Here is a 112130-nt window from a genome sequence, read left to right on the forward strand (position 1 = left end):
GCTGGGTCGCCGGCGGAGGCGAGGTCCCAGTCGATGACCGCGCTGACGTGAGGCCCGTTCCAGAGAACGTTCGCGCCGGCGAGGTCACCGTGGGTCAGCGCTGGCGACACGGTGTCCAGTTCGGCGAGCGCATCGGCGGCGTTCCGGGCAGTCGACCGAGCGGGGGTTGCGAGCAGCGGGATGGCGTGGGCGACCATGACGGTGTACCAGTCCGCTCCGCCCATGTAGGCGTGGGGTTCCGCGAGATGTTGTTCGATGTCTGGGAGGGCGACACTCGTGAGCGCGTCGAGCAGTTCGACAAGCCTCGCGGGTTCTCCGCTGCCGGGGGCGTGGGGCGCGCCGGGAGCTCGCCGCTGCGGAATAGCGACGAGGTGCCCGTTCCTGCTCGGTGATGCGAGGGAGCGTGGGACCGCGAATGGTAGGTCCGGCAATGCGTCGACCAGCTGTTGCGCACGTACCGATTGCGCTGCGGCTGCGGAGGTTCGACTCACCCGAACCGCGACGTCGTCCGCGAGGATCACCAGGTTCGCGGACCCGTGCGCGACGCGTTCCCACCGCTCCGAGGGCACCGTTGACCCGACCGAGCGAAGGGCCGCGTTGACAAGTTCGTTCACGGCGTCGGCGTCCGGTGCCGCGTACCGGGTTTCCGTCACGGCTTCACGTTACCCAGGCTTCCCACACCGGTCGGAGCCGCCGAGAGGATCGGGACCAGTTCGGAGGTAGTCGACTCGTACTCGAGCCACCCCGTGGGTGTCGGGTTCGACCAGGGTGTCTAGCGCGGATGGGTTCGCTCCCGGGTGCGGACGGGCTTGAGGCCGTGAATACTGTGGCCGTGCGCAACGAGGCCGAGGCAACCCCTGATCTGCGGGGAGGCGCGCCCAGCGATGTCGACGCGTGCGTGGCGATCTGGGTTGCCGCGTGCGCGGACCGCGACGGGCAGGCATTCGATGGAGTCGCGGACCGAGCTCGGCCCAAGTTCGACCGCAGCATCGGCTGGCTGCTCGCGGTGCGCGCCGCTCGGATTGACGGGTTCGTGCTTGCGACGCGACCCGGCAGCGGCATGCCCACCGACCCACCGGACGCGGCCGTCGTGAGCCTGCTTGCTGTCGCTCCGGGCAGGCAGACCCGCGGGCTCGGTCGAACGCTGCTCCGCGCGGTGACCCAGCATCTCAGTGCCTCCGGGTACGCGCGCGCCGTGCTCCATGCGCTTGTCGATAATCGACCCGCCGTGAGCCTGTACGAGAGCGAGGGCTGGCGGCCCGTGGGGGATGAGTACGAACACGCACTGCTCAAGCGGCCGCTTCGCACGTACGAGCGGCTGCTCTAGGCACGACGGAAGAGCCGCCTGTCCGGTGACCGATTGACAATTCCGGGGTATCGGTTCCACCGGGAGCGGATGGGCGCATGGAGGGGCGATCGCGGGCGAGCGCAGCAGGTGAACCCCATCCCAGTGGCATCGCACGTGACCTTCTCGGGCGCGTAGGAGATGGCTGGCGGTGGTGAGGGAGCCGTGTAGCGTTTGGCGTCCCTCCACAGGGCATTTTCTGGCGCTCTGGTGGGCTGTATCGCGGGTACATTTGATGCCCGCCCGATGTATCGTTGGTACATGATCTCTGGACGGACCAGGCTCCTCGACGCTGCACGCGAACTGCTGACGGCGCATCCGGAACTCGAACCGACCACGCGTGACCTCTATGAGACGGCCGGTGTCGCGGCTCCAACGCTGTACCACCACTTCGGGACGAAGGAGGGCCTGCTCGACGTTGTGGTCGAGCAGGCGTTCACGGAGTACCTCGAACGGAAAAAGGGGATTATGCGCTCTGGTGACCTCGTCGTCGATTTCGCTGCGGGGTGGGACCTTCACGTCGCGTTCGGTGTGGACAACCCGGTTCTCTACGCACTGATGTATGCCCCGGGGCGGACGAGCGATGCGGCTGCAACTGCGGACGAACTGCTGCGCGCAGGTCTCCAGCGCATGAACGACGCGGGGCTGCTGCGCATCGACGTCGACACGGCCGTCGTGATGACGACAGGAATGGCCGTTGGGTGCGTCTCGCAACTCAACCGCCTCCGCCGCCCGGCCACCGATCCTACGGCCGACGCGATGCGATCCGCACTCCTGGCCGCACTCACCACCGTGCCGTCGCGCCAGCGCGGAACCGAGACCGCGGCGACACCGCCTCGCGCAGCGCGGTTGCTGATCGACGAGGTCGCCGCGCAGGACGCGCAGTTCACCGCGGCCGAATCAGCGCTCTTCATTCAGTGGCTGCACCGCATCGCGGACACCACGCCGACAGCACAGGAAGCGCAATCAGAATGACCACGAGAACTCCCGGGACCAGCACGACGTTCAACCTCGGCGGTGTGAGCGTGCCGAGGATCGGTTACGGAGCCATGCAGCTCGCCGGTGTAGGGGTGATCGGGCTGCCGCGTGACCCGAACGCCGCCATTGCGCTCCTGCAGCACGCCGTCGAGGCGGGCGTGCGGTTCTTCGACACCGCCAACGCCTACGGTCCCCGCACCGTCAACCAACTCATCGGCCGCGCGCTCGCCCCGTTCGCCGACGACGTGGTCATCGGCAACAAGGTCGGCGCGACCCGTGGTGCGCACGGCGAATGGCTGACCGACAGTCGACCGGAGTCGATTCGCTCCCAGGTCGAAGATGCCCTGCTCGACCTCCGCACCGAGCGGAGCCCCCTGACCTACCTCCGGCTCTGGGGCGACAGCGCGGACCGCGCCGACTCCATCGGCTCGGAAGTCCCACTATCAGAGAGCCTCGGCGTCCTCACCGACCTTCGCGACGAAGGCAAGATCGACCGCATCGGCATATCCGGAGCGACGAACGACTTGCTTGCCCAAGCAATGCAGTGGACACCGATCGCTGCCGTGCAGAACCGCTACAACCTCATCGACCGCTCCGGCGTGGAAGTCCTCGATGCCTGCGAACAGCACGGCATCGCGTTCGTGCCGTACTTCCCGCTCGCCACAGGTGGGCTGGCAGGGCTTCCCGCCCTCACCAAACCAGCGCATCGCCTCGGGGTGTCCGAAGCGACGATCGCACTCGCTTGGATGCTCCGACGCTCGCCGGTGGTCGTACCGATCCCTGGCACGCGTTCCGTCGATCACCTCAACGACAACCTCCGCGCCGCGGCCATCGCCCCGGAACTGACGGAAGGTGAAGTTGCCGGACTCACCGCCCTCGAAGACGAATCCGCCGCCGAACTGCAACAGATGCCAGCGCGGATGGTCGACGCGCTCCGCCGACCGCGATCCTGAGGTATCGCGCTACTAGCCCTGCCCGTGTCCGATAGGGCCGTTCGCACCTGACTCAGCAGGCCCGTGCCCAGGCTCCGCCGAGGGTTCGTGCTAATCTCTTTGCACCGCATCCCCCACGCCTCTCAACGATGCGCACTTGGGGGATCTTCTTTGTCCAGCGGGTCTGCCCGCGCCGTCCTGTCGGTATATCCCGATTTTCTTCCGCGCCGATCAATCATCAATGACGGATCGCAGCCGTCCGTAGAGGATTGCGAGGTCCTCGACGCGATGCGTGCGCTGCGGAGGCCGCTCATCGGCCACCACGACGGAGAGCATCCGGTCTGCCCGGAACGCTCGCACCGCGTTGCGCAGTCGGCACCACCGCGTGCGGTGTTGTCGCGAACCGCGCGTCGCTGGTGAGGCTCAGCGCCGCTGGCCGACTGCGAATCACCAGCGGGTAGCGCACGATTTGCTGCCGAAGGGCCTGCGGCCGCGGCACCTCTATGAAAGTCTCAGCTTCACCAACCGCGTCGGCGGCACCGCGGGCTCGGTTATGTACGTCTTCGAACGCGATCTCTGAAGCTGACAGCGCGTGTTCCGATACCATCCCCGCCGTGATCGACTTTCCGATCGTGACGGATCGCTTCGTCCTCATCCCGCTGAGCGCAACTGACCGCGTGACCTTTACCGCGTACCGGCGCGATCCTGCCGTTGCCCGATTCCAGTCGTGGACTATGGATTGGTCGGACGCTGACACCGACGCGCTCATCGCGGCCCAGCCGAGACAACTCCTCCCGCAGTCCGGGGACTGGCTTCAGATCGCGCTCCACGAGCGGGACAGAACGGCGCTCGTCGGCGACGTTGCCCTCCATGTCATCGCAGACCAGCCCGACTCATACGAGCTCGGCGTGACGCTTGCCGCGGCGTGGCAAGGTGTGGGTGCCGGCCGGGAGGCTCTGGCGCGCCTTACCGACATCCTCTTTCGCGATCACGGAGCGCATCGCGTCATCGCGCGCACCGACGCTCGGAACAGCCCCGCGGCGCACCTGTTCACGCGGCTCGGTTTTCGGCATGAGGGCCGTGCCGTTGACGCCGAATGGTGCAAAGGTGAGTGGACGAGCGTCGATTCCTGGGCGATGCTCCGTGACGAGCATGACGAGCAGACGTCGCCATCGATGGAGCCCTTATCGACTCGGTCTACCTAGTCTCGGCCTTGCGAGACCGATTTGCCCGTGCTGCACGTCCGCAGGCCGATGAAATCGTTGGCTATCACTGAGGAGGCTCCCGCCGTGCCCGAACTCGATCAGGATTCTGTTCCGCTGGTACGCGCGGCTTGGGCCGAGCGGCTGGGGTCTGTCGCGACGGAGAGCCTGAGTCGCGAATACCCGTACGCTGCGCATCACACCACGGTCGGCCCGGAGGATCGGCCGCTTCCGGTGCAGATCCATCCCGCTTTCGGAACCTCGTACGACTGGCATTCTTCGGTCCACATGCATTGGCTCGCGGCGCGGACAATAGAATTCGGAGTGTCGCCGCAACTGCACGCCCGGTTGACTGGCTTGCTGGAGGCGCATCTCACCCCAGTCAACGTTGCTGCCGAGGTCGGCTACCTTGCGGCCAATCCGTACTACGAGCGACCCTATGGTTGGGCCTGGGCGATGCGGCTCGCGGCTGCGCTCGCCACATCGGACGCTCTTCCGGTGTCGCGCCTGGCGGCTTCGCTCGCGCCGCTCGTTGACACGGTTGAGGCGAATACGCTCAGCTGGTTGGCGCGGGCGGCCCATCCGGTGCGCCACGGCGTTCATTCCAACACCGCGTTCGGTCTGATGCTGATCCTGCAGGCCGCGCGAATTCTCCAGCGGGCCGAACTCGTTGACGCGTGCGAGCAGATGGCGTGGCAGTGGTTCGGCGCGGATCGTGGGTGGCCGTTCGAGTGGGAGCGCAGTGGTCAGGACTTCCTCTCGCCCGGGCTCGCAGAAGCCGACCTCATGCGGGAGGTTGCCCGGCCGGACGAATTCCCGCTCTGGGCGGAGCAGTTTTTCTCACAACTCACCGCGGGCAGTGAGCTTCTCGACCCCGTGCTCGTCCGAGACCAGCAGGATGGACATCAGGCGCACCTTTTTGGCCTCGACCTCTCACGAGCAGGAGCGGCTCGGCGCGTCGGGGCGGTGCTCTCGGATACGTCTGCCGACAGGGTGAGTCGGCTTCTCATTGGGGCCGCCGACCAGCTCCTCCCGGCCGCGCTACAGGCAAGCGTTGGCTCCGAATACGTGTCGACCCACTGGTTGGCCAGTTTCGCGTGGGATGCCCTGGAGGCGCGGGAGGCCCGATAGAGGAGTTCGCTCCGCGATGCGGGTGATGAGGCAGAGCAATGCTCCGACCATCTCAAGCCCGGCCGTTGAGTGCACCGCGCGACCTGGGTCGTGCTCGCGGTGCACTCAGCGGCCCTACTTTGCGGAAGGACGCTAGCGCTGGATATGCCGCCCGATAAGGCTGAGATCGGCCGCGCTCGACCGACCGTCGGCCGTGTTCGCCTGGTGCCAGTACGGGTATTGGAGCGGGGTGGCACTGACGGCATCGAGGCGAGCGATGTCCGCCTCCGTCAGGGTTACGTCGGCCGATCCGAGGCTGTCGCGCAGCTGGTCCTCGGTGCGAGCGCCGACGATGGCGCTCGTGACGCCAGGCTTCGCGAGCGTCCATGCGAGTCCCGCTTGTGTCGGCGTGATGCCGTGTTGTTCGGCGATCTCGACGAGCACCTCGATCGTGTCGTAGAGCCGATCTTCGTCATAAATGGGAGGCTCGGTCCAGCCTTCGAAACGACGCGACCCCTCCGGGGCGTCCTGCCCTTTGCGGTACTTGCCGGTGAGGAGGCCGCCCGCAAGAGGACTCCACACGAGGATCCCGAGACCCTGGTCAAGGGTGATCGGGACGAGCTCGTTCTCGGCGTCGCGGTTCTGCAGCGAGTAGTAGATCTGCTGGCTCGCGAAGTGCTCCAGGCCCTTGACGTCCGACGCCCACAGCGCCTTCATCAGGTGCCAGCCTGAGAAGTTTGAGGCACCGATGTACCGCACCTTCCCTGAGCGGACGAGGTCGTCGAGGGCGCCCAGCGTTTCCTCCAGCGGGGTCGACCCGTCCCAGCCGTGGAGCTGATAAAGATCGATGTAATCGGTGCCCAATCGGCGCAGGCTGTCTTCTGCCGCCTTCACGATGTGGTGTCGCGAAAGGCCGCCATCGTTCGGGCCGTCGCCCATTCCGCCGCGCACCTTCGTGGCGATGAGTACCTGGTCGCGGTCCGCGCCGAGGGCTTTGCCCAGGATCTCTTCGGATGCACCGCTCGAATACACGTCTGCGGTGTCGATCAGGTTCACGCCGGCTTCTCGGGCGATGTCAATCTGGCGTCGCGCTCCATCGACGTCGATGTGGCCGATGGGGCTCGCCCACCCAGTACCGGCGAAGCCCATGGTGCCGAGGCTGATCGTGGAGACCTGCAGGCCGGTGCGGCCGAGATGACGACATTCCATGCGGCAACGCTACCGAGTTGACCCCGCGGGCAGACACAAGCATGAGCGGGACGGCGTCCCGGGGACACATCGTCGTTCTGGGCGTTGCCGATCCTGAATAGGATCGGCGCCTGCGGGAAAAGAGCAACGATGCCCGTTCTGGACAGATTCAGCATGCGCGGTCGAACCAGCGTTATCACTGGCTCGACTCGGGGGTTGGGGCGCGCGTTCGCTCGTGCTCTCGCCGAAGCGGGCTCCAACGTCGTGATCGTCGGCCGAGACCCGCTAGCCGCCCGTTCGGTCGAGGAGCAACTGGCTGGACTCGACGTCGGCGTGCTGACGGTCCTGGCCGACGTCACCCGCCGCCAGGACATCGAACGGCTCTTGGCTGCGTCGGTCGAGCGCTTTGACCGCGTGGACGTTCTGGTGAACAACGCTGGTGCATGTATCCACGAGCCCGCGCTGGACGTGACCGACGAAGCGTGGCGCGACGTGATGAGCGTGAATCTCGATGGTGTATGGATTGCCAGCCAAGTATTCGGACGGCACATGATCGACCAGGGCGGAGGTTCAATCGTCAACGTCGGGTCGATGTCGGGGTCGATTGTGAATCGACCGCAGTGGCAGCCTGCGTACAACGCATCCAAGGCCGCCGTGCATCACCTCACCAGAAGCCTCGCGGCAGAGTGGGCGCCTCATCACGTCCGCGTCAACGCCATCGCTCCCGGCTATATGCACACGGACATGGCGCCGGTGAACGATCCAGCATTCCATCGTCACTGGATCGAGGACACTCCGCAGCAGCGTGCCGGCGAGCCGGACGAGCTCGGCCCTGCGATGGTGTTTCTCGCCAGCGAAGCGTCCAGCTTCATGACCGGTTCTGTGCTCACCATCGACGGCGGATACACCGTCTTCTGATCCCGGCGCCGCAGCACGGCGCGGTTACGCTCACGCGCTCTTGTCCAACGAGTCGGCAAGTTGCCCGCTTGCGTTCCAGACGCGGGCGGCGTTGTCCGGCATGACGAACTCGGGTTCGCGCACCGGTCGTCCTCGGTTGTCGATGATGACCGTTCCCGGAATGTGCACTCGGGGAGCTGACGCGAGTGTGTCGATAACGGGACAAAGGCTGCTCGCGAACAGGTTCGCGAAGGTGCCGCCGAGCCGGAGCGCAGTTCCGCGCCCGGCGAGCAGGTTCGATCGCACGAGGCCCGGATGGAACACCCGGGCGAGAATATGAGCTCCCGAATTCTCGTTGAGACCCATCGACATGAGCATCTTCCAGGCGAGCGCCTGAGTAATGACGCCGAAGGCGTTGGCGTCCGGGGTAACGCGGTCGAGTTCGACTGGGCCGATTCGGCGCATCAGGGCGGGAGCCGCACCAACCGTGAGGACACGTGGGTCGGTCGATCGATTGAGCAGCGGAAGCAACTCTCTGGTCAAGAGATAGTGCGAGAGGTAGTTCGTTGCGAAACTCCGCGGAATGTCCGCGGCGATGCATCCGGGCTCGCCAACCGAGCCGGCCCCGTTGACGAGGACGTCGATCGCATCGAGGTCGCTGAGGTCGCTCGCGAGCCGGCGGACATCCGCAGGAGCGGTCAGGTCCACCACCATCGAACTCACGTCCGCACCGGGGGTGGCTGCGCGCACCGCTGCCGCCGCGCTGCGACCCCGACTGTCGCTCCTGGAAAGCAGGATCGTCCGGGCTCCAAGTCTCGAGAGTCCTTTCGCTGCCGCGAGTCCGACTCCGGAGGATCCCCCCGATATCACTGCAACGTACCCGTCGAGACGTCTCGTCTCCATGGCCACACCCACCCATCGTGATGACACTTCGTGCCATGATCCTTCGCACGACCATATCCGAATATGAGCGATCGCGGGCGAGCGCCTCCGAAACCGACGAGTTCGTCGGCTTCGAAGTGGCCAGCGCATGACGGTCGAAAGGTCGATCAACGCTGTGCGGGTGCCCTAGGCTGCGCCCATACGAAGAGTTGAGTCGGAGGCTCGAGCGAATGACGGATGACAGCATCATCGATGCGGCCGTCGCCGCATTACGTGAAGGCGGGGTTGCTCTTGAGCCAGGCCTCGATCAGATGGAATTTCGCGCTATCGAGGAACGTCTGTCAATCCAGTTCAGCCCCGATCACCGCGCCCTGTTGAGTCGAGTCCTGCCGATCGGAGACGGATTTCCTAACTGGAGGAACGGCACGTACGCGGATTTGCGACGTCGCTTGGATTGGCCGTTCGACGGAGTTCGCTGGGACGTCGAGTACAACGGGTTCTGGCCACGATCATGGGGCCGATACCCGTTGATGAAGACGTCGCGATCCCGCGCGGTGGACCGCAACCTTGCGGCCGTGCCCCAGCTCATCCCTGTATTCGGCCACCGATTCTTGCCCGCTGGAAACGCGCCAAGCGGAGTTCCGGTCCTCTCGGTGATGCAGACCGATGTCGTCGTGTATGGATGGAATCTTCTGGATTACCTGCGTCGTGAACTCGGTCTGTCTCGTCCGGCGCCACCGCAGCGCTTGGTCGTCATTCCTTTCTGGGGGGAACTCGCGCTGGGAGAACCGTTCTTCACCCGCAAAGGCACGCGGTTTCGGAACCTCAGCATCGAAGGAACGACGCTGCTCCCGCCGGGAGTCGAGTACCGAACAGAACGCCGCTAAGGGCGCACGCGAGACGATCAGTCGTTCTGCTGAGCAGAAGCAGCGGTTGGAGAGTGCCGGAAACTCGGGCGGTCGGGTTCGATCTTGACGGGACGCTGTTCGATCATCATGGATCGGCAGTCGACGGTCTCGACGACTTTCTTCGTGGCCTCGGTGTCCAGCCGTCGGGGCGGATCCGGTCTGCTTGGTTTGCCGCCGAGGAGGCCGGATTCCAGCAGTGGTGCGCGGGCGAGTTGAGCTTCCAGGAGCAGCGCCGCTATCGGCTTCGGGCGATGCTTCCGGCCCTTGCTCTTGAGATCCCGCACGATGACGGCGCGCTCGATGACTTGTTCGATCGCTACCTCACCGCCTATCGCGGTGCGTGGAGGCTGTTCCCAGGTGCCGTTGGCCTGTTGCGCGCGCTCCCAGCGGACGGTCTTCGTATAGGTGTCCTCACGAACGGAAGTGAGGCACAGCAGCTCGACAAGCTGCGGCGGACCGGGCTGCAGCGCTTGGTCGATGTCGTGTGCACGGCCGAATCGATTGGAGCCTGGAAGCCCGATGAGCGGGCCTTCCGAGAACTGGCACGGCGTCTCGGCGTTGAGCCGGGGGAGTGCCTCTTCGTCGGGGATGACCCCGAACAAGACATCGCTGGTGCTGAAGCCGCCGGGATGCAGGCGGTGACGGTAAACCACTATGCCGAGGAGTCGACGGGGTTCGACGACGTGTTCAGACGGCTCGGGCTCTCTCTGCGCCGCTCATCGGCTCTGGTTTCAGAGCGTCCGCTTCACTCGTCGGGGTGCAGGCTCGTGTCCGCCCGACCGATCCGCCAGCCCACGAACTGGACGCGGAGGCCCGCCCGGGTCGGCGCGCAGCACATGGGTCCGGCTGTCACCAGCTTGTCGGGGTCAAGCGGGGCGACGCGTACCAAACGCCACGGTTCGTCATCGACTCGTGCTCGAACGGTCAGTGCGTTCCCGGAGCGGCTCGCTCGAACGGTGACTACTCGCCCGTGCCATTCCGGAACCGGTGAAAGGGACCAATCCGAGGAGCCCCTGGTCACGACAGCGCCGATGCAATCCACTCCGTCGCTGCGCTCCACTCCTGCTTTGATCCACGTCTCCTCGTCGATCGCGACAAAGATGCCCGCCTGATCGAACTGGTGCGAGAAGTCCAAACGGAACGCGACTTCCATCGCAGTGTCTTGCGCGAGCGGCGCAAGGAGCGCGTGTTCGCTGTCGTGAATAAAGCCATACGACGTCAGCCGCCAGGCGTCGCTGCCTTCCACTGCCGTGACGAGCATCTCGTCGTCGGCGATCTCGATCCGCTCGGGCGGATTCGTCCACGAGCCGGAATTCCAGGCGAGAGCGTCCATGGATTGACCGTATCGGCGCAGCTCATCCAACGCCGCGAGCGCGCGCTGGTCGAGTGAAGTGTGCTCAGTGTCGTTCGCAGCTCCTGGGCCTGGTCGCTTCGGGAACCGATGTCAACGTCGCTTGACACCCGTCGGCACCTGGCGTACTTTCCAGTCATGACAAGGAACCTTGACTCAGAGCAGGAAACCCCGCTGGAGCGCCGACGTCAGCGTGTCTTCCGAGTGTGGATGTGGAGCGCGACGGCTTCGTACCTCGTCGCGGTGCTCGCCGCGCAGCAGTGGGCCCGAGGGGCCGGCGCCTGGCGCGTCGCCTTGCTTCTCCTCCCTGTCGTCTGTGTGGCGTGGCTGATCGGCCTCATCGTGCTCCGCGCGCGTCAGCTTGATGAGTATCAACGGCAGCTCCTGCTGCCCGGCTTGGTGACAGGATTCGCCCTATCGATGCTCACTGCGCTCACGCTTGGCGCATTGCATGAGGCCGGGCTCACCGTGCCGTCGTCCGGATGGCCGGTCGCGCTCGTCGGGATATTCGGGTGGGAGTTCACGAACGTCCTGGTGAAGGCGCCGATCTCCTGATGGAGAACCGGATTCGCGCAGAGCGAGAGGCTCGGGGTTGGACACAGGCCGCTCTCGCTGAACGACTTTCGGTGTCCCGACAGACGGTTGTTGCGATCGAAACCGGCAAATACGATCCGTCGCTGCCGCTTGCATTTCGGCTCGCGGGACTTCTTGAGAGCCCGATCGAAAGCCTGTTCTTTCCTGCACGGACCGACAACAGCAGAATGCCGAAGTGAGTTGTCGACCGAATGACGCGTTCGCAACAGGACGACAAGCGCTCACGACGAGCGCTCCCAGACATGGCGCTACAGACGGATCTGGTACTGCACGAAGCCGGTCCGCGCCGCGACTCGTTCATAGAGTGAGCGTGCCGTCGAGTTCGAATCGGCGGTGAGCCAATACACCTTTGCGCAGCCGTGATCGACAGCCCATCGCCGGACGTGGTCGATCAGGGCTTCGCCCACTCCGGAACGACGCGCACTCGGCAGAACGAAAAGGTCCTCGAGGTAGCAATAGTCGCCGTCAGTCCGCGTCGCTGGATGAGTCAGCCAATGGACCAGTCCCACTGCGCCGCCCTCACTGTCGCGAGCGATGGCCCCGTGCAGATCCACATCCGCAGGCTATCGAGCGGCTGCCGCCACCGTCCCGATCACCACCCGCATCCCCAACCCGGGGTGGTGGTCCATGAGCCGAAGGCCGGAAACGCTGGAATGCACGCGCAGTTCGCACCGGGCTGCTGCGAATTCGATTCCCTGTTGCGAGCCTCCCCGGAGTGTCAATGCTTGTTGTCCTGATTTTGTCTGCCGAGTTCGCGATCATCGCGGCGCTGCTCGTCCTGCTCATCGTCCGTGAGGTCCGCGGGCAGTACATGGACCGGCGGCGACTCTGGGGAGTGCCGTTGATCCTCGCGATCGTTGGTGTGATCTATCTGCCGCTGACGGTGCAGCGGGTGGTTCCGGCGGACCTCGCCCTCACCGCGGTCGCAGTGCTGATCGCGATCGTCGTCGGTCTCGGGCTCGGCGCACTGACGACGGTGTCTCGGGCTACGCAGCCCGACCGGCGCGGCCGAGTGATTCGGACACGATCGGGGTGGCGGGGCGGAGCATTGTGGCTTGCATTCATCGCGGCACGCCTTGCGCTGCAGCCCGCAGCTGCTTCCTGGAATGCGTCGCTCGTGACGTCACCGGGCGTGGTGCTGCTGCTCGTCGCGATCGCACGCGCTACAGCGGCGGTGCTGGTCGCGCCGAAGCTCGCCGCCGCCACGCACTCCGACATTCGCAGTGCGGACTGAGGGCACGTCACTTCGCGACGGCGTCCGCGGTCGGCGGTCGGAGCGTCAGCGCACGGCCAAGGTCGACGGCTCTCCGAGCGGCGACCGCGTGCAGTGCGACGACGAGGTCAACCGCGCGCGCGAGTCGTCCGACAAGTCGGAGACCGAGTCGGAGTTCGCTCCGCCGCAGGCGACGCGCGGCGACCAGGGTTCGCACTTCTTGGCGGAACGCAGGCAGCGAACGCACAGCGAGTGCAAGCGTTAGGGACCACTCGTCCACGGGGAAGCCCACGAGCCGGAGCGGTGCGCAGAGCTGCCTGAACGCTCGTGGAAGTCGCTCCGCCGGTGTCGTCCACACGACGAGCAGCGTGAGGGCGAGAAAGAGCCCGGCCAGCACGACGGACAGCGAGAACTGTGCGAATCCGCCGCCGATGACCGCGAATCCGCCGGTGACTCCGATGACTGAGATCACCGACCACGACGGAGTAGGAATTGCGCCGGCTGGGATCCGAGCCGCGACTGCGGCGGCGGCGACGATCGTGCCAACGACAATGGCGGTCGTCCAATTTGCGAGGAGGAGCGATAGGACCGTCAAGAGCACGAGCGCTGTGAGCTTGAGCGCCGCGGGCACCCGCTGCAGCGGCGATGCTCCGGGAAGCGGTTGGAACACGAGTGGCCGACGAGCTCGGGGCGTGATCCGATCCGGGCGGACGGGAGACTCCGGCCTTTCGAGATCAATCCGTCGTGGGCAGGCGTCCACCAAACCCTCGAGATCGTGGGTGATCACGACCAGCGTCAGACCATCGCGTTTCCGGAGGGTCGTCAGCACTTCGGCCAGCGTCACACGCGCCTCCGTGTCAAGGCCGGCGAACGGCTCATCCAGGACGAGCACCCGAGGTGTCGAGGCGAGGAGCCCAGCGATGACGACGCGGCGAGCCTGGCCTCCGCTGAGCGCCTCGACGCTGCTCGGGGCGAGCGTTTCCGGCAGTCCGACTCTGCGAAGCGCGGCGGCGACGAAGGCATCGACGCAATCCTCCCGGGGAGCGGACGCCCCTGCCGCAGCGATGATGTCCTCCTGCACAGTGGGGCGTTGCAACTGGAGGCGCGCGTGCTGGAACGAGACGACGACGGGAGCGACCGCGTCGACGTTGCCCGATGTTGGCTTGGTGAGACCGGCGAGCACCCAGGCGAGTGTCGATTTACCGCTCCCGTTGGGCCCGGTGATCGCGACGCCCTCGCCTTGGTTCACGTCGAATGTCACCGGCGCCAGAGCCGGCGTTTCCCACGGAGTATGCCGCGCGTAGGACACCGCGACGTCCTGCACGCGAAGAACCGGCTGGCCGCCGGGCGCCTGGTTGCGCGACGCCGCACTCGGGATGGCCCCGATCGCCTCCCGTGGGGCTCGGGCGGGGACTGCATGCGCATGACGCTTCGGTCCGACGACGTCGTGCGCCCGCTCGGCGTGGAGGCGCACGACCCGGTGCGCGAACACGGTCTCGTCGAGATCGTGGGTGATGTGCACGACAGTTGTGCCGAAGGCGCTGGTCAGACTGTGCAGAACGGCGAGCATCTCCTGCCGGCCATCTCGGTCGAGCATTGCGGTGGACTCATCGGAGATCAAGAGCGCGGGCCGACGGGCGATCGCTGTGGCGAGGGCAAGCCGTTGCAGCTGGCCGCCCGAGAGCGTGTCGGTCGGTGCGTCTGCGAGGCCTGTGAGGCCGACCTGCGAAAGCAGGCCGGGAACGTCAACATCGGCTGGGTCGAGCCCCCACACCACGTCCTCGCGAACCGAGCTCCCGAGCACCGTTGTCTCGGCGCGCTGCGGCAGGAGGACTGTGCCGCCGGTCCGTCCGAGACCAACCCTGCCCGCTCGGCGGACCGTCCCCGTGGACGGCTGCGAACCCGCGAGTATCGCGGCGAGTGTCGACTTTCCGGTGCCGTTCTTCCCGACGATCATCAACAACTCGCCGGGTTCCACCCGAAGGTGCAGCCCGTTGAGCACGGCGCGCGAAGAGCCGCTGTGCCGGAACCGCACATCGCACAGCTCAACCGGAACCGGTGCGAAGGGGGTTGCGAGGTCGCTCTCGCTCTGGACGCCCCGGTCGAGTGCGTCGTCGGTGGACATCCATCTGAGCCGATTGGTAACTGCGGCAACCACTGACCCCGTCGCGAGCATCCCGAGCGGTACTCCCACAAGCACCACGATCACCACGACCTGGGGCCAGGCGCGCAGCGCCGTTGCGACTTGCGTGTCAATCCAGCGAACGTCGCTCGCCGGGAAGCCAATTGCTTCGGCCGCGCGCACCAACCCTCGCACCGTCGTCAGCACCGAGGTGAAGAAGAGCGTACGCGCAGCGGAGAAGAACGACAGCACGCCGATTGCCAGACCCGCAACGGCGGGAGCCAAGGCGATCGAGATGGCCGCCATCGTGGGAAGCCCGCGACCACGGCGCCGAACCGCCCCGCATGTTCCGCCAAGCACCGCGCAGCCGACGATGACCAACGTGGCCGTCCCGCCCGCAACGACAAACGCGAGAAAAGCGCCGACCACCGCCGCGGCGACCACCGCGCGGAACCGGTGTTGCGCGCCGACCACACCGAACGGCACGACCGCGACCAGCTCCAACAATCCGAGATGCGGGAGCAGTGCACCGATACTGACGACAACCACAGCGAGCGCGGTGAAGATGGCCGCTGTCGCCGTCTCCACCGGGCGGAGCGATCGACTCATGGGCGCGTGAGAAGAAGGACGCATTGGCGCTACTTGACCAAAGCCTCCCCAAGATCTCGGCAAGGCGACCTGAGCGCGCTGGCAAGTCGGCCTCCCAGGAGCGACGCACACCGAGAACGATGAGCATCGCGGGATCACGAGCGTGGAAACCGAAGGGGTTGGATGGACTGTGTGGCGTATCCAGCGCAGCCCGTGATCCTCCGCCCGTACGCAAGCACGGATGCGGAGGCGACACTCGCGGTGTTCACGGAGGCGATCCTCCAGACCGCCGCCGCCGACTACTCCCGCGAGCAGCTCGCCGTTTGGGCGCGGCCCGGACAGCGCGACCTCCGCGAGTGGGACGCGTCCATGCAGGCACGGGGCAGCGTCGTTGCGGAGGTGGACGGTCGCGTCGTCGGGTTCTCCGACGTGAGCGCTGACGGCTACATCGACATGCTGTTCGTCGCGCCCGGGTTCACGCGACGCGGGATCGCATCGACATTGCTTGCATTCCTCGAGCGCAGGGCATGCGCAGGGGAAGCGACGTCGCTCTCCGCCGACGTGAGCATCACGGCACGGCCGTTCTTCGAGCACGTCGGTTTCGGTGTTGTTCGCGAGCAGCATCCTGTGCGCGGGGGCGTCGAACTCACGAACTATCGGATGTGCAAGGCGATCGCACCTCGTTGACCGCGGCATCCGGGCAGCCCAGGCAACTCATTGACCGCGGCATCCGGCCAGCCCGGTCGACGGTGCCACCCCGCGCGGCAGCGGCACGCCGATCGACGGCGCTCCCGCTCTACCCCGCCCGGGAGGCGCGGGGCACGTACCGAGCGCGCGTCCCGATCACCACCACCTAGACTCGCGCAATGCGGGAACGGCGGCGGGGGCGGCGCGCTATGGCCGTGGTGGCGCGCCAACCTCCGCGGCGGCGAGGCCGGCGCGCCTTGACGCCCGTTGCCGTGGCACTCGCTGGCGTGGTCGCCGGGGTCCTCGTGCTCGCGCTCGTCGCGCTCGCCATCACGCCCGCTGTGACGAACGCCCCGTCACTGGTCGCGGGCGACGCGCGAGCGCACGGCGCGCCGCCGTGCGACACGGTGCCGTTGAAGTTCCAGGATGCCCTCGTGGCGACAGAAGACTCCCGCTATTTCTGGACGCCCGGCATCGACCCGATCAGCGTCGTGCGCGCTGCCGCCAACGCGGTCCTGCATGGGGGCGACGGCGGCGCGGCAACCCTCGAACAGCAGCTGGTGAAGCAGCTCTATTTCGGCGGCCGCTCGGACACGGTCGCGTTGAAAGCGCAGGAGGCTGTGCTCGCCGTCAAACTGGACCTGCATTTCAGCAAGCAGCAGATCCTCTCGATGTACGCGTCCACCGTGTACTTCGGGCACGGGTACTGGGGGCTCTGCGCCGCCAGCCGAGGCTATTTCGGCCGAACGCCTGACTTGCTCAGTTGGCCGCAGGCAGCCATGCTGGCCGGTCTCGTGCAGGCCCCGTCTGCCTACGATCCGCTCGTGCATCCGAATGCGGCGCGTGCTCGGCAGGAGCACGTCATCGACCGGTTGGAACGGACGGGGAGGGTGTCCGCAACACAAGGGGCAGCCATCCTTCGTGCCCCGCTCGATCTCGTGACCTCCGGAACAACGCAGTCATCCTGAAAGCGCACCGATGGCCCGGACTCGCCAACCGTGAGTGGCCCCGTTCACACGCGGCGCGCAGTCTCCGCGCTTAAACTCCTCGGGACCGCACTCGCGGGCACTCCTCGTTCGGCCGAAGGGCTGTTCCCAGACGGAAGCAGCCGAATGGCCATCTCGTCGACCATGTACCGGCGTACCGAGCCCCGATCCGCCGAAGCGCGATCTGGGGTCTCCACCTATAAGGACCTGCTCGCGCAGGTGAAGGCCGCGGGCCTCCTGGAGCGGCGGGTCGGTTTCTACTGGACGGTGTTCGGCGTTCTGGTCGGCGTCGCCGTGCTCGCCTGGGCGACCGTGGTCATCTTCGGCCACTCATGGTTCGCGCTCATCCCGGCCGGCGTGCTCGGCATCGTGTTCACCCAGTTCGCGTTCCTGTCGCACGAGGCTGCGCATCGCCAGATTTTTGCATCCCGCCGCTGGAACGATGAGGCCGGACGCATCGTCGGTGTGTTCTTCGTCGGCCTGTCCTATTCCTGGTGGATGAACAAGCACAATCGCCACCACGGCAACCCGAACACGATCGGCAAAGACCCCGACATCGAGCAGGACACCGTGTCGTTCATCGAAGAGGACGCGGTCAAGCGCCGCGGCTTCCTGCGGCTGCTCACCCGGGTCCAGGGGTGGGCGTTCTTCCCCCTCCTGACGCTCGAGGGCGCGAACCTGCACTGGCTCTCGGTTCGCGCCGTCGTCACCGGCGAGCATGTCAAGGGAACCGCCCGCGGGCGGGCGTTTGAAGGCGTGCTGCTCCTTGCGCGGTTCGGCCTGTACTTCTGGGCGGTGTTCGCGTTCATGCCGTTCGGCATCGCCGTCGCATTCGTCGGTGTGCAGCTCGCCGTGTTCGGCATCATGATGGGCGGCGCGTTCGCACCGAACCACAAGGGCATGCCCGTCATCGCCGAGGGTGCGCGGATCGACTTCTTCTCGCGCCAGGTCCGCACATCACGCGGGATCACCGGTGGGTTCTGGGCAGACCACCTGCTCGGCGGCCTCAACCATCAGGCCGAACACCACCTGTTCCCGTCCATGGCACGCCCGAACCTGCGACACGCGAAAGCGCTCGTGAAGGCGCACTGCGAACAGCACGGTGTCCCGTACACGGAGACATCATTGCTGCGCTCCTACGGCATCGTGGTGCAGTACCTCAACCGTGTCGGGCTCGCCGCCCGCGACCCGTTCGTCTGCCCCATGGTCGCGTCGCTCCGACTGCACTGACCGCTCGCGCAGGAGCCATGCCACCCTCGGTTGACTCCGGCGCAAGCAACGACGCCGTCCCGTGCGACAGCCACAGGCACCGACCGGCACCACCGACCACCAGGCGATCAGCGCATCGAACCGTCAGCGTTCCCTGAGGAAGGCACGCGGAAAGTTCGTTCGCGTAGCGGAGGATCATCCGATCCGTTCCTTGCGGCAGGCCGAGATCCACGGCAGCGCCAGCAATCAGCGCTGCCGCGACGAATGTGATCGCCGCGGCGAGCGGGTAGTCCTCGTCGAGATCGATCTCGACCGTTGCCCGCTCATCGGCGTCGTTTCGACGAGGACCGCCGCTGCCCATCGCGACGGACCGCTGCAGCGCAAGCTGTGCGTCGCACCCGATCACCTCCGTCCGCCACTCCGGGTGCCACGCGGCCCACTCGACGACCGGTGCGGTCAGTACGGCGCTCATCGTGCCTCCGTTTCGTCGGAGCCACTCTGCGCTCGGGGCGGCTGCGGCATGAAGGACCTTCTGCCCTCGCCCTCCGAGCGCTCGCGTCCGTACGGTCGCTGCACGAAAAGGGAAGGAGCCAGCCATGGCACGTGCACTCAGCATCTTCGATCCGTTTGCCTCACTCGACGCAATACGGAACGAGTTCCTCGAGGGGTCGCCGCTGCTCTCGAGCATCGGGATCGCGACCCCCACCACCGACATCTACACCACCGATGACGGCACGATGGTCGTCGAGGCGCATCTGCCGAACTTCAACGAGGAGGACGTATCGGTCAGCGTCGATGACGGCACCCTCACCATCCGGGCCTCCCGCCACGAACAGGCCGAGGACGCCAAGCGGAAGTACATCGTGCGCGAGTCGAGCACGACGTTCACGCGCTCGGTCATGCTGCCCCAGGGAGCCGACCCCGACGCGATCAGCGCCTCATTCGACGCGGGCATGTTGACGGTGACGGTACCGATGCCGAAGCGGACCACGCCGAAGCAGATCACGATCAGCCCGGTGAAAGGCGTTGCGGGCTCGGAGACCTAGGAGTTCGTCTCCGGCTCGCGGCCTCCGCGCCCCGGAGACAGCCCGGCGACGAAGAACGGGACCCCGCCTACACGGCGAGGTCCCGTTCTCCACGTCCGAGGCGCGTACTCGACGAGGTGCTTACTCGATCACGTCGGGGGCATCGCGTCCCGGTTCCGGTCGCGCGGCAGCGGATGCCCGCGCGTCGAGGAATGCCTGCACGTCGAGTGGCACGGTCGGGCACGGATCTGTCGGTGCCGTCACGTTCCGCTCAGCGCGTGTTCCTGGCGACTCGCGTTCCATGGCCGAATCTCCTTTCCACGTGAGTCCACGGTGCGTTGTGCGATGGGCGGGGCAATCGGCCCCAACGGAATGAGCAGAACCGGACAGGCTGCCTCCGCGATGCAGCGGAGCGCGCGGGGGCCGGCACGGAACCATTCGTCGGTGTCCTCGCGATCGCGCCCCATCACGATCGCGCGAGCCTCGACGCTCGACGCGACGAGCGCAGCCGCGGGATCGACCACTCCGGACTCGACCTCGACCCAATCCGGGACGTGGCCGGAGAACTCCGCTCGCACATCCCGTCCGAGTCGATCCGCATCGCTTCCCATGTCCACGATCCGGAGGCGCGTATCCAGCTGTCGAGACAGCTGTGCGGCTCTCCGCAGTGCCGCCCGTCCAACCGCGCTCGGCTCGTATCCGACTGTGATCAGCCCGCCGTGGCGACGACGAGCTGTCACGGTTCGACCAGGATCTCGTTGCGGATGTCGGTGACGTGTGGCGAACGCCAGGCGGCGTTCTCAGCCTCGCGCCGCTCGGCCCAGGTCCGCACGCGTCCCTGCAGCGTGACGACGGTTCCTTCGACCTTCACGTCGATCCGGTCAGCGTCGAGTGCGGCGCTCCGCACGAACGCTTCACGAATGCGCCGTTCGGTGTCCGGTGCGCTCGGCCGGGGCGTCAGATCGATCCGGCTCAGCACGTAGCTCACGCCGGCGACGCGTTCGGCATCCCGGATGGCCGCCAGCCGCTGGAAGTACCAGCGAACGGTTCCCTCAAGGATGACCACCCGATTGCTCACTTCAACCCGGATGTCGGCCGTGGGCACCGCACCATCGGCATCGAGTGCAGCGCGCACGGCGCTGGCGATTTCTCCGTCGGTGCGCGGGGCGGTCCCAGTGTGGATGGTGAGTTCGTCCGCGATCGCCCGCACGCCTGCGACGCGGAGCGCCGCTCGGCCGACCTGAACTCGCTCGGTGTGATCGGCGACACGGCCTGTCAGAGTGACGACGCCGTCGCTCACGGCGACGCCGATCGTGGTCGCCACGATGCCGGGCGTCCACTCGAGTTCGTGTTCGACGTCGTCTTTGATCGCGGCGTCGGTCCTGTGCTGCATGTGCGTTGTGGATGACATGCAACCAACCGTCCGCTGCTCGTGGCACCGGCGGCAGGGACCAACGTCCTCGGCCGTGCTCACGCTGGTACGACGCACACCGGCGTGCTGGTGGAGGTGATGAGTGTGTGCGCGGTTGAGCCGAAGAAGACGCCGCCGAGCGTTGTTCGGTGCCGCCGGCCGATGACGACGAGCGTTGCGTATCCGGCATGGGCGAGGATGCGCTCGCCGGGATCGCCCTCCTCGAGCAACGTCCGGTGTGGGAGATCGGGGAACCGAAGGTGCACGAGCTCCTCGGTGTCCGTCAGAAGCCTGCGGTTTCGCTTCGCGTGCATCATCGGGTCTTCCACGGGATTCAGCGCTCCGCTCGCCGCGCTCACGGGCATGCGCCAGGCGCGGAGGAGGCAGAGTCGTCGGTGCTGGCGTCGGGCCTCCTCAGCGGCGAATCGGAACGCGCCGTCGCCGGTCTCGGGATCGACACCGACGATGATGTCGCCGTCGGCGGGCTGCCAATCCTCTGGCACGACCACAACGGGGATCGTGCTGACCGTCGGAATGCGCTCGGGCATCCACCCCTCCAGCGCAGACCGCACCCGGTGCAGGCGACGTGAGCCGATGACGAGCAGGTCGGCGCCCTCAGCGGCGGCGAGAAGTTCCTGATCCGCCGCACCGTACCGGGTGGTGAAGCGCACCGGTATCTCCTCGTGCGCCGATCGAAGACGAGACGCCGCCGCCCCGAGGCGATCGCGTTCGACGACGGGATCCGTTCCCAGCGTGTCGCTCACGGTGACGAGGAGCACGGAACTGCCCGCTGCGAGCCGTCTCGCTTCCACCCAGTCGACAGCGCGGAGGCTCGCGTCGTGCTCGTCGATACCGACCACGATCCGCTCGGGTTCCAACCCGCCGGGGCCCCTGGAGTGCGTCATCGGCTACTCCGTACGGGAGACACGTGCGGCGGTTGCCGCGTTCTCGATGACCCGCGTCGCAGCATCCGGGACCGCGGTCGGCGGGACGACGCACAGGGGAGTGTGCCCTCGATGCATGATCTCCTCGCTGACCGAACCGCCGAGGAAGGCGCTGAGTGCGCTGTGATGACGACGACCGACGACGATCAACGCGGCGTGCTCGGCCGCGGCCTCATGGAGGAGGCTGTCCGCGATGCTTCCCTCGCGTCGCGCTCCCCGCACATGCAGATCCGGATGGGCTTTGCCGATCGCCCGAATCGCCGCATCGAGCTCGAGCCGACCCTCGTGCTCCCACAGGTCGCGGTCTTCGTCCAGGTAGACGCCGGAATAGGGGAGTGAGTCGTAGATCGGTCGCCACGCCCGGACGAGGACGAGGTCCCGTCCCGACCGGCCGGCGAGGTCCGCCGCGAAGCCGAGCGCCGCCGCAGCGGTCACACTGTCTACCCCGACGAGCACCGGTCCCTCGGTCCGCTCCCAGTTCTCCGGCACGACGAGCACCGGACGCGTCGAGTGCGCGACGACCCGCTCGGCCACACGCCCGGCGAGGGTTGCGGTGAATCGATGGACCTGTTGGCTGCCGATCACCAGGACATCATCGCGGCTGCCGTCGAGGACGAGGCGGTCGGCTGTCGGGCCACCGACGATGTCGTGGGCGATGACAACGTCCGGGTGGCTCTCGGCGAGCCGGCGCTCTGCGGCGTCCAGTCGACCTTCGGAGCGGGTGTATGTCTCGCCGTAGAACTCGCTGACCGTCAGCAGGCGGACGCGATCGCCGGGCCGCAGCGCACCGTCGACCCATTCGACCGTTTTCCACGCCGCCGGTGTGTCGTCGATCGCCACGGTATATCCGGTCATCAGAGCCTCCTTGTTCGGGCGGCGATGATCCCGCCGCAATCGTCGCTGCGACGCTAGGTCGGCCCGACGCTCGCGAGGAGGGCCCTTGGTCCCGGTTGGCGGCACCGCCGCCGGGACCAAGGGCCCTGGAGCACGGGAGACGAGCACGCGAGCGTCTGCAACGACGACCAGGAGGCTCGTATGACTGCATATATCGAAGGCCGATTCGCCGGGAAGACCGCGATCGTCACCGGCGCTGGCTCCGGTATCGGGCGCGCGACGGTGCTCCGTCTGCTCGCCGAGGGGGCGACCGTGATCGGGAACGACGTCGACCAGCACCGGCTCGACGCGCTGTCGGCCGAGGTTGAGAGCGGGAGACTGTCGACCATCGCGGGCGACGTGAGCGAGACCAAGACGGTTGAGGAGCTCTTGCTGCACGCCACCGGGTCGATCGACCTCCTGGCGAATGTTGCCGGGATCATGGACGCGTTCATGCCTCCCGCGGAGGTCGATGACGCCCTCTGGGATCGCGTGCTGTCCGTCAATCTCACCGGTCCGATGCGGCTGACCCGCGCGGTCCTCCCGCGCATGATCGAGCAAGGCGCGGGCAGCATCGTGAACGTCGCTTCAGAAGCGTCATTCCGCGCGTCCGCTTCAGGCGCTGCGTACACCACGTCGAAGCATGCGCTGGTCGGGTACACCCGAAGCGTCGCGTTCTTCTACGGCCCCGCGGGAATCAGGGCGAACGCGGTGGCTCCCGGACCGGTGGCAACGAACATCGAGGCGCCCATGCGCAGTACGTTCGCCGCTGCACGAATCGGTCCGATCCTCCAACAGGTGATTCCGCCTGTCGCCTCTGCCGAACAGCTCGCCGCGGCGATCACCTGGCTCCTCAGCGACGATGCCGCGAACGTGAACGGTGCCGTGCTTCCGAGCGACGGCGGCTGGTCCACTGTGTAGCGCTTCGCATTTCGGCCACGCAACTGTTCGCGAATTGGCCGATGTACCCCGGAATTGCCCTCTGATCGTCCATTGCCTGGGAACGAAAGTTGCTGTGGTGCAATCGTCGTCTGCGCGGCGAATGCGCCGTCTCTCTCGTTCGAAAGGTATCGCAAACAATGACAGGAACGGTTGCGCCCTGGCTGGCGACGCTCACGCCGGCAGAGCATTCGATAATCGTCTATTCCCTCTCGGTCGCGGGGCTCGCGCTCTTCGCATTCTTTGCGAAGTCCTGGGTCTCGCGGAATGAGGTGACCACCCGCTACCGGGGATCCGTGTATGCGGGAATGACGATCACCGGGATCGCCTTTCTCTCGTACCTCCTGCTCGTCGTCGAATTCGCGATCGGCTATCACCAGCGCGGCGGCATGTGGGTACCCGATGCGAACGCGGAGCTCTCGTGGGCGCCGCGCTACTTCGACTGGACGGTGACAGTCCCGCTGCTCATCGTCGAGTTCCTCGCGGTGGCGACGATCGTCGGGGGTGCCGCCCGTCGGCTCCGTGCGGTCGGAATCGCCGCGGCCTTCCTGATGATCTCGACCGGGTTCATTGGAGGCGTCGTCGTCGACTCCGGACAGAGCCTTGTTGCGCTGGGCGTCTGGGGTGGGATCTCGGGCATCTTCATGGTGCTGCTCTACGTGCTCATCATCTACGTGATGGTCAAGGTTGGCCGTGACCTCGCAGGCACCGCTGCGGCCGCGAGCCTCCGGAATGCCGGCATCCTGTTGCTCGTGACCTGGTTCGCCTACCCGATCATCTTCGGTCTGCAGGGATGGGGCCACGGCGGTGCGGTGACGACCTGGATGCAGGTCATCCTGTCCGTCGCCGACATCGTCGCGAAGGTCGGTTTCGGTGTGCTGATCCACAAGGTCGCCACCGTGCGATCCGCGCTGGACGTGACCGCGGGCGAGGACACGCACCCCGAATCCATCTGGATCTCCTCGGAGAAGCTGTCTGGCGCGATCGTGCCGACGACCGCCACGGACGCGCACTTCCTGACTCGTGCACGTTCCACCGCCGACGCGCATGTCGACGGTCGCTGACGGTCTCACTCGGCGCATTCGCCCCACGTCCCGACCGGTGCCGCCGGTGTTCGGAGTCGATCCGGACGCCGGCCGGCGCGGGATGCGACCAGTCGCCGACGTGGTCATCATCGGGGGCGGGTGCGCCGGTCTCGCCTGCGCTGTGGCAATCGCGGAGCAGGCACCCGACCGCTCTACCGTTGTCATCGATGCCCTTCGCGCTGACCGCGACGAGCGCACCTGGTGCTTCTGGGACGACGGCTCGAATCCTGCGCCAGAGGCGGTGCGCACCTCGTGGACCCGGTGGGAGATCCGCACGGCGGATCGCGCGGTCAGCGCGCAGGATGCCGCCCATCCGTACCGGATGGTTTCGGCGTCGGCATATCGACAGGCCATGCGACGGCGCGCTGAGGGCACCGGAGCGGTCCGGGTGCTCTCAGACACTTCCGTGCGATCCGTGTGGGACGCCGGTGCGCGCACGGCGGTCGAAGCGGGCGGAGCGGTCATCGAGGCTCCCTGTGTGCTTGACGCACGGGGAGCGGATTTCCGACAGCCTCCGGAAAACGGTCGCGTCGTGCTCTATCAGCGTTTTGTTGGACAATGGATATCGACGACGAGACCCGTCTTCGATCCGTCGACCGTGACCCTCATGGATTTCCGCGAATCATCGTCCGAAGATCAGGTCGAATTCATGTACGTCCTCCCGATATCGGCAACGCACGCGCTGGTCGAGAGCACGATATTCGCACTCGAACGCCGTCGCCCGCACGCATTCCGCGAAGACATTGCGCATTATCTTCAGAAGCGCTGGGCGCTCGGTCCGGATGAGTGGGAAGTGACCGGAGAAGAAGCCGGCTGCATTCCAATGACCGACGCTCCTGCAATGCATGAAGCGCTTGCCTTCTCGATCGGCGTGCGCGGCGGTTCCACGCGTCCGAGCACCGGCTATGCCGTTGCCCGGATCTGGCGAAATGCCCACAGCGTCGCCACCGCGGTCCGTCGGGGTCGGACCGTTCCGCTCATGCGGGACAGCGCTCGTACGCGCACGCTTGACGCGGTCTTCCTCCGCTTTCTTCGGGACGAACCGGCAGCAGCCCCGGATGCCTTCGCGCGCATGTTCGGCGGGGTCCCTGGTCCGGCCGTGGTCCGGTTCCTCTCAGAGCGCTCCTCAGTCATCGACGAGCTGCGCATCATCTTCGCCCTCCCGAAGCGGCCATTCCTGCGGGCGGCCGCTCGTCTGCTCGGGGAGCGGGCACGGGCCATGGTGCGACCGCTCGGGCCGCGTCGCCGGATCCATCGGGCGGGACCGACCAGGGAGGCATCGTGACGTCCGTGCCGGACGTGCTGCGCGCCTCCAGAACGGGTGGAGGCGACGCGACCGCCGGGATCATCGCCAACCGGATCCTGAGCCCGGTCACCGTGACGTTTGCGATCTTGACCGTGATTGTCGGTGGGCTGGAGCTCGCCGGATGGCGGGTGCCGGCCGCCCTGCAGGTCGTTCCGTTCGCCGTGAGCATTCTCGTCTTCGGTCTGCCGCACGGTGCGCTCGACCACCTCGTGCCCGCTCGCGTTGCGGGTGTGGATCGAGTTCGCGGTATCGCTGCGGTTTGCGGCCTCTATCTCGTCCTCGGCGCGGTGACCGCCGGGCTTTGGGCCACGGCGCCGATCGTGGCATTCGCGACGTTCATCGCGCTGACGTGGTTCCACTGGGGACAGGGAGACCTGTGGATCGATCGGATGCTCGGCGACGGGCGGGGCGGTCGCGCCGCAGCGATCCTGACGGTCGCAGCGCGTGGCTCGATCCCCATGCTCATCCCGCTCGCGGCGCGACCCGCAGACTATCGCGCCGTGCTCGATCAGACCGTGCGGGCGGTCGCACCGGGCGTGACTCCCCATGCGTCGCTGCTGTCAGACGTGCTTGTCCGGGCGCTCGCGGTTGCGCTCGTCGTGGTGCTCATCGCCATCGATGCGGTCATCAATGCACGTGCGGGGCTGCCGCTCTGGCGGCGACTGACCGAGACCGCTGTCCTCGTCGCCTTCTTCGCCGCGGTTCCGCCTGTGCTCGCGGTCGGGCTCTACTTCACGCTCTGGCATTCGGTGCGCCACATCCTGCGCCTCGAGCTGCTCACCGTGCGGGGACGTGCCGACATCGCCGCCGGTCGTCTCGGTCGTCCCCTGCTCCGGTTCTTCCGCGACGCCTGGCCAGTCACCGCAATCGCCGTCGCGATGCTCATCGCGCTCGGGACATTGCTCCGCCGTGCAGACCTTGGCGTGTATCTGGTACTTATCGCGGCGCTCACGACGCCCCACGCGGTCGTCGTCTCGTGGATGGACCGCCGCCAGCGCGTCTGGAGGCGCGTCTCCTCCCCGGCAGGAGCGGTCGGTCATCCCCTGACCGCGGCCGGGAGCCGATGTGTACGGTCGGATCGGTGAGCAACCAAGAACGTCATGAGCCGGACATCGAACAGGACGCCGTCGACCTGGGGCTCGCACTCGTCGGCGAGGCATCCGCGCTCCACTCCGGAGACATGGAGGCCGTGGTCGCCAGCGAGGACAACCTGCGTGAGGTCGTCGATGAACTCGTCGACGAGCCGCTGACCGAACGGCAGGAAGAGGTCGTCGAGACGCTGGCCGCCTCCGGTGCGTCGCTCACGGCCGGGCTCGCCGGGGCCGTGTCCATCGAGCAGCAGCGACCGGTGGGCGACGTGCTCCGTGGCGCGTCCCGAAGCATCGTGATGCAGCACCGGAAGGATGGCGAGCCGGCGGCAGGGGAGCGCGATCGGGACGCCGACCAACGGCGGGGCGACGCGACCGAGTAGCGCCATTCGCCCGAAGCGCGGGATGGTGGCAGGATGCCGACCATGCAGCCGCTCGTGCTCCGAACGAAGAGCAGTCTTGGACTGTGCGTGGCGATCTGGATCATGGTCGCGATCGGTCTCGTCTCCATGGCGGTGCAGGGCTACTGGACGGCGATGCTCCACTACGGGCCGCTGTTCCTCGTCGCGGCGTGGGGCGTGTGGATGCTCTTCGGCGCGCCAGCCGTGCGCATCGACGACGATGCGGTGACGCTCGATAACGTCGGACGGTCGGTCCGCATCCCGTGGAACGCCGTCGTCGACGTCGAAGCGGGCATCTCGCTGAGCGTCGTCACTGCCGCTGGGCGCTTCTCCGCGTGGGCCGCGCCGGGTGGCAACGGCGCTCCGCCGACGGCCGTGCTCGGGGCAGAGCAGCAGCTGAGCATGGGAAACATCGCTGCCTGGCAGATCGCCGGCGCCGACAACCGCCAGCAGATGGACGCGATCCTGGGCATCGATCCGAGCGGACGATCGACCGCAAGCACCATTCGGACGGCGATCCAGCAGGCCTGGCGCGCATATGGCGCGGTGAACGCGCTCATCGCGGAACCGAGCGGAATCAGCATCACCTGGCACCGCAAGCGGTTGGCGGTGCTCGGACTGCTCGTCGTCCTTGCCGTGGTCTGCATCGCGGTCTGAGGCAGGCGCGCTCCGCCGGGGGAGCGCCGCTTCGGTCGACCTGGACTCGAGCTGCGCGGCCGCTCCGCGATGCCGGGACTTTTGGCCCTCCGGAGCCCGAGTGCCGCCGCTCTAGCGTTCGGTGCCAGGAGGTCCCCATGCTCGCATCGGCCCTGGTCGCCCACACCATGACGCCCGGCGTCTTCGTCGGCAGTGCACCGTTCACCATCCAGCTCGGCAACCTGATCGTCATCATCGCGATGCTCATCGCGTTCGCGCTGGCGATCGTGCTTCCCTTCCCTGGTGATCACCGTCGGAGCCGACGATGAGCACCGATATCGACGACCGGTCCTGGTCGGGCCGCGCTCGGCAGTGGGTCCTGCGCAAGCTGCCACCCGAGAAGCTCCTGCCATCGACGCAACCGGCCTATGTCCGATCCTGGGTGTACGTCTTCGGCATGGGGGCGATCGCCTCGCTTGTGTTCGTGATCCTGTCCGGGATCGTCCTGAGCCTTGCCGGACCCGCCTGGTATCACGTCAGCGCGGTCGGCCATTTCGTGAACAGCGTCCACCTCTGGAGCGTCGAGCTGTTCTTCTTCACCATGGTCGTGCACCTTTGGGCGAAGTTCTGGATGGCGGCATGGCGCGGTCCCCGGGCTCTGACCTGGGTCACCGGCGCGATCGCCTTCTTCGTCTCGATCGCAGCCGCATTCACGGGCTACCTCCTCCAGACCAACTTCGACTCGCAGTGGATCGCCTTCGAAGCGAAAGACGCGTTGAACGCCGTCGGGATCGGAGCGTGGTTCAACGTGGCGAACCTCGGGCAGATGCTCATGTGGCATATCGTGCTGCTTCCGCTCGGTGTCGGCGCGATCGTCGCGCTCCACGTCCTCCTCGTCCGCGCGCACGGCGTGGTCCCGCCGATCGACACTCCGGATGCGCCGATCCAAGTGACGGAGGAGGCACGATGAGCGCCGAGCGACGCCCCCGGATGCGCCGAGGTCGCGCGATTGACCGCGAACCGTGGCACGGTCCGGTGCGTGAATACGACCTCCTCAAGGAACTCGTGATCGGGGTGAGCGTGGTCGGTGTCCTCGTGCTCGGACTCGCCGCGCTGCTCGGCTCGCCCGACGACCGTGCCGTCACGCTCCGCGACTGGGCCACCGCCGCTCCGGCCGACTTCGTCGCAACCGCGACCGCCGAGCTCGGCGGAACCTCGGACACCGCCCAGTATGGGCCGCCCTACACAACCGGCAGCGGATCGGTACAGACGATCGCCGGACTGAGCCCGCAACAGGCCTCCGGCGTTCGGATCCCGATCGACACCGCGCGCGATTTCGTCATCCTCCCGCTGCAGACGGCGGGAGGCGTAGGAGCCGCCGTGCGCACCTGGAACGTAGCCACAGCCTCCCAACAGAGCGCCTGGACGCGCACCTATGCGGCAGCGCTTGCAAAGGCGCCGGGAGGCAACCCGCTCAGGGCTCGGACGGCTGGGGCAGGTCCGGTCCCGGCGCTCACGTCGTCGCTCGAGGCAATGGCGAAGACCGGAGCGCTCGACGCCGTCATCCGCGCCGAGCAGGGGCCGACCTCACTCGACGCGACACGCACCGTGCTGTTCCTCGGTGACGGGACTTGGTTCCCGGATCTCGCGCAGCGCCTCCACCTCACCGGAGACCAGTGGGGTGTGATGAACGAGACCGGGAACTACCCGGGCCAAGCCTGGCTGTGGCTGTTCTCCCTCTGGTACCAGATCCCCGCGATCGCAGCGCTGTCGAACGCGGACATCGTCGCGGTCGGGCTCATCGGCCTCTGCAGCATTCTCCTGCTCCTGGTGCCGTTCATCCCGGGGCTTCGCGACATTCCCCGCCTCGTGCCGCTCCACCGCGTCATCTGGCGCACCCAGGCCCGACCGGACAGGCCGGTCACGACTATCCGGGAGGCATCCCATGTATGAACCAGAACGCATCACCGTCGGACTCGACGACTCGGAGGCCGGCATCGTCGCCGTCCGGTGGGCGGCGGGACGAGCACTCGAGCATCCCTGCCGAATCCGGATCGTGCACGTCATCGACCAGACCGACCCCGACGAGGCATGGAGTCGGCACCGCCTCGGCGCTGGGAAATGGCTCGTCGAGCGCACCGCTCCGGGAACCGAGATCGAGCTCGAGAGCCACTACGGCGACGTCACGGACCGACTCACCCAGATCGCAGCCGACGATGACCTGCTCGTCATCGGAAGCCACCGGCGGCGGCGACTCCAGTCGACGCTCACCGGGCTGCTTCCGGACCGCATCGCGGGACGAGCGACCGTTCCCATCGTGATCGTGCCGGACGACTGGTCTGGACAGCGCAACGGAGCCGTGGTGCTCGCGGTCGACGCGGACACCGCGCAGAACGTCGTGGACTTCGCCGTGCACGAGGCGCTGCGTCGCGAATCCGTGCTGCACATCGTGCACTCCTGGCGCGAGCCGGCACCCGTCGGGCCAGCGACGACCGCGCTGATGCAGGAGGATCCCACCGTGTACGGGCAGTCCGGGAGCGCGACGCTCGACCGAGTCGTCGAACGCGTCTCTCGCGTCGACGGGCATCCGGCGGTCACACCCCACCTCGTGCACAGCACGCCGGCGGAAGGCGTGCTGAGCGTCCCCGGCGATGGCGCGCTCGTCGTCATCGGGCGGCGGCACCGGACGACGCTGGTCGGCGCCGCCCGGGGGTCGGTCGGTCAAGACCTGCTTCGCACGTCGAAGAACCCGCTCTGCGTGGTACCGGATCGGCAGCACGATGGGATCCCGGATGGGGCGACCGACCGCGATCGCTGAGAAGCCGAGCTTACGGGGCGACCTGGTCGAACAGGCGCCCCGTAACCGTCTTCGGCTCGATGACGATGTGCGCCGTCTTGTGCGTGGGCAGCATCGAACGCAACCGCTGCGCCGCGCTCTCGCGAACATCAGCAGAGACCATTGCGCCACGGAGCACGACGCTCCACGCCGTCCAGCCGTCGTGCTCATCCACCTCGAAGACAACGGGCAGGCGGCGCTCGAGCGCGTCGGTGATCTTGCGGCTCGACGTCGCGAAAACGATGCGTCGACCGTCGACGATGTAGTTGACGGGGAACATCTCGATGGCGTCGTCATCGAGGAACGCGATGCGTCCCGTTCGTGAGCGGTGGAGGCGCTCCCAGCACTGATCGGCGGTGAGGGTCACCACCACTTCGTCCCCCGCCAGCGCATCGCCGGGGGCAACACCGGGTTTCGGAGGCGGCCCCGGTGTGCGGACCGGCACCGGCGCGGGCGCCTCTGATCCGGGCGAAGATGCTGCGCTGCTCTGTCGATGTGGCCGAGATGTCGCTGCCACTGATCCTCCTCAGGTTTCGTCCACGACTGCGGAATGGATCTCGAGCGTGAACGGCCGCACGCAGAACGCCATCCCGTCGACGGACGCGACACGCAGCTCCACGGCACCCCCAGCGGCCTGCGCTCGGACGATCGCCACGAGGATCACGCTCCAGCCCGACTGCATGTCTTGCGCGCCCAACTCGATGAGCACCGAGCGACCGGCGGGGAGTGAGCGGCCGACGCGCTCCGAGTCGAACCGCACGACGAGAAGCCGCTGAGCCGGTTCGGCAACGAGCACTGACGCATTTGCGGCCCCCTCGTCAAGGATGACCCGTGCGGCGGAACCGCCGGCGATCGCGGCCCAGCACTCGGAGGAACTCAGCCGTCGGTTCGGCTCGCTGACCCCGTGTGTTGTCATCGGTGTAGTCCTCCGGCCGCGGCTCGATCACACGCACGATGCCAACTCCGGGACTGGGCTGCATCGGACCCGTCGAGCATCGCTCCGCGCTCCTCATCGAGACAGGGGCGAACGTCCCGCCGGATGCGCTCACGCTTTCGAATTCGTGGCGGGTCCGTGTCGGAGTCCGTGGTCGGCCCCGTACACGGCAGCCTGCGTCCGTCGCTCCAGGCCCAGCTTCGCGAGGAGGCCGGACACGTAGTTCTTCACGGTCTTCTCGGCAAGCCCCAGCTGGTCCCCGATCTGGCGATTCGTCATGCCGTCCGCGATGAGTTGGAGGACCTGGCGCTCCCGGAGTGTCAGCGCTGCGAGATCGTGGTCGTATTCCCGCTGCGTGATTCGCTCGATCACGGTCGCCCCTGCATGGGGGTGCAGGAGCCGTTTGCCTCCGGCGATGCTCCGAACGGTGTCGATGAGCCGCTGCGCCCGGACATCCTTCACCACGTAGGCCGATGCGCCGGCGAGCACCGCGGCCTCCATGGCAGACGCGTCGTCGAACGCCGTCAGCATGAGGCATGCGACGTCTGGAAAGGAGGCTCGGATGTCTCGGCAGACGTCGATGCCGCTGCCGTCGGGTAGGCGTATGTCGAGGACCGCGACGTCGGGTCGGGTCGCCCCGACGCGGCCGAGCGTGTCGCGCGCCGAGCCCGCCTCGCCGACGACCGTCATGTCGTTCTGCATCTCGATGAGCTCAGCGACCCCGCGGCGGACCACCTCGTGATCATCGACCAGGAACACTCGAATCATCGGTCCTCCATCGCCGGGACGGGTCTGGGGACATCCCAGACCACGCGCGTGCCTCCGTCAGGGGCGTCCGCGAGCTCATATCGGCCGTCGCGCGCCGCCGCACGTGATGCGAGATTTGCCGTTCCGCCGTGGCGCGCCGATTGGCCGACGCCGGGGCCGCCGTCGAGGACCGTCACGACGACCCGAGCGTCGTGCACTGCCACCTCAACGGAACACGACGCGCCCGATGCGTGCCTGGCAACGTTCGCGACGGACTCCCGCACCACAGCGACGACATCGCGTGCGAGCTCACCGGTGACCACGAGGTCGACCGGCCCGACGAACGTGATGCGCGGGCGGTGGCCGAGCGCTGGGCTGAGCTCCGCAACGGCGTCCAGGATCCGGTCCCGCGTGGTCGGGCGCGCAGGGTGTTCGGCCGTGCGGAGCGCGAACACCGCCGTCCGGATTTCGACGATGGCACCGTCGATCGCTTCGACCTGACTCTCGATGCGCGGGCGAAGGTTCTCGGGTGCTTGCTCGGCTGCGATCTGCAGCGAGAGTCCGGCAGCGAACAGCCGCTGGATCACATGGTCGTGGAGGTCGCGAGCAATCCGCCGCCGATCGTCGATCCGTTCGAGCCGCCGTCGGTCTTGGCGTCCCTGTGACACGGCGAGCGCAACGCTCGTCTGGCGACCGAACTCGTCAGCCATCTCGACTTCGGCCCGGCTGAACGCCGAGCCGCCGACGGATCGCGAGATCGTCAGCGCGCCCAGCGCGATGCCCCGTGCCCGGAGCGGGATCGCGACGCTCGGGCCGATCGGCGGAACTCCGGCAAGTGCGCGGAATTCGGGGTGCTGTTGATCGGTCACGACCGTGGCGGCACGCATGGCGTTGCCCGCCAACGTGGCCGCGATCGGAAACGTGTCATTCGTGAGACCATTCCGGAGCGGTCCCACGGCGACGAGGACGCGAACACGCTCGGATTCCGACGTCGGTGCGACGTCGGGCAGGGGCACGACCACGCTGACCAGGTCTGCGTCGATGAATGCGAGGACGCGATCCGCGATGACCGTGAGAACGTCTTCGAGGGGTTCATCGCTGAGCAGGGCGGTGGTGACGTCCGCGGTCGCAGCGGCCCATCGCTCGCGGAGGCGGCTTTCTTCGAAGAGCCGCGCATTGGCGATCGCGACTCCGGCCGTCGCGGCGAGCGACTCGACGAGTTCCTGATCCTCGAGCGTGAACTCGCCGTGCTGCGGATTCGTGAGGTAGAGGTTGCCGAACACGACGTCGCGAACATGGATCGGGACGCCGAGGAATCCTTCCATCGGCGGATGGCCGGCCGGAAGGCCGACGGAACGGCTGTCATCCGCAATTCGACGGAGGCGTATCGGACGGTCCTCGCGGGTGACGGCGCCGAGGAGACCTGCTCCGCGTGGGGGATGGCCGAGTCGGGCGACCTCGTCGTCGTCCATGCCCACCTGCAGGAACCGCTCCAGACCCTCCCCGCCCGGATCGATCACGCCGATCGCCCCGTAGCGCGCGCCCACGAGATCAACGGCGGCCCGCACGGTAGCGACGAGTGTGTCGTCCAGGCCGAGATGCTCGACGATCCGTCGGTATGCGGCCAGAAGGTGACGGAGTCGCTCCTGCATGCGCAGAACGTCTTGCGCGCGCGAGACGAGCTCGGCGACCCGATCTTCGAGCTCGGATCGGGGGCCGTCCGGAAACGAGATCGAGTCCATGATCGGCACCGTTCCATGTCGGTGTGATTGGCCCGAATATAGCCGTCCCGGTGCCGCACCAGCGCAGTCCCGGGCCGATTCGGGTCCGGTCCGGGAACGGGTGCTGCTGGAGCGGATTTGACCGTATCGCCCCCGTTCGAGGGGAGCAAAGGGACTTTGGTCCCGCGCGACGCTCAGGCGTGTGTGGAACGGGCCGCAGGTGGCGATGTATCGATCCGCCGGTCGCGCAAGACGACCGGGCGCCGAGTGCCCCTCATGAGAGACAGTACTCGACGCCCGATCCGGCGTGAGGGAGCGATGCGCTCAGACGGTCTGCGCCCGTGCGGCCGGTGCGCTGTCGACATCGGCGAACCGCCGGCCGCGTGTCTCGCGGCTGAATGCCATGAGCACGACGATGACGATCGCGACGGCTCCGGCCACAATCGCCAGGGCGACGCCGTAGTTGCCGCCGTTCGACTGTGCGATGGCGGCCTGAATCGTCGCGTTCGGTGAGGCGATCACGTTGCCGAGCTGGTAGACGAACCCGGGCAGGACGGCGCGGGTTCCCTCCGGCACGAGCTCATTCAGGTAGGCGGGGATGATGCCCCACGCACCCTGCACCATGAACTGCATGAGGAACGCGCCGATCCCGAGCGCGATGGAACCGGAGGCGAACGCCCACAGCGGGATCACCGGCAGTGACAGCGCCGCGAAGATGATGATGACCCGTTTGCGCCCGAATCGCTCGGAGAGCGTCCCGGCGACGAGTGCGCCGATGATCGCGGCGATGTTGTAGCTGATCGCGATGATGCTCACCGTGCCCGGCGTGAATCCGTGCTGCAGCTTCAGGAACGTCGGGTAGATGTCCTGCGTGCCGTGGCTGAAGTAGTTGAACGCCGCCATCAGCACGACGGCGAAGATCAGGATCGGCCAGTTCGACGCCAAGGCAGGCCAGAACCGCGCCCGCGGCGCACCGGTTCCGGCACCGGCACCGCGGTTCGCCAGCCACACCGGCGACTCGTCGACACGGAAGAAGATGTAGACGGCCAGCAGGATCGGGACGACTCCGATCGCGAACATGCCGCGCCAGCCGAGCGTGGTGCCGATGAAGCCGTAGACGATCGATGCGATCAGGTACCCGATGGGGTAGCCCGCCTGGAACAGACCAGAGACCACACCCCGGGAGGCTCGTGGCACCGTCTCCAGCGTCAGTGCGGACGCGACGCCCCAGATTCCGCCCATCGCGATTCCATACACGATCCGGAGCACGAAGAACGTCGCGAAGTTCGGTGAGGCCGCGGTTGCGAGTTCGATGAGCGCGAAGATCGCGATGTTCGCGACAAGGATCGGCTTGCGACCGAATCGTTCGGCGAGCGGCCCGAAGATGATCGCGCCGACGGGGCGCATCAGCAGCGTGAACGTGATCGCCAACGTCGCCGTCACCACCGTAATGTGGAACGCCGTCGCCATGGTGGACAGCACGAACACGAGCACGAAATAGTCGAACGCGTCGAGCGCCCAGGCGCCGACACCTGCGAACAGGGTTCGTCGTTGCGCACCCGTCCAGGTTGCGGATTGGGCCGAATCTGCCATCACTCATCACCTTTGATTGAGGTTGTGCCGCGGCACCGATGCCGCGTCGGTTGACTCCTCCTACCATTCCGACGATTCCGGTCTTCCCGGGCTTGTGCTCATACTGTCTGCGGCAGGTCTCGTCGGTGCGCCGCCCGGTTGCGCGATGCTGCCGGGATGGAGCATCGGTGCAGGCAGAGCGGCGGACGCGCGTGCGTGACCTGGTGACGCCGCACGGTCGATCGACGTGGAGCATCGCGGCGCGCCTGTTCGTCTTCCAGGTCGTGATCGTGACCGTGCTGACGGTTGCGGCCGTGGCGTGGCTGTGGAGTGACACGAAGAACGCGCTGTACGCAGAGGCGGCGCGGACGAGCATGACGGTGGCGTCCTCGATCGCCGTCGACCCGTTCGTGCACGACGCGCTCGCGACACCGGAGCCGTCGGTCGAGCTCGAGCCGTATGCGCTGACCACGATGCGGGCGACCTCGACGGACTTCATCACGATCATGCGGCCGGACCGGACCCGGTACACGCATCCGAACCCGAGCGAGATCGGCAAGCCGTTCGTCGGGACCATCGCACCCGCCCTGCAGGGGCACGCGTTCACGGAGACGTACACCGGCACACTCGGCCGGTCGGTGCGCGCCGTCGTCCCGATCCGAGACGCCCGCGGACGAATCATCGCGCTCGTCGCGGCCGGCGTCGAGGTGCGGAGCATCAGCGCCGAGCTGTGGCCGCGGGTGCTGACCGTGCTGCTCGCCGGGCTCGGGGCGATCGCGGTCGGAGCCTGCGCGGCCGGGCTGCTCAGCCGGTACTTTCGCCGGGTCACGTGGGGCCGCGGTCCCGACGAGATGAGCCGCATGTTCGTGTCGTACGAGTCGGTGCTGCACTCGATTCGCGAAGGTCTCGTGCTCGTCGACCGCGACCGGCGCGTCGTGCTGTACAACGATCACGCCGCCGCCTTGCTCGGTCTTCCCGCTCGGACCGGGGCGGACGAACCGCGACCGTTGTCAGAGCTCGGTCTGCCGCACGACCTGGAGCAAGCGTTCGCCGACGGCGGCGAACGATCCGACGCCGTCTACGTCGCCGGTGACCGGGTGCTCGTCGTCAACGCGCAGGAGGCGCGGAGCGTGCCGGGACGTCGGCTCGGCTCGGTCGGCACGGTGATCACGCTCCGCGACCACACGGAGCTGCGCCGCCTCACCGGGGAGCTGCAGACGATGCGAACGCTCTCCACCGCGCTTCGCGCGCAGTCGCACGAGTTCGCGAATCGGCTGCACACGATCATCGCGCTCATCGAACTCGACCACCCCCGACGGGCGCTCGCGTTCGCCGCGGATCAACTCGAGGTGGGGCAGCGGCTCAGCGATGAGATCGTCGGATCGATCGATGAACCGGTGCTCGCCGCTCTGCTCCTCGGGAAGTCGGCGGAGGCGCGGGAGCGCGGCGTCGAGCTCGTCCTGGACATCGACCCGGATCTCGGACGGCTCGACGTCGATGCGACCGAGCTCGTCACCATCGTCGGGAACCTCGTCGACAACGGGATCGACGCAGCGGCGACGGGAGGCGCGCCCCAGCGGCGCGTATCGGTGACCGTCCGTCGAGAGGCCGGGTCGCGCCTCCGGATCCGAGTGGCGGACACCGGGAACGGCGTGCCCGACGTCGGAGCGGTGTTCGAATACGGGTTCACGACGAAAGACGGCGACGAGGTCGGCCGCGGTGTCGGCCTGGCACTCGTCCGGCAGGCCGTGCAGCGGATGGGTGGAACGATCGACGTCGTGAACGATCCCGGTGCCGTGTTCACCCTGATCCTCCCGGTCGGCGAGCCCGCGATGGCGGGGGAGCGATGACGGGGCAGCCGTCGATTCGCACGGTGGTCGTCGACGACGATCCGATGAACGCGGACGCGCACGCCGCGTACGTGAACCGTGTGGACGGGTTCGTCACCGCTGGAATCGCACGAAGCGGCGGCGCGGCGCTCGAGCTGCTCCGGCGCACCGCGGCGAGCGGTGACGGCGGTGTGGACCTGGTGCTGCTCGACATGAACCTCCCGGACCTGCCCGGCATGGAGGTCTGTCGACGCATCCGCGCGTTGCGAATCCCCGTCGACATCATCGCCGTGACGGCGGTCCGCGACGTTGCGCTCGTCCGCGATGCGGTCTCCTACGGCGTGCTCGTCTACCTCATGAAGCCGTTCACGTTCGCGATGTTCTCCGAGAAGCTCGGCAGCTACCGCGCCTTTCGTGACGGACTGGAGGGGACCGCCGTGCCGACGCAGCGGAGCGTCGACCAGGCGATCTCGAGCCTCCGTCGCGCCAGCGCTGACGTGCTCGACAAGGGCTTGACACCCGAGACACTCGACCTCGTCGCTCGGGCGTTCGACGGCGACAGGACCGTCGTGTCTGCCCGCGAGCTCGGCGCGGAGCTCGGGATCGCTCGGGGCACCGCACGCCGCTACCTCGAGCACCTCGTCGACGTCGGCGTGGCTGAGCGCACTGCACGATACGGCACACCGGGTCGACCCGAGATCGAGTACCGCCGGAGGTTCGGGTCGGCCCCGGCGACACCGCAGTAAGACTGCGCTCTGCTCCCGACCGGACGCCCCGATCAGGCGAGGTGCGCGCGGTAGGCGGCCAGCACCTCCGGATGCGGATCCGCGGGAACGACCGATGTCTGCAGCGGCCAGTCGGGAAGGGCGCCCTCGACGACCCATGCCGCCTGCCGGGCAGCACCCATGGCGACGTACTCGCCGGGCTCCGGCAGCACGATGTCGCGCCCGAAGACCTGCGCGGCGACCTGCTGCACAGCGGGATTCCGCGCCGCGCCGCCGATGAGGAGCAGTCGGTCGACGCGCACGCCGTTCGACTCGACCGCAGCGAGGCCGTCGGCGAGCGCGCAGAGCATGCCCTCGACCGCTGCGCGTGCCACGTACGAGCGGGTCGTCGTCGTCGGCGTCATCCCGAAGAGCGATGCGGTCGCATCCGGACGGTTCGGGGTGCGCTCGCCGACGAAGTACGGCACGAGGACGAGTCCGCCGGCGCCGATCGGCGCGTCGAGGGCGAGCCGGCCGAGCTCGTCGTAGTCGGCGCCGAGGAGGCCGCCGATCACTTCGAGCACGCGGGCGGCGTTCAGCGTTGTGATGATCGGGAGGCGCGCCCCCGTCGCGTCTGCGAAGCCGGTGACGACGCCGGTCGGGTCGGCGAGCGGTTCCTCGGACACGCCGAAGACGGTGCCGGAGGTGCCCAGCGAGACCGCGACGTCGCCGTCGCGGAGCGCGAGCCCGAGGGCGGCGCCGGCGTTGTCCCCGGCGCCGGGCCCGACCACGATGCCAGCGGGAATGACTGCCCCGCCGGGCAGCTGCACCTCGCTTTCGACGGTGCCGATCGCTGCGGCCGGCTCGACGACCCGCGGGACGACGACACTGCCGTCGGCAGCGTCGCCGGCGATGCGCATGGAGCGGCCGAGTGCCAGTTCGAAGAGCTCGGCGTCGTAGCTTCGCGTTGCCGGGTCCCAGTAGGCGGTGCCGGATGCGTCGGAGCCGTCGGTGGCGAGCGCATCGAGGTCGGCGCCCCGTTGACTGATTCCCACGGGGCCGAAGCCGAGCATGCGCCACGACAGCCAGTCGTGCGGCAACGCCACCGCCGCGACCCGCGCGGCGTTCTCCGGTTCCGCATCGCGCATCCACCGCAGCTTCGTCCCGGTGAACGAGGCGACGGGGACGAGCCCTGTGCGGCGCGCCCAGGCCTCGCCACCGAGCTCAGCGACGAGGTCGGCAGCGGCCGCCGCGCTGCGTGTGTCATTCCAGAGCAGTGCAGGGCGGACGACCGCGCCATCCGCGTCGAGTGCGACCATGCCGTGCTGCTGACCGCCGACACTGATGGCGGCGACGTCGGCGAGACCCCCGGCGTCGAGGATCGCCTGGCCGAGTGCCTCCCACCAGCGTTCCGGGTCGACCTCGGTGCCGTCGGGGTGCGGCGCGCGGCCGCTCCGGACGATCGACCCCGTGGCGGTGTCGACGATCACGATCTTGCAGGACTGGGTGGACGAGTCGACCCCGGCGACGAGCGGCATTGTTCGATCCGATGCGGTTGAGGAATGCGATCGGCGACCGCGCATGGCGGCCGCCGATCGCGGTGGTGGTCAGGAACGGGACAGCGGGCTCAGCCGCGAGCGCCCATGAGGTGCTCGACAGCGAGCTGCTGCAGGCGCACGAAGCCGAAGCCCTTGCCGCCGAAGTAGGCGTTCGCGTCGAAGTCCTCGAATGCGGACCGGTCTGCGAGCAGGGCGTCGTAGCCTTCGCCGCTGCTCAGCGTCGGCTCGGACAGCTCGGTGACCTTCGCGGCGGCGAGCGCCTCCTGGACCTCCGGGTCGGCGCGGAATGCCGCGGCGCGCTCCTTGAGGAGCAGGTACATGCGCATGTTCGCGGCTGCGGAGTCCCAGACGCCCGTGAAGTCCTCGGTCCGGCTCGGCTTGTAGTCGAAGTGGCGCGGGCCGTCGTAGGCACGGCCGCCGGCTGGGGCACCGTTCTCGAGCAGGTCGACGAGCGAGAACGCGTTCTGCAGGTCGCCGTGACCGAACACGAGGTCCTGGTCGTACTTGATCCCGCGCTGACCGTTCAGGTCGATGTGGAACAGCTTGCCGCAGTAGAGCGCCTGTGCGATGCCCGCCGTGAAGTTCAGGCCCGCCATCTGCTCGTGGCCGACCTCCGGGTTCACACCGAACAGCTCGGGGCGCTCGAGGGTGTCGATGAACGCGATCGCGTGACCGAGCGTCGGGAGGAGGATGTCGCCGCGGGGCTCGTTCGGCTTCGGCTCGATCGCGAACCGGATCCCGTAGCCCTTGTCGGTGACGTACTCGGCCAGGAGGTTGACGGCCTCGCGGTAGCGCTCGAGCGCAGCCTGGACGTCTTTCGCGGCGTCGTACTCGGCGCCCTCGCGACCGCCCCACATGACGAAGGTCGACGCGCCGAGCTCGGCGGCGAGGTCGATGTTGCGGAGCACCTTGCGCAGCGCGAAGCGGCGAACCTGGCGGTCGTTCGAGGTGAAGCCGCCGTCCTTGAAGACCGGCGCGCTGAACAGGTTGGTGGTGACCATCGGCACGATGAGGCCGGTCGCGTCGAGCGCGCCCTTCAGCCGGTCGATCTGCTGCTGACGCTGCGCGTCGGACGAACCGAACGCGAACAGGTCGTCGTCGTGGAACGTGAGGCCGTAGGCGCCGAGCTCATCGAGCTTCTCGACCGCCTCGACCACGTCGAGCTGCGGGCGGGTCGGGCCGCCGAAGGGGTCCGTGCCGTTGTATCCAATGGTCCAGAGACCGAAGGAGAACTTGTCGTCGCGAGTGGGTTTGGGGGTCATCGTCACTTCCTCGTGGGTTTGTTGTAGTTCACAACGTATTGGATGAACCGTGTGAAGACAAGCCGGATGGGCTGTGAAACGCCACCGGATCGTCCAGGAGGCGCGCGAACGGCAACGATGCCGCTCCGATGAGCAGGATGGCGTCGCCGAGCGCCGCACGACGGATCTCCACCTCACCGACGAGTGGGCCGAGGAGGCGCGTCTCGAACCGCTCCGTGAGCGCGTCCTGCGCGGTCGCGGCAAGCGCCCCGAGGAAGCCGCCGAGGACCACCCGACGCGAGCCCAGCACATTGACGACGCTCGCCAATGCGATGGCAAGGGCATCCACCTGGCGGTCGACCTCCGCGCGGACCGCCGGGTCCTGCGACCCGAGCACCGCGGCTTCGAAGGCCGCTGGATCGGCGGTATGGATGCCGAGCACCTGCGCGAGCGCTTCGCGCCGCACGAGGGCCTCGAGCGTGCCGGGGAGTCCGGCACTGTCAACCCGGTCCTCCGGGGACACCGTGACGTGACCGATCTCGCCCGCGTGGCCGGCCGCGCCGACGAGTGGTCTGCCGCCCGCCACGATGCCACCGCCGATACCGCTCGCGCCACCGTTGACATAGAGCAGATCGTCGGCGCCCGCGCCGGCGCCGAAGGTCCATTCGGCCGCGGCGCCGAGCGATGCGTCGTTCGCCGCCTGCACCGGCATCGCGAGCGCGGCCTGCATCCGCTCCGCCAGCGGCGCATCGCGCCAGTTCAGGTGCGGTGCCAGGCGCACGAACCCGTCATGGACCCGAACGAGTCCCGGTACGGCGATGCCGGCGCCGACGACCACCGAGTCGGACGGGAGGCGCGTGCGGATGTCGGCCACAGCCTCCGCGGCGATCGCGATGAACCGGTCGACGTCGGGCACCTGCTCGACATCGATGCGCACGGTCTCGGAAACGCGGCCCCCGAGGCGGACCGCAGCGACGCGGATCGCATCGATCTCGGGGTGCAGTGCGATCGCAACGGCGCGGTCCGACGGTCGGACGACTGGGCTCGGCCGTCCGATGGTTCCGGCGGCGCTCGGCTCGTCCTCGACGACGAGACCACGCATCATGAGGTCCCCGACGAGCGCAGCGATCGTGGACCGATTCAGGCCGGTGACACGCGTGAGCTCGCTGCGACTCGCGGGGGAGACGTGTACGCGGCCGAGGAGCTCGGACAGGTTCCGCCGCCGACCGGGATCGTGGCGCCGGACCGGGCGCCGAGCTGCTGCCTCCACGCGAGGATCGTAGCGGCACGTGCGCGGCGTGCGTGGGGGGCCGCTCGGGACCGACCGGGCAGCGACCCGGCTTCGCGATCCTCTCGACATGGGAGCGAGACTATGGTTAGGCTTGCCTTACTCGCATCGAAAGGTCCTGTTCTCCGTGATCCCCGTTCTCGTGATCTTCCTCCGGGAAGGCGTGGAAGCCAGCCTGATCATCGCGATCCTTCTCGCCTACCTGAACCGCGTCGGGCTGCGGAAGCACTTCGCCGATGTGTTCCTCGGCGTCGGGGCCGCGCTCGTGCTCGCAACCGTCGGTGGCGTGATCGCTTACCTCACCGTCCGGGAGTACGACGGGTCGACCGCGCAGACCATCTTCGAGACGATCACCTACCTCGTCGCCGCCGGTGCGATGACCTACATGACCTTCTGGATGCGTGGGCACGCGCGCGGGCTCTCGGGTGAGCTGCAGAGCCGCGCCGATGCCGCCGTCTCCGGGGGAGCACGCTTGGGTCTCGCAGTCCTCGCATTCCAGGCCGTCGGCCGTGAAGGGCTCGAGACCGTCGTCTTCACGCTCGCGATCGCATTTTCCACCACGGGCCAGTCGACGCTGATCGGAGCGGCGATCGGGCTCGCGATATCGCTCTGCATCGCGTTCGCGATCTACCGGCTCGGGCACCGGATCAATCTCGGTCGGTTCTTCGCCGTCATCGGCGCGCTGCTCATGGTCTTTGGAGCCGGGCTGCTCGCGAACGCCGTGCAGAACATGCAGGAGCTGCATTGGATCCCGTTCGGCACGCAGGTGCTTTGGAACACCGGGGGCGTGCTCAGCGAGGACGGAACGCTGGGCGATATCGCCCACAGCTTCCTTGGCTACGCACAGAGCCCGACGCTGCTCCAGACGCTCGTCTACGTCGTGTATCTCGCGCTCGCGCTGGTGTTCTTCCTTCGACGCCGCCCCGCGCAAGCACCTGCGCGCCGCACCGCCTCCGCCGCATAGCGTTTCGGAGTCGTACAGTGAGCGGCGACCCGTCGAAGGAGCCGCATGTCCCTCCACACCCTCTACGAACTCGTCTCGAACGCCGAAGCTGAGTTGCTCGCGGGCGACTCCATCTGGGCCGAGGGGCCCCTCTGGATTCCCGAGACGCGCACCCTGCGCTGGTCGGACATCCCGCGCAACCGGATCCTGCAGTGGCATGCCGAGACGGGTGCCCAGAGCGTGTACGCGGATCAGGTCGAGTTCACCAACGGCCGCACGCTCGACCGCGACGGCAGCGTCGTGCAGTGCTCGCATGGGCGCCGCCGAATCGAGCGCGATCGCGGCGGCGTCGTCGAGGGGCTCGCCGACCACTGGGAGCAGGCGCGTTTCAACTCGCCGAACGACGTCGTGATCGCGCCCGACGGCACGATCTGGTTCACCGATCCGTCCTACGGCATCACGGAGGCGCGCGAGGGGCACGCGGGGTACCGTGAGTACGGCGATCGCGCGGTGTTCCGATACGACCCGGCGACCGGCTCTGTTCGACCGGTCGTGCTGGACGTCGAGGCGCCGAACGGCCTTGCCTTCTCACCCGACGGCGGGACCCTGTACGTCGCCGATTCGTCCGCTGCGGGGCAGCCCGAAGGGATCGGCAATCGGCTCATCCGCGCGTACGAGGTCGTCGACGGCATCCAATGCAAGAACAGCCGCGTGTTCGCGCGCTACCACCCCATGGATGGTGTTCCCGACGGCATCAAGGTCGATGAGCACGGGAACCTCTGGGCGTCGTCCGGGCTCGGCATCATCGTGTACGACCCGGAGGGCACGCGCCTCGGCATCATCCCCGTGCCCGAGGTGGTCGCGAACTGCTGCTTCGGCGGGGACGACGGCACCGATCTCTTCATCACCGCGACCACGTCGCTCTATCGGATCCGAACCCGCGTCCGCGACGCGTGGGCGATCCGGCGCTGATCGCGCCGCCGCTCGCCCACGCGGCGCTATGGCGTCGCTGAAGGCTGCGGGGCCGGGGCCTTCGTCGGCGCGGGCTGGGACGGCGCGGGTGCCGGCTGCGAGGGCGCGGGTGCTGGAGCGGGGGCTGGTGCCGGGGCGGGTGCTGGCGCCGGAGCGGGGGCCGGTGCCGGAGCGGGCGCCGGTGCGGGAGCGGGCGCAGGCGCCGAGCTCTGCGTCTGCGTCGGCGCGGGACGCGAGTAGCGGTGCGTCGGGGCGGGTACGGGGCGCGGTGCACTGACCATCGACTGGTCCGGTGCGGGGAGCGCGTCACCGCCGTACGTGCCGTCGAGGTACGTCATCACCGTCTTCGCGATCTGGAACTTCGCGTTGTATCCCGTGGTGCCGCCGAGCATCGGCGTTGTCGCCAAGCCCACCTGACCCCAGACGTTGCCGACCCAGGTCGCGTTGGTGTACTTCGTGGACGAGGTGACGAGCCAGTTCTGCACGTCGGAGTCGGTCGTGCCGGTCTTGCCGAACTTCGGCGTGCTGTCCTGCGGGTTCGCACTGGCCGCCGTGCCGTTGCCGACGAGGACGGATTGCAAGGCGAACGCCACGGTGGCTGCGAGGTTCGCCGGAATCGCCTGGTGGCACGAGGTCGGCGTCGGCGTGATCTTCGTCCCGGAGGCCGTGGTTGCGCTGGTGATCGCGACAGGCGTGCAGACGGTTCCTCCGTCCGCGAACCCCGCGTACGCGGTGGCCATGTCGAGGGGGGAGATCTCGTTCACACCGAGGATCATCGACGGGAACTCGCTGAGCGGTTTGCCGTCGGCACGGTGGATGTCCATCGACTTCGCGAGATTCGCGATCTGGCAGAGATCCAGCTGTGTCCCCATCTGCGCGAAGACGGTGTTGATCGACTGCGCGGTCGCGTTCAAGACCGAGTACGAGCCCGCGAAACCGATGTCGTTGGCGACGTTCCACGTGCCGTTCCCGATGTTCTCGCACGAGTTCCGGAACTGCGAATACGGATAGGCGTGCTCGTTGCTCGTGACGTACTGCGAGAGCGTGTGCCCGGTTGCGAGCCACTGCGCGAGCGTGAACGCCTTGAACGTCGACCCGGTCTGGAATCCGATCGAGCCCCCGTAGCCTTTGTCCGCGCTGTAGTTCACTGCCGTCGACCCGGCTGGCGCGTTCGGCGACTGGGAGTACTTCGTGTTCTGTGCCATGGCGAGAATGTCGCCCGTGCCCGGTTGCACGGTCACGTTGACGGATCCGATGTGCACGCCCGGCATCGTCGACGGCACGTATGCGCTCACGGCCTGCTGCGCCTTCGCCTGGAGGCCGAGGTCCAGCGTCGTCATGATCTTCAGGCCCTTGGTGTTCAGCGCTGCCGTGCGGTCCGCGACCGTCTTGCCGAACGCCGGGTCGTTCAAGATCTCGTTGCGGACGTAATCGCAGAAGTAGCCGGCCTGGTACTTCACGGCCGCTGCGGCGCAGCCGGCTCCCGGTGCCGTGATCTTCGGTGTGATCGGGGTGGCGAGCGCCGCCCGCTCCTGGTCCTTGGAGATCGAGTGGTGCGCCAGCATGCGTTGCAGCACGTAGTCACGACGCGCCTTCGTCGCCTTGTATCCGTTCGCGGATCCGTTCGCAGCGTTCGTCGGTTCGTCGATGCGAAGGTTCGATGGATTGTTGATGATGGCGATGAGCGTGGCGGCCTGCGGCAGCGTGACCTTGGCGGCTGGGACACCGAAGTAGTACTGCGCCGCAGCCTGGACGCCGTAGACGTTGCCGCCGAAGCCGACGATGTTCAGGTAGCCGGTGAGCACCTTGGATTTCGAGTAGCGCTTGTCGACCGCGATCGCGTACCGGAGCTCTTGAATCTTCCGGCCGATCGAGACGCCGGCCACATCGTGGTAGCAGGCGTCGATCTTTGCCGTCGTGCCGAGGGACTCGCACTGTTGCACGAGCACGTTCTTGACGTACTGCTGCGTGATCGACGAGCCGCCCTGGAGTCCACCGCCTCCGGTGACATCGGACAGGGCCGCACGAACCGTGCCGATGACGTCGACGCCGCCCTCTGAGTAGAAGCGTGGATCCTCGGTGTCCACCGCGGCCTTCGGGAGGAACGTTCCCATGTCCTTCTCGCTGATGACCTCACGGTCCTGCGCGAAGAACGACGCGACCGGCACCTCGGCGTTGCCCTGCTTCGCGTAGATGGTCGACATCTGCTCGGGCGTGCTGATCGCGAGATCGCTCGGCATCGACAGGAATGCGTTCGCGGCGTTGCCTGCCCCCTGTCCGGCGATGGCGACGACCGGCGTCACCGAGAGCGCGACGAGCATCCCGGCGCAGAGCGAAACGGCGACGAACGAGAACGCCGCGAGGACCCGGGAGAGAACAGACATATCGCTCAATGGTCCCGCTCGGAGTCGGCCGGCGCCCGGTTCCCGCGGTGATCGGATACGCCCGGCCGGCGGCGCGCCTCCTGGTTCGGACGCGCGCCGCCGGTCCCTCCGGTCAGCCGTCGGCGGTCAATCCGGCCCGCTCAGTGCCTGGTCGTGCCGTCGAACGCCGGAGCGGCATGCTGCGCGAGTTGGAGCGCGGCCTGCGGGAACCACGCGCCGGCCGCCGGATCCGTGATGCCACCCCACTCCGGGTCGGTCGTGCTGCCGCTGACGCTTCGGTTGCACTGGCCGTCGGACTCACCGGGCGTCTTCACCCAGAGGTTCGCGTCGAGCAGCGGGAACGCCGTCGAGGGGTGCGCGTCCGGCCGAGCACCGAGGCCAGTCCCTGGCGGGTTGCACCACGTCTGCGGGTCGCCGGTGTACTTGCCGGCGGGCGGAGTCCAGGGGCCCTGGCCGTCCCGGCTGGTGTCGACGACGAAATGCGTGGTCGCAGCGGTCCCGGCGAGCTCGCTTGCATAGCGGCTGTCGATGCCCGCCGTGTTCGCGGTCGGGTCGGCGGCGGTGCTGCTCCACTGCCGTGCGGAATCGAGTGCGACGCCCTGCCAGTTGTTCGCAGGGCCGCCGCTCCAGTACTGGTCGCCGCAGGAGCCGAAGTCGCCGACCTTGACCGTCGTGGTGTACGCGATGCAGTCGGAGATCCATGTGCCGTACGAGTTCGAGTTCGCCGACCACTGATAGTTCGACACGTTCAGCGAGAAGCCCTGTGTCGAGGCGACGCCGGCGTCCTCCAGGCGGCGCGTGATGTCGCCGACGTTGTGCCAGGCGCTGTTGCCCGCGTCAAGATAGACGAGCGCATTCGGGTCGGAGGCGCCGATCACCTTTGCTGCGTACGCGATGTCAGCGATTCGGCCGGCCGTCGCGGTGCCCGGCGCGGGATTCGGGTAGGTGCCGGGATTGGTGTATGCGCCGGGGCAATCGGCCGGCAGATTCGCGAGGCCGTCGGGCTCGACGATCACGACCACGCGCTGCTGATGCGTCAGCCCGCTGGCGAAGCCATCCGCCCACGTGCGGTACGCGGCATCGGAGGACGCGCCTCCGGAGGAATACTGCGAGCAGTCGCGCCCCGGGACGTTGTAGACGACGAGGGTGGGCACGGTTCGCTTGCCGGCCGCCTCCTGCGCGACCTGCCGAACCTGCTGCTGCACCTGCTTCGGGCTGCCCCCTGTGAACCAGACGGCCTGCGGCGTCGAGACCTCGTCGCGGATCAGGGCCGCGTCGGTCTTGTCACCGCTCCGGGTCAGCTGCGCGATCTGTGCCTGCGCGCCATCCGCGATGTGCGGAACGAAGAACTGCGTCCCGGGCGGCAAGCCGGCGCTCGACGCGGACGCGGACGACGCGCCGAGCAGTGGGGCCGCGGCGATCGCGGCTGCGGAGGCCAGCACGAGGGCTGACCGTGTGAATCGGTTGATCATTGTGCTCCTCATCGAACGCACGGCGCATCGTTGCGCCGGATCCGATCGTGGTCCGCGCCCCTGCCGGACCCCGATCGCCCCTATCGTCGAACCGATTCGACATCTCCGCGAGTGCGCGTGCGTTGCGTGGACAGCCGCTGGAACGCGCCAACGGCGTCGAGGAGCGTCCGTTTGGTTGCTCCGGTGTGTCGACCGCGGAAACGCACGGGGACTTCCACGACCTCCGCGCCTCGACGCTCGAGCTCGTGCAGCGTCGCGACGGAGAACGCGAACCCGGGCGGCCATTCATCACCGGCCGCGATCGTTGTAGCCGCCTGGCGGTTGAGCGCGCGGAACCCGCTGCTGCAGTCGCGGGCGCGAAGCCCGTGCCGACGCCGCAGCGACACGTTCAGCGCCCAGTTCGCAACCGATGGGAGCGGATCCCAGTGCTCGCGGTGCGCGCCGACGGTCCACCGCGAGCCGAGCGCGACCCCGGGGCGTCCAGCGTCCGTGCTCCGAACCGCGTCGACGAGCGCCCACAGGTCGTCCGGCCGATACGAGCCGTCGGCGTCCATCAGCACCACGATGTCGGCATGATCCTCGAGCGCGAAGCGAATGCCGTCGAGCATCGCGCCTCCGACGCCGGAGCGCTCCGGCCGCCGGATGAGGTGGAGCACGGGACTATCCTGCGCGAGCCGCTCGACGATATTGCCGGTGCCATCCGGACTGGCGTCGTCGACGACGACGACCCTGCGGACGCAGCCGAGCGCGAGGAGTCGCTCCAGGAGACCGCCGATCACCGCGGCCTCCTCGAACGTCGGGAGCACGACCGCGATGCGGGGAGCGCTCGACGGACGCGGGGACGCGGACACCCAGCGATCGTGCCGCGCGACCGGGCGGCCGTGGGCGAACCTCCGGTGAACGGTGGGCGACGATCGCGGACACCGACGCCCGGTACTGTGCCTGCGTGAGTGCAGCGCAACCGTCGCCCGATGAGCAGCCGATCTCCTGGCTCGTCCTCGTCTACCGGATCCCATCCGAGCCGACCCGGCTGCGGTCGACCGCCTGGCGCCGACTGAAGTCGCTCGGTGCGGTATATCTGCAGAACTCCGTTGCCGCGCTGCCGAAGGACGCAGCCTCGGAGCGGGCGCTGCGGAAGCTCCGGCACGACATCATCGGTATGTCCGGCACCGCGGTGCTGCTCGACTCCGCCGTGCTCGTCGGCGAGGAAACCGTGATGTCGGTCTACCAGGCGGCGCGCACGGACGAGTTCGAAGAACTGGTGGATCGCTGCGAGGACTTCCTTGCCGACGTGCAGAAGGAGTGGGCGGCCGCGCACTTCACCTACGCGGAGCTCGAGGAGAACGAGGCGGACTACACCAAGCTCGTCACCTGGGCGGAGAAGATCCGCGATCGCGATCGGTTCAGCGCGCCGGGCGGGGAGGCGGCGAGTGCCGCGCTGGAGCGCTGCCACGCGGCGCTCGAAGAGTACGCGGCGCGCGTCTACGCGGAAGAGCCGGAGGGCCACTGACCCTCCGGCTCGTCGCACCCTGTTCGCTCAGCGAGCCGCGCGACGTACTCCGAACGGGAGCAGGAACAGGACGGCTGCGGCCGGGACGACCCATGCGGCACCCGCCGAGAACGACGCCACCGCGGCCGTCACGATCAGGGCCGCTGCGATCGTCGCCGCGGCAGTCCAGTCGTCGCCGATGAGGAAGTCGTACCAGAACATGCCGAAGGCGCGCAGCCGGCGCTGTGCGGGCGACACAGGCGCGGGCCGTTCCTCGGCGATCGTGGCGGTCCGGGCGCCGGACGTGGCGGCCGAGTCGGCTGGCGCGGAGCCGTCCGCACCGTCGGCCATGGGAACGCCGGCCTCCGGAGCAGTCGATGGCGCGCCGGAGGTCCCGACCGATTCCGCGGGAGCGCCCGCGACGGGACGCGGACGCCGGTAGACGAGGACGAGCAGCAGGGAATAGACGGCGATCGCCGGGGCGATCACGAGCAGCGCGGCATCCGAACCGGGCCAGTGCGCGCCGGCGCCCTCGCCCGCCCAGAACGCGCCGAACGCCGTCAGCATGACGCCGACGATGTACTTCAGCGTGTTCTCCGGGACGCGGGACAGCGGTCCGCGAACCGCGAAGCCGAGCGCCGTGACGAGCAGGACGGCTGCGATCGCCGCGATCGATGCGAGTCCGACGCTGTGCTGATTGGCGCCGAAGGTCACCACGATGAACACGACCTCGAGCCCCTCGAGGAACACGCCCTTGTACGAGAGCGTGAACGCGTACCAGTCGGTCACACCGAGCGGTCCCGACTGGCGCTGCTCGCGGCGTGCGGCAGCAGCCTCCCGCTCGAAGATCGCGGTCTCGTCGTGCAGCGCCTTCCGGCCGGAGGCGCGGAGGATCGCCTTGCGCATCCACTGCAGCCCGAACACGAGCAGCAGACCGCCGACCACCACGCGGAGGATTCCGAGCGGCAGCACCGTGATCGCCGGGCCGACGATCGCGATCACGACGGCGAGGGTCAGGAGCGCGAGCAGCAGCCCCTTGACGGTCGAGCGCCAGTCGCGCGCGGTGCCTGCGGCAAGGACGATGGTGGTCGCCTCGACCGCCTCGACGAGGCAGGCGAGGAATGTTGCGGCGAAGAGTGCACCGGCATTCATGGAGGATCCGTTCGGTTGTGATGGTCAGGCTGAGAAGGCGAAGCACCCGGCGGGGTCGATGCGCACGTGCTGGGTGGAGCCGCGTGCGTGCCCGGTCGGGTGCGCGACGCCGGTGAGGATACCCACGTCGGTCGCGAGGACGTGGTCGTATCGGGTTCCGCGGAACGCGACATCGGCGACGGTTCCGTGGAGGACGTTGTCACCGTCCGACGCGGCCACGAGTCCGAGCGCATTGGGCCGCACGACGACGTGCACGCGGTCGCCCGGCTGCAGCGGGCCTCGTGCGCGTCCGTGCACGAGGCAGCCGTTCACGCGAACGGTGACGTGCTCGGCGACGCTGCGTTCCACGACGCCCTCGCATTCGAGGGCGGTGCCGGTGAATCGCGCGACAGTCCGGTCGGCCGGTTCGGCGAAGACATCCTCCGCGGTTCCCTGCTGCAGGATCGTGCCGTGGTCGAGGACGACGATCTCGTCGGCGAGCGCGAACGCCTCACCCTGGTCGTGGGTGATGTAGACCGCGGTCGCGCCGATCTCGCGGGTGAGGGTCGCGATCTCGACGCGCAGGCGTTCGCGCAGGTCAGCGTCGAGGTTCGAGAGCGGCTCGTCGAACAACAGCAGGCCGGGGCGGCTCACGAGCGAGCGGGCCAGCGCGACGCGCTGCTGCTGGCCTCCGGAGAGCTCGTTGGGGTATCGCGCTGCGAGGCCGCCGAGCCCGACGCGCTCGAGCATCTCGTTGGCGCGCTCGCGCCGCTCGTGGCCGGGCAGCGATCGGCGGCGCAGCGCGTACTCGACGTTCTGCACCACGGTCATGTGCGGCCAGAGCGCATAGTCCTGGAACACCATGGCGAGGTCGCGCCGCTCCGGCGGGACGCGCGTGCGTCCGGCGTCGTCGACGATCCGATCGCCGATGCGGACGGTCCCCTCGTCGGCCGACTCGATGCCCGCAAGGGTGCGGAGGAGCGTCGACTTGCCGGATCCCGACGGGCCGAGGAGCACCGTGAACGAGCCGCTGCGGACATCGAGATCGATGTCCTGGAGCGCGGTGGTGGCGCCGTATCGCTTCGTGAGTCCACTGACGACGACGTCGACGCCCGTGGTCGTCGGTGCGGTGATGGTCATCGTGTTGCTCCGATTCGTTTCCAGCCGGCAGGGGCGAAGAGCGCGTACCCGCCGTATCCGATCGCGACGACGACCAGTGCGGAGAGGATCGCCATGACCTCCATCGCGGTCCCGCCGCCGAAGTCGTAGCGGCCGAGCGCGTTTTGAATGCCGACGGCGACGGGCATGGTCCCGGCGGGCGCGAGCAGCTGCGAGACCGGGAGTTCGAGCAGGGTGCCTGCGTAGGTGAGGAGCCACGCGGAGAGGATCGGCCGGGCGAGCATCGGCACGGTGATGCCCCACCAGGCGCGCATCCCGTTGGCGCCGTGCGCGCGCGCCGACTCCGCCATGGACCGCTGCAACTGCGCCATCGCTCCGACCAGGAGGCGCGTGGTCGATGGCAGCGCTGTAGCCAGATAGGCGAGGCCGAGCAGAGCTGTCGTGCCGTACAGCTTGATGCCGAGGGTGTTCATGAACGGCAGGTTGAACGTGAAGATGTACCCCGCGGCGAAGACGATTCCGGGGAGCGCGACCGCGGCGAGGAGCACGCTGTCGAGCACGCGGCCGCCGGCGGTCTGGTTCTGCTTCGCGAGCACCCGGGCGCACACGACGGCGAGGACGACGGCGATCGACGCGACGATCGCCGCGATGACGGTCGAGAACACGAGGGGGCCGCCGAGGTCCGGGCTGTGGAGCACGCGGGCGTAGTTGGCGAAGCCCCACGTGTGCGAGGCGGTGATCGACCCGAGCCCGTCGATGAGCGATGCGGAGATCGCACCGACGGTGGGAACGCCGAGGCTCGTCAGGGTGAGCGCGGTGAGTGCGACGAGCCAGACCGCCTGGCCACCGGGAGAGAGGCGTGTTCGTCGTCCGGTCCGCGTGCGCGCACTGAGTACCTCGAACCCGCGTCGGCCGAGCGCGCGCCGTTGCAGCGCGAGTGCGAGCACGATGAGCGCGAGAAGGAGCCAGCTCACCGCGGACGCGAGGGGGAAGTTCACCGGGAACGCCTGCACGGCGAGGTACAGCGTGTAGGTCGCGACGGGGAAGTGCGCGGCGTTGGCGAGCGTCGCCGCGACACCGTAGTCACTCACGGATTCGGCGAACACGATCGCGAGCGATGACCAGATCGCGGGCGCGATCAGTGTCAGCGCGACGACGATGGCGCGTCCGGGCCGTCCGCCGTGGACTCGAACCGCGTCCTCGTACTCTCGGCCGAGGCCGGCGAGCGCGTTCCCGGCCGAGAGGTACGCGAACGGCACGCCCTTGACAGCGAGGACGAGTGCCACGCCGACGGGTCCGTAGATGACGCTCCGGAGCGGCGCCGGGTCGGCACCAAGGACCTGCAGCACGCCGTTCGGTTCGAGGAGCCGCTCCCAACCGAGCGCGATCAGATATGACGGGGTGAGGAAGAGGGCGAAGACGAGTCCGGTGGCGACGCGTCGCGCGGTCGCGTTGGTTCGTGCGACGACCCAGGCGAGTCCGGTGCCGACGGCGGTGGCCGAGACGGATGCGACGAGGCCGACCGCAGTGGAATCGGCGAACCCGACAAGGGTCTGGCCGGACAGCGCGTCGGCGAAGGCGCTGAGACTGAACCAGGAGGTGCCCTGGTCGAGCAGAGCAGGCGCGATCGCCAGGGTGAGGAACACCGCGATCGGCAGCACGAGGATCGCGATGATCACGACCCAGAGCGCGGTCATCGGGCTGATCCGGATCCGCAGCGGGAGCCGTCCCGCGGTGCGGCGCGATGCTCGCGCGCCGAGTGCGATCGGGCGCGCCGTGCTCTGCTCGAACATGGGCTTACTTGATGTTCTGCTCGAACCAGCTGACGATCTCGGACTCCTTGGAGCCCCAGAACGTCGGGCTGATGCGCTGGTACTGGGACGGGAACGCGGGCACGCCGGAGAGCGGCTGCGTCCCGGTCACAACCGGGTAAAAGAGCGAGTCACCGGTGGGGTCGCCCGCCTGCATCGCCTTCTGGCCCTCGGCGGACAGCGCGAAGTCGATGAACTGCTTCGCTTCGGCCTGCTGGGTGGGGTCTGCTGCCTTGTCGACGCCGATGACACTCGGCAGGAGGGTCGCCTCGGGCAGGTAGACGATCTTCGGGTCGTACGTCGCAGTCGGCTTGACCTTGAGCGTTTCTCCGACGGCTGCCGAGCTCTGGATGAGGCCGTAGTCGATCTGGCCGGTCTCGAGGGCGTGCAGGGTGTCGCCGTTCGTCGGGAACACCTTCAGGCCGTTGGCCTTGAGGCTGGTGAAGTACGCCTCGCCCTTGCTGATGCCGTTCGACTGGCCACCGAGCTGGTTCATGAGGCCGGCGATGAACGGGTACGTCGGGCCGGACTGCGCCGGGTCGTTCATGCCGACCTTGCCCTGGTAAGCCGAGCCGAGCAGGTCTTGGTAGGTCTTCGGCACCGAGCTCGTCTTCGCGGCGTTGTAGATGAGTGCCGCCATGAGCGTCGTACCGGTCGCCACATACGCGTGGTCGCTCGGCTGGAGCTTCTGACCTTGCGCATTGAAGGATGCGGATGGGGTGACCTTCGCCAGCATGCCCTGCTGGTCGAGCGACGCGAACGCCTGGTCTCCGTCCACCCACAGCATGGTCCACTGCGGGTTGTTCTTCTCCGCCTGGATCTTGGTCAGGAGGGGGCCGGTGCTGTCATCGTCGACCTTCACCGGGATGCCGGTCTTCGCCGTGAACGCCTTCGGCACGGAGGAGTCGTATCCCTCGGCCGCGTAGAGGGTGATCGCCTCCTTCTTGCCCGAGGCGGTGCTGCTGGAGGCGCTGCTTCCGCTGGTCGCCGTCGCCTGCGCCGAGCATCCGGTCAAGGCGATTGCGCCAGCGGCGACGAGAGCGACGGCCAATGCCGTGCGTCGACTCCGAACCATGGTGATCCCTTCAATCGGTCCGTCAATCGGGGAGACGAACAACTGTTAGGAATCGTGGGCAACAGCGGTTGCCAAAAGCTTACCTCGGGGTTGCGCTCGGGTGAACCGGTCCTGACGGGCGCGTGCCCCGAACGTGGGGGATCTCTCAGGCGATCAGAGGTGCGCGAGCCGCGCCCGAGCCACGGTGTAGATCGCGTAGGCGATCAGTCCGACGCCGACGATCACGAGGATCACCTGTCCGAACGGCAACGCCACGAGCGACTTGAGTGCCCCGTCCAGCCCGGAGGCTCGTGTCGGGTTCACCTCGACCGCCGCGACGATGAACAGGATCCCGACGACCACGATCACGATGCCCTTCGCCACGTAGCCGACGACGCCGAGGACGATCACCGGGCGCTCCGCCACGTTGCTCGGGATGCGAATGTCCCGTTTGAAGTGGCGGGTCGCCCCCTTCTGGATGAAGTACCCGCCAACACCGATGGCGACGAGCCCGACGATCCCAAGGAGGATACGGCCTCCGGGCATCGCCAGGACGCTGGCGCTCATGTGCGTGGTCGACGCATTCGAGCTGGTGAAGTGACCGGTGGCGAACGTCAGGGCCGTCATACCGATCGCGATGTAGGCAATCGCCTTCACGAGCGAATTGAGGCTCCGGAGCCAACGCTTCTTGCTCGATGACCCGATGCCGAGCGATGCCTGGATGAGGAGCCACAGACCGAGCGCGAACAGCCCGATGGTGATCACCCAGAGGATGAACCGGCCGAAGGGAAGGCCGGCCACCGCAGCGAGCGCGCCGGACTGATCGGCTTCGCCGCCCAGATGAAGCGCGACGTGGATCGCGAGGTAGCCGAGCAAGAAGTGCACCACAGCGCTCGCGATGAAGCCGACGCGGGCGAGCGCCTCGAGGACAGGGTTATCGGAGGCTTTCCGGACTACCTGGCGGATCTCGCTCATGATGCGTCCACCTGCGGCTGGCTGTGGTCGCCGTCGACCCGCTCGCCCGGTATCCGGACCGTGCGCCGCGTGTCGATGAGCATCACGATCCCGACGATCATGCAGGAGAGCGACATCGAGGCAGTCGTGTCGCTGATGTAGTGGTAGCCGAGGTAGAGGCGGCTCGCCACCTGGAGCAGCACCATGCCGATCGCGACGACGAAGACCACGACGGTGAACCAGGTCTTCCGCACGCGGGTGGCGAGCAGGTAGGCGAGGAGCACGAAGAAGTCAGAGGTGCCGAGCACGTGCCCGGACGGGAACGAGTACGAGTGATCCGGCCCGAAGAGCATGAGTCCGATCGGTGGTCGCGGATGCTTCACGATCGGTGCGAGTACCTCGGCGAGGATCACCCCGGTGAGCATGCCGGCGGCGAGCAGGATCGGACGCCATCCGTGTTTTGCGAACAGGAACCACGTGATTGAGACGACCGCGACGATGATCGGCATCGCGGTGGGCCCGAAGATCACGGCGAGCGCGATCATGAACCCGGTCGCGTCGCGCTGACGCTGCGCGTCGAACCAGTGCTCGACCGGTGTATCGAGGCGCTGGAACCCGGTGTGGGTGACAACGCTGATCAACAGATACAGAAACGCGACGAGCCCGACCACGACCAGGATGATTCCGGTGCGGTACAGGCTCCGACGCTCGGCCGGCTGCACGTAGCGCTCTTCGACGACGAACTTGCCGCGCCAAAAGCCCACCGAATGATGCCGGTCAATTCCGGCGCTGCTGGTCGCCATCGACGCCTCCGTGGAGTGAGTTGGGAAACCAACCCTTCCAGGAAACGATCAGGTCTGTTACATCTGCGCGAGAACGATGCGGTGACTATGCGCTCTGCGCATCAGCATGACGCGATCCGTCTCCCGGTGACGCAGCGCCGCGCGGGGGGCGACCCAGGGCGTTTCGCCACGCCTCCGGCAGAACGCGGTGCTCCCGCCACTCGCGGAAGGTGAGGATGATGATGATCGCGTCGAACACCGTCAGGACCGCAACCCCGATGCTCGGCTGCAGCGTGAGCTGCACGATCTGCAGGACGAGGAACGCGACGAGCCCGGCGAGCGCCCACGGGTAGACGCGGAGCTTGCCGAACATGAGCGCGATGACGATGGCGAGTTTCACGCCGCCGTGGAAGATCAGGTACACCGCGGCAAGCACGGTGGCCCCAGCGGTCAGGCTTGCAGTGCCGTGCAGGATCAGGTGGGCGATCAGATCGTGGGGGTCTTCCTGCAGTTCGTCGGCGGTGGCCTGATGGGCCAGGTGCTGGATCGTGCTCGGGCCGAGAAAGAGCAGCGGAATGCCCGCAATGAGCTCGACCACGCCGTCGAGTCCCTTGAAGAAGACACCGATGATGAAGACGATGTCGACGAGTCGCTGATGCCGATTCGCGGGTCGCTGCGGAGCGGAAGGCTGCATCGGTTTACCGTGCACCCTGCTCCTGGACGTCATTCAGGAGCGTAAAGCGGATGCTCAGCAGGAGTGGCGGCGGGACGGCAGCCGTCAGCCGCCGGCGAACGGCGGCATCACGTCGATCATGGCAACGCCATCGATGCTCGCCGAGCGATCACGTGTGCTCACGCCGTCGAGCAGGAACGAGCATCGGGCCTGCAGCGCAGTCCAACGCGCCGGGTCCGCGACGACGGTCGTGGCGTCGACGGCGTCGAGCGCGTCCCCGAGCGAGCCCGCAGTGCTCGGCAGTCGGACCTCGTCGGTGCCGACAGCAGCGCGCGCGGCGGCGAAGAAGCGGATGAGCATACGGTCAGCCGCCGATCGCGCTCATGCCGCGCACCGGGTGAATGAACCCCGTGCTGTCGACGCCGTGGTCGCGTGGCTTCTCCCACATGGCGCGCTGCCAGATCGCGACGACCTCGTCGTCCGAGGCGCCGGCGCGCATGGGGCCGAGCACATCGGTCTCCGCGTCGGAGAACAGGCAACTCCGCACGTGGCCGTCCGCCGTGAGGCGTGTGCGCGTGCAGTCGGCGCAGAACGACTCGGTGACGCTCGCGATGATGCCGACCGTGCCGAGCGCCTCCCCGGAGACACGGTCGACGACGTCGTACCGCTCGGCAGGTGCACCATCGCGGTCCTCGTCGCGGGGTGTCACGACGAAGGTCTCGCTGAGCAGCTCCCGGATCTCCGCGGCCGTGATCATCTCGGTTCGATCCCAGGCGTGTCCGGGGTCCAACGGCATCTGCTCGATGAACCGGAGCTCGTAGCCGCGTTCGAGGCACCACCGCAGGAGCGGCACGGCGAGCAGGTCGTTCTCGCCGCGAAGGAGCACCGCGTTCACTTTCACGCCGAGTCCGGCTGCGTGCGCGGCGGCGAGGCCTTCGAGGACCCGATCGAGGAACGGGCGCCGCGTGATCCGAGCGAACGCATCCGGATCCACCGTGTCGAGCGACACGTTCACGCGGCGCAGTCCCGCTGCCCGGAGGCGCGCGGCGCGGCTCGCAAGGCCGATCGCGTTCGTCGTCACCGACAGTTCCGGACCGTCGGGGATCGCCGCGCACCGAGCGATGATGTCGACGATGTCCGCGCGGAGCATCGGCTCACCGCCGGTGAACCGGACCTTCCGAACGCCGAGGTGCGTCGCGCCGAGTCGCACCAGGCGCTCGATCTCGGCCGCGTTCATCAGGGCGTCATTCGGCGCGAACGGCAGTCCTTCCGCTGGCATGCAGTACGTGCAGCGCAGGTTGCAGCGTTCCGTGAGGGACACGCGGAGGTCGATCGCGCGCCTCCCGAAGCGGTCGACCAGGCCGTCGGACGCCGTCGTCGGCGCCGACCTTCGGGTCGGGATGGTTCGCTGGAGCGCTGCGGGCATCGCTTGAGCATACGTCGCGGGGGAGCCTGGCGCGCCGAGCCCGCCCTCAGCGGTCGGACGCAGCGGGGGCCGGGCGGCGCCGCTGATCGTGCAACAACCGGTCGCGCCACCGCCGCCAGTCGTCGGGCGTCGCACGCAGCGCGCTCACGAGCACGATGACGGCGATCGACGCGAGGAGCGACAGGCGGAACGAGTGCTCTGACGGGTGCATCTGACGGAGCAGGATGGCGAGACCGATCGACAGCCACTCCCACCGGCCGGTCAGCGCGATGAACGGCACCAGGATGAGGACATACCAGGGGTAGCGCGGGCTGACGGCGAGGAGGGTGACGCCCACCATGAGCACTTCGCCGCTCCACGGCGCCGCAGGGTCGGCGAGACGCCAGGCGAGGAACGCGGCCACCAGCACCACGATCGCGACCGCAACCGTCGCCGCGGACCCTGGGAGCACCGCCGAGATCAGTGTGAAGCGCGTCCCGTTGTCGTAGCCCTCCTCACTGAGATAGCCGGGCAGGAAGCCGATCACGCGAATGCCCGTGGAGATCACGTACGGCACGTAGAGCAGCGCGAACGTCGCGATGCCGACGGGCAACGCCCACCACGACCGCCGCCGGTTGAGGAGCGCCGGATACACGATCGCGGGGATGAGCTTCGTCGCGGTCGCCGCGCCGAGCACGATGCCGCCGAGAATCGGCCGACGGAACGCGACCAGCGCGGCGCCGGCCGTCGTGAGCGCGGCGCCGAGCATGTCGATGTGCGCGTTCGTGATCCCCTCTGACGCGACAAGTGGGCACCATCCCCACAGTGCCGCCCACCAGAGCGGACGACCGCTGCGCCGCAGCACGACCAGCAGTCCGGCACTGACACCGACGCTCACGATGAGGCACGCGACCTGCATCGGCAGGTACATCGCCGTGCCGGGCACGGGCAGGCGGACGAGCGCGTACCAGAGCTCGGCCATTGGCGGATATATCGTCGGCACGGTCGCCCGGTTGATCGCGGTGCAGACGAATGCGCCCGTTACGGTGTCGTGTGTGACCATGATGCGCTGCCCGCCAGGGCAGGACTGCCCGGCGGCGCCGTCGATGGGCGACGGGAACAGCCACGCCGGGCGAAGGTCGGCGAGCGCATGCGACGCCGGAACGTGCGCGTACGGCGAGATCCCGTGCAACTGGACGATGCCGTCCCACGCGTACCGCGCCGAGTCGGTGCTCGTATTCGGCGGACCGAGGAGCGCGGCGACACCGATGAGTGCCGCGCCACCGACGACCAGCGCCGGAACCCATCGACCGTCCGCGAAGCGCACCACGATCATCGCCCCGGCGAACACACCCCAAGCGGTCAGCGTCCACGTAACGAATGCAGTGCGATGAGCCGCAGTGAGAAACCCGAGCCCCGTGACGCCGTGCGCGACGATCGCCGCCAGCGCGACGACGAGGATCGCCGCGCCGACAGCGAACGTCGTACGCATCCGGCGGTCCATGGTCCAGCCAGGCTATCGGGAGGCGCGTCGCGCCTCCGCGGGTTCCGTTCAGCCTCCGACGGGGTCGCGTCCGTCCTCCGCGCGCTCCGTGCGGCGCTCCACTCGCCGAACCGCAACGCACGGTCCGCGGTCGTCATCGGTCGGCTCCTCGGGATCGCGTTCGTCATCTGCTTCGCCACCGGCGTCTACAGCCACTTCCTGCAGGACCCGCTGCCCGGCATGCGGTTCCCGACCAGCCCGCGCAGCCTCTACGCGTTCACGCAGGGCTTGCACATCACCGCCGGCATCGCGATCATCCCGCTCCTCTTCGCGAAGCTGAACACCGTCCTGCCGTCGCTCCTGCAGATGCCGCCGGTACGGAACGTGCTGCACCTCCTGGAGCGCGCCTCCATCGCGGTCTTCGTCGGGGGAGCGCTCGTTCAGGTGTTCACCGGTCTCGTCAACACGTTCCAGTGGTACCCCTGGCCGTTCCCGTTCCGACAGACGCACTACGCAATGGCCTACGTGCTCATCGGATCACTCGCCGTGCACATCGGCGTGAAGCTCCGCATCATCGTCCGGTACTGGCGGCGGCGCGATTCCGTCGACGCGGACGGACGATTCATCCCCGACCGGACCGTCGGCAGCGAGCTGCTCCCCGACTCGGATCGCGCCGTCGTCGAACCGAGCCGGGACGACGCTCGGGACCGCGGACGGTCGCTCGTGCGCCGGGTCGAACGGTGGATCGACGACGAGCGGCAGCCGGTCGTCCCGCGGCAGCGCGCCACCGAATCCGGGCGGCTCGCACGCCGTGGCTTCCTCGCCGCGATCGCATCGGGTGTTGCCGGAGTCGTCGTTCTGACGGTCGGTCAGTCGAACGCGCTCGCGCAACCGCTCAACGTGTTCGCCCCGCGACAGCGCGGTCTCGGCCCGAACGGACTGCCCATCAACCGCACCGCGCACGCGGCAGGCGTCCTTGACACCGCGCGCGCCGCGGACTGGGCGCTGACCGTCTCGGCACACGGGGTCCGCAAGCGGTTCAGTCGGACGGACCTTCGCGCGCTCGGGCTCGTCACCGTGCAGCTGCCCATCGCGTGCGTGGAGGGATGGAGCCAGATGGCGACCTGGCGCGGCGTGCGACTCCGCGACCTCATCACCGCCGTCGGAGCTCCTCCCGACTCCCGGCTGAAGATCACGAGCCTCGAGCAGCACGGCGCCTACCGGATCATGGAGATGGGGCCGGAGTACGCGGCCGACCCGACGACCGTCGTGGCGCTCGAATTGAACGGCGAAGACCTCGACATCGACCACGGGTACCCAGCACGGATCATGGCACCCGGCCGTCCCGGCGTCCTGCAGACCAAGTGGCTCGCCAGCATCGAGGTGATGGCATGAGCGCGCGCGCCTTGCTCGTCGCCCGAACGGTACTGATCGCGGTCGGCGTCCTCATCATCGGGTTCGGGGCGTACACGCTCCACGCAACCGTCCGCCCCACCAGTCTGCGCGGCCTCGGCATCTGGATCCTCGCCGCGATCATCCTGCATGACGTCGTGCTCGCGCCGTTCGTGGTCGGCGTCGGCGTCCTGCTTCGGCGCGTCGGTCGTGTCCTGCCCGCCTGGACGCTCATCACGGTGCAGAGCGCCGTGGCGCTCGCCGCGGTGCTCGCAGCGGTCGTCCTGCCGGAGATCGACGCGAAGCATCACGTCCAGCGGAATCCGACCGTCGTGCCGTTCGACTACGGCATGCGCCTCGGCGTCGTCGAAGGGGTGCTTGCGGTGATCGTCGTGGTCGTGCTGGTCGTCGGAATCAGCGCGTCAGGTCGCAGAACGTCCGGTGGGCGACCGTCCAAGCGGCGCGCGGGATGAGGCCGGCCTGATCGGCGGAGTCGAGGAGCGCCTCCAGTCCGATCTCGGCCCACGGGAATGCAGCGCTCACGCGACCGCGGCGATCGGTCACGACGGCATCGAATCGGCGGTCCATCCGTGGATCCGGATGCGCCTCGACGATCACGGATCCTCCGACGCGGATGATCGCGCCGGCGCGGCGCAGGAGCCGAACCGGGTCGCCGCCGATGCCGATGTTGCCGTCGATGAGCAAGGCGGTGTCCCAGTAGCCTTCAGCCGGCAGCGGATCGAACACGGAGCCGCGGACGACGTCGGCACCGGCGCGGCGAGCGACGCGCACCGCCGCGGCGGACAGATCGACGCCGAGCGCGGGAACGCCGGCGCACTGCGCTGCGACGACCATGCGGCCCGGACCGCAGCCCAGGTCGATGAGCGGACCGTCGACGCCGTTCAAGAGACTGCGGTCGACCTGGTCGGCGGGAGCGCTCCATCGGGCCACGTCGAACTCGACCACGGGGGCGTCGCGTCGTGGGCCGGAGGCATCGGCGGCACGCATCTGCAACGTGCCGGCACCCGAGAGCGCAGCCGCGTACGGCTCGTCACCTCCGGCGCCGAACCCGGTGGCTCGTCGTTCGTCCGCGCCCGATTGGTCGTCCCAGGGTGTGACGCTCATCGTGCCTCTCCTGTCGTCGCCGTTGCGGGTGTGCCGTCGTTGTGAGCGGCTGCGTGCTGCAGCGTGATCGCGAAATCCGAACCGGGCATGGTGGCCGCGACCGTGCGCGCATCCTCAAGCTCGTCGACGTCGACGAGCTGCGGCAGGTGTTCCACACGCAGCCCGCGCGCACGGAGCGCGGCGAGCTGCTGCCGGCCTGTGTCGGACCGGGACATCGGCACCCCTCGCGTGAGGGCACCGTCCGGGTCGCGGAGCCAGAGCGCCCAGAAGCCGCCGTCCGCTGCCAGCCCGATCCACGCGTCGACGTCGTTCGCCGCATCGGCATCGCTCGTCGCCGGGTCGGTGTCGTGCGCAGCCGAGTTGGTGTCGTACGCCGCCGGGTTGGCGGCGCTCGCCAGGATGGGCGCGACATGGTCGGCGGTCCACTGCGGCGTGTCCATTCCCACGAGCAGGGTCGGTTCGTCCATCACGTCGAACATGGCGCCGAGCCGCTCGTCGAGGTCGCCGGCCACCTGGGGGAGGATCTCGAAGTCCTCCGATCCGGCGGGGGGCGTCGTTCCGTCGTAGAGCAGGATCCGTCGGTCGAACGGGAGGCTCCGCGCGGTTCGCATCGTCGCCTCCAGGCTCGCAGACGCGACGCGTGCAGCGGCGTCCATGCCGATCGATCGGCCGAGGCGCGTCTTCACCCGGCCGGGAAGGCACTCCTTCGCCACGATGACGACGGCGCTCATGCGGTCGCCTCGTCCGGATCGACCGGTGAGTCGACGGCTGCGTCTCCGACGCGGTGTGCGCGGAGCAGGGTGCTCATGTCGCGGATCGCGACCATGGTGCCGCGGAGCGTTCCGGTCACCTTGCTGCGCCCGACGCGTTCCGCGTAGTCGATGTCGGACTCTTCGACGCGCCAGCCGGCGCGGTGGGCGCTCAGAACCATCTCGAGCGGGAACCCGCTCCGTCGGTCCTGGAGGTCGAGCCCCTGGAGCGGCAGCCGACGTGCGGCGCGCATCGGGCCGAGATCGTGCAGCGGATAGCCAGTGGCGCGGCGCATGAGGAGTGCGAGCGCGCGATTCGCCAGTCGGGCGTGCACGGGCCACGCGCTGAGCGTCCGGGCCCGGCGCCGGCCGAGCGCGAGATCGGTCTCGCCGCGCTGCACGCGCGCAACGAGCGCCGGAAGTTGGGCCGGGTCCATGGAGGCGTCGGCGTCGCAGAACGCGACGACCGGCGCTTCCGCGCGGGCAAGGCCCGCCGCACACGCGGACCCGAATCCTCGCCTCGGCTCGTGAACGACAACCGCGCCGAGGCCTGCGGCGATCGCCGCCGAGTCGTCGGTCGAGCCGTTGTCGACGACGATCGCACGGTAGCCAACCGGGAGCCGGCCGAGCACCCAGGGGAGTGCGCCGGCCTCGTTCAGGGTCGGGAAGATCACGTCCACGGAATGGCTCACGTGACGCATTCGGGGCGGAGACGCAATCGGACGGGGTGGACGGTCCGATCGATCCTGTGCATTCACTGGGCGGCCGCTCGGAGGGGCGCAGACGCGAAGGCCCGCATCCCGTCCTCGAATGGAATCGCCGCGCGCCACCCGAGCTCCTCGGCGATCCGCGCGCTCGATGCGGTGATGTGCCGGACGTCGCCGAGCCGGTACTCGCCCGTGACCACGGGCGGGTGGTCGGCGTCCGCGATCGCAGCCGCCATGTCGCCAATGGTGTGCACTGCGCCCGATCCCACGTTGAACACGCGCCACGAGGACGTCGCGGCGGTCGAGATCGCCGCGATCGCCGCGAGATTCGCTCCTGCAACGTCGTTGACGTGCACGAAGTCGCGCCGCTGCCGACCGTCCTCGAAGACGCGGGGCGATTCGCCGCGCGCGACGGCGGAACGGAACAGCGATGCGACGCCAGCGTAGGGCGTGTTCGCGGGCATGCCCGGCCCATACACGTTGTGGTAGCGCAGCGCGATCGCGCTGCCACCGGTGGCGCGGACCCAGGCTGACGCGAGGTGCTCCTGCGCCACCTTCGTCTGCGCGTAGACGTTTCGCGGGTCCAGATCGAACGACTCGTCGATGAGCTCCGGCGTCAGCGACGATCCGTCCTCCGCGACTGCATCGAAGCGTCCGGCATCGAGATCGGAGGCGCGGCGTGCCGCAGGACGGACGATCCGGCCGTCGGAGGTGCGGTACGCGCCCTCGCCGTAGACAACCATCGACGAGGCGAGCACCAGACGACCGACGTCGGCGCGATCCATCGCGGCGAGAACAACTGCGGTGCCGAAGTCGTTGCTCGACACGTAGTCCGGCGCATCCTGGAAGTTGACGCCGAGACCCACCTTCGCGGCCTCATGGACGACGACCTCGACACCGTCGAGCGCGGCGTCCATCGCAGCCGGGTCCCGCACATCGCCACGGACGAACTCGGCGCCGAGCCGCGTCACCTGCGCGGCCGCGGCATCGGCATCGCCGTGCACATCGGCACGCAGCGTGTCGAGCACACGAACCTCGTAGCCGCCGCGGACGGCGTCGGCGACGATCGCCGACCCGATGAATCCGGCGCCGCCGGTGACGAGCAGCCGTGTCATGCCGCTGGCCGTCGTGCCAGAACGGCCGCGCTCGCGGCGGCCGGGACGAGTTCGCGCGGGACGTAATCGGCGGGCAGCGCCGCCACGATGGCCTCGATCGCCCGCACGATGGTCGCATTCGCCGCGGCGAGCCGTTCCATCACGAGTGCGTGGGTCACGGGTTCGCTCCCGTCGCTCGCGCGGCCGGGGCGGTCGGTGGTTCCTTCGGCGTCTGCTGCGTCGGCCGGGACGACACCCGCATCGGCATCGGTGACGAACGACAGATTCACAACGCCCATGCCGAGCTCGCAGGCGAGCGCGACTTCCGGCGCCATCGTCATATTGATCGTGTGCCCACCGGCAGCGCGATGCGCGAGCGATTCGGCGCGCGTGGAGAACCGGGGTCCCTGGATGACGACGCAGGTCCCGGTCGGCTTCGCAGGCACCCCGAGCCGCGCGAGCGCCTCGATCGCCGTGCGTCGCAGCACGGGGTCGAACGGGTCGGCGAACGACAGGTGCTGCACCTCGTCGTCGAAGAACGTGCCCGGACGGCCGTCCGTTCGATCGATGAGCTGGTCGGTGACGACGAACGTGCCCGGGGGATACGCATCGTGCAGGCCGCCGACGGCGCTCGACGTGACGAGCGCGCGAGCGCCGAGCGCGCGGAGCGCCCACACGTTCGCGCGAGCGTTGATCCGGTGAGGCGCAACCGAGTGGTTCTTACCGTGACGGGTCAGAAATGCCACACGGCGACCTGCCATCCGCCCGAGGCTCACCGGCGCGGAGGTCGCACCGAATGGCGTCTCGATCAGTCGCGTCTCAGGCTCGTCGAACAGCTCGTACAGGCCCGATCCGCCGATCACGCCGATCACGTCGTCCTCCACTGGTCCTCCCGTAGTCTCAAGAGCGGGTTCGCAACCACGCTATTGACCGGATTGCGATCCGCTCATGGTGAGCAGGCCGATTTGTACCCCGGAGCGACGATGCGAACGATCGAAGAGCACGCTGCGGCGGTCCGTGCCCTGCTGGCGCCGATTGTCCACCAGCTCGGCGCGGACCCCGTCTCCGCGCCGATCGGGGCCCTCGCCGCGCGGAGCGCGTCGTTCCCGGGACCGGTTGCGCTCGCCGCGCCGATGCGCACGCCGATCGACCTGCCTCCGTTCCGGAACTCCCAGATGGATGGATTCGCGATTCGGTCAACGGACAGCGGCCACAGTGTCGAAATCGCCCCGCCGATCGCTGCCGGCGCTGCTGCGGGAGTGCTCGCACCGGGAACCGCCGCACCGATCATGACCGGCGCGCCACTGCCGGACGGTGCCGACGCCGTCGTGCCCGTCGAGGCCGTACCGCCGGGCTCGTTCCCGGCATCGCTCGCGCTGCGCACACTCCGCGTCCCACCGACACCGGCTGGGGCGTTCGTCCGCGACCGCGGTTCCGACGCGCGCGCGGGAACGACGCTTGCGGAGGCGGGGGAGCCGGTGACGCCGGCCGTGCTGGGACTCGCCGCGGCCTCCGGAATCGACACGATCGCGGTTGCGCGGCCGGTGCGCGTCCTCGTCGTCTCGACGGGCTCCGAACTCGCCGGGCCATCCGGTGCCGCACCGGCGGATCCGCGCGCAGCCATCCGCGACGCGAACGGGCTCGCGCTGGCAGCGGCGCTCGCCGAAGTCGGCGCGCACGTGACGCGCGCGGTCAGCTCGGACGATCCGGATGCGCTCCTCGATGTGCTGCGCGGTCACGCATCCGATGCCGACGTCATCCTGACGACCGGTGGGATCAGCGCTGGCGCCTACGAGGTGGTCCGCCAGGCGCTCGGCCCACGTGGGCTCGCGCTCGTCTCGGTCGCGCTGCAGCCGGGAGGCCCGCAGGGGCTCGGCAGCGTCGACTTCGGCGCCGTCACGCTGCCGGTCATCGCGTTTCCCGGGAACCCTGTGTCGGCGCTGGTGTCGTTCGAGCTGTTCCTCCGGCCGGTGCTCGCCGCAGCCGTGGGGGTGGCGCCTCGTGAGCGTGCTGAGGCCCGAGCGGGCGAGCCGATCGCGAGTCCGGAGGACAAGCATCAGGTTCGCCGTGGCACGGTCGTCGACGGTGCGATCAGGTTGGTCGGGGGAGCGAGCTCCCATCTCCTCGCGCACTACGCGGCGGCCACCCACCTCGTTCACATTCCGGTCGGCGTCGCCCACGTCGCACCCGGGGACACGCTCTCGACCTGGAGGATCCGATGACCGACGAACTCACCCACATGAGGCCAGACGGCGCGGCGCACATGGTCGATGTCTCCGGCAAGGACATCACCGCCCGTTCCGCGACGGCGAGCGGGAGCGTCATCACCCGACCGGACGTGGTCGCGCGCGTGTTCGACGGCACGCTGCCGAAAGGTGAGGTCATCGCGACCGCGCGGATCGCCGCGATCATGGCGGTGAAGCGGACGGCAGACCTCATTCCGCTCTGCCACCCGCTACCCCTGACGGGCATCGAGGTCGATATCGACCGCGGCGACGACCGGGTCACCATCGCCGTGACCGTGCGCACCACCGCCAAGACCGGCGTCGAGATGGAGGCACTCACCGGCGTCTCCGTCGGTGCGCTGACGGTGTACGACATGATCAAAGCCGTCGACCGGGAGGCTGTCATCACGGACATCCGCGTCGTCGAGAAGCACGGCGGCCGATCCGGCGACTGGCACCGCGAATGACCGACCGTGCAGCAGTGATCGTCGTCTCCACCAGCGCGGCGCAGAACCGAGCACTCGACGGGACAGGTCCAGTCCTCGCTGCGTGGCTGCGCGAGCGCGGATTCACGGTCGACGAGCCCACGATCGTCAGCGACGACGGGCCCGTGCACGAGACCGTCCGCACCGCGGCGGACTCCGCCGCGGTCGTCGTCACAACCGGCGGCACCGGCCTCACGCCCACGGACCGCACGCCTGAAGCGGTTGCGCCGCTCATCGACCGTGCGATCCCAGGGATCCTCGAGGCAATCCGGGCGCGAGGCGCTGCCGCAGCGCCGACGTCGATCCTCAGCCGCGGTATCGCGGGCGTCACCGCGGGCGGCGCCCTCATCGTCACGCTGCCCGGTTCCACCGGCGGCGTCCGCGACGGCATCGCAGTGCTCGACCCGATCATCGACCACCTGCTCGCGCAGCTGCGCGGCAGCGGACATCCCGCACGAGGAGTGCAATGAGCGACACGATCCTGCAGGCCGACGTCGTCGACCGTCCGATCAGCACTGAGGAGGTCGCCGGTCTCGTGGCGAGCGCGACCGCCGGCGCAGTCGTCACATTCGCGGGTGTGGTTCGCGACCACGACGGCGGCCGGACGGTGACGAGCCTCCAGTACGAGTCGCATCCGACCGCAGCCGGTGAGATCGCTGCGGTTGCCGCATCGATCGCGGAGGCGTACCCCGACGTTCGCATCGCGGTGCTCCACCGAGTCGGCGCTCTGCGGATCGGCGACGTCGCGCTCGCCGCTGCGGTCGCGTCCGCCCACCGTGCAGAAGCGTTCGCCGCATGCGCGTTGCTCGTCGACACGGTGAAGGAGCGCGTGCCGATCTGGAAGCATCAGGTGTTCGCGGACGGATCCGACGAGTGGGTGGCAGCACTGTGACCGCCTCCTCCGACACTGCGGCGCCCACCGGAGGCGCCGGGCTCTCGCCCGCACGACGCGTGCTCGGCGCGCGCACCGCGCTCCTCGACGGCGCAGGACCGTCGGCGCTCGCACGCCTCGCGGACACCCGCGTGCTCGTCGTCGGCGCCGGAGGGCTCGGATGCCCGGCCATCGCCCTGCTCGCCGGGAGTGGCTTGCGACGGCTGACCATCGTGGACCCGGATGTCGTCGACGGAACCAATCTCGCCCGCCAGACGCTCTTCACCGCGGACGATGTCGGACAGGCGAAGGCGGAGCGCGCCGCCGCGCACGCACACGCGGTCGACCCGGAGCTCGACGTCCACGCCATCGTGGGGGCGTTCTCCGCCGCGCTCGTCGCGGACGCGGACGTCGTCGTCGACGCCGCCGACTCGACCGAGCTGACACGACGCATCTCGGACGCCTGCGCCAAGGCGGGGATTCCGTTCGTCTGGGGGAGCGCGCTCGGGTTCGACGGTCAGGTCGCAATGTTCTGGGACGCGCGCGGCGTCGACTTCCACGACCTCCACCCCGAACCCCTGCCCGACGAAGGCGCCTGCGCGCTCGACGGGGTCCTGCCCGCGCTCTGCCAGGTGATCGGCTCCATCATGGCCGGGCAGGTGCTCGCGCTCGCCGCCGGAATCGGCGAGCCGCTCCTCGGATCCGTCCGGACGGTCGACGCGCGAACGTGGCGATGGATCGAGAGCCCTGTCCGGCGAGGGCCGGATTCCGCTCGCCCGCTCCCGCTCGGCGTGACGCTGGAGGACGCGACACGCAGCGACGATCGCTCTGGCGTCGATCTCCCGCGCGTCGATGTCCATGGGCTCGCCCAGGCGGGCGCCCGGCCGGTCGTGCTCCTCGATGTCCGCACGGACGTCGAGCGGGAACTCGGGATCATCGACGGTGCGCTGTCGCTGGCCGAGTTCGAGGACCGGTTCGATGCCGGCCCTCCAGGCGGAACCCGCGTCCCCGACGGCCGGCCGAACCTCGGCGTCGTCGTGATCTGCGAGCGCGGCCCGCGTGCGGAGGCGTGGATCCGAGCCCACCCGGGATTCCAGGCCGCCGTCCTCGACGGGGGGATGCGCGCATGGCGCATGGCGGGCCTCCCGATCGTGTCGCCGCCGACCGCGCGCTGACGCACGACGCCCTCCGGCCGCACTCCGCACGCTGACGCACGACGCCCCCGTCGCCCGGCTCCCAAAGGAGACCGCGCGACGGGGGCAGGTGCCGTCCGGAGGAAGCGGGATTACTTGATCTGCGCGGTGATGGTCGCGACGCCCACGAGGAGCTCGGACTTCACGGCGGTCGTGTTGAACGTCTTGTTCAGCAGCGCAGCGGCGTCCGGCGAGATGTGCACCGTGGTGCCGGTGAGGATCGCGTCGTTGCCCTGCAGCATCAGCGGCTTCAGGGTCTGGCCGTGCAGGTCGAACAGGTAGGCCTGCGTCGCAGCGACGGTGCCGTTCACGGCGACGTCGCCGTACAGGCGCGAGTTCCCGGGGTTGATGGTGAAGTTCGACAGCGTCACCGTCGTGCTACCGGCCTTCAGCGACAGGCCCGAGCCGTCGTGCTCGAGGATGCCCTGCACGTAGGGGCGGTAGTGGCTCTTCGGCGACCAGTACACGACCGATCCACCGGTGATCGGGAAGGAGACGGTCGAGCCGTTCAGCTGGGCCGAGCCGGTGACCCCAGGCGTCAGGCCGAGGGACTTGAGGGCCGCGAGGAAGCCAGAGTCCAGCGCGACGGCCGTGTTGCCGCCCTTGATCGCCGGCACAGCGGCCTCGGGGGCGGGGATCGTGGAGGAGGACGAGGCCGCCTTGACGGTGTGGACGGTCGGGCTTGCGTTCGCGACGCCAGTGCCGATGCCGAACCCGCTGACGATGATCGCTGCTGCGGCTGCCGCGCCGACGCCGGCCTTGGTGGACTTGCGCATAATCGATTCCGTTCTGTCTGCTGTGAGCGCGCCGAATACCGCCCGTGTTCGAGCGGAGAACCAGCAGTTGGTAGCTGGTGAGCGCCCCCGGTGTTTCCCGGGTTGTGCATGTGATTCGGGGGCCTTCGGGAACCGGTTTGGTCAGGTTCGAAAAAAATCCGCCGGACCGTCAGACGCGGGCCAGATGCGCACGTCCGCGGGGGAGATGCGCACGCCGCAGCGATCCCCGGGCAGCAGCGCGGCGGGATCGGGATGACGCGCCTCCTCAGCGATGCGTGGTGCGGAGGCGACGCGGGCACGCACGCGCGGTCCTCCCTCGATCGACAGGTCGACGAGCCACGCGCCACCGACGGGCGCGATATCGTCGACGACCGCGATCGACGTGGGTTCGGCGTCGGACGCCGTCAGCACGATTTGCTCGGGCCGGACGCTCCAGAGCACGGGCTGCCCGCTCGTCGCCGCGATCGCGCGTAACTGCTCGTGGACGCCGCGCAGGCGGAGCGCGCCGCTCGCCACTTCATCGGGGCCGGCCGCCACACCGTCGACGATGTTCTCGATCCCGAGAATCCGCGCGACTGCGACGGACGCTGGACGATCGAAGACCTCCCGGGTCGTGCCCTGTTGGAGCACTCGGCCGGCGTCCAACACGATCAGGTCATCGGCGAGGACCGCGGCCTCCTCGGGATCGTGGGTGACGACGAGCGTCGACAGTCCGACCGAACGCTGGAGCCGTCGGACGAGCGTGCGCAGTTCAGCGCGGATCGGCGTGTCGAGCGCCGAGAACGGCTCGTCGAGCAGCACCACCTCCGGATCGCGAGCAAGCGCCTGCGCGAGTGCGACGCGCTGCCGCTGGCCGCCGGAAAGCTCGTCGGGCAGCCGGTCCACGAGCGTGTCGATCTGGAGCGCGCGCAGCCACCAGACGGCGAGGCCCGGATCCGCGCCCACGCCGAACATCACCTGCTCCCACACCGTGCGGTTCGGCAGGAGCACGCCGCCTTGCGGCAGATAGCCGATCCGCCGATGCTCGGCGACCACACCGTCAAGGCGACGGCCCCCGACGACGACCGCCGCGCCTCCCGTCCGGTCACCGGAGCTGTGGGGGTTTCCATCGGACGGCGTTGGGGACGGATGCGACGGAACGAGCCCGCTGATCGCGCGGAGGGTCAGCGACTTGCCGGATCCTGATGCGCCCAGGATCGCAAGGCGGTGGGTGGACGCGCGATGCTGCACGGCGAGGTCGAAGGAGCCGGCGACGGCCCGGAGGGCGAGTTCGACGGGTGCTGGCGTTCGCGAGGACGGTGCTCGGACGGTCACAGCATCGTGCGGCACCCCATCGCGTCGGCGGGACCGCGAGCGCCGCCGCCGCAGAGGCCCGAGCATCGCGACCGCGAGGAGCGCGATCACTGAGACACCCAGCGCGAGGACGGTCGGAGCCTGCGTCGTCGGCAGACCGGCGCTCTGGAACTGCACGTTCACGAAGACCGGCAGCGTGTAGGGGTGGTACGCGAGCAGCGCGGTCGCGCCGTACTCGCCGAGTGCGCGCAGCCAGGTGAGAATCGCGCCCGCGGCGATACCGTCCGCGGCGAGCGGGAGCCACACCGACCAGAATCGTCCCATCGGCCGATGACCGAGCGATCGCGCGAGGTCATCGAGCGCCGGATCGACCGAGCGAAACGCGCTCCGAGCCGCGATGACGAGAAACGGCGCGGCGACGAACGTCTGGGCGATGACCACCCCGGCGAGCGACTCGGTCAGCGCACCGCCGAACAGCGCCCCGACCGGCGTGTACGGGCCCACGATGTCGACGAGCACGATCCCGCTCATCACCGGAGGCAGCGCGAGCGGCAGCTGCACCAGGAAGCCGATGACCCGAGCGACGACACCACTGGCGCGTGCGAGCACGAATGCGAGCGGGACCCCGAACAGCAGCACGATGAGCGTCGAGATCGACGCACTCAGAACCGACGTGCCGAGCGCACCGAAGAGGCCGGCCTGCCCGAAGCCGTGTGGGCCCGGCGCACCGAGCCGACCGATGAACGCGACCAACGGCACGGCGAGCGCGAGCGCCAGGACTGCGCCCAACCAGACGAGCGGTCGCGGAGCCTCCATGCTCCGACGCTACCGGCCGACCACCGTCTGCAGCTCGTGCGGGACCCCCGTACCGTGAACGCTCGGCGGCGACACGATGTCGAACCCGTTCGCGCGGAGCGTGCGGCCACCTGCCCCGCCGAGCAGATACGTGATGAACGCGTCCGCTCCATTCGGGTCCGGCGCGCCGGACAGTCGCGTGATCGTGTAGCTGGCTACGAGGTGCTCGCCGGTGAGCGGCACCGTCGGGATCCCGGCGGCCTTCGCCTCGCTCGCGTAGAAGAATCCAGCGTCGAGCTGCCCGGACTGGAGGCGCCCCACGAGTCCGGCTTCCGGCTGCACGTCCGCCCCGCCGTGCGCGAGTGCGGTGAGCGCCGGCAGGTTGTGCTTCGACGCGGCGTCCTCGAGGGCCTGCACGCCGAGCTTGCCCTTCGGGTCGAGCGCCGGGTCGGTGCTGCCGAACCGGAACCCGGGCGAACCGATGACGTCGTACCAGGGCTTGGAACGGAGTTCCGCGGCGAACCGGCTCTTCGGGTTGTAGCCGATCACGAGTGCTGAGGACGCGAAGGTGGCGTACCACGTGACGCGCGCCCCGTTCGCGCTGCCTTCCAGTGTCTGATTGACGGCCGGGCTGGCGCTGATGAACACGTCGGCTTTCGTCGTCCGGGCACGGATCTGGGTGGCGAGGGCCGTGGAGCCGCCTCCGGTTCCTTGGAACCGATAACCGGTGGCTCTGCTGAATGCCGGTCCGATCTGCTGTTCCATGAGCGCCGTCAGCGATCCTGCATACAGGACGTCGACGGGGCCGGTCCCGCGCGTGATCGCCGGCGATGCGCTCGGCGACGACGACGATGACGACGCGCGCGGAGCGGATGCGGCACCGCACCCGCTCAGGGCGAGGAGCGCGATCGCGGTGATTGCGGCGCTGGGTGCGAGACGGCGGGGACAGAGCACAGTGCAGAGCGTACGTGGCTCGTCGGCAGCGTGCTGGCCGGTGGGCAGCCTCCTGGCTCGTGGCGGACCGCGCCGAACGGGTCCGATCGTCCGTATGGTCGAGTGCATGCGAACGCGCAACGAGTGGCGAAGCGTCGCGGGGACGACCGTGCGGCTCCGTTGGGCCTGGCCTGCCGGTCGACGATCGGATGCCGTCGTCGTGCTCGTGCACGGGATCGGCATGTCGCATCGGTCCTTCCGCCGGCTGCAGACCGTGCTCGCGCGGGCGCGCACAACGGTCGCGGTCGACCTTCCCGGGTTCGGAGGCGCACCGGATCCCGGGCGTCCGCTCCGAGCGGATGCGCTCGCTCGGGCGGTGATCGCCGCGGTGCTGGAGGCGCATCCGTCCGCGCATTCGCTCGTCGTCGTCGGCCAGTCGATGGGAGCACAGGTCGCGGTGGAGGCGGGGCTCCTGCCCGGTGCGCCGGTCGCGGCTGTCGTCGTGATCGGCCCGGTCGTCGACGACCGGCGCGCAACCGCAGTCGCCCAGGCCGGCGCGCTGCTGCTCGACGTCGGCGTCGAGTCCGCGCGCATGAACGCCGTCGTCATCACCGACTCGCTCCGCAGCGCCCGGCAGTACCGGCGCCAACTCGAGCCGATGCTCCGCTATCCGATGCTCGAGCGCGTCGCCATGCTCGATCGTCCGCTCGTCGTCGTGCGCGGCTCCGCCGACCGGATCAGCGATGCGACCTGGGCGCGACGCATCGTCCGTGCCGCGCCGAACGGACGGCTCGTCGAGCTTCCGGGGCCGCACCACGTTCAGGAGTCGGATCCGGTCGGCGTCGCGGCGCTCGTCGGTGCTGCGTTGCCAGCGGACCGTGACGCGCCATCGTCGGGGTCCGCAGGCAGCGCCGGTCCGGCGGACGGTGGGGGGACGCCTGAGCGCCGTCGCCCGGGCCGCGTCACGATCGCACGGTGGTGGGTGCTCGACTGGACCGCCTCGATCGTCGGACAGGCGCGGTCACTGGGGCGAACCTCCCCGGCTGACTATGCCGACGGCTCGCGGCGGCCGGTCGTCGTGCTCCCGGGCATCTACGAAACCTGGCACTTCCTCGAGCCGCTCATGGTTGCCCTGCACGACGCGGGGCACCCAGTGTTCGTCGTTCCCGCCCTCGGGCACAACGTCCTGCCGATTCCCGAGAGCGCCGCGATTCTGCGCTCGGTCATCGAGCGCGAGGACCTGCGGGACGTGCTCATCCTGGCCCACAGCAAGGGCGGCCTCATCGGCAAGTACGCGATGACGCTGGCGGACCCGCAGGGGCGGATCGGGGGAATGATCGCGATCGGCACGCCCTTCGCCGGATCGCGCTGGGCGCGCGTGGCACCCGTGACGCATCTGCGCAGCCTGCACGGCGCGGACCCGGTCATCTCCGCGCTGCGGCTCGACGCGGCGGTCAATGCGCGCATCACGTCGATCTTCGGCGTGTTCGACACGCTCGTGCCATCCGGATCACGACTCGTGGGAGCGCGGAACGTCGAACTGCCGGTCGGAGGCCACTTCCGCATCCTCCGCGACCCACGCGCCGTTGTCGCCGTGCTCGCTGCGGCGGACGCGGCGTGCGAATAAATCGTGCGCCGATCGCGCCTCACGAGGCACAATCGATGACGTGCATTTGGTGAACTGCGCGATGGACGGCTGCGATGGTGTTGCGACGGTACTGTTCCAGGCGCCGGGCGAGCGCTGGAATCGCGTCACCGCGTTCTTCACCGCGAGATGCCAGACGTGCGGCGCCGAGTGGACGGTGGACCAGCCGGCTTCCAAGGGCGGCCCGACCGGAGGCCGATTCGGTGGCGCTCGGCGCCGTCTCCAGTGAGGTCCGCAGCACCCGTGCGCGCCCCGCGCCGGGCTTGGCTCCTTCTTGGCAGATGATGCGCATGCTGATCGTGCGGCAGCCGCTCGGTCAGCAGCAGCACTGAGCATGCCCGCCGACCCGGGCCGTTGTGCCCCACGGACGCATGAGGAGGTGGCCGAATGAGCAGTCAGGACCCGGATCGCCGGATCGTGCAGCGAAGTGCGCTGAGCATCGGTGTTCAGGTTGCGATCATCTCCGCACTCCTTGTCATCGCGATCTTTGCGATCTTCGTCGGTTTCCTGTGGTGGCAGAGCCTGCGGCGGGAGGCGATGGAACCCCATGACGGTGACATCCGCATCGCCATCCAGCCGATCCATGTCGTCGTCGCCCTCGTGAGCATCGGCGGGTTCTCCATCGCCCTCGCTGGGCTGGCCTCCTGGTTCATCGCTCGGCGCGCAACGCGCCCGATCGAGGATGCGCTGCGGCTTCAGCGGACGTTCGTCTCCGACGCAAGCCACGAGCTGCGGACGCCGCTGACCGTGCTCGATGCCCGCATGCAGCGACTCGCACGCGTCCTCGACGATTCGGTCGCCCGGGAACGCGTGCTCGGACAGCTCCGCGACGACATGCGATCGATGCGAGACCTCGTCGATGACCTGCTCGAGACCGCGACCCTGCGCGATCGGTCACCGGGGGAGGAGTACGCCAACCTCAGGACGGAGCTCGGAGCGGCCCTCGACGATATGCAGCTCCTCGCTGAGCGGCGCGGTGTGCGCTTCGAGGTCCGGTCCGCGGAGGCGGCGGTGCAGATCAGTCCGACCGCGCTGCGCCGCAGTCTCGTCATCCTCGTCGACAACGCGATCGCGCACTCGCCTGATGGCGGTGTCGTTGGCGTCTTCACTCGAGTCGACGGCAACGCTCTGGTCATCGATGTCGCGGATCAGGGCCCCGGCATTCGCGGTATCGATCCGGAGCGGGTGTTCGATCGGTTCGCGCATGGGACGGCCACCACGATCGATCCTGGTCATCGCACTGGCTTCGGCATCGGCCTCGCGCTGCTTGCCGAGATCGCGGGCCGGTTCGGAGGCGCGGTCCGCGTGTCGGCGACCTCGCCGGCCGGGACCGTGTTCACCTTGCGTCTGCCGCTCGCGGGTGCGCGAACGATCTGAGCCGCGCTACTTCTGGTATTCGATGACGGTGTCGGTGTGGAGCTTCCAGGTTCGCACCGCGTGGTAGCCGGCTGCGCGGAGCGCCGCCTCCCCTTCGGTGCCGTGCGACTTGTCGCCGTCCCACTGGACGACCCACACCGTGCTTGCGGTGACGCGGCCGCGCTCGACGGCCTTCGTGATGGTCAGCGCGTAGTCATGCCAGGTCGTGTTCTTCCAGTACGGACTGGTCAGGGCGACGTCGTGGAGGCCTCTGAACCCCCCGGGGTACGCACGCATGGCGAGGCGCGTCCGGCGACTGTCGCTCGCTGTCTCATCGAACAGGACGTCCTGGCCGGGTTTCGCGTGTGCGCCCACCACCGCCGAGACCTGCGCCCAGTCACTGCCGTTCTTCGCGTAGGGCGTGCGCTGGTCTGCCCAGACGAATCCGGTGGTGATGACGAGCGCTCCGAGTGCGACCGCAGCGGCGACCCGCCCAGCGATCCGCGTGCCGCGGATGCGTTCCCCGAGATGCCAAAGGGCCGTGATCCCGCGCGCGGTGAGGATCGCGACCGCTGGTGCGGTGAACGCCATGTATCGGCTGCTGAAGCCGTGGAAGGCGACCTGGGCGACGACGAGCAGTGCGGGCGGTGCGAAGGCCCAGACGACGAGCATGAGGTCGAACCGGCCGTCGGGCCCCTGGCGCGGTCTCCGGCGCGCGACGATCGCCGCGACGATTGCGAGGACGATGCATGCCCACGACACGACGGCAACCTGCGTGTCCCAGAACCACACCCCGACGAGCAGGGAGTGCGGATCCGTCGTGACTTTCGTGTTGAGGTACGCGATCTGCGCGCGCTCCAGCCAGCCCGCCGCGACGACCGGCACGACGGCGAGCGCGGTCGCGGCGGTGCTGATGGTCCATGCACGACGATGGGCGCGCCGATTGGGGGCGACGCTGATCATGGCGACGATCGCGAGCTCGGTCAGCAACGTGTACATGAACAGGTACGCGCCGACGGCCATGAGCACGGCGGTGAGCGTCCATCCGATCCGCTGGCGGATACGGCCGGACAATGTGCCGGTGACGACGACGAGGATCCAGGTGGCGACCGCGGCGGTCATCGCGAACGAGCGCGCCTCTTCGCCGGCATAGGTGATCCGCGGGACGATCGCACAGAGGACCGCCGCGAGCGTCGCGAACCGGACCGAGCCTCCGCTCCACCGAACGAGGACGAACACGCCTGCGACAGCCACGCCAGCGGCGATCGCCGACGGGAATCGCAGTGCGAACGCCGAGAAGCCGAACACGTCGACCCAGAGATGCATGAGCGCGTAGTACGTGCTGTGCACAGCGTCGACGTGCTGCGCCATCATGAGCAACGATCCGAACGACCGGCGCGCCGAGACGGACGACGTCGCCTCGTCTCCCCAGAGCGACGGAATCCACGATCCCCATGCGGAAACAAGCACGCCGAGGAGGCCGAGGCCGATCGGCGCCCACCACCCCACGCCCATCGCGCCGAGCCGAGCTGGGCGACCCGCGGGAGGCTCGGCGATCGTCCGCCCCGCTGCTGCGGCCGCGCTCACCGACGTGGTCCGTTCGCCGTGGGGGGTGCGGAGCCGATCATCGTCACAGAGGGTACCGTGCCCGGCTTCGGCTCAGAATCTGCGGATGCCGTACCTTTCCTCAGCGAGGCATGCCTGGCCTGGGGATCAGGGGTGCTTTCCGCCGTTGCCCTTCCCGTTCCCCTTGCCGTTCCCGTTCCCATTGCCGTGGCCGTTTCCCGGCGCGGGCTGAGCTGGAGCAGGGGCGGCGGGCGCCGGCGCTGCGGAGACCGGGACAGCGGGCGCTGCGGTGCTCGGGGGAGCGGTCGGTGTGGCTGGCGCCGCGGTCGCGCTCGTCGTGGAGGCGGCCGGAGTGGCGCTCGGGCTGGTCGACGGATGCAGCGCCGAGCCCCCGCTGCCGAACGCGCCGCCGAGCCCGGCCATGCTGAGGACGACGATGGCGAGAAGCGCCGCGCCTCCGACCACCAGAGCGATGGGTCGACGCCACCAGGGCGCCTCAGCTGCCTCGACAGGCGTGGGGAGCAGCGTTGTGTCGTCGGCTTCGGCGGCCGAATCCGTGCTCCGTACCGCTGACAGCGGCACGGTCGCCTCCGGGGCGACCGTCGACGACGGCGCTGCTGCAGCCGCGAACGGCACCGTCGCCTCGGCGGCGGCCAACGGCACGGTCGCGTCCGCCGCCGCGAGCGGAACCGTCATGTCCTCCGCAGCGGGCGGGGTGCCGAGGCGCGCGAGGATCTGCTCGGTCGTTGGTCGGGCCTCCGGGTCGCGCGCGGTCATCGCGGTCAGGAGCGATCCCCATTCCGTCCCGAGCGTTCCCGGAATCACCGGGTCGCCCGTGAGGCGGGCGGTGATCGATTCCATGAGCGGGCCAGGAAACGCTCGCGTCCCGGTTGCGGCTTCGAGGAGCACGAGACCGAGCGCGTAGACGTCGGCGGCCGGCCCGACGGGCTTGCCGAGCGCCTGCTCGGGGCTGAGGTAGGCGGCAGTGCCGATGATCGTCCCGGTCGCGGTGACGCGTGTTCCGTCCACGACGGACGCGATTCCGAAGTCACCGAGCTTCGCCGCGAACTCGCGCCCGGGCACGTGTGTCGGCGCGAGCAGGATGTTCGCGGGCTTGATATCGCGATGCACGAGGGCCGCTGCGTGCACGATGTGGAGCGCCTCGACGAGGTCGAGCGTCATCTGTCGCAGGTCGGCCGCACCGATCGGCCCGCGTTCGATCCGGCGGTCGAGGGTCGGACCGTCGACGAGTTCCATGACGAGGTAGGTGCGCTCCTCCCCGTCGTACTCGACGGCGTCCGCGTCGAACAGTGTCACGAGGGCGTGATGCCCGAGTGCGCTCATCGCCGCGATCTCGCTGCGGCCGCGCCGCACCAGCGTCGGGTCGGAGGACGCCGCGTTGAGCAGCTTCACGGCGACCTGTCGCCCGAGTACGGTGTCGCGCGCTCGATACACGGTCGACATGCCACCGCGACCGAGCACCTCGCCGAGCGCGTACCGCCCGGCGAGCAGCGGTGCTGACCCATCGGTCTCGTTCAGGCTCACGCACCTCCCTCATTGCCAGCGCATGGTCGATGATGCTCTGTCGCGGTTCACGATGTCTTGCGGCTGGCGACCGTAACACGATCGCAGCGGCCGCCGCGGCTCCCTGCGTTTCGGGGCCTGTCCTGTCGAGACGCCCGGAGACCACGCGCGTACGGTCGGACGGGAGCCGGGACGGCCCCGGATTCACAGATCGAGAGGGAGTCCCATGCTGCTCGAGGGCAAGGCCATGGTGGTCACCGGAGGGAACAGCGGGATCGGCGAGCAGATCTGCATCGCCGCCGCGGCAGAAGGAGCGAACATCGTCATCGACTATGTCGCGCACCCCGAGGCGACGAACGCGCTGATCGAGAAGATCGAACAGGCGGGCGGCAAGGCGGTCGGCGTCGAGGCCGACATCACGAAGGCCGCAGACCTCCAGAAGATGATTCAGACGGCCGTCGATACGTACGGCCGCCTGGACGTGCTCGTGAACAACGCCGGCATCGAGGACCGCAAGTCACTGCTCGAGGAGACCGAAGAGGGCTACGAGAAGGTGATGGCGGTGAACATGAAGAGCGCGTTCTTCGGAACGCAGTTCGCGGCCAAGCAGTTCATCGCGCAGAACACCCCGGGCCTGATCCTCAACATCTCGAGCGTGCATGAGGATTGGCCGATGCCGGGCAACATCGCCTACTGCGTGGCGAAGGGTGGCATGCGGATGCTGGCCCGGACGGCGGGCGTCGAACTCGGCGACAAGGGTATCCGCGTGGTCAACATCGCCCCCGGAGCGGTTGACACGCCGATCAACACGAGCACGACGAGCAACCCCGAGCAGCTGAAGAAGCTCGACGCCGCCATTCCGCTCGGGAGGCTCGCCAAGCCGTCCGAGATCGCCGACGTCGTCGTCTTCCTCGCCTCCGGAAAGGCGTCCTACATGACGAGCACGACGGTCACGATCGACGGCGGGATCACGCAAGGAAGCGTCGGCCTCTGACAGGTCCAGCGGGAGACGCGAGAAGTGACCCGCGGGAGCGTTCGCGCTCCGGGGGTCACTTGCGTTTCGAGGGCAATGGTGCGCGGGGCCGATCGGCGCCCTCGGGTTGAGATCAGACGTCTTCGCTGAACGGCACCTCGCCGTGTCGGCTGACTCCGGCACGCTGGCGGTACGCGAGGTGGCCGCCGAGCCATCCGCCGCCTGAGACGACGAGCAGCCCGGCGAAGCCGAGCAGTTTGCCGCGGCCCGTACGGCCGTTCCGTCGGTCTCGCCATGAGGCCGCGTAGAGCGCGAGCGCGGTCGTGTTGATCGCAGCGTGGACCCAACCGGTGCGTTGTTGTTCAGGATCGAGGTCGGACCAATCGACTACTCCTGCGGCGATCGCGCCTCCGGAGGCGAGCAGGCCGGCACCGACAAGGTGTCGAGCGGGTCGCCCTCCGCCGGGCACGAGATCGAGCATCGACGCCGAGATCCATGCGCCGAGCGGCACCTGCACGAGCAGCGGATGCGCGGGATGCCCGAGCGGCTCGCCGTGGAGCACGGCCCGAAGGGACTTCGATCGGATCACGGCTCGCACGAGTCGCTCGTCCGCCCGTGCAGCGCTCCTTCCCGCCCTGACGCTCTGGGCCTGGCCGAAATCCGTCGAAGGAGGTCCCATTGCGAGGATGTCGGGCAATCTCAAAGGCGCCGCTGCACCGAAGGGGGGTCGCGATGAAGAAGATCCACTACAGCGATGCGGTCATCCTGACCAGCGACGACGCCGCCGACGCCGTCCTGGACTATGCAACCGCCCTCGCCAAGTCCGGACGAGCGGATTCGATCGACGTACCCTCGGTCGACGACGATGGCTTCGGTGTCGTCGTGCGCATGCTTGTCGGACCCGCGAGTCAGATGGTGATTGAGCCGGCCCTTGACGACGAACTGGAGCCCGAGGCGATGGCATTCGTCGAGGACCTGCATCGACGGATCGCAAGCCTTCCGCGCTGACGCCTGCCATGCCATGCAGGACGCGAAAACGGGGTGCACCCGAGCAATCGGATGCACCCCGTTTTCGTAGTCGCGATCAGCGCAGAACGGTGATGTTCTCCGCCTGCGGACCCTTCTTGCCAGCAGTGATGTCGAATTCGACTCGCTGGTTCTCCTCCAGCGAGCGGTAGCCGCCCGATGCGGCGATGCCGGTGAAGTGCGCGAACACGTCGGCGCTTCCGTCGTCGGGGGCGATGAATCCAAAGCCCTTGTCGTTGTTGAACCACTTGACGGTTCCAGTTGCCATGCTGGCGTTCCTTTGTTCCTGGTATCGATGATCGTCGCCGATCGGTCAGAGCCTACGGCACGAGGCACGCGAGCGGGAGAGTGTGTCGCCAATGCATATCGGGCGCGATGGGGTGTCGACCACGGTGCACCGCCAGCTCGCGCATATCGGCGTTTCGGCTTGTTGGACGCTCGTGCGGAGCGTGAGAGGTCTACCGTTCAGGTTCACTGCGCACCGGCGGTTCGCTGATGCGCACGTCCGCCCTCACAAAGGAGTCTGCGATGTCGAACGTCCCGCCCGGCGAGTACCCGGCCGAAGGAACTCCCTCCGGAGCCCCGTACGACGGAGCACAGCCGCCCCAGTACCAGAGCGGTGGGCAGCCGCCGCAGTATCAGGCCGGGGCCGCCGGAGGAGGAGCGCCGCAGTTCGGCGCCCCACCAGCGTACGGAGCGCAGTCGCAGTATGCCGGCCGGCGGAACCCGCTCGCGCTGACCTCGCTCATCCTGGGCATCATCAGCATCCCGGTGGCGATCTACGGCATCGTCGGTCTCGTCGCCCTCATCCTGGGCATCGTCGGCCGGCGCCAGATCGCGGCGCGCGGCGAGCGCGGCCGCGGGATGGCGACGGCGGGCATCATCCTCGGCATCATCGGAATCATCGTCGGCATCCTCTCGATCTTCGTGCTCGGCGCGGCGATGCAACAGATGCAGGGTCAGGGCTAGCCCCAGCGCGACATCGGAGCGGTCGAGCGGCTGGCCGCAGCAGGATCTGACCGCAGCAGGCCGCGAAGCCACTGCGGCGATCAGTGCGACGGCCCGAATCCTCGGCGGAATCGATCGTCGTTCTTGGCGAATTGTCCGGGCGGCCGTGGTTCCATCAGCCGTGCTCGTCGTGCGCCGGTGGTCTGGACTCATACTCATCGGCATTGCTGCGGCGATGCTCTTGTGGCTTCGCATCCCCGCCGTCGCACGTGACACGCTGTGGGCGGAAGACGGTCGCCAGTTCCTCGCGGGTGCCGAACGCTATGGGGTGCTCAACCTCCTCACGCCGTACGCCGGCTATCTGCAGGTGGTCCCGCGGCTGATCGCCGGGGTGGTCGTCACGATCCCCGTCGATCAGTGGGCTCGCGGCATGACCGCAGGGGCCTGCATCGTCAGTGGCGCCGTAACGGTTCTCGTCTACGTATGTGCTGCGTCGGTCGTGCCGGCGCGGACCCCTCGACTCGTGCTCGCCGCGGTGACTGTCCTGCTCCCGCTCGGTCCGAGGGATGTGTTCGGCAATCCCACGAATATCCACAGCGTCCTCATGTGGGGGCTGTTCTGGGTGCTGCTCGCCGGACCGGAGTCCCGCCGTGCTCGGATCACGCTGAGCGTTGCCGGGCTCGTCTGCGCGCTCTCCGAGATCCAGTCGCTCTTCCTGGTCCCGCTGGTGCTCGTTCGCGTTCGGCGCCCGGAAGGCCGTCTGCTCATGCTGGGGCCCGCGCTCGGCATGCTCGCCGAGATCGTTGCGACGGTCGTGGTTCCGCGCAGCGCCGCGCACGCTGCGCCGGTCGGGGTCCCGTCGCTGCTGCTGGGCTACCTGATCAACGCCGTGCTGACGCTGTTCACCTCGATCTCGAAGGTCGGTCCAGCGATCCTCAGTGGAGCGCTGTGGGTCGCCGGTCTGCTGCTCGCGTTCGTGCTGGCACTCGTCGTCGTCGCGTGGCGACGCCTGCTCCCGCGCGCGCGACTCGCTACGGTCGCGGCACTCATCCTCAGTCCGCTGATCTACATCGCGTCGGTTGTGGTCAATCCGGCCGACTATTACGACTACGCCACGATGTCCACAGAACAGCTCGGCGATGCGTGGATCACGCGATACGGCGTCGTGCCCGGGATGCTGCTGCTCGCCGTGGCGATCATCGCCGCTGCCGCGCTGATCCGCGGCGGGACGACCACCGCGCTCCCGGACCGGTCGCGGTCGGCACGGCCGACGCTTCGTCAGGCGATCGCGGCAGCGACCCTCGTCGCGATCGTGCTGAGTTTCACCGTGTACTTCGTCCCTTCGTGGACGCGCCGATCCGACGGGCCCCAGTGGGCGCCTGCTGTGCACAGCGCCGCGGCGTCATGCGCGACCTCGAGCACCCGGACGATCTGGATCAAGGAGACACTCGGCTGGCATGTCCCTGTGCCGTGTTCCCGCATCCTGCAGACCGTGCACCGGTGAGGGTGACCACCGTGTGAGCGGCGCTCGTCGCACCACGCACCCACCCGGGTGTCGGCGTGCGCGACGGATTGGGTCGAGGGCATGAGTTCGTGAGAGTCTCGGGGCGATGATCAGCGTTCACAGCATCGTGATCACCCTGGTCGGGGTGCTCGCACTGGTGGTCATCGCCACGGTCATGCTGCTCGTCACGCGCGCGCCCAAGCCGTTCGCGCCAGCGCTCGCGGTCCTTCGCGGCACGCTGCAGCTCGCCGCGATCAGCCTCGTGCTCGCCGGGGTCATCCGCAGTCCCGTCTGGATCGCCGTCGCGCTGCTCGTGATGTTCTCGGTCGCGGTGTGGACCGCGGCCGGTCGGCTCGGACGCGTTCGGGAGCGGATCCGCCCGGTTGCCGCTGCGATGGCTGCGGGGATCCTCGTGAGCCTCGCGATCGTGTTCTCGACCGGTGCGATCGCGTTCACCCCACGCTACGTGCTGGCGATCGGCGGCATCGTCATCGGCAATGCGATGACGATCGCCACCCTGAGCGGGCGGCGATTCGTCGAGCTGGCCGATGACCGATGGGAGGAGGTCGAAGGGTGGCTCGCGCTCGGCGCGACGCCACGACGTGCGACAGCGGACATCGTCCGGCGCGCCATCCACGCGGCCATGGTGCCGACGACGGACCAAACGCGGACTACCGGTCTCGTGACGCTGCCTGGCGCGTTCGTCGGCGCGGTGTTCGGCGGTGTCTCGCCCGTCGAAGCCGGTCGCTTCCAGATCGTCGTGCTCGCGGCGATCATCGGCGCGGGTGCGATCGTCGCCACCGTCGTCACCGCATGGCTTGCGCCGGTTCGAACGCGTCCGGAGGCGCTGCGCTGAGGGTCAGCGCGCCGCGCGTTGGAATCCGACGAGCATCCCGCCGGTGAGCCGACTGACGAGTCGGTACAGCGCGGCGGCAATGATCGCGCCGATCGTGGTGAGCACGATTCCGACGATGCCGATCACGATCGCGAACAGGAACGTGTGGTTGAAGCTGAGGATCGTGGTCACGGAGTACTTCGAATTCGTCGTCACCTGACCGACGGCACTGTTCCACGCGGCAAAGACGCCGGAGCTCTTGAGGAACGCCCACAGGATGCAGATGGCGATGACCTGCACGATCGCGAATCCGAGCGAGCAGATGAAGGCCCAGGCTGCGATCGACCCGATCGACACACGTGCGAACCGCAGGCGGACCTGTCGGGTCGGCTGGCCGCCGCTTCCGTCCTTTCGGCGAAGGGCATCGGCCAGGTCGGACTGCTGCATCGTGTTCCTTCCAAGTGCTCGTTCGACCCGCCGGTCGAGCGGACCTCTCGATGGTACGGGTGAACGAGGCAGAAACGGCTCAGAACCGCACGACGACGCGGAGACGAACCTGTATACATCTCACGCGCGTGGGCGGCGATCCCCAGGAATGACCGGGCATATTGATCCTCACCGCCCCATCCCGGCCGCACTGGTCGGACCGTTCAGGAACAGGTCGAGCACCCTATGTCCGCCCAGTCGCACCTCGCTCCGCGAACGCAGACCACGCCGGTCGTGCGTCCGCGCGGCGCGCGCCTCGCGCGGTTCGTTGACGCGCTGCCGAGCCTGACCGTTCCCCTGACGCTCTGGTCCGTCGCTCGGTTGCTCATCGTGAGCGTGGCGGTCGTCTCACGAGCGCTCGGACCGAACGCCGCGCGCTTCTTCGGGCCCGAGTCCTGGCCGGTGCTGCTGTTCAAGCACTGGGACGCGAACTACTACCTCGGCATCGCTGCGGAGGGGTACCAGGGGCCCACCTCGAACACGGACTGGATCGCATTCTTCCCGGGCACACCACTCGCCGACCGGGCTGTCGCGCGGTTCCTCGGCGGGATGCACCCCCCGCCCGTGATCATCGATGCCTCCGGGATGATCGTCGCGACAGCGGCATCGGCGGTGTGCGCCGTGCTCATCTGGCGCATTGCCCGCGAGCGGTATGGCAGCCTCGCCGGCACGGTCGCGGTGGCCGGGCTCGTGTTCGGCCCCTACGCGATGACGCTTGTCGCTCCGTACTCGGAGTCGCTCTACCTGGCGTTCGCGCTGTGCGCGTGGTTCGCTGCGATGCGCCGCCATTGGATCGTCGCTGCCGCGTTCGGTGCCGCGGCCTCCGCCACCCGGGTGAACGGAGCCTTCCTCGCGATCGCGCTCGCCGTCCAGTTCGCGATCACCCTGCATCAGGAGGGGCGCCCCTGGTTTCGGAGGGCGCTGGCGTTCGCCGGCGCCGCGATGAGCGGCATGATCGTCTACTTCGTCTACCTGTTCGCGGCGACGGGCAACCCGCTCGCGTGGCAGGCAGCCGAGCATCATGGCTGGCACCGGTCCACGAACTGGCCCTGGGTGTCGTTCTGGAACACGCTCACCCGCATCTGGGATCCGACCATCACCCGTGCTGAGAACTTCCAGAGCGCGATGGACCTGCTGTTCGCCGGCATCACCGTCTTCGGCGGCATCCTGCTCGTGCGACGCCGGGAGTGGGCGGCCGTGACGCTCGTCGGGCTGACCGCGGTCTCGATGATGACGAGTACGAACTACATGTCGATGGCGCGAGGCGTCCTGTTGCTGTTCCCGTTCTGGATCGAGCTGGGTGGGCTCGTGCGCGGTCGGTTCCGCTGGTCGGTCCCGATCGTGCTGCTGCTCGGGCTCGCGCTGCTCCTGGTGAACACGCACAACTTCGTGCTCGGCGTCTGGTCCGGCTGAACGGTTCGATCGGCGCTGACCCCCGCACGCAAAGCGGGAGGCGATTCGCTGGAACGCGCCTCCGTCACCGAGCCGGATGCCGGGCCTCCAGAGCGGTGTGTTCGAGCACCGATCGGAACGCGCGAATCGCCGGTGAACCGTTGCCCGCCTCCCGCTGCGCGGTGAACACCGTGCGCCGGGGGTGCCCAGGGAGCTCGACGAGTCGACACGACGTCGAGCGGTCCGCCCAGACGAGGTCCGGGAGCAGCGCGACCGCGACGCCGGCTTCGACGAGCCGGATCTGGGCCTGGAGGTCCTCCGTCTCGTAGCGCACGTCCGGCTCGAATCCGTGCGTGCGGCACATCTGTTCCGCGAAGTGCCGGGAGGCTGCGCCAGCCGGTTCCATCACCCACGGCATCGTCGCGGCCGTTGCGAGGTCTTCCACGGGCACGAGCGCGTGGTCGCCGGCGGGCAGTGCGAGGCGGATCGCATCGGAGGTGAGGCCGCGTCGGTCGAGTCCGCTGTGATGCGGCGCGGCGTGACCCGGGTACTGCTCGGCGACGACCATGTCGAAGTCGCGTGCCCAGGTCGCTCGGAGGGCCGCCTCCGGCTCATGCTGCACGACCTCCACACGCACGTCCGGATGCTGCTCGGCCATAACGCGGAGGGTTGCCGGAAGGAGCGCGAGTGCTGCCGACTGGAACACGGCGACGCGGACGGACCCCTGCACCTCGGTCTGCGTCGCTTCGAGCGCTCCCCGCGCGGCCTCGAGGATGTCGAGGATCGCGCCCGCGGACGCGGCGAGCACGTCACCCTGCGCGGTGAGTTGGAGACGGCGTCCGCTGCGGCGAAGGAGGGGCGTGCCGACATCGCGCTCGAGTTGCGCCAACTGCTGGGACACGGCCGACGGGGTGTAGTTGCGATGCTCGGCGACCGCCGCGATCGTGCCGTGGATTGCGAACTCCCGCAGGAGCAGCAGCTTTCGAACGTCGAGCTCGTGCGATGCGACCATGGCGAAAGTGTAGAAGGACTGAACTGTATTCGTCAGATTCCGTCACTTCCCCTTATGCGTCTCGCGTCTCAGACTGGCGGCATGAGCAACCCTGTCGCGCTCGACGTCGCCCACGACGAGCTCCCGTATCCGGACCTGGCAGACGGCGCGGTCGCCCTGGTGCGACGGTGGCTGACGGAGGCGGACCGGCTGCCTGCCGACGGATCAGCACGACAGCTCGCCGGCGTGCTCGCAGACCCGAACGGCCTCGCGTTCGCGGTCGGGTTCGTCGACGGCGTCGTGCGCCCCGAAGACACCGCCGTCGCGGCCCGAAACCTGCAGCGTCTCGCGCCGACCGCGCCCGCGTTCCTCGCGCCGGCGCTCCGCGGTCTTGTCCGCCTCGGCGGCGGGGTCGCCCCGATCCTCCCGAACGTCGTCGTGCCGATCGCCAGGACCGTGCTGCGCCGCATGGTCGGGCACCTCATCGTCGACGCGACCGACGCGAAGCTCGGCAAGGCCATCGCCCATGTTCGGCGGGACGGGGTGCGCCTCAACGTCAACCTGCTTGGGGAGGCGGTGCTCGGCGAGCGGGAGGCTGCCCGTCGTCTTGCAGGCACGCAGCGACTCCTGGAACGCGACGATGTCGACTACGTGTCGATCAAAGTCTCGTCGACGGTGCATCCGCACTCAGCGTGGGCGTTCGACGAGGCCGTCGTCGACATCGCCGAACGCCTCCGTCCGCTGTTCCGCAGCGCGGCGGCAGTCACGCCGCACAAGTTCATCAACCTCGACATGGAGGAGTACCACGATCTCGACCTGACGATCGCGGTCTTCACGCGCCTCCTCGACGAACCGGAGTTCCTCGACCTCGAGGCCGGGATCGTGCTGCAGGCCTACCTGCCGGACGCGCTGGAAGCCATGCAGCGCCTCCAGGAATGGTCGTCGGCACGCCGCGCACGTGGCGGTGCCGGTATCAAGGTGCGACTGGTGAAGGGAGCGAACCTCCCGATGGAGCAGGTCGAGGCGTCGATCCACGGCTGGCCCCTCGCGACCTGGCACACCAAGCAGGACTCCGACACGAACTACAAGCGCGTGCTCGCGTGGGCGCTGACGCCCGAGCGCACGGCGAACGTCCGGATCGGCGTCGCCGGACACAACCTCTTCGACGTCGCGCATGCCTGGCTCCTCGCGGGCGAACGCGGCGTGCGCGACCGGATCGAGTTCGAGATGCTCCTCGGCATGGCGCAGGGGCAGGCGGAGGCGGTCCGCCGCACCGTCGGCTCCCTGCTGCTGTACACGCCGGTCGTGCATCCTCGTGAGTTCGATGTCGCGATCGCCTACCTGATCCGACGCCTCGAAGAGGGCGCCTCCCACGAGAACTTCATGTCCGCCGTGTTCTCGCTCTCGTCCTCGCCCGAGCTGTTCGCCCGCGAAGAAGCGCGATTCCGTGCCTCGCTCGCGCCGCTCGACACGCCTGCTGGGCGCCAGGCCCCGGCACCGCATCGCGTTCCGGAGCGGTACGTCGCGGTGCCGCATCCGGCGCCAGGCGTGTTCGGCAACACCCCCGACACCGATCCGGCTGTTCCCGCATGGCGTGCCTGGGGGCGCGAGATCCTCACGCGCGTGCCCGACTCGTCGCTCGGCGTCGCGGCGGTCCAGGAGGCGCGCATCACCGCCGCCCCGGACCTCGACGCCCTGCTCACGCGCGTCCGCACCGCGGGGGAGGCGTGGGGATCGCGGAGCGGCGCCGAGCGCGGCGCGATCCTGCACGCGATCGGCGACGCCCTCGAGGCGCACCGGGCAGCGCTCATCGAGGTGATGGCCGCCGAGGCGGGCAAGACCATCGACCAGGCCGACCCCGAAGTGTCGGAGGCCATCGACTTCGCGCACTTCTACGGCGAGCTCGCCGCCGACTTGGACGCGGTCGACGGTGCTCGGTTCACGCCGGCCGCGCTCACCCTCGTTGCGCCGCCGTGGAACTTCCCGGTCGCGATCCCCGCCGGTTCGACGCTCGCGGCACTCGCGGCCGGGTCCGGCGTGGTGCTGAAGCCGGCGCCGCCCGCCGAGCGCTGCGGCGCCGTTCTCGCCGGGGTCATCCGGGACGTGCTCGCCGACCACGGCGCGCCGACCGACGTGCTCGCGTTCGCGCAGGTTCCAGAGGACTCGCTGGGGGAGGCCCTGGTCGCCTCCCCGCTCGTCGACCGCGTCATCCTGACCGGCGCCTACGAGACCGCAGCACTGTTCCGGTCCTTCCGGCCCGACCTCCCGCTGCTCGCGGAGACGAGCGGGAAGAACGCGATCATCGTCACGCCGTCCGCGGACCTCGATCTCGCCGTGAAAGATGTCGTCGCCTCCGCGTTCGGTCACGCGGGGCAGAAATGCTCCGCGGCATCGCTCGTGGTCCTGGTCGGATCGGTGGCGCGCTCCCGTCGCTTCCGCAACCAGTTGCTCGATGCGGCGTCCTCGCTCACCGTCGCCTACCCGGATGATCCCACCGCACAGATGGGACCGGTGATCGAACCCGCGGCAGGCAAGCTCCTCCGCGGGCTCACCGAACTCGGCTCCGGCGAGGTCTGGGCGCTGCGCCCGAAGCAGCTCGACGACTCCGGTCGACTGTGGAGCCCCGGGATCCGCGGGGGCGTTCGCCGCGGGTCCGAGTTCCACAAGGTCGAGTACTTCGGGCCGGTGCTCGGCATCATGACCGCCGACACCCTCGACGAGGCGATCGACATCGTCAACGAGACCGACTTCGGACTCACGTCCGGATTGCACTCGCTCGACCGGGACGAGATCGCCACCTGGCGCGATCGGATCGAAGCCGGCAACCTCTACATCAACCGCGGCATCACCGGAGCGATCGTCCGACGGCAGCCCTTCGGCGGCTGGAAGCGCTCCGCAGTCGGACCCGGCACGAAGGCCGGCGGCCTCAACTACCTCGTCGGGCTCGGCTCCTGGACACCCGAGCGGGCCACGCGCGGAAGTGACGCGATCGCGCGAGGGGTGACGAGCCTCCTGACAGCGATCCGCCCTTTGCTCGACGAGCAGGAGCGGGCCTCGCTCGATCGTGCCGCTCGCTCCGATGCGCTCGCGTGGTCCGAGCGGTTCGGCGCCGACGCGGACGTGTCCGCGATCCCCGTCGAACGCAACGTGGCGCGGTATCGGCCCGCCACCGACGTCGTCGTGCGGTGGGCTGCCGACGGCTCGCTCCTGGCGGCCGCCCGCGTGATGATCGCGGCGGCGCTCGCCGGTGTTCGGCCGACGCTCTCCATCGATCCCGCGTGTGCCGCTGCAGACCGAGCAATCGCCGCGTTCTGGTCGGGTGTGACGGTCGGGCCGGTGACGGTCGAATCCGACCTGGGGTTCGCCGAACGACTGTCGGGAGGCGCGCTCGGGTCCACGACGAGGGTCCGGCTGATCGGCGGTTCCGTCTCCGAGCTCGCGCGTGCGACCGGCGGCCGCCCCGACCTTGCCATCTACGGCGGCGCTGTCACGGAGGCCGGACGCGTCGAGATGCTCCCGTTCCTCCGCGAACAGGCCGTGTCCATGACCGCGCATCGGTTCGGCACGCCGAACGACCTCTGGTGACCGGTCGCGCCGCGGAAGCCGTCCGCGGCGCGACTGCGCCACCGTGTCCCTAGGCTTGGCGAATGCGGCAGGCAGAGGACGTCATTCGGGCCCTCGCGCGAACCGACGGCTCCGTTGCGGCTGCCCGGCGCGTCGCCAGGCAGGCTGCAGCGCTCCCGGACCCCGAGGTGGACGCGATCATCTGGACGGGGGAGCGCGGGCTCCGGCTCGTCGCGGTGCTCCTGCTGGTCCATCGGTTCCGCGGCGGCGACGACACGGTCCGGAGCGATGTGCTCGAGCGATGGCAGACCGCCCTCCATGCAGAATGCCTCGACAGCGCGGACCTCGTTGACGTGTCGGCCGAGCACATTCTGGGCGCCTGGTACGTCGATCGGAATCCGAATCCGCTGTTCGCGCTCGCGAAGAGCGACATCGTCTGGGAACGTCGCGCCGCAGTGCGGGCGGGGCAGGCGTTCGTGAAACGCGGCGATGCCGCGACAGCGCTGGCGCTTGCTGAGCGGCTCGTTCGGGAGCGCGGGCTTTTGGTGCAGGAGCCGCTCGGCGTCCTCCTCCGCGAGGTCGGGAAGCGCGGCCCGGACGGCGCGCTGCAGCAGTTCCTTCGCGCGCAGGCGGGTCGCCTCGGTCCGGTTGCCGCGGCGATGGCGAGTGACGCGGTCGCCTGAGCGCCCGCCGAGCACGGCGAGCGAGCGACCGTTTGACAACTTGTAGAATGAAGCGTCCGACTGCCGAGCTGCGGAGGCACAATGCACGAGACGACCTACAGCGTCACCGGGATGACGTGCGAGCACTGCGAACGTCGCGTCGCGTCAGAGATCACTGCGATCCCCGGCGTGTCCGATGCGACGGCTGACGCTTCGACGGGGCTCGTGCGCGTGACCAGCGATGCACCCCTCGCCGAGCCCGATGTCCGCGCCGCGGTCGAGGAGGCGGGCTACGAGCTCGCCGATGCCTGACGTCGCCGCTGTCGGCGCGCCCGCGGCGCCTCGTCGCGCCGGCGCGTCCGGCGCGGCCGTCGCGATCGCGGTCGCCGCTGCGCTCGCGGCACTGGTCGCCGTCGGCATTGCGGTGCATGTGCTCGGTGACGCCCCGTACCGCGCGCTCCACTCGACCTACTCCGGCGCGATCACCGCGCTGACGTCCGGGCTGCTGCAGACCGTCGCGGCCGGAGCGGGAGCGGTCTGTGCCGGATCGCTCGCATTCGCGGCGTTCATCGCCGCGCGCCGATCGCGCGCTCGGGTCGACGGCACGATCGATCTCCGAATCGTCCGCTGGTCGAGCCTGGTGTGGCTCGTGGCATCCACCGCGCTGATCGCTGTGGACGCCGCAGACGAGAACGGCCAGCCGCTGAGCAAGCTGCTGACGCCCGGCGCGCTCGGCTACCTGGTCCAGGCGAACTACCTCCCCGGCGCGTGGATCGTCGTGGCGTGCATCGCACTGACGATCCTCATCGTCGCGAACCTGGCGACGGCGTGGACAGCGACGATGTTCCTCTCGGTGATCGGCGCACTCGGTGTGCTTGTCCCCGTCCTCGTGGGGCAGGTCCTGGTCGGACCGAACCACGACTACGCCGGGGACTCCGCGATGTTCGCAACCCCTGCGGGCGCGCTCGTCGCCGGTGGCTCCGCGGCGCTGCTCGCTCGTTGGCGCCGCTACGGGCGTCCAGGGCCGACCACACTCCGCCGCTATCGGATTCTCGTGATCGCCGGGGCGTCGACCTGGTTGGGCGGGACGATCGTCATCTGGGCGGTGCAACTCAACGGGTCCGGTGTCCTTGCGTCACCGACCGGTGTGCTGTTCCTCATCGAAGTGGTCGGCGCCGTGATCGCGACCGCGCTGCTTGTCCCGTGGCGTGCGTCCGGCGGCCCAGCCTGGACACGGATGACCGTCCTGCGCGTCGCCGGGCTCGTCACCACCTGGATCGGCGTGATCGCGCTCGACGAGATCCGCTCGCGGATCCCGCCCCCCGTCTTCTTCGCGCCGACCACCGAACAGCAGCTGTTCCTCGGCTACAGCGTCAACACGCCGATGACACCCGTCACGCTGTTCCTGAACGGGCGCGTCAACATCCTGTTCTTGATGATCTCGCTCGTCGGGATGGTCGCATACGCCGCTGCCGTGATCCGGCTCCGGCGCCGTGGTGACCAGTGGCCGATCGGCCGGACTATCGCGTGGATGCTCGGATGGGTGTCGATCATCCTCACGACGTCCTCGGGCGTCGGCCGGTACGCCTCCGCCTCGTACGCCGTGCACATGGCGCTGCACATGAGCCTCAACATGCTCGGCCCGCTCCTGCTGGTGCTCGGTGGGCCGATCACGCTCTTCCTCCGAGCGACCACCGCGCACCGACGCGACGCCTTCGCGGGACCGCACGAGTGGCTGAACGCGTTCATGCACGCTCCGCTGCTCCGATTCAGCTACAACCCGATCTACGTGCTGACCGTCTTCGTCGGCTCCTACTACGCGATCTACCTCACGCCGTTCTTCGGGTGGGCGATGCGGTACCACTGGGCGCACCAGGGCATGACGGTCCATTACCTGGCGATCGGGTACATCTTCTACGCCCTGGTGATCGGCGTCGACGCGCCGCCGCGGCCGTTGCCGTACATCGGGAAACTCGGTCTGGTCCTCGCCGCGATGCCGTTCCACGCCTTCTTCGGCGTGATCGTGATGACCGACAGCACCATCCTCGCGAAGATCTACTTCCAATACCTCGATGTCTCGTGGCTCGGAAGCTTCGCGCACGATCAGTACGTGGCGGGCGGGATCGCCTGGGCCGCGGGTGAGCTGCCCCTCGTGGTCGTTGTCATCGCGCTCGTCACACAATGGGCCAAGCAGGACGCGCGCCAGGCGAAGCGCGACGATCGCCACGCCGATGCCGGGCTGGACGACAGTTTTGAGCGCTACAACGCGATGCTGCAGGAGCTGTCCGGTCGCCGTGGCGCCGAGGGGGAACCGCAGGGTGCTCTGGTCATCAACGAGCACGGGCAGGCTGGCCCGGCGATCGCCGCGCCAACCGGCTCCGCGCCGCACCGAGAGGAATCACGATGAGTGTCACGGACACGCGAATCGAGGAGCAGCTCGAGCTCGACATCGGCGGGATGACCTGCTCTGCCTGCGCGAACGCGATCGAGCGGCGCCTCAACAAACTCGACGGCGTTGTCGCATCGGTGAATTTCGCAACCGAGCGGGCAAGCGTGGTCGGTCTCGGTCCGGAGGATGCGGCCACGGCCATCGCCCAGGTCGAGCGCGCCGGATACACGGCCGTCGTGCACACTCCCGGCGATGACGCCTGGAGCATTCGCGCCGCGGAAACGCGCACGTCGGGTCTCCGGCGCCGGCTGGCGGTGTCCGCGTTCCTGACGATCCCGCTCTGCGACCTGACGATCCTGCTCGCGCTCGTGCCGTCATGGCGGTTCCCCGGCTGGCAGGCGCTCTGCGTGCTCCTCGCAATTCCGATCGTGACGTGGGCGGCGTGGCCGTTCCACCGAGCGACGATCCGCGGTCTGCGTCACCGCACGCTGAGCATGGACACGCTGGTCTCGCTCGGCACGGTCGTGTCGTTCGGGTGGGCGCTGTGGACGCTCCTCGTCGACCCGTCCACGAGCCCGGGATACTGGCTGGGCTTCGGGAAGACACCCGCCGGTGCGGACTCGATCTATCTCGACGTCGCGGCGGGAATGGTGACGTTTCAGCTCGGCGGCCGCTATTTCGAGAGCCGCTCCCGCAGGCGCGCAGCTGACGTGCTCGAGGCGATCGGCGATCTCGGCGTGACGGAGGCGGAGCGCCTCGACGACGCCGGCGACGCCGCCGTCGTTCCCGTTGCCGAGCTTCGGGTCGGCGATCGGGTCGTCGTCCGCGCCGGCGGTCGTATCCCCGTCGACGGCACCGTGGTCACTGGCGCAGCGGCGATCGATACCTCGGCGATGACCGGTGAGTCGGTTCCGGCCGAGATCGGCGAGGGAGACACGGTGATCGGGGGCACGACGACGATGTCCGGCCACATCATCGTTCGCGCTGACGCGGTCGGCGCACGGACACGTCTCGCGCAGATGGCGGCAGTCGCGGACGACGCGCAACGGCGCAAGGCCGCGGTGCAGCGCGTCGTCGACCGGGTGACCAGCGTGTTCGTTCCCGCGGTCATCGCGCTCGCGATCGTCGTGTTCGCTGTCTGGCTGATTACGGGTGCCGGCGTGGCCACCGCGATGACGAACGGCGTCGCGGTGCTCATCATCGCGTGTCCGTGCGCGCTCGGCCTCGCGACGCCGACCGCGCTCATGGTCGGCGTCGGACGCGGCGGCCAGCTGGGCATTCTCATCAAGGGGCAGGACGCGCTCGAATCGAGCGGACGGATCGACACCGTCGTCTTCGACAAGACCGGCACCGTCACCGCCGGTCGCATGTCGCTCACCGCGATCGACACGTTCGCCTTCGACGGAGAACGGGCGCTCGCGCTTGCCGCCGCGGTCGAGTCGTCGTCTGAGCATCCCATCGCCGCCGCGATCACTCGTGCGCAGCGTGACCGCACGGGCACAGTCCTACCGGTCGAGCAATTCGTCGGTTTCACCGGACTCGGCGCGGCCGGTCTCGTCGACGGCAGGCAATGTCTGATCGGCCAGACGAGCCTCCTGGAACAGCATGGCGTGACCGTGTCGGACACGGTGCGCGCGCTCGTCGCCGACCGGGAGGCGCGGGGCGACACGATCGTGCTGCTCGCGGTTGACGAGACGGTTGCCGCCGCGTTCACGATCACCGACAGTGTGCGTGCGGGTGCCGGGGACACGATCGCGCGCCTTCGCCGCATGGGGCTCCGCACGGTCCTGCTCTCGGGCGATGCGACGGCGACCGCCGAGCACGTTGGCGCGTCGATCGGCGTCGACGAGGTCATCGCCCGGGTGCTTCCGGACGAGAAGGCCGGAGCGATCGCGCGAATGCAGGCCGACGGTCACCGCGTCGCGATGGTCGGCGATGGCGTCAACGATTCCGCTGCCCTCGCGACGGCGGAACTCGGCATCGCGGTGGTCCAAGGAACCGACATCGCGATGAAAGCGGCCGATCTCATCATTGTTCGTGACGATCTCGGTGCGGTGGTCGACGCCGTTCAGCTCTCGAGGGCGACGCTCCGCACGATCCGGATGAATCTTGTCTGGGCGTTTGGCTACAACGTCGCCGCGATCCCGCTGGCGGCAGCCGGTTTTCTCAACCCGCTGATCGCCGCTGCGGCGATGGCGCTCTCGTCGACGCTCGTGGTGACGAACAGCCTCCGACTCCGATCGTTCGACGGCCGCTGACCCTGACCGAGCAGGGCGGTCAGTGGTGCCGTCGGGTCACGATGGGCGCGAGACGTCCGATGTCGGTCCGTGCACGGACCGGGAGTCGCGCGATGCGCTCAGCCCGGAGGGCGAGCCCCTGATCCGGTTCGAGCGCCTCCATTGCGGCGAGCGCGTTGCAGACGGTTGCCGGGCCGACGACCCGAGCAGCGTCGTCGTCGGCCACGAGTTCGACGAGCAGCCGCACCGTCCTCCGGAATGCGCGCGCTGAGCCGAGGAACGGGAATGCGGCCTCGTTGAGTGCGGCGACGCGCATCACGAACTCATGGTGCCGACGAACGTGCGCTCGTTCGTGTTCGATGATCGCGCGGACCCAGAGCGCCGGCATGGCGGCTTCGATAGGCCGGGAGATCAGGATGCGCCCGTCGGCGGTGGAACACGCGATGGGCTGGCCGGTCTCCACGAAGACGACGGCGTCATTGCCGATGCGGTCCGTGCGGTATGCGGCGCGGGCAGCCAAGAGTGTGATGGCGGACTCGCTGCGGTCTCGGGCTTGACCTATCGGCTCGGCGCGCACGAGCAGGAGCGCCGTGATGCCGCCGAGGCTTGCAAGTGCTCCCCAGACGAACAGTGTTGCCGCGGTGGCGCCGAGTCCCGGCCCATCCGGTCGCACCGCCGACCCAGGCTGGTCCATCGGGTGCGCGCCGGCGGTGGTCGCCACGATCGTCGCCGCGACGACCACACTGAGCCCGAGCGCCGTGAGCGCGACCACGAGCGCCGCGATCCACGCGTTGAGTGCGATGCGCGGATGCCGGATCCGCCAGCCACCGACCGTCAGCACGACCGGCGCCGCGATCGTGACGAGCACCGCCACGGCGACGAGCGCGAGGACGGTCAGCATGGCGCCCATTCTCGCATGCAGCCCATCGCCCGGCCGGTCCGCGTTCTCAGGTCGCGCCGATCAGCGCAACGCGTCGCGAAGCGCCTGCAGGTCCGCATCGGTCAGCGAGCCGGTGAAGCGCTGGAGGACCGCGGCTCGGTCGGTGACGGCGGCGAGAGCATCGACCATGGAGGTCACCGCGGACTCCGACTCCGAGTGCACTGCCGCGAACCGGACGCCCGAGCCGTCGTCGCTGAGGGTCCGCGCCACCGACCCCTTCTGCTCCATACGGCTCAGCACCGTGAGGACCGTGGTGAGAGCGAGGTCGTGCCCTTCGGCGGCAAGCCGGTCGCGAACATCGCGGCCGGCGATCGGGGCGTCAGCCTCCCACAGGATGCGCATCACCGAGCGCTCCAGGGCGCCGCGTTCTCGGCGGATCGCCATGTCGGCCTCCTCATTTCTTCTACAGAGTGTAGAGCGGTTCCCAGGGGTGGGCTATCACCATGCAGTGAAGGATGTTTGCGCCGCGGCGCCGAACGCGCTCGTGACGGAGACGTCGAACGTGATGGTCCAACGGCCGCTGAGCGGAATGGTCATCGACGTGGACCGGAACGACCCGTCGGGCTCACGATGGAGCGGGACGGCGATGGCTGCGACGCCGTTGGTGGGTGAAGCAAGGGTTGCCTCGATCGAGTCGGGCGTCACCGGCTGGCCGGTCCTCGACTCGAGCCGCGCCGTCATCGTGGTTGGGCCGTGGTGGGTCCCGGAGAGGTTCACCGCGAGACGATCGGAACCGATCGGGATCGCGGTCGACAGCGCTGGCCCGTAGGTCGTCGTCGCCGGAGGAAGGGCGGTCAGCACCGCGGTCGTTGCGACGACCAGTGCTGTGCAGGTCGCCTCGATGATGAGGGATCGCCGAACCGTGCGCAGCAGTATCGGTGCGTCCGTCGCTGTGCGTCTGGTGCGCAGCAGGATTCGTTGCGGTATCGCTGCCGCTGCGACCGCGAGGGCGACGAAGCCGAGCTTCACGAGCAGTGTGATCCCGTATCCCGTGGTCCACAGGGCAGGGAGCGGCTGGACAACCCGCCACGCCTGGTACTCGCCCGTGACGATGAGGACCGCGATCGCGAGGAACGCAAGGCTCGACCACGAGCGCAGGCTCTGCACGATGATGCTGTGTCCCGGCGCGCGGTGCGGGCCCCGGAGTCGTGGCAGGAGGACCACGCCGATCACGGTGATCCCCCCGAGCCACACGGACATGGCGGCGAGGTGGAGCACCGCGGCGGGCACAGCGAGCCATGCTCCGGAACCAACTCCAGCGTGACCATCGAGCGCGATCGAGACAAGCACGGCAAGCGCCGTTGTGAGTGCAGTGATACGCGCGGCCGCAACCCGCCCACGACGGCCTGGGCGACCAGATGCGCCGAGCCTGCCGAGAAGGACCGGGCCGGCGACGATGAGCACGGCGATCCGTGCGATCAGTCCAAGACCGAAGACCGATCCCACGGTCAGCCCGATGCCGTCCAGGCGCAACACGCCGGGCCATCCGGTCGCCGCGGCGCGCGGCCCCTGGAGGAACAGCTCGACGACGGCACCGATGATCAGCGCGGCCAGGCCGACGGTCCGGAGCGCTCGGGAGCGTCGGGCGCGGAGCGTCGACGGCCAGAGGATCGCGCCGATCGCGGCGACGCCGAACGCCAGCACGACGCCGGCGTACGAGAGGCCCTGGGCGGCGGTGGCGACGACGTCGAGCGATGTCGGTCCGGCCGCGCTGACGGCAGCGACCCCCGCGGGTGCCCCGATCCCGAACGTGATGCTGCCGGCGACGATGTGCGTGTCCGCCGAGACGACGCGCCACGTGACGATGTACGAACCGTCCCGCAGGCCGTGGCGCAGCGGGATACGGACCTGATCGCCCGCAGCCGTGGTGTGTCCATCGCCCGTATCGGCTCGAACTCCCGTTGCGCTGATCACTCGAGCGCTCCCGGGGACGAGCTGCACGCGTTCGTCGAATGTCAGGCTGACCGTGGTCGGCGCGTGCTCGACGCTCGTCCCATCCACCGGGCTGCTCCGCACGAGCACCGCATGCGCCGATGCGCTCGCAGCGGGCAGGAGCACCGCGGCGATCACGACGAAGAGTGCCCCGATGCCGGCGAGCAGGTGCCGCAGTGCGCGTGGTGGCGGGGGAGCGGCGCGCCTCCGGTGAGCGAGACGGGTGCTGAGCGGTCTCATTCGCGGCGAGCGTCCGGCCGGTAGGTGCGCACCAGCGCAACGAGCGCGGTGAGGAGCGCGAGCAGCGCGGCGATCAGTGCTGCAGCGGTCGTCCAGGTCGTCCCTGCGCTCGCTGCCGCCACGGCGCTCGCCGACCCACCGGCTGCTGCGCTGGTCCCGCTGTGGGTTGCGGCGTGGCCGCTCGTGCTCGTCGTCCCGGGATCGTGCGACGCCGCCGGAGTGAGGGTGAGCACTGGCGCCGGATGCGCGGGCTCCGCGCCTCCCGAGCTTGTCTCGTTCCAATCGACGGTCGTTCCGTCGCTGTAGCGCTGCAGTGCGGGGAACGTCACCGATGCGGCGTTCGGCAGCGGGCTCACCGACACGGAGAACGTCTGGAACGAGCCCGGGCGGATGCCAGACGCGACGGAGTCGGCGGTCCAGGTGACCGAGGTGACGTACGTGTCGACGGTTCCGTCGTCGGTGGTCACTGGCTTGGAGAGCGTCTTGGTGGCGACTTCCGCGGTCCAGCCGGCGATCGGCTGTGTCAGTGCTGACACGATCGGCGTCGCCGCGGGAAACGTGACCGTCAGCCCAATGGTGGAGGCGGTGGCCGACTCGGTCGGAACACGGAAGCTCACCACGCCCTCGCCGCCGCGAGAGGTGTCCGTCCCACTCACCTGCACGTGCGCGGACGCGGATGTCGCGACGAGGAGCGACGCTGCGATACCGACGAGGGTGCCGATCGCGGCAAGACGCCGGACCGATCTGCGGGGACGGGCTCGAACCGGGCGCGATGACGGTGACAAAAGTTCTCTTCCTATCGAAGTGGACGAATGGGGATGCGGGCAGAGGTCAGGTCATCAGAATGAGGAACGCAACCGCCATCCCGGCTGCCATGGCCACGCGTGCCACGCCGTCCAGTGCCGCGAGGACCCCGCCGCGAGCGATGGCGGATCCGGACACGAGATCGTGAACGAGCGTGCGGAGGAACACGATTGCCGCCGCCGCGAAGAACACCCCGAGCACGATGCTCAGCGCGGTGCCCTCGGGGCCGCCTCCGGTCATCGCCATCGCGCCGTGCTGCTGGACGTGCTCGGGTGCGGCCATGCTCATGGCCATGCCGGACGACCCGGACATGCTTCCTGCAGCGGGCATCAGCGGCACCATGGCGATCGCCATCCACACCATCGCGCCCATCATGATCGCGTGGTAGCCGAGGCGCCGCGGACCGTGATGGTGCGCAAGCCCGTGTGACGCTGCATCGGGCTCGAACAGGATCAGCCAGAGATACCAGAGCGTGAGCGCAGTAAAGCCGCAGATCTGCGCCGCGACGGGGATGACGCCCGCCCAGGCCGTCTGGCTCAGCGCCATGACGACGCTCATCGCCAGATGCGCCGCAGCATCGACCCGGTCGGACCATACGCGGTCGACGACGACCCGCGCCGCGTAGTAGACGCCGACGAGCGCGAAGAGGATCGTGCCGATCGCGGCGGGCGTGCTGACGGTCATGGGGTCGGCGCTTTCGAGTGAGTTCTACAAGTCGTAGAAGACTCTACATGCTGTAGAGCACTGCCTGCACTCGTGCAATCGGCGGGAGCCGGGCATACTCCTCACATGGCGACGCAATTCGACGAGATCAGTGACCGGCTCGCGAGTTTCATCCGGAAGCAGCACATGTACTTCGTTGCGACCGCCGCGCGAGAGGGCCGGGTCAACCTTTCACCGAAGGGCCTCGATTCGCTCCGCGTCCTCGGTCCGAACCGCGTTGTCTGGCTGAACGGCACGGGGAGCGGCAACGAGACCGCTGCGCATCTGCTGGACACCCCGCGGATGACCCTGATGTTCTGCGCGGTCGAAGGCAAGCCGATGATCCTCCGGCTCTATGGCACCGCGCGGGCGATCCATCCGGACGACGCCGAGTGGCCGGAACTGCTCGCGTTGTTCCCTCCGATGCGCGGCGCGCGCAACATCTTCGACCTCACCGTCGACCTCGTGCAGACATCCTGCGGCTGGGGCGTGCCGCTGTTCGAGTTTCACGAGCAGCGCACGCTCATGGACGATTGGGCCGCGAAAAAGGGTGAGGACGGCCTCCGGGACTATCAGGAGCAGAAGAATCGCGTCTCGATCGACGGCTTTCCAACCCGGCGCCCGGATGGCGAGGCAGGGGCTGCTTCGAACCCGGACGATGGCCGCGCGCTCGTCACCTCCGGCCCTGCATCCGCTGACTGAGTGCTGCGGCGCCCCGTCGAGTGGCCTGCCCCAGCAGCTGCTCCGTTGCCGCGTCGACCACGGCCGTTCGGTAGGTCAGCGTCACCGCCGCCACGGGGGTGCCGCGACGGTCGAGCGCGGCAGCGGCGACGGACGCATATCCCGCGGTGATCTCGTCGCGTTCTGACGCCCACCCGCGCTCCCGAGCGGTCTGCAGCGTCGCCTCGAACGCGCGCATCGTCCGCGGGCCGGAGGCGCCCCGCACGGCGAGTGCGTCGGCCGTCGGAAAGAGAGCGCGAACCTGTGCACGGTCCAGCGCGGCGAGGATCGCGCGCCCGGTCGCCGTCAGGTGGGCAGGCAACCGCACTCCGATCGCCGACACCGTGGCCGGGGCGCGGAGACCCGACTCCTTCGCGGCATACACAACATCGGTGCCACTCAGCGTGCCGATCTGTGCAACGACCGGCACCGGCGCTTCCGCGATCAATCTCGCCAGCAGCGGAGCGCCCAGGCGGCGCAGGCGACCGGCGCGATCGACGGACGAGCCGAGCTCGCCGAGCAGCGGCGACAGCGCATAGCTGCGTTCCTCGGGAAAATGCAGCAGGAAGCCCGCGTCTTGCAATGCCGTCAGCAGGTGGTAGACGCTCGACCGCGGGAGGTCGAGGTCACGCGCGATCGTCGCCGCGTGCGTCGGCCCGGTCTGGTCCGACAGATAGATGATGACGCGCAACACATTGCGCGCCGCAGGAACTGATGGCATCCCGCCCCTCTCGAACCGGTGCCGCCGAACTGTCCACACCAACCCGTTCGAGTGATCGTATCCACCGGTCTCGTATCCGAGACAGCAATTCGCCGTGGGGCCTCGTATCGTGCACGGCAACGCGCTTCAATGACCGCGAGCTATCGACAAGGAGCAGCCGTGACGCATCGTCCAACCACGAGCCCCGTGCCCCCAACCACCGAACGACGCATGGACACGGTCACCGTGGGGATCGGACCTGTCGCGCCGACGGAGGTCATCGCGGTCGCTCGCGGCGGCGCAACGGTTGTGCTCGCTGAGACGGCTCGCGCTGCGATGGCGGAGAGCCGCGCAGTCATCGAAGCCCTCGCGGGTGACACCGTCCCGCATTACGGCGTCTCCACCGGCTTCGGCGCGCTGGCGACGAAGCAGATCCCGGTCGAACGTCGGGCGCAGTTGCAGGCCTCGCTCGTCCGCAGTCACGCGGCGTCCAGCGGCCCCGCCATCGAGGACGAGGTCGTCCGAGCCCTCATCCTGCTTCGGCTGTCGACGCTCGCCACGGGGCGCACCGGCGTACGCCCCGAGATCGCGGAGACCTATGCGCAGATCCTGAACGCCGGGATCGTGCCGATCATCGGCGAATACGGCAGCCTCGGATGCTCGGGGGACCTCGCACCGCTCGCGCACTGCGCACTCGCTGCGATGGGTGAGGGCGAGGTGCGCGTCGACGGCACGACACAGCCCGCCGCCGTCGCGCTCGCGAACGCGGGAATCGAACCGGTGGCGCTGCGCGAGAAAGAGGGCCTCGCCCTCATCAACGGCACCGACGGCATGCTCGGCATGCTTGTGCTCGCGCTCGCCGACCTCCGCCGCCTCGTCACCACAGCCGATCTCGCGGCAGCGATGAGCGTCGAGGGATTGACCGGGACCGACGCGGTCTTCGCCGCCGATCTGCAGGCGGTCCGGCCACATCCTGGGCAAGCGCAGTCTGCCGCGAACATGCGCGCGGCGCTCGCGGATTCGCCGCTCATCGCTGCGCACCGGACCAATGGATTCACCAGGGTGCAGGATGCGTACTCCCTGCGGTGCGCTCCCCAGGTCCACGGTGCAGCCCGTGACACGATCGACCATGCGGACCTCGTCGCCAGCCGAGAGCTGGCCTCGGCGATCGACAACCCCGTGGTTCTTCCCGATGGGCGCGTCGAGTCGAACGGCAACTTCCATGGTGCCCCGATCGGGTATGTCCTCGACTTCCTCGCCATTGCCGTCGCCGACCTCGCGAGCATGTCGGAGCGTCGGACCGACCGCTTCCTCGACGCACATCGGTCCGGTGGCCTCCCTCCGTTCCTCGCCAACGATCCCGGCGTCGACTCCGGCCACATGATCGCGCAGTACACGCAGGCCGGCATCGTCTCCGAGCTCAAGCGACTCGCCGTGCCCGCGAGCGTCGACTCGATTCCCACGTCGGCGATGCAAGAGGACCACGTGTCGATGGGGTGGAGTGCCGCCCGCAAGCTGCGCCGAGCGATCGACGGTCTCACGCGCGTCGTCGCCATCGAGATCTTGACCGCCGCGCGGGCCGCCGACATGCGGGGAGTCCCCGCTGCGCCCGTCACGACCGCGGTCCGCGCGCAGCTGCGCACCGCGGTCCCCGCGCCCGGTGACGACCGCTATCTCGCCCCGGAGATCGCGGCGGCTGTCGCGCTCGTCGCGGACGGCTCGCTGCTCGATGCCGCCCGTGATGCCGGCGCGGACCTCGCCTGAGCGTGGCGCCCACACGAACTTCTCGTCAGGAGGAACCATGACCACCACAGAACCGTCGTCTGCAGAGCACCCCGTCGGGCCGAGGCCGGTGCGGGCCCCTCGCGGCACGGAGCGCACCGCGAAGAGTTGGCAGACCGAGGCAGCCCTCCGCATGCTCATGAACAATCTCGACCCTGAGGTCGCCGAGCGTCCCGACGACCTCGTCGTCTACGGCGGAACCGGCCGGGCGGCGCGCAGCTGGGCGGCGTTCGACGCGATCGTCCGGACACTCCGTGAGCTCGAGTCGGACGAGACCCTGCTTGTCCAGTCCGGGAAGCCGGTGGGGGTGTTCCGCACGAACGAATGGGCGCCTCGCGTCCTCATCGCGAACTCGAACCTCGTCGGCGACTGGGCGACGTGGCCGGAGTTCCGACGCTTGGAGGCAGCGGGCCTGACGATGTACGGCCAGATGACAGCCGGCTCGTGGATCTACATCGGAACGCAGGGGATCTTGCAGGGCACCTACGAGACCTTCGCGGCCGTGGCAGCACGTCTCGCCGAACGGGGGAAGGGAGACGGCACGCTCGCCGGAACGCTCACCCTCACCGGGGGCTGCGGCGGCATGGGCGGCGCCCAGCCACTTGCCGTCACCCTGAACGGTGGCGTCGCGCTCGTCATCGACGTCGACGCAGCACGGCTGCAGCGGCGCGTCGACCACCGCTATCTCGATGAGATGACCGACGACCTCGACGACGCGATCGCGCGCGTCCTCGCTGCGAAAGCGGATCGACGTCCGCTGTCGGTCGGTCTCATCGGCAATGCGGCCACAGTCTTCACCGAACTCCTCGAGCGTGGCGTCCCGATCGACATCGTCACCGACCAGACCAGCGCGCACGACCCGCTGAGCTACCTGCCCGAGGGATACCCTGTCGATTCGTGGCGAGAACGCGCCGAGCAGGAACCGGACGCGTTCATCGACGCTGCACGGGCCTCCATGGCGAAGCAGGTGCGCGCCATGGTCGGGTTCCTCGACCGGGGCGCAGAGGTCTTCGACTACGGGAACTCGATCCGCCGGGAAGCTGAACTCGGTGGATACGACCGGGCGTTCGCGTTCCCGGGGTTCGTCCCGGCGTATATCCGGCCGCTCTTCGCCGAGGGGAAGGGCCCGTACCGGTGGGCGGCGCTCTCGGGCGACCCGGCCGATATCGCAGCGACCGACCGCGCGATCCTCGAACTGTTCCCCGACGACGAGAAACTGCGGCGGTGGATCACCGCAGCCGGAGAACGCGTGCAGTTCGAAGGGCTGCCGGCCCGGATCTGCTGGCTCGGATACCAAGAGCGGCATCTCGCCGGCCTCCGCTTCAACGAACTGGTCGCCGATGGCACGATCTCAGCGCCCATCGTCATCGGCCGCGACCACCTCGACGCCGGGTCGGTGGCATCGCCGTACCGCGAGACGGAAGCGATGCTCGACGGGTCGGATGCGATCGCCGACTGGCCGCTGCTCAACGCGCTGCTCAACACGGCGTCCGGCGCCACCTGGGTGTCGATCCATCACGGCGGCGGCGTCGGCATCGGTCGGAGCATCCACGCCGGGCAGGTCATCGTGGCGGACGGAACTCCGCTCGCCGCCGAGAAGATCGCACGCGTCCTCGTGAACGATCCCGGCACCGGCGTCATGCGGCATGTCGACGCCGGGTACGAGCGAGCAATGGAGGTCGCACGGGAACGAGGACTCCGCGTCCCCATGTGGGAGGCCTGAGTGAGCTCGACCCACGGTGCGGCGGCCGACAGCGGTTCGACGAGCCTCCCCGGCCTGGCTGAGATCGCCGACGTCGGCGTCGACCGAATTCGAGGCGGCTACTCCCGGCACCTGTTCGACGACGCCGATCGCACACTCCGGGACTGGTTCACGGAGCGTGCGTCGCGTCTCGGACTCGATGTCGAGCGCGATCGGAACGGCAATCTCTGGGCCTGGTGGGGCGAGCCCGGTCCGAACGCGTTCGTCACCGGCTCCCACCTCGACTCCGTCCCGGGCGGCGGCGCGTTCGACGGACCGCTCGGCATCGTCTCCGCACTGGAGGCACTCGGTCGCCTCCGTGACGCCGGTCACCGCCCCGCGCGCCCCGTGGCGGTCGTGGCGTTCGCTGAGGAGGAAGGCTCGCGCTTCGGCGTCGCGTGCCTCGGATCCCGCCTGCTCACCGGCGCGCTCCACCCCGACCGGGCGCGGGCATTGCGCGACGAGGCCGGGCGCTCGCTCGCGCAGGTGTATGCGGACGCGGGGCTCGACCCGGCCGCGATCGGACCGGACCCGGCACGCCTCGACATGATCGGCACCTTCGTCGAGCTCCACGTCGAACAGGGGCGAGGCCTTGTCGATCTCGACGAGCCGGTTGCGCTTGCCGCGAGCATCCTGGGTCACGGTCGCTGGCGGATTCGGTTCCGGGGTCAGGGCAATCATGCCGGCGCAACGCCGATGCAGTCCCGACAGGATCCGATGGTCGCCGCCGCCGCGACGATCGCGCGGATCCCCGACCTGGCGCTCGCCGTCGAGGGGTCCCGAGCGACGGTCGGCCGCGTCTCGGCGCTGCCCGGCGGCACCAACGTCATCCCATCCGTGGTCGACTGCTGGCTCGACGCTCGCGCCGCGACCGATGATGCGACGAACGCACTCCTCCAGTCGATCCGTGCGGCAGCTCGCGATGCCGCCGCGGTCAACGCATGCTCGGTCGAAATCACGGAAGAGTCCTGGTCGCCGACCGTCCGGTTCCCCGACGACACTCGGGCGGCGATCGGCGCGCACATCGCACCGCGCGGACAGTCCGTCCCAGCCCTCCCGTCCGGCGCCGGGCACGATGCCGGCATTCTCGCGGCGCACATCCCGTCCGCGATGCTCTTCGTGCGCAACCCCACCGGTGTCTCGCACGCACCGGAGGAGTTCGCCACCGCCGACGACTGCGCCGCCGGCATCGCCGCGCTCGAACGCGTCATCCGAGGCGAGACGTGACCGCGGGCTGTTCGGACCCATCAGTGCGCCCGATCCACGCCAGCACGGCGCTGATCGATGGAACCGTGCAGCACAACGTGCGCATTGTGCCGTCAGCCGACGGCATGATTGCCTCCGTGATCGTGGGCGCCGAAGCCGGGGCACGCGATCTCCGGTTCGGGCACGTCGTCGCCGGAGCCGCGAACGCCCACTCCCACGCCTTCCATCGGCTCCTCCGCGGGCGCACCCACGGCAACGGCGGTGATTTCTGGCAGTGGCGGACAGCGATGTACCGTGCCGCGGCCTGTCTCGACCCCGATGGATACCATCGCGTTGCAACCGCCGTCTTCGCCGAGATGCTCACCGCCGGGTGGACGAGCGTCGGCGAGTTCCATTACGTGCACCACCAGACAGACGGCCGTCCCTACCCCTCCGAAAACGCAATGGGGGAGGCGCTGATCGCGGCCGCCGCGGACGTCAGCATCCGGCTCACCCTCCTCGACACGTGCTATCTCCATGGAGCGCCGAACCGACCGCTCGCCCGCGAACAGCGACGCTTCGGCGACGGCTCCGTCGACGCATGGCTCGACCGGTGGCACGAACTTCGCGCCCTCGTCGACAGAAGTCCCGCGACCCCCGGAACCCGTCCTGACGTCCTCGTCGGCGCCGCCATCCATTCGGTCCGAGCGGTTGCACCCGATGAGATCGCCCGAATCATCGAGGCCCTGCACGCGGACGTGCCCGTGCACATCCACCTCTCGGAGCAGATCGCCGAGAACACCCAGAGCGCAGAGGCGTACGGAATGCGCCCGACGGCGGTCCTCGACCGGGCCGGCGCACTCAGCCCGCGCCTGTCGGTGGTGCACGCGACGCATGTGCGCGTCGACGAGATCGCTCTGCTCGGTGCTGCCGGCGTGACTGCGGTGCTCTGTCCGACGACAGAATCGGACCTCGGTGACGGCATCGGACCGGCGCGCGCGCTCGCTGACGCCGGTGCCCGGCTCGCCCTCGGTTCCGATCAGAACGCCGTCATCGACCCGTTCCTGGAAACCCGCGGTCTGGAGTACGGCGAACGCCTCGCCGGGAATCGACGAGGTGTCCTGACGCTCCCGATGCTCGACGCAGCGCGCAGCTCGAACGGCGCACGGTCGCTCGGCCGCATCGGGGGGATTGCACCAGGCGCCCCATGCGACCTCGTCGAAGTGCGCGAGACCGCGACGACCATCGGTGCCGAGCCCGATCAAGTCGCACTCGTCGCGTCCGCGGCCGACGTCGGCACGGTCATCGTCGGCGGCCGTGTCGTCGCCGAGAGCGGACTCCTCGCGGATGGTCGGGATCCAGCCGAACTCCTCCGGGTGGCGTTCCGGAGCGTTCCGACAGGATCCGGTGTGGCATGACGACCGAACTCATCACCGACATCGGCGAGCTCCGGCCGATCGGCGATCCGCACAGTCCGCGCGAGCGTGCCACCCATGCTTGGTCCAAACCGCAGCGCGGCTCAGACGGCGCAGACGCCGCCATTGCGCTCCACGACCAGGCGATCCTCGTCGAGGACGGGATCGTCGCGTGGATCGGAAGTGCCCAGCGTGCGCCCGCTGCCGACCGCAGGACGAGTGTGGGTGGCCGCACGTGCCTCCCGGGCTGGGTCGACTCGCACACCCACCTCGTCTTCGCCGGCGACCGATCCCGAGAGTTCGTCGAACGGATGGCCGGACGGCCATACGCCGCCGGCGGCATCATGACGACCGTCGCCGAGACCCGAGCGACGTCTGACGATGAACTCCGGCGGTCGGCCATCCGGCGGATTGCCGAAGCGACAGCCCAAGGCACCACGACGATCGAAGCGAAGACCGGCTACGGCCTGGACCTCCAGACCGAGCTGCGGCTCGCCCGCATCGCCGCCGCGACCGCCGACACCGTGACGTTCCTCGGCGCCCACATCGCACCGCCCGACGTCGACCGGCGCTCCTACATCGACCTCGTCTCCGGCCCCATGCTCGACGCTGTTCGGCCCTTCGTGCAGGCGATCGACGTCTTCTGCGAGCAGGGAGCATTCACCGTCCACGAGAGCAGCGAAGTCCTGCGGGCCGGCCGCGCTGCAGGTCTGGAACTGCACGTCCACGGCAACCAACTCGGACCCTCGGGAGGCGTCCGCCTCGCGGTCGAGCTTGACGCCGCCAGCGTCGACCACTGCAACTATCTCGAGGACTCGGACATCGATGCGCTCGCCGGAGGGACCACCGTCGCGACACTGCTTCCCGTCTGCGACCTCTCCACACGTGCGCCGCTTGCGCCCGCTCGACGGCTCGTCGACGCCGGCGTTCGCATCGCGCTCGCCACGAACTGCAACCCCGGCACGTCCTTCAGTACCTCGATGCAGGCGCAGATCGCGACCGCGGTCCTGCAGCAGGAACTCACCCTCGAGGAGGCGCTCGCGGCTGCGACCGTCGGCGGGGCTGCAGCACTGCGCTCGGCTGCCGGCCCGAATCTCGGACGGATCGTCGTCGGCGCCCCCGCGGACCTGCAGATCCTCGACGCGCCCAGCGCGACCCACGTGGCTTATCGCCCAGGCGTGCCGCTCACCGTCGCGACCTGGCGACGTGGCGTGCGCGCCCGGCGTGCGGAGCCCATCGCATGATCAGCGCGTCGGGCAATGCAGCGTTGACGACTTGATCTGACCGCCCGGACGCTCGACGGTGTGCTGGGAGAGCGGCGCTCCGCAGAGAGGACACGGATGATCCACGCTCCGGTCATCCGGAGCTTCGGGGTGGCCGGCGCCGATCTGCGACGGCCCCATCTTCTCGATCAGCGTGCCGTTCCACCGCTGATACCAGGAACTCCAGCGAGCCATCTCATCAACTCCCGCAGGCCGTCTCATTCGTGGCCTAACGATGAGTGTACTCACTACTTGCGAGACCGCGGGACTATTCGATCCCGTCAATCACCGCCAGCAGGGATGTGAGCTCGTCCTTCAACGACTCAAGTCGATTGAGCGGCCACCCCAGCCGACTCGCGATCGCGACCGGTATCCGCTCCGCTCGGCCACGGAGGGCATTGCCCGCGGTCGTCAACGTGACGGCGAGCGCGCGCTCGTCCGTCGAGTCGCGCTCGCGGCGAATGTAGCCGGTGTCCTCGAGACGACGGAGGAGCGGCGTGATCGTCGCCGGCTCCAGGCGGAGGTCAGCGGCGATTGATCGGGCCGTCCTCGGCGAGGCTTCCCACAGCGCCAGCATCACCAGATATTGGGGATGCGTCAGGCCGAGCGGCTCGAGTTCGTCGCGGTAGAGCGCCACGACACTGCGACTCGTTGCGGCGAGCGCGAAGCACAGCTGTCGGTCGAGGGCGAGGGGGTCGATCTCCTCCATGTCCGGAGCTTATCGTTCGCGTGCGAACCTTCGGCCGGCGAAGGGTCGGCCCGTGAATGGCATGCTCACGACGGTTCGGCGCAGCAGATCGCTCGTCGTCGCGGCGATGACGATCACCATGACGTACATCACTGGGAATCGGAGCGGACCCGGAATCCAGTCCACGAACCAGTGCCCGAGGAGGATGACCGAGATCACGAGCGGGTGCACCAAGTAGATGCCGAACGATCGATCCGACGCCCACGAGATCAGTGTCGACGTCCGGGACCCATCCCTCCGACGATCGGCCCAGATCGAGCCGATCGTGAGCAGCCCGATACCTGCCGCTGCGCTCCAGACGACCTCGACAGGCTGCATCTCCGTCGACGCGGTCTCGGGCGATTGACCGAGCGTCAGCTGCAGCACATAGACGCCAAGCGTGAGCCCGGCCGCGAGGAGCACGATCGTGAGCACGACCCCACGGCGGCGGCGTACCCAGTCCAGGAAGGCTGCGCTGTGCGCGCCCGCGACCGCGCCCCCGACGATCGGGAAGATGTCCGTCGGGAAGAGCGCCTCGGTGTACCCGGTCAACGGCCCAAACGGATTCTTGCTGTAGGCGAACATCCACAGGATCACGATCTGCAGCGCGAAGGCGATCGCCATGACGATCACCTGCGTCCGCAGGGTCCGGCGCGCAAGGAACACGAGGCCGGGAACGAGCAGATACACCTGCATCGTGACCAGCAGGAAGTACAGGTGGTACTTGGCGTTTCCGGTGAACAGGTCCGAGGAGAAGCTCTCCACGAGGTTCGGCACGTTCCCGATTGCGTTTGACGTGAGCCAGCCGAAGAGCACGTAGACGAACGTCCATACGACGTAGGGAACGCCCACAAGCAGGAATCGACGCGGCCAGAAGTCGCTCATGGGACGCGGACGCTTCAGGTATCCGTAGACCAAGACGAACGAGGTGAGGCCGAAGAACACCTGGCGCGTGAAATGGAGGAGGGAGTCCGCGCCGTACCAGCCGACCGGCGACCCGGGAACCGAGAAGCTGAGGACATGGACGGCGATCACGCTCGCAAACGTGAGGAGCCGCAGCAGGTCGATCTCGTGCACGTGTCGGGGTGCTCGTCGGCCGGGGCTCGCGGCGAGATCGGGCGTCGATGACGGCGACAGGGTTGCGCTCACAGCAGCACCATACGGATCGACTCCAAGGACGAGCCGAACGGGTCGGAGGCGCGACGAACCGCCGTCATTCGGCGATCGCCGCGTGCAGGGAG

111 protein-coding genes and 1 pseudogene (2 of these 112 cut by a window edge) are annotated in these 112130 nt (G+C 68.8%); 56 read left to right on the forward strand and 56 right to left on the reverse strand.

All coding sequences use genetic code 11. From position 1 onward, the window contains the following. A protein-coding gene (locus CAM01S_RS03050; RefSeq protein WP_066516208.1) for a phosphotransferase family protein crosses the window boundary here: on the reverse strand, nt 1-653 show its 5' portion. 199 nt of this gene lie to the left of the window's left edge; only the first 653 of its 852 coding nucleotides appear in the window; it begins with the start codon at nt 651-653; its stop codon lies off the left edge, out of view. 179 nt (nt 654-832) lie between these two features. Between CAM01S_RS03050 and CAM01S_RS03055 the strand changes: the two genes are divergently transcribed. The 5 genes from CAM01S_RS03055 (at nt 833) to CAM01S_RS03075 (ending at nt 5588) form a co-directional block, all read left to right on the forward strand. Beyond that, the gene (locus CAM01S_RS03055; RefSeq protein ID WP_169795818.1) at nt 833-1327 is read left to right on the forward strand and encodes a GNAT family N-acetyltransferase; all 495 of its coding nucleotides are present in this window, start codon (nt 833-835) and stop codon (nt 1325-1327) included. 279 nt (nt 1328-1606) lie between these two features. Then, on the forward strand, nt 1607-2320 hold the full coding sequence (locus tag CAM01S_RS03060) for a TetR/AcrR family transcriptional regulator (RefSeq protein WP_066516761.1): 714 nt from the start codon (nt 1607-1609) through the stop codon (nt 2318-2320). Beyond that, complete coding sequence (locus tag CAM01S_RS03065; RefSeq protein WP_066516224.1) at nt 2317-3276, forward strand: aldo/keto reductase; 960 nt, start codon at nt 2317-2319, stop codon at nt 3274-3276. The genes CAM01S_RS03060 and CAM01S_RS03065 overlap by 4 nt, the downstream gene beginning before the upstream one ends. A gap of 593 nt (nt 3277-3869) precedes the next feature. Beyond that, nucleotides 3870-4460, forward strand: a complete 591-nt coding sequence (locus CAM01S_RS03070; protein ID WP_066516227.1) for a GNAT family N-acetyltransferase — start codon at nt 3870-3872, stop codon at nt 4458-4460. An 84-nt stretch (nt 4461-4544) separates the two neighbouring features. After that, nucleotides 4545-5588 carry a DUF2891 family protein gene (locus CAM01S_RS03075; RefSeq protein ID WP_245631513.1) on the forward strand — a complete coding sequence of 348 codons (1044 nt, stop codon included), beginning with the start codon at nt 4545-4547 and terminating at the stop codon, nt 5586-5588. A gap of 132 nt (nt 5589-5720) precedes the next feature. Here CAM01S_RS03075 and CAM01S_RS03080 read toward each other — a convergent pair whose 3' ends face one another. Next, nucleotides 5721-6776 (reverse strand): aldo/keto reductase, encoded by a 1056-nt coding sequence (locus CAM01S_RS03080; RefSeq protein ID WP_066516231.1) that lies wholly within the window; start codon nt 6774-6776, stop codon nt 5721-5723. Nucleotides 6777-6929: 153 nt separating this feature from the next. Here CAM01S_RS03080 and CAM01S_RS03085 point away from each other — a divergent pair, with 153 nt between their 5' ends. Continuing rightward, nucleotides 6930-7673, forward strand: coding sequence for an SDR family NAD(P)-dependent oxidoreductase (locus CAM01S_RS03085; protein WP_245631514.1), 744 nt, complete (start codon nt 6930-6932; stop codon nt 7671-7673). Between the two features lie 30 nt (nt 7674-7703). Here the strand turns inward: CAM01S_RS03085 and CAM01S_RS03090 are convergent, their stop codons facing one another. After that, a complete protein-coding gene (locus CAM01S_RS03090) occupies nt 7704-8684 on the reverse strand; it encodes an SDR family NAD(P)-dependent oxidoreductase (protein ID WP_083527673.1) in 981 nt (326 codons plus the stop codon). A gap of 80 nt (nt 8685-8764) precedes the next feature. On the opposite strand from CAM01S_RS03090, the gene CAM01S_RS15035 reads away from it, so the two are divergent. Continuing rightward, a complete protein-coding gene (locus CAM01S_RS15035; protein WP_245631515.1) occupies nt 8765-9421 on the forward strand; it encodes a hypothetical protein in 657 nt (218 codons plus the stop codon). 53 nt (nt 9422-9474) lie between these two features. Then, nucleotides 9475-10032, forward strand: a pseudogene (locus CAM01S_RS15255) (HAD family hydrolase); the annotation flags it as partial. A gap of 155 nt (nt 10033-10187) precedes the next feature. On the opposite strand, the gene CAM01S_RS03105 reads toward CAM01S_RS15255, so the two are convergent. Next, nucleotides 10188-10775 (reverse strand): DUF1349 domain-containing protein, encoded by a 588-nt coding sequence (locus tag CAM01S_RS03105; protein ID WP_066516240.1) that lies wholly within the window; start codon nt 10773-10775, stop codon nt 10188-10190. Between the two features lie 156 nt (nt 10776-10931). Here CAM01S_RS03105 and CAM01S_RS03110 point away from each other — a divergent pair, with 156 nt between their 5' ends. Further along, nucleotides 10932-11348: a hypothetical protein gene (locus CAM01S_RS03110; protein WP_157071378.1), complete on the forward strand. Its 417-nt coding sequence runs from the start codon at nt 10932-10934 to the stop codon at nt 11346-11348. Further along, on the forward strand, nt 11348-11566 hold the full coding sequence (locus CAM01S_RS03115) for a helix-turn-helix transcriptional regulator (protein WP_066516247.1): 219 nt from the start codon (nt 11348-11350) through the stop codon (nt 11564-11566). Before CAM01S_RS03110 ends, CAM01S_RS03115 begins: the two co-directional genes overlap by 1 nt. A 69-nt stretch (nt 11567-11635) precedes the next feature. Here the strand turns inward: CAM01S_RS03115 and CAM01S_RS03120 are convergent, their stop codons facing one another. Further along, complete coding sequence (locus tag CAM01S_RS03120; protein WP_066516251.1) at nt 11636-11941, reverse strand: GNAT family N-acetyltransferase; 306 nt, start codon at nt 11939-11941, stop codon at nt 11636-11638. 161 nt (nt 11942-12102) lie between these two features. On the opposite strand from CAM01S_RS03120, the gene CAM01S_RS03125 reads away from it, so the two are divergent. Next, nucleotides 12103-12621: a hypothetical protein gene (locus CAM01S_RS03125; RefSeq protein ID WP_157071379.1), complete on the forward strand. Its 519-nt coding sequence runs from the start codon at nt 12103-12105 to the stop codon at nt 12619-12621. A gap of 7 nt (nt 12622-12628) precedes the next feature. Here CAM01S_RS03125 and CAM01S_RS03130 read toward each other — a convergent pair whose 3' ends face one another. Then, a complete protein-coding gene (locus CAM01S_RS03130) occupies nt 12629-15331 on the reverse strand; it encodes an ATP-binding cassette domain-containing protein (RefSeq protein WP_157071380.1) in 2703 nt (900 codons plus the stop codon). Between the two features lie 171 nt (nt 15332-15502). On the opposite strand from CAM01S_RS03130, the gene CAM01S_RS03135 reads away from it, so the two are divergent. The 3 genes from CAM01S_RS03135 to CAM01S_RS03145 all read left to right on the forward strand — a co-directional run bounded on the left by CAM01S_RS03135 (nt 15503) and on the right by CAM01S_RS03145 (nt 18213). Further along, on the forward strand, nt 15503-15997 hold the full coding sequence (locus CAM01S_RS03135; RefSeq protein WP_245631516.1) for a GNAT family N-acetyltransferase: 495 nt from the start codon (nt 15503-15505) through the stop codon (nt 15995-15997). A gap of 257 nt (nt 15998-16254) precedes the next feature. Then, on the forward strand, nt 16255-16965 hold the full coding sequence (locus CAM01S_RS03140) for a biosynthetic peptidoglycan transglycosylase (protein WP_169795820.1): 711 nt from the start codon (nt 16255-16257) through the stop codon (nt 16963-16965). Nucleotides 16966-17109: 144 nt separating this feature from the next. Beyond that, entirely contained in the window at nt 17110-18213 is a 1104-nt protein-coding gene (locus CAM01S_RS03145; protein WP_083527676.1) for a fatty acid desaturase family protein, read from the forward strand. On the opposite strand, the gene CAM01S_RS03150 is transcribed toward CAM01S_RS03145, so the two are convergent. After that, entirely contained in the window at nt 18143-18664 is a 522-nt protein-coding gene (locus CAM01S_RS03150) for a hypothetical protein (protein WP_066516268.1), read from the reverse strand. The two genes, CAM01S_RS03145 and CAM01S_RS03150, sit on opposite strands and share 71 nt — an antisense overlap. A 124-nt stretch (nt 18665-18788) precedes the next feature. Here CAM01S_RS03150 and CAM01S_RS03155 point away from each other — a divergent pair, with 124 nt between their 5' ends. Next, on the forward strand, nt 18789-19238 hold the full coding sequence (locus CAM01S_RS03155; RefSeq protein ID WP_066516270.1) for an Hsp20/alpha crystallin family protein: 450 nt from the start codon (nt 18789-18791) through the stop codon (nt 19236-19238). A gap of 239 nt (nt 19239-19477) precedes the next feature. Here CAM01S_RS03155 and CAM01S_RS03160 read toward each other — a convergent pair whose 3' ends face one another. The 4 genes from CAM01S_RS03160 to CAM01S_RS03175 are packed head-to-tail and all read right to left on the reverse strand — an operon-like array spanning nt 19478 to nt 22427. Continuing rightward, the gene (locus CAM01S_RS03160) at nt 19478-19957 is read right to left on the reverse strand and encodes a universal stress protein (RefSeq protein WP_066516278.1); all 480 of its coding nucleotides are present in this window, start codon (nt 19955-19957) and stop codon (nt 19478-19480) included. Further along, the gene (locus CAM01S_RS03165) at nt 19954-20628 is read right to left on the reverse strand and encodes a BON domain-containing protein (RefSeq protein ID WP_066516284.1); all 675 of its coding nucleotides are present in this window, start codon (nt 20626-20628) and stop codon (nt 19954-19956) included. The genes CAM01S_RS03160 and CAM01S_RS03165 overlap by 4 nt, the downstream gene beginning before the upstream one ends. 59 nt (nt 20629-20687) lie before the next feature. Beyond that, on the reverse strand, nt 20688-21533 hold the full coding sequence (locus CAM01S_RS03170) for a universal stress protein (protein WP_083527677.1): 846 nt from the start codon (nt 21531-21533) through the stop codon (nt 20688-20690). Between the two features lie 3 nt (nt 21534-21536). Continuing rightward, entirely contained in the window at nt 21537-22427 is an 891-nt protein-coding gene (locus tag CAM01S_RS03175; protein ID WP_066516291.1) for a universal stress protein, read from the reverse strand. 180 nt (nt 22428-22607) lie between these two features. Between CAM01S_RS03175 and CAM01S_RS03180 the strand changes: the two genes are divergently transcribed. The 10 genes from CAM01S_RS03180 (at nt 22608) to CAM01S_RS03220 (ending at nt 30718) form a co-directional block, all read left to right on the forward strand. Continuing rightward, complete coding sequence (locus CAM01S_RS03180; protein WP_066516297.1) at nt 22608-23366, forward strand: SDR family NAD(P)-dependent oxidoreductase; 759 nt, start codon at nt 22608-22610, stop codon at nt 23364-23366. 158 nt (nt 23367-23524) lie between these two features. Then, nucleotides 23525-24448, forward strand: coding sequence for a bacteriorhodopsin (locus CAM01S_RS03185; RefSeq protein WP_066516309.1), 924 nt, complete (start codon nt 23525-23527; stop codon nt 24446-24448). Beyond that, nucleotides 24432-25754: a lycopene cyclase family protein gene (locus tag CAM01S_RS03190; protein ID WP_157071382.1), complete on the forward strand. Its 1323-nt coding sequence runs from the start codon at nt 24432-24434 to the stop codon at nt 25752-25754. Before CAM01S_RS03185 ends, CAM01S_RS03190 begins: the two co-directional genes overlap by 17 nt. Then, nucleotides 25751-26860 (forward strand): Brp/Blh family beta-carotene 15,15'-dioxygenase, encoded by a 1110-nt coding sequence (locus CAM01S_RS03195; protein WP_066516313.1) that lies wholly within the window; start codon nt 25751-25753, stop codon nt 26858-26860. The genes CAM01S_RS03190 and CAM01S_RS03195 overlap by 4 nt, the downstream gene beginning before the upstream one ends. Further along, a complete protein-coding gene (locus CAM01S_RS03200) occupies nt 26857-27246 on the forward strand; it encodes a hypothetical protein (protein WP_066516316.1) in 390 nt (129 codons plus the stop codon). The genes CAM01S_RS03195 and CAM01S_RS03200 overlap by 4 nt, the downstream gene beginning before the upstream one ends. Before the next feature lie 42 nt (nt 27247-27288). Beyond that, on the forward strand, nt 27289-27921 hold the full coding sequence (locus CAM01S_RS03205; RefSeq protein ID WP_066516321.1) for a PH domain-containing protein: 633 nt from the start codon (nt 27289-27291) through the stop codon (nt 27919-27921). 137 nt (nt 27922-28058) lie between these two features. Further along, entirely contained in the window at nt 28059-28229 is a 171-nt protein-coding gene (locus tag CAM01S_RS14555; protein WP_157071383.1) for a hypothetical protein, read from the forward strand. Then, nucleotides 28226-28870, forward strand: coding sequence for a cytochrome b N-terminal domain-containing protein (locus CAM01S_RS03210; protein WP_066516323.1), 645 nt, complete (start codon nt 28226-28228; stop codon nt 28868-28870). Before CAM01S_RS14555 ends, CAM01S_RS03210 begins: the two co-directional genes overlap by 4 nt. Continuing rightward, nucleotides 28867-29853 carry a hypothetical protein gene (locus CAM01S_RS03215; RefSeq protein ID WP_157071384.1) on the forward strand — a complete coding sequence of 329 codons (987 nt, stop codon included), beginning with the start codon at nt 28867-28869 and terminating at the stop codon, nt 29851-29853. Before CAM01S_RS03210 ends, CAM01S_RS03215 begins: the two co-directional genes overlap by 4 nt. Beyond that, on the forward strand, nt 29846-30718 hold the full coding sequence (locus CAM01S_RS03220; RefSeq protein ID WP_066516332.1) for a universal stress protein: 873 nt from the start codon (nt 29846-29848) through the stop codon (nt 30716-30718). Before CAM01S_RS03215 ends, CAM01S_RS03220 begins: the two co-directional genes overlap by 8 nt. A 10-nt stretch (nt 30719-30728) precedes the next feature. Here CAM01S_RS03220 and CAM01S_RS03225 read toward each other — a convergent pair whose 3' ends face one another. The 5 genes from CAM01S_RS03225 to CAM01S_RS03245 all read right to left on the reverse strand — a co-directional run bounded on the left by CAM01S_RS03225 (nt 30729) and on the right by CAM01S_RS03245 (nt 35731). Next, complete coding sequence (locus CAM01S_RS03225) at nt 30729-31103, reverse strand: pyridoxamine 5'-phosphate oxidase family protein (protein ID WP_169795821.1); 375 nt, start codon at nt 31101-31103, stop codon at nt 30729-30731. A gap of 159 nt (nt 31104-31262) precedes the next feature. Next, nucleotides 31263-31652 carry a hypothetical protein gene (locus CAM01S_RS03230; protein ID WP_066516339.1) on the reverse strand — a complete coding sequence of 130 codons (390 nt, stop codon included), beginning with the start codon at nt 31650-31652 and terminating at the stop codon, nt 31263-31265. Between the two features lie 129 nt (nt 31653-31781). Then, on the reverse strand, nt 31782-32438 hold the full coding sequence (locus tag CAM01S_RS03235) for a response regulator (protein WP_066516340.1): 657 nt from the start codon (nt 32436-32438) through the stop codon (nt 31782-31784). Beyond that, entirely contained in the window at nt 32435-34159 is a 1725-nt protein-coding gene (locus CAM01S_RS03240) for a GAF domain-containing sensor histidine kinase (RefSeq protein ID WP_066516341.1), read from the reverse strand. Before CAM01S_RS03240 ends, CAM01S_RS03235 begins: the two co-directional genes overlap by 4 nt. A 303-nt stretch (nt 34160-34462) precedes the next feature. Beyond that, on the reverse strand, nt 34463-35731 hold the full coding sequence (locus CAM01S_RS03245; RefSeq protein ID WP_083527681.1) for an MFS transporter: 1269 nt from the start codon (nt 35729-35731) through the stop codon (nt 34463-34465). A gap of 167 nt (nt 35732-35898) precedes the next feature. Between CAM01S_RS03245 and CAM01S_RS03250 the strand changes: the two genes are divergently transcribed. Further along, entirely contained in the window at nt 35899-37560 is a 1662-nt protein-coding gene (locus tag CAM01S_RS03250) for an ATP-binding protein (RefSeq protein WP_066516342.1), read from the forward strand. Continuing rightward, nucleotides 37557-38285 (forward strand): response regulator, encoded by a 729-nt coding sequence (locus tag CAM01S_RS03255; protein ID WP_066516345.1) that lies wholly within the window; start codon nt 37557-37559, stop codon nt 38283-38285. The genes CAM01S_RS03250 and CAM01S_RS03255 overlap by 4 nt, the downstream gene beginning before the upstream one ends. Nucleotides 38286-38317: 32 nt before the next feature. On the opposite strand, the gene xylB is transcribed toward CAM01S_RS03255, so the two are convergent. From xylB to CAM01S_RS03270, 3 genes are all read right to left on the reverse strand, one after another. Continuing rightward, nucleotides 38318-39781: a xylulokinase gene (gene xylB, locus CAM01S_RS03260; RefSeq protein ID WP_066516347.1), complete on the reverse strand. Its 1464-nt coding sequence runs from the start codon at nt 39779-39781 to the stop codon at nt 38318-38320. A gap of 89 nt (nt 39782-39870) precedes the next feature. Beyond that, nucleotides 39871-41064 (reverse strand): xylose isomerase, encoded by a 1194-nt coding sequence (xylA, locus tag CAM01S_RS03265; RefSeq protein ID WP_066516348.1) that lies wholly within the window; start codon nt 41062-41064, stop codon nt 39871-39873. Between the two features lie 28 nt (nt 41065-41092). Further along, entirely contained in the window at nt 41093-42313 is a 1221-nt protein-coding gene (locus CAM01S_RS03270) for an ROK family protein (protein ID WP_066516350.1), read from the reverse strand. Nucleotides 42314-42425: 112 nt separating this feature from the next. Between CAM01S_RS03270 and CAM01S_RS03275 the strand changes: the two genes are divergently transcribed. Both CAM01S_RS03275 and CAM01S_RS03280 read left to right on the forward strand, forming a co-directional pair. Beyond that, on the forward strand, nt 42426-43295 hold the full coding sequence (locus CAM01S_RS03275; protein WP_169795822.1) for an FTR1 family iron permease: 870 nt from the start codon (nt 42426-42428) through the stop codon (nt 43293-43295). A 45-nt stretch (nt 43296-43340) separates the two neighbouring features. Beyond that, complete coding sequence (locus CAM01S_RS03280; RefSeq protein ID WP_066516354.1) at nt 43341-44246, forward strand: SMP-30/gluconolactonase/LRE family protein; 906 nt, start codon at nt 43341-43343, stop codon at nt 44244-44246. Nucleotides 44247-44272: 26 nt separating this feature from the next. Here CAM01S_RS03280 and CAM01S_RS03285 read toward each other — a convergent pair whose 3' ends face one another. From CAM01S_RS03285 to CAM01S_RS03295, 3 genes are all read right to left on the reverse strand, one after another. Beyond that, complete coding sequence (locus CAM01S_RS03285; protein WP_066516357.1) at nt 44273-46630, reverse strand: transglycosylase domain-containing protein; 2358 nt, start codon at nt 46628-46630, stop codon at nt 44273-44275. A gap of 140 nt (nt 46631-46770) precedes the next feature. Then, nucleotides 46771-48102, reverse strand: coding sequence for a glycoside hydrolase family 6 protein (locus CAM01S_RS03290; protein WP_066516359.1), 1332 nt, complete (start codon nt 48100-48102; stop codon nt 46771-46773). Between the two features lie 80 nt (nt 48103-48182). Further along, nucleotides 48183-48953: a glycosyltransferase gene (locus CAM01S_RS03295; RefSeq protein WP_066516361.1), complete on the reverse strand. Its 771-nt coding sequence runs from the start codon at nt 48951-48953 to the stop codon at nt 48183-48185. A 95-nt stretch (nt 48954-49048) separates the two neighbouring features. Between CAM01S_RS03295 and CAM01S_RS03300 the strand changes: the two genes are divergently transcribed. Continuing rightward, nucleotides 49049-49612, forward strand: a complete 564-nt coding sequence (locus tag CAM01S_RS03300; RefSeq protein WP_066516363.1) for a Chromate resistance protein ChrB — start codon at nt 49049-49051, stop codon at nt 49610-49612. 27 nt (nt 49613-49639) lie between these two features. On the opposite strand, the gene CAM01S_RS03305 is transcribed toward CAM01S_RS03300, so the two are convergent. From CAM01S_RS03305 to CAM01S_RS03350, 10 genes are all read right to left on the reverse strand, one after another. Further along, complete coding sequence (locus tag CAM01S_RS03305) at nt 49640-50743, reverse strand: COG4280 domain-containing protein (protein WP_217999708.1); 1104 nt, start codon at nt 50741-50743, stop codon at nt 49640-49642. A gap of 24 nt (nt 50744-50767) precedes the next feature. Next, nucleotides 50768-51862, reverse strand: a complete 1095-nt coding sequence (locus CAM01S_RS03310; protein ID WP_066516366.1) for an ABC transporter ATP-binding protein — start codon at nt 51860-51862, stop codon at nt 50768-50770. After that, on the reverse strand, nt 51859-53634 hold the full coding sequence (locus CAM01S_RS03315; protein ID WP_066516367.1) for an ABC transporter permease: 1776 nt from the start codon (nt 53632-53634) through the stop codon (nt 51859-51861). The genes CAM01S_RS03310 and CAM01S_RS03315 overlap by 4 nt, the downstream gene beginning before the upstream one ends. Nucleotides 53635-53638: 4 nt before the next feature. After that, nucleotides 53639-54727 (reverse strand): ABC transporter substrate-binding protein, encoded by a 1089-nt coding sequence (locus tag CAM01S_RS03320; protein ID WP_157071386.1) that lies wholly within the window; start codon nt 54725-54727, stop codon nt 53639-53641. Between the two features lie 153 nt (nt 54728-54880). Continuing rightward, nucleotides 54881-55681 carry a DUF1206 domain-containing protein gene (locus CAM01S_RS03325; protein ID WP_066516369.1) on the reverse strand — a complete coding sequence of 267 codons (801 nt, stop codon included), beginning with the start codon at nt 55679-55681 and terminating at the stop codon, nt 54881-54883. Beyond that, on the reverse strand, nt 55678-56463 hold the full coding sequence (locus CAM01S_RS03330; protein WP_066516370.1) for a phosphatase PAP2 family protein: 786 nt from the start codon (nt 56461-56463) through the stop codon (nt 55678-55680). The genes CAM01S_RS03325 and CAM01S_RS03330 overlap by 4 nt, the downstream gene beginning before the upstream one ends. An 85-nt stretch (nt 56464-56548) precedes the next feature. Further along, on the reverse strand, nt 56549-57136 hold the full coding sequence (locus CAM01S_RS03335) for a DUF2127 domain-containing protein (protein WP_066516371.1): 588 nt from the start codon (nt 57134-57136) through the stop codon (nt 56549-56551). Nucleotides 57137-57220: 84 nt separating this feature from the next. Next, on the reverse strand, nt 57221-57475 hold the full coding sequence (locus CAM01S_RS03340; RefSeq protein ID WP_066516372.1) for a MoaD/ThiS family protein: 255 nt from the start codon (nt 57473-57475) through the stop codon (nt 57221-57223). A gap of 4 nt (nt 57476-57479) precedes the next feature. After that, nucleotides 57480-58541 carry a GTP 3',8-cyclase MoaA gene (moaA, locus tag CAM01S_RS03345; protein ID WP_083527726.1) on the reverse strand — a complete coding sequence of 354 codons (1062 nt, stop codon included), beginning with the start codon at nt 58539-58541 and terminating at the stop codon, nt 57480-57482. A gap of 46 nt (nt 58542-58587) precedes the next feature. Then, nucleotides 58588-60012, reverse strand: coding sequence for a glycosyltransferase 87 family protein (locus tag CAM01S_RS03350; protein WP_066516374.1), 1425 nt, complete (start codon nt 60010-60012; stop codon nt 58588-58590). On the opposite strand from CAM01S_RS03350, the gene CAM01S_RS03355 reads away from it, so the two are divergent. Both CAM01S_RS03355 and CAM01S_RS03360 read left to right on the forward strand, forming a co-directional pair. Beyond that, nucleotides 59947-61398 carry a molybdopterin-dependent oxidoreductase gene (locus CAM01S_RS03355; protein WP_245631517.1) on the forward strand — a complete coding sequence of 484 codons (1452 nt, stop codon included), beginning with the start codon at nt 59947-59949 and terminating at the stop codon, nt 61396-61398. The two genes, CAM01S_RS03350 and CAM01S_RS03355, sit on opposite strands and share 66 nt — an antisense overlap. Then, on the forward strand, nt 61395-61868 hold the full coding sequence (locus CAM01S_RS03360; RefSeq protein WP_066516376.1) for a hypothetical protein: 474 nt from the start codon (nt 61395-61397) through the stop codon (nt 61866-61868). Before CAM01S_RS03355 ends, CAM01S_RS03360 begins: the two co-directional genes overlap by 4 nt. Here CAM01S_RS03360 and CAM01S_RS03365 read toward each other — a convergent pair. Genes CAM01S_RS03365 through CAM01S_RS03385 form a run of 5 tightly spaced genes read right to left on the reverse strand, consistent with a single transcriptional unit; the run spans nt 61810 to nt 65954 of the window. Beyond that, nucleotides 61810-62520: a methyltransferase domain-containing protein gene (locus tag CAM01S_RS03365; RefSeq protein WP_066516380.1), complete on the reverse strand. Its 711-nt coding sequence runs from the start codon at nt 62518-62520 to the stop codon at nt 61810-61812. The two genes, CAM01S_RS03360 and CAM01S_RS03365, sit on opposite strands and share 59 nt — an antisense overlap. Next, entirely contained in the window at nt 62517-63251 is a 735-nt protein-coding gene (locus CAM01S_RS03370) for a TIGR04282 family arsenosugar biosynthesis glycosyltransferase (RefSeq protein ID WP_066516383.1), read from the reverse strand. Before CAM01S_RS03370 ends, CAM01S_RS03365 begins: the two co-directional genes overlap by 4 nt. Then, on the reverse strand, nt 63248-63970 hold the full coding sequence (locus tag CAM01S_RS03375; RefSeq protein WP_157071388.1) for a glycosyltransferase family 2 protein: 723 nt from the start codon (nt 63968-63970) through the stop codon (nt 63248-63250). Before CAM01S_RS03375 ends, CAM01S_RS03370 begins: the two co-directional genes overlap by 4 nt. A gap of 53 nt (nt 63971-64023) precedes the next feature. After that, nucleotides 64024-65091: an NAD-dependent epimerase/dehydratase family protein gene (locus CAM01S_RS03380; protein ID WP_066516385.1), complete on the reverse strand. Its 1068-nt coding sequence runs from the start codon at nt 65089-65091 to the stop codon at nt 64024-64026. Next, nucleotides 65088-65954, reverse strand: a complete 867-nt coding sequence (locus tag CAM01S_RS03385) for an MTAP family purine nucleoside phosphorylase (protein WP_066516386.1) — start codon at nt 65952-65954, stop codon at nt 65088-65090. The genes CAM01S_RS03380 and CAM01S_RS03385 overlap by 4 nt, the downstream gene beginning before the upstream one ends. A gap of 99 nt (nt 65955-66053) precedes the next feature. On the opposite strand from CAM01S_RS03385, the gene CAM01S_RS03390 reads away from it, so the two are divergent. The 5 genes from CAM01S_RS03390 to CAM01S_RS03410 are packed head-to-tail and all read left to right on the forward strand — an operon-like array spanning nt 66054 to nt 69826. After that, nucleotides 66054-67292 carry a molybdopterin molybdotransferase MoeA gene (locus CAM01S_RS03390; protein ID WP_066516387.1) on the forward strand — a complete coding sequence of 413 codons (1239 nt, stop codon included), beginning with the start codon at nt 66054-66056 and terminating at the stop codon, nt 67290-67292. After that, the gene (gene moaC, locus CAM01S_RS03395) at nt 67289-67762 is read left to right on the forward strand and encodes a cyclic pyranopterin monophosphate synthase MoaC (RefSeq protein ID WP_066516389.1); all 474 of its coding nucleotides are present in this window, start codon (nt 67289-67291) and stop codon (nt 67760-67762) included. The genes CAM01S_RS03390 and moaC overlap by 4 nt, the downstream gene beginning before the upstream one ends. Continuing rightward, nucleotides 67759-68250 (forward strand): MogA/MoaB family molybdenum cofactor biosynthesis protein, encoded by a 492-nt coding sequence (locus tag CAM01S_RS03400; RefSeq protein WP_066516391.1) that lies wholly within the window; start codon nt 67759-67761, stop codon nt 68248-68250. The genes moaC and CAM01S_RS03400 overlap by 4 nt, the downstream gene beginning before the upstream one ends. Further along, entirely contained in the window at nt 68247-68672 is a 426-nt protein-coding gene (locus CAM01S_RS03405) for a molybdenum cofactor biosynthesis protein MoaE (RefSeq protein ID WP_066516392.1), read from the forward strand. Before CAM01S_RS03400 ends, CAM01S_RS03405 begins: the two co-directional genes overlap by 4 nt. After that, nucleotides 68654-69826 carry a ThiF family adenylyltransferase gene (locus tag CAM01S_RS03410; RefSeq protein WP_169795823.1) on the forward strand — a complete coding sequence of 391 codons (1173 nt, stop codon included), beginning with the start codon at nt 68654-68656 and terminating at the stop codon, nt 69824-69826. The genes CAM01S_RS03405 and CAM01S_RS03410 overlap by 19 nt, the downstream gene beginning before the upstream one ends. 110 nt (nt 69827-69936) lie before the next feature. On the opposite strand, the gene CAM01S_RS03415 is transcribed toward CAM01S_RS03410, so the two are convergent. The 3 genes from CAM01S_RS03415 to CAM01S_RS03425 all read right to left on the reverse strand — a co-directional run bounded on the left by CAM01S_RS03415 (nt 69937) and on the right by CAM01S_RS03425 (nt 73662). Next, nucleotides 69937-70620 (reverse strand): hypothetical protein, encoded by a 684-nt coding sequence (locus CAM01S_RS03415; protein ID WP_066516396.1) that lies wholly within the window; start codon nt 70618-70620, stop codon nt 69937-69939. A gap of 141 nt (nt 70621-70761) precedes the next feature. After that, complete coding sequence (locus CAM01S_RS03420) at nt 70762-72729, reverse strand: ATP-binding cassette domain-containing protein (protein WP_066516397.1); 1968 nt, start codon at nt 72727-72729, stop codon at nt 70762-70764. 9 nt (nt 72730-72738) lie between these two features. Next, entirely contained in the window at nt 72739-73662 is a 924-nt protein-coding gene (locus CAM01S_RS03425; protein ID WP_066516398.1) for an extracellular solute-binding protein, read from the reverse strand. Nucleotides 73663-73768: 106 nt separating this feature from the next. Between CAM01S_RS03425 and CAM01S_RS14270 the strand changes: the two genes are divergently transcribed. After that, nucleotides 73769-75268, forward strand: coding sequence for an alpha/beta hydrolase (locus CAM01S_RS14270; protein ID WP_169795824.1), 1500 nt, complete (start codon nt 73769-73771; stop codon nt 75266-75268). A 405-nt stretch (nt 75269-75673) separates the two neighbouring features. Continuing rightward, a complete protein-coding gene (locus CAM01S_RS03440) occupies nt 75674-76663 on the forward strand; it encodes a sensor histidine kinase (RefSeq protein WP_066516403.1) in 990 nt (329 codons plus the stop codon). A gap of 6 nt (nt 76664-76669) precedes the next feature. Here the strand turns inward: CAM01S_RS03440 and CAM01S_RS03445 are convergent, their stop codons facing one another. Continuing rightward, nucleotides 76670-78229 (reverse strand): glycosyltransferase family 39 protein, encoded by a 1560-nt coding sequence (locus tag CAM01S_RS03445; RefSeq protein WP_066516405.1) that lies wholly within the window; start codon nt 78227-78229, stop codon nt 76670-76672. 126 nt (nt 78230-78355) lie between these two features. Beyond that, nucleotides 78356-79753, reverse strand: coding sequence for a serine/threonine-protein kinase (locus tag CAM01S_RS03450; protein WP_066516406.1), 1398 nt, complete (start codon nt 79751-79753; stop codon nt 78356-78358). A gap of 205 nt (nt 79754-79958) precedes the next feature. On the opposite strand from CAM01S_RS03450, the gene CAM01S_RS03455 reads away from it, so the two are divergent. After that, entirely contained in the window at nt 79959-80726 is a 768-nt protein-coding gene (locus tag CAM01S_RS03455) for a glucose 1-dehydrogenase (RefSeq protein WP_066516412.1), read from the forward strand. A gap of 112 nt (nt 80727-80838) precedes the next feature. Here the strand turns inward: CAM01S_RS03455 and CAM01S_RS03460 are convergent, their stop codons facing one another. Then, nucleotides 80839-81303 carry a DUF2231 domain-containing protein gene (locus CAM01S_RS03460; RefSeq protein ID WP_066516413.1) on the reverse strand — a complete coding sequence of 155 codons (465 nt, stop codon included), beginning with the start codon at nt 81301-81303 and terminating at the stop codon, nt 80839-80841. Between the two features lie 134 nt (nt 81304-81437). Between CAM01S_RS03460 and CAM01S_RS03465 the strand changes: the two genes are divergently transcribed. After that, complete coding sequence (locus tag CAM01S_RS03465; RefSeq protein WP_066516414.1) at nt 81438-81713, forward strand: hypothetical protein; 276 nt, start codon at nt 81438-81440, stop codon at nt 81711-81713. A 76-nt stretch (nt 81714-81789) separates the two neighbouring features. Here CAM01S_RS03465 and CAM01S_RS03470 read toward each other — a convergent pair whose 3' ends face one another. Beyond that, nucleotides 81790-81999, reverse strand: a complete 210-nt coding sequence (locus CAM01S_RS03470; protein ID WP_066516416.1) for a cold-shock protein — start codon at nt 81997-81999, stop codon at nt 81790-81792. A gap of 260 nt (nt 82000-82259) precedes the next feature. Between CAM01S_RS03470 and CAM01S_RS03475 the strand changes: the two genes are divergently transcribed. The 3 genes from CAM01S_RS03475 (at nt 82260) to CAM01S_RS03485 (ending at nt 85039) form a co-directional block, all read left to right on the forward strand. Next, a complete protein-coding gene (locus tag CAM01S_RS03475; RefSeq protein ID WP_066516417.1) occupies nt 82260-82700 on the forward strand; it encodes a DUF4190 domain-containing protein in 441 nt (146 codons plus the stop codon). Nucleotides 82701-82845: 145 nt separating this feature from the next. After that, complete coding sequence (locus tag CAM01S_RS03480) at nt 82846-84183, forward strand: hypothetical protein (protein ID WP_066516419.1); 1338 nt, start codon at nt 82846-82848, stop codon at nt 84181-84183. Nucleotides 84184-84289: 106 nt separating this feature from the next. Then, nucleotides 84290-85039, forward strand: a complete 750-nt coding sequence (locus CAM01S_RS03485) for an ABC transporter permease (RefSeq protein WP_066516420.1) — start codon at nt 84290-84292, stop codon at nt 85037-85039. 3 nt (nt 85040-85042) lie between these two features. Here CAM01S_RS03485 and CAM01S_RS03490 read toward each other — a convergent pair whose 3' ends face one another. Beyond that, nucleotides 85043-85465 carry a DUF3566 domain-containing protein gene (locus CAM01S_RS03490; protein WP_066516422.1) on the reverse strand — a complete coding sequence of 141 codons (423 nt, stop codon included), beginning with the start codon at nt 85463-85465 and terminating at the stop codon, nt 85043-85045. A 225-nt stretch (nt 85466-85690) separates the two neighbouring features. Here CAM01S_RS03490 and CAM01S_RS03495 point away from each other — a divergent pair, with 225 nt between their 5' ends. Next, entirely contained in the window at nt 85691-86917 is a 1227-nt protein-coding gene (locus CAM01S_RS03495) for a glycosyltransferase family 39 protein (protein WP_066516423.1), read from the forward strand. A gap of 64 nt (nt 86918-86981) precedes the next feature. On the opposite strand, the gene CAM01S_RS03500 is transcribed toward CAM01S_RS03495, so the two are convergent. Continuing rightward, nucleotides 86982-87908 carry a LysR family transcriptional regulator gene (locus CAM01S_RS03500; protein WP_066516424.1) on the reverse strand — a complete coding sequence of 309 codons (927 nt, stop codon included), beginning with the start codon at nt 87906-87908 and terminating at the stop codon, nt 86982-86984. An 81-nt stretch (nt 87909-87989) separates the two neighbouring features. On the opposite strand from CAM01S_RS03500, the gene CAM01S_RS03505 reads away from it, so the two are divergent. From CAM01S_RS03505 to CAM01S_RS03525, 5 genes are all read left to right on the forward strand, one after another. Continuing rightward, complete coding sequence (locus tag CAM01S_RS03505; RefSeq protein ID WP_066516780.1) at nt 87990-91472, forward strand: proline dehydrogenase family protein; 3483 nt, start codon at nt 87990-87992, stop codon at nt 91470-91472. Nucleotides 91473-91534: 62 nt separating this feature from the next. Next, entirely contained in the window at nt 91535-92134 is a 600-nt protein-coding gene (locus tag CAM01S_RS03510; RefSeq protein WP_066516425.1) for a DNA alkylation repair protein, read from the forward strand. 81 nt (nt 92135-92215) lie between these two features. Then, on the forward strand, nt 92216-92425 hold the full coding sequence (locus tag CAM01S_RS03515) for a heavy-metal-associated domain-containing protein (RefSeq protein WP_066516428.1): 210 nt from the start codon (nt 92216-92218) through the stop codon (nt 92423-92425). Further along, a complete protein-coding gene (locus CAM01S_RS03520) occupies nt 92418-94520 on the forward strand; it encodes a cytochrome c oxidase assembly protein (RefSeq protein ID WP_066516429.1) in 2103 nt (700 codons plus the stop codon). The genes CAM01S_RS03515 and CAM01S_RS03520 overlap by 8 nt, the downstream gene beginning before the upstream one ends. After that, a complete protein-coding gene (locus CAM01S_RS03525; protein ID WP_066516431.1) occupies nt 94517-96760 on the forward strand; it encodes a heavy metal translocating P-type ATPase in 2244 nt (747 codons plus the stop codon). Before CAM01S_RS03520 ends, CAM01S_RS03525 begins: the two co-directional genes overlap by 4 nt. A gap of 19 nt (nt 96761-96779) precedes the next feature. Here CAM01S_RS03525 and CAM01S_RS03530 read toward each other — a convergent pair whose 3' ends face one another. Genes CAM01S_RS03530 through CAM01S_RS03550 form a run of 5 tightly spaced genes read right to left on the reverse strand, consistent with a single transcriptional unit; the run spans nt 96780 to nt 101339 of the window. After that, nucleotides 96780-97640 (reverse strand): M48 family metalloprotease, encoded by an 861-nt coding sequence (locus tag CAM01S_RS03530; protein WP_157071391.1) that lies wholly within the window; start codon nt 97638-97640, stop codon nt 96780-96782. A 60-nt stretch (nt 97641-97700) separates the two neighbouring features. Next, nucleotides 97701-98063 (reverse strand): BlaI/MecI/CopY family transcriptional regulator, encoded by a 363-nt coding sequence (locus CAM01S_RS03535; protein ID WP_066516441.1) that lies wholly within the window; start codon nt 98061-98063, stop codon nt 97701-97703. Nucleotides 98064-98117: 54 nt separating this feature from the next. Beyond that, on the reverse strand, nt 98118-99851 hold the full coding sequence (locus tag CAM01S_RS03540; protein WP_066516443.1) for a copper resistance CopC/CopD family protein: 1734 nt from the start codon (nt 99849-99851) through the stop codon (nt 98118-98120). Next, the gene (locus tag CAM01S_RS03545) at nt 99848-100636 is read right to left on the reverse strand and encodes a YcnI family copper-binding membrane protein (RefSeq protein WP_066516445.1); all 789 of its coding nucleotides are present in this window, start codon (nt 100634-100636) and stop codon (nt 99848-99850) included. Before CAM01S_RS03545 ends, CAM01S_RS03540 begins: the two co-directional genes overlap by 4 nt. Nucleotides 100637-100682: 46 nt before the next feature. Then, on the reverse strand, nt 100683-101339 hold the full coding sequence (locus CAM01S_RS03550) for a DUF5134 domain-containing protein (protein ID WP_066516447.1): 657 nt from the start codon (nt 101337-101339) through the stop codon (nt 100683-100685). Nucleotides 101340-101444: 105 nt separating this feature from the next. On the opposite strand from CAM01S_RS03550, the gene CAM01S_RS03555 reads away from it, so the two are divergent. Then, nucleotides 101445-102059, forward strand: a complete 615-nt coding sequence (locus tag CAM01S_RS03555; protein WP_083527693.1) for a pyridoxamine 5'-phosphate oxidase family protein — start codon at nt 101445-101447, stop codon at nt 102057-102059. Here CAM01S_RS03555 and CAM01S_RS03560 read toward each other — a convergent pair. Next, the gene (locus CAM01S_RS03560; protein WP_066516449.1) at nt 102031-102798 is read right to left on the reverse strand and encodes an IclR family transcriptional regulator; all 768 of its coding nucleotides are present in this window, start codon (nt 102796-102798) and stop codon (nt 102031-102033) included. The genes CAM01S_RS03555 and CAM01S_RS03560 overlap by 29 nt on opposite strands. Before the next feature lie 210 nt (nt 102799-103008). On the opposite strand from CAM01S_RS03560, the gene hutH reads away from it, so the two are divergent. Genes hutH through hutI form a run of 5 tightly spaced genes read left to right on the forward strand, consistent with a single transcriptional unit; the run spans nt 103009 to nt 110144 of the window. After that, complete coding sequence (gene hutH, locus CAM01S_RS03565; RefSeq protein ID WP_066516454.1) at nt 103009-104541, forward strand: histidine ammonia-lyase; 1533 nt, start codon at nt 103009-103011, stop codon at nt 104539-104541. A 37-nt stretch (nt 104542-104578) separates the two neighbouring features. Next, complete coding sequence (gene hutU, locus CAM01S_RS03570) at nt 104579-106282, forward strand: urocanate hydratase (protein ID WP_066516783.1); 1704 nt, start codon at nt 104579-104581, stop codon at nt 106280-106282. Further along, nucleotides 106283-107527 (forward strand): allantoate amidohydrolase, encoded by a 1245-nt coding sequence (locus CAM01S_RS03575; RefSeq protein WP_066516457.1) that lies wholly within the window; start codon nt 106283-106285, stop codon nt 107525-107527. It abuts the gene before it with no gap. A gap of 23 nt (nt 107528-107550) precedes the next feature. After that, nucleotides 107551-108903 carry a formimidoylglutamate deiminase gene (locus CAM01S_RS03580; RefSeq protein WP_083527729.1) on the forward strand — a complete coding sequence of 451 codons (1353 nt, stop codon included), beginning with the start codon at nt 107551-107553 and terminating at the stop codon, nt 108901-108903. Further along, entirely contained in the window at nt 108900-110144 is a 1245-nt protein-coding gene (gene hutI, locus CAM01S_RS03585) for an imidazolonepropionase (protein ID WP_083527694.1), read from the forward strand. The genes CAM01S_RS03580 and hutI overlap by 4 nt, the downstream gene beginning before the upstream one ends. Here hutI and CAM01S_RS03590 read toward each other — a convergent pair whose 3' ends face one another. From CAM01S_RS03590 to aroD, 4 genes are all read right to left on the reverse strand, one after another. Beyond that, nucleotides 110145-110357 (reverse strand): hypothetical protein, encoded by a 213-nt coding sequence (locus tag CAM01S_RS03590; protein WP_066516459.1) that lies wholly within the window; start codon nt 110355-110357, stop codon nt 110145-110147. A 73-nt stretch (nt 110358-110430) separates the two neighbouring features. Further along, nucleotides 110431-110871: a MarR family winged helix-turn-helix transcriptional regulator gene (locus CAM01S_RS03595; protein ID WP_066516463.1), complete on the reverse strand. Its 441-nt coding sequence runs from the start codon at nt 110869-110871 to the stop codon at nt 110431-110433. A 9-nt stretch (nt 110872-110880) separates the two neighbouring features. Beyond that, nucleotides 110881-112038 (reverse strand): acyltransferase, encoded by a 1158-nt coding sequence (locus CAM01S_RS03600; RefSeq protein WP_066516464.1) that lies wholly within the window; start codon nt 112036-112038, stop codon nt 110881-110883. A gap of 64 nt (nt 112039-112102) precedes the next feature. Further along, nucleotides 112103-112130 carry the 3' portion of a type I 3-dehydroquinate dehydratase gene (gene aroD / locus CAM01S_RS03605; protein WP_066516466.1) on the reverse strand. 743 nt of this gene lie beyond the right edge of the window, so the window shows 28 of its 771 coding nt (coding positions 744-771); its start codon lies off the right edge, out of view; it ends in the stop codon at nt 112103-112105.

Source organism: Curtobacterium ammoniigenes NBRC 101786 (assembly GCF_001571045.1).
Classification (GTDB): domain Bacteria; phylum Actinomycetota; class Actinomycetes; order Actinomycetales; family Microbacteriaceae; genus Curtobacterium; species Curtobacterium ammoniigenes.

Coding starts and splice junctions, on each gene's coding strand:
- CAM01S_RS03490 (WP_066516422.1), bottom strand. CDS start 85,465: ATGCAGCAGTCCGACCTGGCCGATGCCCTTCGCCGAAAGGACGGAAGC.
- CAM01S_RS14555 (WP_157071383.1), top strand. CDS start 28,059: ATGCTCGCATCGGCCCTGGTCGCCCACACCATGACGCCCGGCGTCTTC.
- CAM01S_RS03325 (WP_066516369.1), bottom strand. CDS start 55,681: ATGAGCGAGATCCGCCAGGTAGTCCGGAAAGCCTCCGATAACCCTGTC.
- CAM01S_RS03465 (WP_066516414.1), top strand. CDS start 81,438: ATGAAGAAGATCCACTACAGCGATGCGGTCATCCTGACCAGCGACGAC.
- CAM01S_RS03290 (WP_066516359.1), bottom strand. CDS start 48,102: ATGATCAACCGATTCACACGGTCAGCCCTCGTGCTGGCCTCCGCAGCC.
- CAM01S_RS03180 (WP_066516297.1), top strand. CDS start 22,608: ATGACTGCATATATCGAAGGCCGATTCGCCGGGAAGACCGCGATCGTC.
- CAM01S_RS03375 (WP_157071388.1), bottom strand. CDS start 63,970: ATGCGTCACGTGAGCCATTCCGTGGACGTGATCTTCCCGACCCTGAAC.
- CAM01S_RS03495 (WP_066516423.1), top strand. CDS start 85,691: ATGTCCGCCCAGTCGCACCTCGCTCCGCGAACGCAGACCACGCCGGTC.
- hutU (WP_066516783.1), top strand. CDS start 104,579: ATGACCACCACAGAACCGTCGTCTGCAGAGCACCCCGTCGGGCCGAGG.
- CAM01S_RS03330 (WP_066516370.1), bottom strand. CDS start 56,463: ATGGCGACCAGCAGCGCCGGAATTGACCGGCATCATTCGGTGGGCTTT.
- moaC (WP_066516389.1), top strand. CDS start 67,289: ATGACCGACGAACTCACCCACATGAGGCCAGACGGCGCGGCGCACATG.
- CAM01S_RS03210 (WP_066516323.1), top strand. CDS start 28,226: ATGAGCACCGATATCGACGACCGGTCCTGGTCGGGCCGCGCTCGGCAG.
- CAM01S_RS03230 (WP_066516339.1), bottom strand. CDS start 31,652: ATGACAACACACGGGGTCAGCGAGCCGAACCGACGGCTGAGTTCCTCC.
- CAM01S_RS03315 (WP_066516367.1), bottom strand. CDS start 53,634: ATGTTCGAGCAGAGCACGGCGCGCCCGATCGCACTCGGCGCGCGAGCA.
- CAM01S_RS14270 (WP_169795824.1), top strand. CDS start 73,769: ATGCGAACGCGCAACGAGTGGCGAAGCGTCGCGGGGACGACCGTGCGG.
- CAM01S_RS03510 (WP_066516425.1), top strand. CDS start 91,535: ATGCGGCAGGCAGAGGACGTCATTCGGGCCCTCGCGCGAACCGACGGC.
- CAM01S_RS03550 (WP_066516447.1), bottom strand. CDS start 101,339: ATGACCGTCAGCACGCCCGCCGCGATCGGCACGATCCTCTTCGCGCTC.
- CAM01S_RS03365 (WP_066516380.1), bottom strand. CDS start 62,520: ATGAGCGTCACACCCTGGGACGACCAATCGGGCGCGGACGAACGACGA.
- CAM01S_RS03080 (WP_066516231.1), bottom strand. CDS start 6,776: ATGGAATGTCGTCATCTCGGCCGCACCGGCCTGCAGGTCTCCACGATC.
- CAM01S_RS03390 (WP_066516387.1), top strand. CDS start 66,054: ATGCGAACGATCGAAGAGCACGCTGCGGCGGTCCGTGCCCTGCTGGCG.
- CAM01S_RS03310 (WP_066516366.1), bottom strand. CDS start 51,862: ATGACCATCACCGCACCGACGACCACGGGCGTCGACGTCGTCGTCAGT.
- CAM01S_RS03470 (WP_066516416.1), bottom strand. CDS start 81,999: ATGGCAACTGGAACCGTCAAGTGGTTCAACAACGACAAGGGCTTTGGA.
- CAM01S_RS03155 (WP_066516270.1), top strand. CDS start 18,789: ATGGCACGTGCACTCAGCATCTTCGATCCGTTTGCCTCACTCGACGCA.
- CAM01S_RS03475 (WP_066516417.1), top strand. CDS start 82,260: ATGTCGAACGTCCCGCCCGGCGAGTACCCGGCCGAAGGAACTCCCTCC.
- CAM01S_RS03255 (WP_066516345.1), top strand. CDS start 37,557: ATGACGGGGCAGCCGTCGATTCGCACGGTGGTCGTCGACGACGATCCG.
- CAM01S_RS03590 (WP_066516459.1), bottom strand. CDS start 110,357: ATGGCTCGCTGGAGTTCCTGGTATCAGCGGTGGAACGGCACGCTGATC.
- CAM01S_RS03205 (WP_066516321.1), top strand. CDS start 27,289: ATGCAGCCGCTCGTGCTCCGAACGAAGAGCAGTCTTGGACTGTGCGTG.
- CAM01S_RS03350 (WP_066516374.1), bottom strand. CDS start 60,012: ATGCGTACGACGTTCGCTGTCGGCGCGGCGATCCTCGTCGTCGCGCTG.
- CAM01S_RS03515 (WP_066516428.1), top strand. CDS start 92,216: ATGCACGAGACGACCTACAGCGTCACCGGGATGACGTGCGAGCACTGC.
- CAM01S_RS03530 (WP_157071391.1), bottom strand. CDS start 97,640: ATGCTGACCGTCCTCGCGCTCGTCGCCGTGGCGGTGCTCGTCACGATC.
- CAM01S_RS03085 (WP_245631514.1), top strand. CDS start 6,930: ATGCGCGGTCGAACCAGCGTTATCACTGGCTCGACTCGGGGGTTGGGG.
- CAM01S_RS03165 (WP_066516284.1), bottom strand. CDS start 20,628: ATGTCATCCACAACGCACATGCAGCACAGGACCGACGCCGCGATCAAA.
- CAM01S_RS03420 (WP_066516397.1), bottom strand. CDS start 72,729: ATGGAGGCTCCGCGACCGCTCGTCTGGTTGGGCGCAGTCCTGGCGCTC.
- CAM01S_RS03500 (WP_066516424.1), bottom strand. CDS start 87,908: ATGGTCGCATCGCACGAGCTCGACGTTCGAAAGCTGCTGCTCCTGCGG.
- CAM01S_RS03320 (WP_157071386.1), bottom strand. CDS start 54,727: ATGGTTCGGAGTCGACGCACGGCATTGGCCGTCGCTCTCGTCGCCGCT.
- hutI (WP_083527694.1), top strand. CDS start 108,900: ATGACGACCGAACTCATCACCGACATCGGCGAGCTCCGGCCGATCGGC.
- CAM01S_RS03185 (WP_066516309.1), top strand. CDS start 23,525: ATGACAGGAACGGTTGCGCCCTGGCTGGCGACGCTCACGCCGGCAGAG.
- CAM01S_RS03065 (WP_066516224.1), top strand. CDS start 2,317: ATGACCACGAGAACTCCCGGGACCAGCACGACGTTCAACCTCGGCGGT.
- CAM01S_RS03245 (WP_083527681.1), bottom strand. CDS start 35,731: ATGGCAGATTCGGCCCAATCCGCAACCTGGACGGGTGCGCAACGACGA.
- CAM01S_RS03340 (WP_066516372.1), bottom strand. CDS start 57,475: ATGCTCATCCGCTTCTTCGCCGCCGCGCGCGCTGCTGTCGGCACCGAC.
- CAM01S_RS03380 (WP_066516385.1), bottom strand. CDS start 65,091: ATGACACGGCTGCTCGTCACCGGCGGCGCCGGATTCATCGGGTCGGCG.
- CAM01S_RS03220 (WP_066516332.1), top strand. CDS start 29,846: ATGTATGAACCAGAACGCATCACCGTCGGACTCGACGACTCGGAGGCC.
- CAM01S_RS03485 (WP_066516420.1), top strand. CDS start 84,290: ATGATCAGCGTTCACAGCATCGTGATCACCCTGGTCGGGGTGCTCGCA.
- xylB (WP_066516347.1), bottom strand. CDS start 39,781: ATGCCGCTCGTCGCCGGGGTCGACTCGTCCACCCAGTCCTGCAAGATC.
- CAM01S_RS03305 (WP_217999708.1), bottom strand. CDS start 50,743: ATGAATGCCGGTGCACTCTTCGCCGCAACATTCCTCGCCTGCCTCGTC.
- CAM01S_RS03175 (WP_066516291.1), bottom strand. CDS start 22,427: ATGACCGGATATACCGTGGCGATCGACGACACACCGGCGGCGTGGAAA.
- CAM01S_RS03060 (WP_066516761.1), top strand. CDS start 1,607: ATGATCTCTGGACGGACCAGGCTCCTCGACGCTGCACGCGAACTGCTG.
- CAM01S_RS03285 (WP_066516357.1), bottom strand. CDS start 46,630: ATGTCTGTTCTCTCCCGGGTCCTCGCGGCGTTCTCGTTCGTCGCCGTT.
- CAM01S_RS03170 (WP_083527677.1), bottom strand. CDS start 21,533: ATGACGCACTCCAGGGGCCCCGGCGGGTTGGAACCCGAGCGGATCGTG.
- CAM01S_RS03440 (WP_066516403.1), top strand. CDS start 75,674: ATGAGCAGTCAGGACCCGGATCGCCGGATCGTGCAGCGAAGTGCGCTG.
- CAM01S_RS03540 (WP_066516443.1), bottom strand. CDS start 99,851: ATGAGACCGCTCAGCACCCGTCTCGCTCACCGGAGGCGCGCCGCTCCC.
- CAM01S_RS03415 (WP_066516396.1), bottom strand. CDS start 70,620: ATGCGCAAGTCCACCAAGGCCGGCGTCGGCGCGGCAGCCGCAGCAGCG.
- CAM01S_RS03555 (WP_083527693.1), top strand. CDS start 101,445: ATGGCGACGCAATTCGACGAGATCAGTGACCGGCTCGCGAGTTTCATC.
- CAM01S_RS03505 (WP_066516780.1), top strand. CDS start 87,990: ATGAGCAACCCTGTCGCGCTCGACGTCGCCCACGACGAGCTCCCGTAT.
- CAM01S_RS03190 (WP_157071382.1), top strand. CDS start 24,432: ATGTCGACGGTCGCTGACGGTCTCACTCGGCGCATTCGCCCCACGTCC.
- CAM01S_RS03240 (WP_066516341.1), bottom strand. CDS start 34,159: ATGGACTCGATCTCGTTTCCGGACGGCCCCCGATCCGAGCTCGAAGAT.
- CAM01S_RS03145 (WP_083527676.1), top strand. CDS start 17,110: ATGGCCATCTCGTCGACCATGTACCGGCGTACCGAGCCCCGATCCGCC.
- CAM01S_RS03370 (WP_066516383.1), bottom strand. CDS start 63,251: ATGAGCGCCGTCGTCATCGTGGCGAAGGAGTGCCTTCCCGGCCGGGTG.
- CAM01S_RS03360 (WP_066516376.1), top strand. CDS start 61,395: ATGAGCGCGCGCGCCTTGCTCGTCGCCCGAACGGTACTGATCGCGGTC.
- hutH (WP_066516454.1), top strand. CDS start 103,009: ATGGACACGGTCACCGTGGGGATCGGACCTGTCGCGCCGACGGAGGTC.
- CAM01S_RS03150 (WP_066516268.1), bottom strand. CDS start 18,664: ATGAGCGCCGTACTGACCGCACCGGTCGTCGAGTGGGCCGCGTGGCAC.
- CAM01S_RS03090 (WP_083527673.1), bottom strand. CDS start 8,684: ATGCGCTGGCCACTTCGAAGCCGACGAACTCGTCGGTTTCGGAGGCGC.
- CAM01S_RS03405 (WP_066516392.1), top strand. CDS start 68,247: ATGAGCGACACGATCCTGCAGGCCGACGTCGTCGACCGTCCGATCAGC.
- CAM01S_RS03455 (WP_066516412.1), top strand. CDS start 79,959: ATGCTGCTCGAGGGCAAGGCCATGGTGGTCACCGGAGGGAACAGCGGG.
- CAM01S_RS03400 (WP_066516391.1), top strand. CDS start 67,759: ATGACCGACCGTGCAGCAGTGATCGTCGTCTCCACCAGCGCGGCGCAG.
- CAM01S_RS03335 (WP_066516371.1), bottom strand. CDS start 57,136: ATGCAGCCTTCCGCTCCGCAGCGACCCGCGAATCGGCATCAGCGACTC.
- xylA (WP_066516348.1), bottom strand. CDS start 41,064: ATGACCCCCAAACCCACTCGCGACGACAAGTTCTCCTTCGGTCTCTGG.
- CAM01S_RS03235 (WP_066516340.1), bottom strand. CDS start 32,438: ATGATTCGAGTGTTCCTGGTCGATGATCACGAGGTGGTCCGCCGCGGG.
- CAM01S_RS03115 (WP_066516247.1), top strand. CDS start 11,348: ATGGAGAACCGGATTCGCGCAGAGCGAGAGGCTCGGGGTTGGACACAG.
- CAM01S_RS03215 (WP_157071384.1), top strand. CDS start 28,867: ATGAGCGCCGAGCGACGCCCCCGGATGCGCCGAGGTCGCGCGATTGAC.
- CAM01S_RS03525 (WP_066516431.1), top strand. CDS start 94,517: ATGAGTGTCACGGACACGCGAATCGAGGAGCAGCTCGAGCTCGACATC.
- CAM01S_RS03280 (WP_066516354.1), top strand. CDS start 43,341: ATGTCCCTCCACACCCTCTACGAACTCGTCTCGAACGCCGAAGCTGAG.
- CAM01S_RS15035 (WP_245631515.1), top strand. CDS start 8,765: ATGACGGATGACAGCATCATCGATGCGGCCGTCGCCGCATTACGTGAA.
- CAM01S_RS03560 (WP_066516449.1), bottom strand. CDS start 102,798: ATGCCATCAGTTCCTGCGGCGCGCAATGTGTTGCGCGTCATCATCTAT.
- CAM01S_RS03130 (WP_157071380.1), bottom strand. CDS start 15,331: ATGAGTCGATCGCTCCGCCCGGTGGAGACGGCGACAGCGGCCATCTTC.
- CAM01S_RS03535 (WP_066516441.1), bottom strand. CDS start 98,063: ATGGCGATCCGCCGAGAACGCGGCGCCCTGGAGCGCTCGGTGATGCGC.
- moaA (WP_083527726.1), bottom strand. CDS start 58,541: ATGCCCGCAGCGCTCCAGCGAACCATCCCGACCCGAAGGTCGGCGCCG.
- CAM01S_RS03595 (WP_066516463.1), bottom strand. CDS start 110,871: ATGGAGGAGATCGACCCCCTCGCCCTCGACCGACAGCTGTGCTTCGCG.
- CAM01S_RS03105 (WP_066516240.1), bottom strand. CDS start 10,775: ATGGACGCTCTCGCCTGGAATTCCGGCTCGTGGACGAATCCGCCCGAG.
- CAM01S_RS03110 (WP_157071378.1), top strand. CDS start 10,932: ATGACAAGGAACCTTGACTCAGAGCAGGAAACCCCGCTGGAGCGCCGA.
- CAM01S_RS03520 (WP_066516429.1), top strand. CDS start 92,418: ATGCCTGACGTCGCCGCTGTCGGCGCGCCCGCGGCGCCTCGTCGCGCC.